The following is a 112,562-nucleotide window of genomic DNA, read 5'->3' on the forward strand; positions in this document are numbered from 1 at the left end:
GGCCAGTGGTCGGCGAACCGCCTCGTCAGAATCGTGCGAGGGATGACGACCGAGGAGCGTCAGCGACGAGCGGAGTTCTCGTGAACGAAGTGAGGAGAGCACGGGAGAGCGAAGCTCTCCCGGAGGAATCGGCTGGGGAGGGTGTGGCTGTCGCGGTGCGGTCGGGGTGGGACTGAAAGGGGCCGCCCGCTCGCGTTTATCGTAGTCGTCTGCACGGGCCAGTATTCGTGCGGGCGGTGCGGAGAGCACGAATATCCCGTGCAGCGACCGTGAGCGGGCGGGGGCTTTCGAGGTCGTGGTCGCAGTAGTTACTGCACTCACACCTCACTCAAACACCTCCGTTCGGACCGAGTGAGAAGTGTCATTGGAGTAGCGACGCTCCTCCTCGCTGTCGGTACCCACACGCCTTTCCCTGCCGCCCCCCAACCGCGAGATATGCGAATCGGCGTGGTCGTCAATCCCATCGCGGGGATGGGTGGACGAGTCGGCCTGAAGGGAACGGATGGCATGGTCGCGGAGGCACGGGAGAGGGGGGCGGAACGGTGCGCACCCGACAGAGCTATCGACGCGCTGTCGGCGCTGTACGAGCGTTCACCGGGGACGCAGCTTCTGACCTACGGCGGGGAGATGGGAGCGAACGAAGCACGGGCGGCGGGGTTCGACCCCGAAGTCGTCGGCGACCCCGAGGGCGAGAACACGAACACGAAGGAGACGAGCGCGTCGGACACCCGCGAGGCGGTTCACCGCTTGATCTCGGAGGGCATCGACTTGCTCCTGTTCGTCGGCGGCGACGGAACCGCGGTGGACGTTGCGGAAACCCTCTCCGCCGAAGGCAGCGAGGTCCCCATGCTCGGCGTCCCGGCGGGCGTGAAGATCTACTCGTCGGTGTTCGCGGTGACGCCGAAGGCGGCGGGACGGGTCGCGGCGGGGTTCGACCGCGTGGAGGAACGAGAGGTGAACGACATCGACGAGGAGGCGTACCGCGACGGCGAGGTCCGGGCGGAACTGAAAGCCATCGCCCGCGTTCCCGTGGCCGAATCGCTCCAGTCGAGCAAACAGTTGGGCGGCGGGACGGTCGAAAGCCTCGCGCAGGGCGTCGCCGACGACGTGCAGGCCTCACCTACGTTCTCGGCCCCGGAAGTACGGTCGGAGCCATCAAAGCCGAGTTGGGATTCGAAGGGTCGCGCTCGGCGTGGACGTGTGGCGCGACGGGGAACTGCTCGCTCGGGACGCGAACGAGGAGGAAATCCTCGCTGTCCTCGGGAACGAAAACGTCATCGTCGTCTCACCGATCGGCGGACAGGGCTTCGTCTTCGGCCGTGGCAATCACCAGCTTTCACCGGCCGTGATTCGCCGTTCGACCGTCGAAATCGTCGCCTCGAAGACGAAACTCGACGGGATCGGCGTTCTCCGGGCGGATACGGGCGACGAGGATGTGGACGAGTCGCTTCGCGGGTGGCACAAAGTGCGCGTGGGGCGCTTCGAGCGACGTATGTTGAAACTATCGTGAGACATTTAGTGGCATACGGTGAAGTTTAAGGCTTCGTACACAAATGAAAGGACATGGAAACACGGAAAGTTCAGCGACTCGGGCCATCGACGTTGGCGATGACCCTTCCTGCGGAGTGGGCACAGCAGCACGGGGTCGAGAAGGGTGACGAGGTTTCGTTGCGAATCAGTGGAAAAGGAACGCTCACCGTCCTTCCCGAATCGGCGCACGACGACGAGTCGGAGGCGACGATCCACACCGAAGAGTTGGATGCGGACGCCGTCGAACGTGCCATCGTCGCCCAGTACGTTCTCGGTCGGCGCGTCATCCACGTCGTGAGCGAGGAGACCCTCGAAAGCAGCCACATCAACGCTGTCTACAACGCGGAGACACAGTTGATGGGACTCGGCGTCATCGAGGAAACGCCCGAGAGCATCGCCATTCGATGCTCGGTCGACCCCGAGGATTTCGATCTGGACAACCTGCTGGAGCGACTGGAGAACACGGGTAGTACCATGCGCGGCGAGGCCGTGAAGGCGCTCGCCCACGGCAACGCCGACCTCGCCCAGCGGGCGTTGAACCGCGAACGACAAGCGAACAAGATCTTCGTTCTTCTCCTCCGTCTCATCTTCACCGCACACGAAAACCCCGCCATCGCGCGTGCTATCGGGTTGGAAAGCGGTTTCCCGCTCATCGGCTACCGCTCGATTGCAAAGAACCTCGAACTCACGGCGGACAACGCGGAGGACATCGCGGATATCGTCCTCGCGGCCAACGGCCATACCCTCGAAGTCGATAGCAGCACCATGCGGCGTATCCGGGAGTTCACCGATCAAGTGGACGAGATGACCGCGTTGGCGGTGCAAGCGAGCGTGGAGCGGGATTACGACAAGACGCTCGAAGTTCGACGCAAGTTCCACGAACTCGGTGACCGCGAGTCGGACATCCTCTCGGACCTCCCCGAGATGTCGAACGACGACCTCCTACAGATTCGGGACGTGCTCGTCAGCCTCCAGCACACCGCCCAGTACGCCATGCGAAACGCCGAAATCGCGGCGAATCTGGCGCTCAACGAGGAAAGTCGACACACGACGATCAACTGATCGATTATCCCGATTATTTCTCGGGTTTTTCGTCCCGTAGTCGGAAGAATCAATACCCGAGGCAGACACGATGAGAACACGATAGAGCGTAGTCGACACCAATGATAGAGCGAACGTATTCTGACGACATCACGACGGAACAGGACGGCGAAACGGTATCGATAGCAGGAAACGTCCACGACATTCGAGACCTCGGTGGACTCTCCTTCGTCATCGTACGCGACCGGGAAGGGCAGATTCAGGTCGTGTTCAAGGAGCAAAACGACGAGGAACTGTTCGAGGCGTCGAACGACCTCGGCAAGGAAGACGTCGTTCGAATCACCGGGACGGTGAAAGCGAGCGACCAAGCGCCGGGCGGCGTCGAACTCATGCCCTCCGAACTGGAGGTCATCAGCGTGGCCGACTCCCCGCTTCCGATGGAAGTGGCGAAGGACATCGAGTCGGACCTTTCGACCAGGCTCGACAACCGGAGCATCGACCTCCGAAAGCCGGAGACCTATGCGGTCTTCTCGCTCCGCTCGAAGCTCGTCAACGCGATGGAAGAATGGTTCGACGGTGAAGGATTCCGTAACGTCGATACGCCCCTCCTCTCGCAGGAAGGTGCGGAAGGTGGCGCGGAACTGTTCCCCGTCGTCTACTACGGCGACGAGGTGTTCCTCTCCCAGAGCCCGCAACTGTACAAGCAGATGCTCATGGCGGCCGGGTTCGACAAGATTTACGAGACCGGGACTGCGTTCCGCGCCGAAGCGTTCGCCACCTCCCGCCACGTTTCGGAAATTTCGATGTTCGACGTCGAGTTGGCGTACATCGAGGACCACCACGACGTGATGGACGTCCAGGAGGAGTCGCTTCGCTACACGCTCGAACAGGTCAGCGAGAACGCGGCGGACGAACTGGAGACGCTCGGCGTCGAACTCGACGTTCCGACCGACCCGTTCCCACGCGTTACGTTCGAGGAAGCACGCGACATCCTCGCGACGGAGTTCGACCACGTTCCGGACGACGAAACCGACCTCGACACGAAAGGAGAGAAATTGCTCGGCGAGTACTTCGCGGAGCAGGGTCACCCCGCCTTCTTCGTCGTCGGCTACCCGGACGAGAAGTTCTACTACAAACAGGACGTGCCGGAGGACGACATCGCGTCCCGAAAGTTCGACCTGATCTATCTGGGTCAGGAACTCTCCTCGGGCGGCCAGCGTGAGCACGACATCGAGACGATGAGCCAGTACATGGAGGACCAGGGTGCCGACCCCGAGAACTTCCACTTCTATCTCGAATCGTTCCGCTTCGGTATCCCGCCACACGGCGGCTACGGGCTCGGTATCGACCGACTCGTCCAGAAGGTGGCTGGTCTCGAAAACATCAAAGAGGGAATCCTCTTCCCGCGCGACCCCGACCGCGTCACGCCATAACGCCGTCGAAGTCGCGATTCGAAACCCTAATTTTTCGACCGTTCGACCGGGACTATCCACCGAAACGTGTTAGTCCGAGCCGACCTCCATGCTTCCCTCGGCGAACCGTTCGCCTTCCTTCTTCGCCATCAACGGGTTCCGGGAGGAAATCCGACATGGGAACTCCGGGTGCTCCCCGAAGTGACGAATCAACAGGTGTCGCCGCGACCCCGTGATTCCGGTTCGTCCCACGTCCTCTGCTGTGAACTCGTCGGGGAGTCGGTCGAACAGGCGAGCCATGGCGTCGAACGTCCGGAACACTTTGGCGTTCCCTGCGGAGTCTGCACTCCGTCGGGAGACCTCGTAACTGCCGTCCTCGCGGAACGTTCCCGCGGTACGGAAGAACTCTCGGCGTTCGGTCAAGGCATCGCCGACGGCGTCCTGCAAGTCCGTCGCGGACTCGCGTGACAACTCGAAGGTTTTGCCGTCGATGTCCAACAGAATCGATTCACCGTCGCGCGTTGCGGTTACGGAACTCTCATTACGGGAGAAGAACTCGACCAGGAGACTGTGTACTCCGTGCCATACATCTCTCTGTACTCGCCGGAATAAAAACTCTATCGGTGGGGGAGAATACTACACCGTCCGGCGCATCTCGGCCAGCAGGTCGCCGAGAAGCCCGCCACCGTCGGTGGTCGTTGTGGTCGTCGCCGTAGTCGCCGTAGTCGTCGTTCCGGTGGCTCCGGTCGTTGTGGCGGTCGTCGTCCGCGTCGTCGCACTCGTCGACGAGTCCGTGGCAGGTGTCGCGGATTGCGTGCTCGTCCCCGTTTCGTCGTCCGTCACCGTGCTGTGGGTCGTCGTCTCCCCGTTTCCAGCCGTCACGTTCGTGCTGGCGAGCGTCCCTTCGGCGGAATCGTTCTCGAAGATGTGGGTTTGGATCTGTTTTTCGTAGGTGAGTTGCCGGAGCGGCACACGAACGGTCTTGCCGCTCGGCAGTTCGATTTTCGCGTAAAACCTGATCTTCAGGTCCGTCCGTTGGTCGTTACGGAGGTGACTGACCCACCAATCGTCCAACCGGTCGTTCTGGATGAAGGTTCGCATGCGGAGCGTCTTCTCCGACTTTCCGGGAATCGCATACGGTTGCTCGGTCGTTCCGTTTCCGACGGCGATTCCGTTCATCGTCATCTCGTACCCGATTTCGCTTACCGTGTACGTCACGGATTTCGGATTGTACACCCGCATTCGCATCCGAATCGGCGTCTTCGAACGCGTCACTTCTCCCCAGTTCGCGCTCGTCTCGTTCACGTAGAGGACGGGGTCAGAGACGAGCGGCATGCTGGCGTTTATCGGACGCGTCTTCGTGGAGTTGAACCCACTGATGATGTCCGTGTCGATATCGTTGCTGTACGGGACGTCCACCGACTTCTTTACGAGCGAGGAGTGAACCTTCGAGTGGATCCGAAGCGTCGTGTGTTCTCCGTTTCGGATGTGAGTCACCCACCACTCGGGGATTTTGTCGTTTCTCATCTTCGTCGAGAATCGTAACGTCGTGTTCCCCTTTTCGAGATGGAGATTCGACTGACTCCCGTTCGCCATCGTCACACCGTTCATTTCGACGGTGTAGTTAACCGACGTGTTACCGGCCTTGAGATCGATGGGATTGGGATTTGCCACGACGAGCGCGGTTTGTATCCCAGTCGTTTGATTTGTCACTTCTCCGAACTCGTTGTCCACGCCGACGACGTGTGGGACGCCGAGAACGCCGTACAGTACGCCTGCACCGAGGAGTACGACGACGAGGAGGATTCCGAGAAATCCTCGCTTTCCGAGAGGTAAGATTCGCTTGAGCGTTTTACCAACCATATGAGGGTTCCTACGGAGCGACGGGAAAAAACTCCCGAATCGAAGTTGTTGGCCTCCCGTCGTTGTTCCGAGTAGAATGAACTAAGTCCGCACCGCAAAGAGACCAACGTATGGCAGGATCACAGTCGGGTACGACGGATATGGGAATCGGCCTCTCTCTCGTGTTCATTTTCCTTGCGGTTGCTAGTGCAGCGCTAAGCTTCCTTACCCCTGGGACCGTCACTGCTGCGTGGGGCTTTGCGGCAGCAGTGACCGCGGGTGTGCTCGCGATCGCCGCCAGCCACCTCTACTGACAGTGGCAGGAAATCGACACTTGTTTCGTGGAGGATAATGGTTAAGGCTGTCAGGCGCGTAGTGGGTTCCGAGGATGACTGAGTTCAGCAACGAGGAACAGCGAATCCTCGAATTCCTGCGCGAAAGCGTGGCTGGTGGTGAACGCTACTTCCGCGCAAAGAACATCGCCAAGCATCTCGGACTTTCGTCCAAGCAAGTCGGCTCCCGACTTCCACGCCTCGCAGAGAAATCCGAGGACGTGGACATCGAGAAGTGGGGGCGTGCACGTTCCACGACGTGGAAAGTAAGTCCGAGTTAAGTGGCTGGCTTTTTACCGCTACAGCCTAATCTAGTCGTATGACTGTCCGGGTAGAGCGGACCTTCGACCTGCCGGTTCCGCCCGAGGATGTGTGGGGGTTCATCGCCGAGCCGGAGTACCGAGCGAAGGCCATCAGTGTGGTTTCGGACTACGACCTGAAAGGCGACGGCAAGCGAGCGACGTGGCACATCGAACTCCCGATCCCGTTCGTGAACCGAACGGTCCCCGTCGAGACCGAGGACGTGAAGCGTGAGAAACCACGGTACGTAAAGTTCGTCGGCAAGTCGTCGGCGATGCGCGTGACGGGTGAACACGAAATCGAGGAAACGGAGGACGGTAGTCAACTCCACAATCGGTTCGTCGTCGATGGCAGGGTTCCCGGCATCGAACGCTATTTCAAGAAACACCTCGACGACGAGTTGACGAACTTGGAACGCGCACTTCGGAACGAAGTCGGTGTCGTCTCGTGAAACTCGCACTCGCACAGATCGCCGTCGAAGGGGGTGACGTGGCGGCGAACGTCGACCGAGCGACGGACGCCATCGAATCAGCGGCCGCGCGCGGTGCCGACCTCGTCGCGCTTCCAGAGATTTTCAACGTCGGCTATTTCGCCTTCGAGACGTACCAGCGAAACGCCGAATCGCTCACCGGACCGACGCTCACACGCATCAGCGACCTCGCCGACGAGCACGACATCGCGGTGCTCGCGGGAAGCATCGTGGAGGACCTTTCGCTGACGGACGGCGAGACTCCCGCCGAGGAAGGGCTTTCGAACACGTCCGTCTTCTTCGACCGCGACGGCCGTCGGCAAGCGGTGTATCGAAAACACCACCTGTTCGGCTACGAATCGGCGGAAGCCGAACTGCTCGTCCCGGGTGAGTCGCTCGGCATCGCCGAGTTCGAGGGTGTGACCGTCGGGATGACCACCTGTTACGACCTCCGATTTCCGGAACTGTATCGTGATCTCGCGGAGGAGGGCGCGACGCTGCTGCTCGTGCCCAGCGCGTGGCCGTACCCCAGAGTCGAACACTGGAACGTGTTAGCACAGGCGCGCGCCATCGAAAACCAGTGCTTTCTCGCGGCGATCAACGGATCCGGTTCGTACGAGGATGCGACGCTCATCGGCCGCTCGACGGTGTACGACCCGTGGGGAACACTGCTGGCCAGCACGGGTGACGACCCGGAGTTAGTCGTTCGGGATATCGACCCGACACGCGTCGAGCAAGTGCGCGAGGAATTCCCCGCGTGGCACGATAGACGCCGCTAGCCGACTGTAAAAAAACCGATAGAAAGGGGAGATTATAGTGCGATTGCGTGATTATCCGAGAGCGTTTCCGGCATGCTCTTGTGGTAGGTCACAGCACCCGACCTCGTGACGATTTTGGCCGTAAACGACTGACGTTCCTTGAGACCGCCGGTGAGTTCCTTCGTGTTGAGGACGATGCGGAAACGGTCCTGCTTGTCCACGAGGACTGGGAGCGTGTCGTGCGTGTCACGAATCGATTGAACGGCGAATCGGCTCTTGTTCGCCTTGTTTCCTTCCACCAAAATAGTAGCACCGTCGGGACCGAGCCATTCGATAGTCGCCTTCGAGAGGTTGATGTCGCCCGCACCAGAGCCTTTCATCACCGTGAGGTTGACGTAATCGACTTCGTGGACACCGCTCGTCGAGTTGGTAGTGACGTTTCCGTACCCGCTGACGATGTGTACACGGTCCGTTACCTGTGCTGTACTCTGTGTACCAGTTCGCTCGGATTTCGACTGGAGGAAGCCCGCCGTGTTGATGAGTACGCCCGCCGCAATCGCGGCGACCAGTACCATCGCGATGAACACGATGAGCGTCCCGATGCCGACCTGACCCCTGTCCGAGATCGAACCGTCGTTATTGTTCTCTTTCATGTTTGTTTATCTTCTTTTATATGATTTTTGTCAGTCCAGTATTGCATGCATACGATAAGGAATGTATTATAACCACCAGCTCATTATCATGTATGAGAACCCGATAAACAGGAATTTTTGACAGATGGGTGTCGGGGATTCAGTAGTGAAACGCGTCGCTACTGGGGAAGATACTATTGGAGAGAATCGTCGCGCTGCGTCTTAGTCTGCTTGTGGTGCGACCGCTTTGGGTTCGGTCTCACCCATACCCGACGTTATCGCCTCGGACAGTGCGAACACTGCCGCTTTGTGATCGGTTTTCGATTTGTGAATAGATGTCGGTCGTACGCCAAGGGCGTCGTACTCGTCCAGCGTAATCTGTTCTCCGTCCCGGTTCTCAAAGTGAGTGCCAACTTCCGCAAGCAGGCCGTGAAGGTGGATGAGCTCCTGCTTCTTCATAAGCACACGAAGATAACGGTTGCAGGGTTATATTACTATCTTGAGTCCCGTTAGCACGCCGTATAGTCAGTTTCCCGGGGGTTTCAGAGGAGTTTCGAAAATAGATACAGTAGCACGGCGATGCCCTCGTCCGGACATGTCCGATTACGGGTGGTAGTAGAGTCACCCATCCGGTGAAACGACTCGTGGTCGGGAGCGCGTTAGGCGGTCATACCGTGAGTACCGGAACCGTATCAGCGAAAAGGGGTCGCCGCGAAAAGTGGGTTCGTTCGTCGATTACAACGTCGGCTTACTGCAGTTGTTTGAGCGTTTCGAGGTCACGCTCGGTTCGCGTGAACTCCGATGTCGCTCGGGTCGCGTGACAGTTAGGGCAGTTGAACTGTCGTTTCGGTTCCGGCAGCTCGTCCGGTCCCGATTCCCAGTGTTTTCCGCATTCTGGACAAAGTAATCGAACGTAGGTCTCCACCATACTGCCTATATCGGTCGGAAAGGAGAAAAATCTTTTTGGCACTCCCCCGAAAGAGAGCAGTCGCTACGCGTCTCTCCCGTGACGAAATTCGATTACAACCGTTCGAGATTCGTCGCTCGTGGGCCTTTGTCTGCCTGTTCGATGTCGAATTCGACTTCCTGTCCCTCCTCTAAGTCCGGGCCGCCGACATCCTCCATGTGGAAGAACACGTCGTCGTCCGCGTCGTCCGTCTCTATGAACCCGTAACCGCCGGTATCGTTAAAGAAGGTGACCGTACCTTTCGCCATTGCACGTAGACAAACCGCCGTGACGGGCATAAAAATTGCGGTTATTGATATCGTGTCACACGATACTGTGAGGCTTCCGCTCCACCGATGACCCAACATAGAACTAAAGTCACTTCTCGCTTCGATATTGCCTTGTCAACCCGTGCTATGACCGATGGAATATAGTGATAAACCTGTCGTAATCGGATTACTTGACGATGAACTGTCCGGCGATTTTCTTCACTTCCTCCATCGATTTCGCCTCGTCGAAGGCGTCCGGGTACGGCGAAACGCTGTTGAGCGCGTTGAACGACGCCGCGTGTCGCGCTTCGACGCTGTGAATCGACAGGGCCGCAGAGAGGAGTTTGTCGTCTTTGATCGACGGGGCCGCACCTGCGTACGCCGACACACCGGTGTTTTCGAGGGCTTTCGCGACACCGAGGAACTCGGCTGGCGTCTCGTAGCCGAAGTCGTACTCGGCCGCCTCGACCGGTTCGCCACCGAGTTGCTTTATCACCTTCGTGAGTTGGTCCACGTGGGCCGCTTCGTGTTCGCCGACGACTTTCACTTGGTCCGGTATTTTCATGCGCATCTCGTCGCCGATATCACAGCCGAGGTCCGCGTTCATGAACTCGTCGTCCGAGAAGTCTTCCAACCCCTTCGCGTAGAACGTCGCTTCGAGGTGTTCGAGCGTCAACGCGTAGTTCAGGATGTCGACGTCGGTCATTTCGTCGTCGTTCTTGCTGTCTCCACCGTTCATGGAATCATCTCCTTTGTCGCTGTCTCCGCCGTCCGCACCGACGACGTTGATACCCGCTCCGGTCAACCCCACTGCCCCAACGGCCGCAGATCCTGCGAGGAATCCACGCCGTGACGTCAGTTGTTCCCGCGCCGTTTCACCGATGTTTCCGACTGCATCTTGATTATCGTCAGGCATGGTTGGAACCGTGCGCTTCGGCGCACACCATCCAAGTGGACGAATCTATTAAAGAAAATTTTCCGGAGTCTCACCCAAATTCATCTCATATTGGCTCTCGTGCCCGTCTCCAGGTGCTAAAGAATTTGACAGCACGTGTATTAATCATAGATTTTATATTTTTGCCCGGCACTTCGAACGGTCACGAAACCGCTTGGATTATCTTTTCGACCTCCGACCAGTTCCGTTCGGTTTCCGTCGATAGAACATACGTTGCTCCGTACTCCTCCGTTCGGATCTCGGCGAGTTCGTGTTTGACGAGGATATCGAGGTGGTGACGAACGGTGCTATAGTCGATATCGAGGTCGGTTGCCAACTGATTCGCGTTCCGTGGCTCCTCCGCGAGTTGTTCCAGCATGGCCGCCCGACGAGCACCGCCGCGACTTCCGGAGAGGACGTACCACAGTTTGCCGCTCCGGGTCATCGCCCCTGCCTCCACGTATCCCCGACGCTGCGCGTTCGATGTGTCACGGACGTTCCCTACGAACGCCATGCCCCTTGCTATGGAGTGGCTAAACCGGGGTAAATTGTCATCTATTCCGACAAGGAAGGGTCAAAACATCAGTCCCACGTGACCCACGTGAGAAACACGAGTGCGACGAATTCGAGGAGATGGAGCGCGAGCATTGCTTGCCACGCAATGTCGGGCACCGCCGTTGCGAACCAATGGGACAGCGTCTCGTCCCACGAGTAGATGTACACCGCCAGCGCGTTCTGACAGAGGAGGAGGATAGCGAACACGGACAAGCCGAGCGTGTGTTTCGAATGGAACTGTCGGTAGTTGTCCAACCAGACGTAGCTCAAGCCGAGGAGCAACACCACGTTGAGGGCCGTAGAAACCCGTGCGACGTCTATCCAGATGCCCATCCGTCGTACCTCCCTTGTGATCGCTCTCGCATATATGCTTTCCCAGATTCGGCCATACTCAGTCCATCTTCTCCATGATGTCCTCGATCGTCTCCCAGTGCTGTCGGGCTTGGTCGGTCAACAAATACACGGCACCGTAGTCGTCGCCGCTGTTCTCGACGATGCTATTGTCCATCAACACGTCGAGGTGATGACGAACGGTTTTGTAATCGAGGTCCAAGTCCTCCGCCAGTCGGTTGGCGTTCCGTGGTCGCTCGTCTAGCGCCCGAACCAATCGTACACGATTGGCTCCGCCGCGAGTTCCGGTGAGCACGTACCAGAGAACGCCCTCCATTACACCGGACCGAAACACCCCTCCCACCTAAGCGCATCGCCCTACTAATCGGAGATTGTCACATCGTGAACAGGTGCCCCTCGCGGGGAACGTCGAAGATTCCGATCCGTGCGCCTGCATCCAACCACGCGTGGCCGTAGGAAAACGACGCCAACGCGTTGACGAAATCGTCGTCCTCCTTGAAGTGTTTCCCGTCGTCCAGATACGACTGCGCCATCTCCCGACAGTCGAGCGCCGCCTCACCCATCGGCGTGTCAGTCGGTGCCGAAACCTCGGCGGCGTCGAGCGCTTCCGACAACAGGCGTTCGTACCGGTTCGTCTTTTCGACCAGATCTGCAGCCATGACCGAACCGTGGTGGGGTGCGAAGGTAAGGCCTGCGACACCGTCCGTGAAACCGGAAAGCAGGGGAGACAGCGCAAGGTAAATACACTACGAAGAGTGATATTGCACCATGACCGAAGAGCCTCGGGTGGAGATGTACACCAAGGAAAACTGTTCGTATTGCGAGAAGGCCAAGGACCTCCTCGACGAGAAGGGAGTCGAGTACGAGACGTACAACGTCACTGGCGACGATGAACTGTTCGAGGAGATGGTCGAGCGCGCGGACGGGCGCAAGACTGCGCCGGAAGTGTTCGTCGACGACGAACTCATCGGAGGGTGGGACGAGACCTGCGCGCTCGAACAGGAGGGGAAACTGGACGAGAAACTCGGACTCGCCATCGCTGACGGGGGAGAAGAGGACGTCGAACACCGCAAACTCATCGTCTCCGGAAGCGGAATCGCGGGACTGACCGCGGCCATCTACTCCGCACGGTCGAACAACGACCCCCTCGTCTTGCAGGGTGACGAACCCGGCGGACAATTGACGCTCACGACGGACGTGGAGAACTACCCCGGATTCCCCGACGGGATCAGCGGGCCGGAACTGATCAACAACATGCAACAGCAGGCCGAGCGGTTCGGTGCCGAGGTGAAAACCGGCATCATCGCGGACGTCGACGAGTCCTCGCGCCCGTTCCGCGTCGAGTTGACGAACGGCGACGTGTACACGACCGACGCGCTCATCGCGGCCAGCGGCGCGAGCGCCCGAACGCTGTCGATTCCGGGCGAGGACGAACTGATGGGGTACGGCGTCTCGACCTGTGCGACCTGCGACGGCGCGTTCTTCCGCGACGAGGAGATGGTGGTCATCGGCGGCGGCGACGCCGCCTTCGAGGAAGCGACGTTCCTGACCAAGTTCGCGAAGAAGGTGTACCTCGTCCACCGCCGCGAGGAGTTCCGCGCGGAGAACTACTGGCAGGACCGCCTGCAGGAGAAGGTCGATGCTGGCGAAATCGAAGTCATGAAGAACACCGAAGTCACCGAGATTCACGGCTCACCCGAGGAGGGCGTGGACCACGTCACTTTGGTGTCGAACCCCGAAGGGAAACCATCGCAAAAGCTCCACGACCCCGAGACCGAGGAGTTCGACTTCGACGTGGGCGCGGTGTTCCTCGCCATCGGCCACACGCCGAACACGGGATACCTCGAAGACACGGGCGTCGAACTGGACGAGGAGGGCTACATCCGAACGGAAGGCGGAGATGGCGGCAACCAGACGAAGACGGCCGTCCCCGGAATCTTCGGTGCGGGCGACGTTGTGGACTTCCACTACCAGCAGGCCGTGACTGCGGCGGGGATGGGATGCAAAGCCGCCCTTGACGCGGACGACTACCTGGAGACGGCCGAACTCGGCGGAGCGAGTGCCACCCAAGAGAGCGCGGCGGCCTCCGACGACTGATCCGAAGACCGAGAACCGTATTTTCGGGCCGAAGTTGCAGCCACAGGGTTTAGTTTCTTCACTCCGGTAGTGGACCGCATGGACTTCGACCTCCGCGTCTCCGAACTCGAACCGCTTCACGGTCGACTCGAAGAGGCGCTCGAACGGGTTTTCGAGTTACAGGCGGGAACGCGTGTGAACTCGGACGAGTTCTTCTCGGAGGAGTTCATGCAAAGATACACCCAGTTCGACTCGTTTCACGCCTTCTACCGCGAGAGCGCGTGGAACCTCGAAGGGCCGGGTCGGATGGACGAACTCCCGGACGAACGTCTCGATAGCTACGTCGTGGAGACGACGGAGTTTGCGACGTGGGAGGAGATGAAGACCGCCGCCGCGGAGGAAGCCATCGTCGACCAGTTGCTCTCCTGATCACGTGAATCCCGGCACCATCGTCAGCAGTCGATACAACCCGAAGCTGATGAGTCCGGCACCGACCATCGACACGACCCACGCGCCGATGGTGTACCCGGCTTTCGACGCGGAAACGCCGCCTCCCGAATTCGAGGAACGAACGGCCAAGCCAGCGCCGACGATGCTCGATATCATCACCTTGTTGAACGAGATCGGAATGCCGAGGACGATAGCGAGTTGAGCGATGAGGAATGCCGGAATGAGCGCGGCGATCGACCGCCGCGGGCCGAGCGAGGCGTACTCCTGTGCGACCGCCTGAATGAGTCGCGGTGCCCGCGTCCACGCGCCGACGAGGATGCCGAGACCGCCGAGCGCGAGCAGGTACACCGTGGAGATATGCAGGTCGGTTTCGAAGATGGCTTCCAGCGGACCGGTCGCGAGGCCGACCTGTGTCCCGCCGCTCGTGAACACGACCATGAGACCGAGGACGACGAGAAACCGATTGATTCCCTTCTGTTCGTCGTTCACGAGCGCCAACCGAGTGACGAGGACGGCGAGGATGCCGAAGACGACGCTGACGACGACCATCCCGAGGGTGTAGTTTCCGACGAGGTGGCCCGGAAGCAGGTTCCAATCCGTGGAGAGGGTCCGAGCGACCGAACCGGGTGCTCCGTTCGATTTCGGAGTGACCGTGAGTTGGATGTTGGCTACTGCGTAGCCGACGAGTCCGGCCAGCGCGGGAACGCCGATCGATTCCGGTACCGATTCGCTTCGCAGCGCTCGGGCGACGCCGTAGGCGATGATGGCGTTCGTGACCGGAATCGAGAACCAGAACGCGAGGATTTTGACGTACTCGTGCGTCGCAAAGCCGCCGCCGAGCGAGATACCGGCACCGACCATCGCTCCCGTGACGGCGAAGGCCGACGGGATCGGGTATCCGCGCGTGTTGCCGATGGTGATGAGCGTCGCGGCCGTCAGGAGGGCCGCCGCGGCCGCGACCGGCGTTATCGTCACGCCGGTGACGAGGTCCTTTCCGATGGTCTCGGAGATGCTTCCACCTTGGACGATCGCTCCGAGTCCGGCGACGAGTCCCACCAACAGCGCGGCCCGCAGGACCGACAGCGCGTTCGCGCCGACGGCAGGTGCGACGGGTGCGGAGTTGCTGTTCGCGCCGACCGTCCACGACATGAACAGCGATGCGATCAACGCGACGACCACGACGAGAAGTACTGTAGCCATTACGAACGAGATGACCGCACGGCACACGTTCCTGTCACTATCGATTCATAGGGATGCGTCTCGGTCTGAAACATCGACCTACTCTACAAAATCCACCGTTAAGTGCCCTTTGGTACCGTTTTCGGGGAATAGGATGAAGGAAGTTACGAATAACCAGTTCCTATCTACTCAGATGATTGAAACCGTCGTCGCCGTGCAGTCGCCATCCACAGACCCTTAACGCTTCACGTCAAAACGGGTGGTATGGTAGAAACAGATTCCGTCGAGACGGAAACGTACACCATCGAAGGACCGGACGGAAACACCGACGAGGTCGAGCTCCCGCCGGGACTCATCGACCTGCTCCGCGAGGAGGACGAATCGCGGGAGACCGTCATCGGCGACATGGCCGTCGTCTCCTTCGTCCAGCAGGCCCACGCGGCGGTTCACCACACGCAGGGCCAACCCGACGAGGAAGTCGTCGCCATCGAGGAGAAAGCACGAGAGCTGTTCGAGGAGCGGATCGGCATCACGTTCGAGCAGGCGACCGGCCACTCGCACTGAACGCCCGAAAATCGTCGTTCGCCGTTTTTTAGCTCAGTTCGACGCGGTCACCGATCTCGATGATCTTCAGTGCGTTCGGATAGTCGTAGCTCCGCGTGTGGTCGTACAGCGCCGTCGGGTCGGCCGTCAGCCCTTTCCACATGTCCCAGTGGGTCGGGAGGAGCGTATCGAGTTGGAGGGCGTTCGCCGCGTCGGCGATCTCGTTTTCGTCGCTGTACCACTTCGTGTACTTCGGTTCGCGGGTTTCCTTGTCGGGAATCCACCCGTCGGAACCGAAGGCGAGCACGCCGAGGTCGATGTCGTAGGATTCGCCGACGGTTTCGAGTTTCTCCCCGGGTTTGGTGTCGCCGCCGTGGAAGAAGGTGACGTCACCGTGTTCGATGACGTAGGAGACGGGATGTGTCGCGTCGGCGTCGTGGCTCGGTTCGACGTGAATCGTGAACTCGCCGACTTCGAACGTCTCTCCCTCCGCTACTTCCTCGAACTGGTCGTCCGAGACGTCCCAGTTGTCCGTCCACTGCTCGTCCTGACGTGCGACGGCGAGGCTGTCGTCGGGTGCGTAGAACGTCGCGCCGGTCGAGGCGAGGATGGGCGCTTGGCTTGGCCCGTGAACGTGGTCGGTGTGTTCGTGGGTCGCCAGCACCGCATCGGCTTCCGTCACGTCTTCCGGGTCGAACGGGACGGGAATCATCCGGACGGTTCGCGGCGGATCACCCGTGCCGACGTACGGGTCGATGAACAGCGTCGTTTCGTCGCTCCCCTTCAGGATGAACCCGTTGCAACCGAGATACCAGAGCGCGATTCCATCCGGTGTCGTTTCCTCGACTTCTCGCGGGAGCCAATCCCCCCAGTCGCTACTTGCCATGTGAATACTGCCCGGCAAACGCGCCTAAATCTTGTGTTCGACTCGGGGTAATCTCGAATATATGTGCAGATACGTACAGAATGAATCGACGACATGAACTCACTAACCAAAGACATATGCCCACTCAGTCACACTAACTTAACGCCTGCGGATAGTGTCTTCACTGTCGCGGCAGGCAGTCGGTACTGCAATGTGTCTCTGACGGGTGCGGCCTCTACCGCCGTACCTCACATTCTGATGGACGACCCGGAGATGCGGTCGAGAGACGTTTCTATCTCGGGGTCGTCGAAGGCGCATTCGACCGTGTTCGTCTCAATGTTGTAACTGATAAGTCCGCAGTCCGAGAGTCGCGGGAGATGATTGTGGTGTAGTTCGATGGTAAGTTGTCGACGGTCCGCCGTGGGGACCGACTCGTCCTCGGCGAGGACAGTGACGAGTTCTGCCAGCGAGACAGGTGGTTCGTGCACCGAGAGATATCCGAGAACGATGCGACGGAGGCGGTGTTCGAGGACGGTGAGCAGTTCGGATGGTGATGGGGTGGTAGTTTCGTTTCTACGTCCGAGTGAATGCTGACTTGTGACCATACGTATCTCCTTGTGAGTGGGTTCGTGGTGGTATCGGGCCGTCGCGTAGCGGGAACCGACGCCCGAACCGAACGCCCGGGCGGAAAAACCATCGAAACGAGGGCTTATCACTTTAATTCACCAAATGGAATTCGAAATCGAAAAATCGTATCTTCTCCTAAAACGGGTCTCGAATCCCGAACGAGGTTTATAACTGTTTCTGTGTTTTAAGCCAGATTTATAACAATCGGGTGGGAAACCGTCGGTAACTCATGTCCGACGAGAGTGGACCGGAAGCGCTGATTTCGACAGTCGTCAAGCGTGCCGGATTTCTCGCCGCACTCTCGTCGGGACCGATCCCGAAACACCATCTCGGGGACGAACTGGGCGTCTCCCGTTCGACGGTGTACAAAGCGGTGCGGGAACTCCACGAGTACGACCTCGTCGAGCGAACCGACGACGGACTCGCCTTGACGCTCGTCGGACGGATACTCGCAAGCGAGTACGATTCCTTTCGAGCCACCGCCGAAGACGTCCGTCGAACCCGCCAACTGCTCTCCACCCTTCCATCGGAGGCAGAGCTATCCACCGCTCTCCTCGACGACGCCCGGACGGTTCTCGCCGAGCGACACGCCCCCAACTATCCGATACGGTCGTTCAGGGAGATGGTCGACAGCGCGGACGCCGTGCGCGGTATCTCGCCGGTGGCACTTCCCCAGTACGTCGAACTGTTTCACGACCGTGTCATCGACGGGGACATGACCGCAGAGTTGGTACTCGAACGCCCCGTGGTCGAGTTCCTCGTCACGGATTACGGTCCGCAGTTGAACGAAGCGCTGGACTCGGACCAGCTATCTATCTGGGAGATGGACGCGACGTTCCCGTACGGACTCATCGTCGTTGAAGGCGCACACGACGGCGTCAGTGTCGTCGTCTACGACGAGCGGGGCGAACTCCGTGGTATCATCGCGAACGACACTCCCGCTTCGGTAGAGTGGGGAAAAGACGTGTTCGAATCCTACCGCGAGCGGGCGACCCTCGTCGGCGGGAGGTAACTACCGGTCTTCCCATTCCGGGTCGCGGTCTTCGAGGAACGCGTCGATTCCCTCGTTTTTGTCCCCCGACGCGAACAGCAGGGCGAACAGTTCCGCTTCGTACTCGATTCCTGATTCGAGGTCCATCCGACTGCTCGCTTTCACCGCCTTCTTCGCCAGTTCGAGTGCCGTCGGGCTCTTATCGGCCATCCGACCCGCGAGTTCGTACACGCGGTCCTCGAACTCCCCGTCTTCACGGACTTCGTCCACGAGGCCGATTTCCCGGGCTTCCTCGGCGTCGATGATCTCCCCGGAGAGGACGAGTCGCATGGCTTGTCCCTCGCCGACCAGTCGCGCCAGTCGCTGGGTGCCACCGCCGCCGGGCATGATGCCGAGGTTGATCTCGGGTTGGCCGAGTTTTGCCCGCTCGTGTGCGATACGCACGTCGCAGGCCTGCGCGAGTTCACAACCCCCGCCGAGTGCGTGGCCGTTGATGGCCGCGATGACCGGCTTTTCCAGGTCGTCCACGTACTCGTACACGCGCGGCCGCTTGCTCGCTTCGCGCTGGGAGAGCGCGTCCCGTTCCCGCAGCTCCTTCACGTCGGCCCCCGCGACGAACGCCTTCGCCTCCGACGCGCCCGTGAGCACGACGACGCGCACGTCCGGCGACGCCTCCACGGCGTCGAGGACGTCCTTCAGTTCGGCGCGCACCTGCGCGTTCAGCGCGTTGCGCGCATCGGGCCGGTTCAGGGTGACCGTGCCGACGTACCTCTCGACGTCGAAATCAACCGTTTCACACTCGCTTGCGACCTGTTCGGGACTGCCGGGGCTGTCGTCCGATCCGGTGTCGTCGTCAGTCATTCGTCGTCACCGCCATTCATTTGTCCCGACACTCCCACGATTTCGCCGTCCTCCCAGACGTAGAACCCCTCGCCGGTCTTCTTGCCGAGTTTTCCGGCGCGAACCTTCTGGCGCAGAATCTGCGGCGGGCGGAACCGCTCGCCGAGTTCCTCGCGGAGGTGTTCGAGGATACCGAGTCTGACGTCCAACCCGACCACGTCGCCGAGTTCGATCGGTCCCATCGGGTGGTTGTAACCGAGTTCCATCGCCGTGTCGATGCCTCGGGACTCGCCACGCCCTCCTGTAACATGCGAATCGCTTCGACGCCGAGAGCGACGCCGAGGCGCGAGGACGCGAATCCCGGCGAGTCGTTGACCTCGACGCCCACCTTGTCGATGCCGTCCACGAACTCGGACGCGAATTCGACCGTCGTCAAACTACTCTGTTCGGGAATCACGATTTCGACCAGTTTCATGATGTGCACCGGATTGAAAAAGTGTAGACCGATGGCCCGACTCGGATCGTTCAGTGCGCTGGCGATTTCGGTCAGCGAGAGCGACGAGGTGTTCGACGCGATGATCGCGTCGTCGGACGCGAACTCCTCCACATCCGCGAACGTCTCGCGCTTTATATCCATCTTCTCCGGCACCGCCTCGACCACCATGTCCGCGTCGGTGACGGCCGCTTCGAGGTCCGTCGTCCCGGAAATTCGGCCGAGTGCGGCTTCCTTCTCGGCTTCCGAGACCTTGTCGCGCTCGACACCTCCTTGGAGGTTCGCCTCGATGCTCTCGATGCCGTTCTCCACGAACTCCTCCTCGATGTCGCGGAGCGTCACGTCGTGACCCGCCATCGCCGTCACCTGTGCGATTCCGTGACCCATCGTCCCCGCTCCGAGTACGCCTACCTTCATCGTGCAAAAACGCGTTCGGACGCACGAAAAACGTTTATCTCCGGGTCCGATACGGCGGCAGGTCTCTGATATCGTTTATCCATCGTCCCTGTCTGTATGATTTCCGAGAATTACGTCGAACGTATTGCCACCGTAACCGTTTACAGAAAGCTTTTATCCTCGCCGGGAAATCGACTAATTGTCTCGGGTAGGGGTACACGAGACAAGATTTCTTTCGAAGCAATCAGTTCGAGACGGGAGTTCGTCACGTCTGCCCGAAATCGACTGACGAGTATCTAGTATCTTCGGCCCGTGATGGGGGAACTGTCGAGGGTCGGTTATTCGTTCGCTCCCCGTTTTCCTGCCCTCGCGCCGGAGTTCGACCTCCGATCGGTACGGAACCCCGACCCGATCTCGAGATTCAGTCAGTCGGCTGAACCTCGAACTACGACCAGAGCGGAGCTCTGGTCTAATTTAAAGTTCGTCTGTCGGACGAACTTTAAACCACTACTGGAGCATAGCGCCAGTATACTTTAAAATCTAGCCGGTGGCTGGATTTTAAACCCGTACCTCGTGACGCCTTCCTGCGTATAGATACGACGCATCGTCGTCTCCACCGAATCGCCGATTTCGAGGGTTCCGGGTTCGGCCCCTGCCACCTGCGCGGGAACGCTCGCCTCCCCGCCATTCGGTCCGGAGAGGGCGACGACCGCCACGTCGAAGTCGCCCGATTTTGCCTGCTGTTCGGCGAACTCGGGAGGAGCGCCGCCCTGCGAGATGGTCGTCACGGCTTCGACGGTTCCCTCGCCGGTCAGTCGCACGTCGTCGTACTCGCCCAGCGAGTTACAACCGTTACACGCGCCTTCCGGCGGGAAGTTCAGCGCGCCGCAGTCCGGACACTTCCCGGCGAGCAATCGGTGTCGCTGGTCGAGCGTGCGTCGCCACGACGGCACGCTGACGTACGCTCCGCCACCGCTCGGCGGGCCGGAGGTCAGGTCGCCGCGCAGTCGGAGATATTCGGCGTAGGAAACGGGGTCGTCGCCGTCGAGCGCCAGCGAGACGGGAACGTCGCCATCCGTCTCGATCACGAACGCGTCCGCCCCCGCGCCGCTGCCGAACGAGGCGGCGAGGATTCGTTCGTGACCGTCGGCGAGGGATTTGGCCAGGCTCAGCGGGACGCTCGCCGCGCCCGTGTCGCCGAGTTCGTGGTCGAGCGCGCCCGCCCGAATTTCGTCGATGCCGACGCCGAGCGCGCCCGCGGCGCGGTACGGGAGTTTCCCGTCGGGTGCCTGCACCGCCGCAGCGTCCACTTCGTCGGCGTCCAACTGCCCGACTGCGCCCGCGAGCGTTTCCGAGAACGCTCGTCGGTCGTAGCTGGTGACGCCCAATCCCTCGACGCTCGACGCGCCGTCTCGCGGAAGCGCGTGCCGGGGAATTCCGTCGTGTATTCGGCCAGTTCGACCACGCTAGCGGGGCCGTCGTCCGCGAGGAGACGGCCGCCGCACCCGCGCCCGCCGCGTGGTCTTCTCCCGAATCCGGTTCGCCGCGGGGAGCGTCCGCGGCGACGACCAAGCCGACGCCGTCGTCCCACGGGCCTGCGGCGAGTCCGGCCACGAGCGCCCGCGTCCCGGCGCGGGTGCTTCCGGTGACGACGGTGCGCGTCGCGTCGTCGGGTACGCCGAGCATGCCGCCGAGCTCGGGCGGTCACGTCCTCCTCGGCCATCGGCGGCGTGGTGGAGGCGAAGGCGAGGAACGAAATTTCCGGAGTTCCGGCGGCGTCGAGCGCCCGCCGTGCGGCCTCGTAGGCCATCGTCAGGGCGTCCTCGTCGGCGTTCGGCACCGATTTCTCGTTCACTCCGGCGGCGTGGAACTGCCCCCACGCCTCGCGGAACTCGTCGGCGGAAATCCGGAACCGCGGCGCGTAGGCACCGACCGCGGCGATTTTCATGCTTCCACCTCCGATTCCTTTTCGAGCACGTGGACGACGGCCGCCCCGCCGCTCCCGCCGACGTTGTGCGTCAGGCCGCGTTTCGCGCCTTCTACTTGTCGTTCGCCTGCACTTCCCGAGAGCTGTTTGTACGCTTCGACCATCTGTCCGGCCCCGGTCGCGCCGATGGGGTGTCCCTTCGATTTCAGGCCACCGGAGGTGTTGACGGGGCGTTCGCCGCCGAGTTCCGTGGCGCCCGAGGCGACGAGTTCACCGGCCTCGCCCGGTTCGCAGAAGCCGAGGTCCTCGTAGGCCAGCAGTTCCGCGATGGCGAAACAGTCGTGGACCTCCGCGAAGTCGATGTCCTCGGGCGTGACATCTGCCATCTCGTAGGCCGATTGGGCGGCCTCGCGGGAGGCCGGAACCGAGGTGTAGGTGTCGCGCTGGAACAATCCGACGCGGTCGCTGGCCGCGCCGACGCCCGCGATTCGGATGGGGTCGTCGGTGTACTCGTCCACCACGTCCTCGCTCACGACGACGGCGCAGGCCGCCCCGTCGCTCGTCGGACAGCAGTGATACAGCGTGAGGGGGTCGGCGACGACTTGCGCGTTCATCGCGTCCTCCAGGGAACACTCGAAGCCGAGTTGAGCGTGCGGGTTCTTCGCGCCGTTGGCGTGGTTCTTCACCGCGACGCGGGAGAGATGCTCGGCGGTCGTGCCGTATTTCTCCATGTGTGCGTCGGCCATCTGCGCGTAGACGCCCGCGAACGTGGTTCCCGAGAGGCGCTCCCACTCGGTTTCGCCGGAGACGCCGAGCCAGTACTTCGTCGCGTCGCTCGACGTGTCGGTCATGACTTCGACGCCGCCCGCGAGGACGATGTCCGCCATGCCGCTCTTGACGGCCTGCACGGCCTGCCGGACCGCGTAGCCGCTCGCCGCACAGGCGTTCTCGACGCGGGTGCACGGGATTCCGTCGAGGCCGACGTGTTCGGTCACCGCCGGGCCGGAGAGACCCAGTTGACGGCCGCCGACGCCGAGCGTGCCGACGACTGCCTCGTCCACGTCGTTCGGGTCGATACCCGCCGGGACGCTGTCGCAGGCCGCTTCGAAGGCGGTGCGGAACAGCGACCGGTAGCTTTCGTCGGGGAACGACCCGAAATCCGTCTGGGCCGCGCCGACCAAGTACGCATCTCGCATGTCTCGAACTGGCAGTCGTGGGGGGAAATAACTGCCGTCACCGCCACGCTTTCGCCGGGATGGGTTCCCATCGCTTCCACGATACCGGCGGGAGATTCAAGAACCTCGGCGGCCTACTGGCGACCGTGTACGGACACGCGGCAATCAAGGTGAAGGACCGGCACGGCTGACGTGGTCGGCATCGACATCAGCGGTCGCCACGAGGAGGAAGGCGAGTACCTGATGGTCGCCGCCGCCGTCCACGCGACGGTCGGAACGACACGACTTCACAGCGTACGGGGGATGGGCTTTGCGGTCAGTCACGCGGAACCGACGCTTTCGGAAACGACGAGAGTCGTCGCCGACGCCGTTTTCGACCTCCCGGACCCGACGGCGGAGCCCATCGTCGCCGAACGAGGAGAATTCTACGAGGAGCCGATTTGGATGGTCGAACAGTATCTCGAACCTGATTTTAAGTACGTCGAGAGCATAGCTGAACGTGAAACAGTGCAGGCCGCACACCACGCCGCGTACGCCGCCCGCAAACTACTCCTATGAAAGCGATACTTGCAAAACGGGTAGATGACGGAACCGCTTCCATCGACGAACTGTCGGAGTTGGCCCGCGCCGCGGGCTACGACGTCGCCGCGGAAGTCACCCAATCGAGAGAAGAGGACGCCGCATACCAGTTCGGCGAGGGGAAGGTCGCGGAACTCTCCGCGGCCGTCACCGAACGGGATGCCGGAATCGTCATCTTCGACAATCAACTCGGGCCGTATCAGACGTACAACCTGGGCCAGCGACTGCCCGACGGAACCGAGGTCATCGACCGCTTCCGATTGATCCTCGAAATCTTCGGCCAGCGCGCCCAGACGCGGAAAGCGCAGTTGCAGGTCGAGTTGGCGGAACTGCGCTTCGAACTGCCGCGCGTCGAGGCGAAGACGAGCCTCGCGAAACGTGACGAGCGGCCGGGATTCATGGGGCTCGGTGAGTACGACGAGAGCCACGAACAGGCCATCAAGGATCAGATAAGCCGCATCAAGGACGAACTGGACGCCATCGCGGACAAGGAGGCGGACCGCAGACAGAAGCGCCGCGAATCGGGATTCGACCTCGTGGCGCTCGCGGGATACACGAACGCGGGCAAATCCACGCTCCTCCAGCGCCTCGCCGAGGACCTCGAAATCGGTGAGAACGACGATTTGCATCCGGACTTGGACCCGACCGCGGAAGCCGAGGACCGCCTGTTTACGACGCTCGGAACCACGACCAGAAAGGCGGACATCGACCGGCGGGACGTGTTGTTGACGGACACGGTCGGGTTCATCAGCGACCTTCCACACTGGTTGGTGGAATCGTTCAAATCGACGTTGGATGCGGTGTACTACGCCGACCTCGTGTTGCTCGTGGTGGACGTGAGCGAACCCGTAGACGACATCCGGGAGAAACTCGTCACCTGTCACGACACGCTGTACGAGCGCAATCAAGCGCCCATCGTGACGGTGTTGAACAAGATCGATGCCGTGAGCGACGAGGAACTCGATGAAAAGCGGAAGGCGCTATCGGCACTCGCGCCGAATCCGGTCGCTATCAGCGGTAAGGATGATCTGAACGTGGCGGAACTCAAACGGCGTATCGATATCGAATTACCCGATTGGGAGTTCGAACGCCTCGTCATGCCGATGACGGATGAAACGATGAGCGTCGTATCGTGGGTTCACGATCACGGACGCGTGGAGGACGTGACCTACACCGACGACGAAGTCGTGGTCGAGTTCGAGGCACGGCCCTCTATCGTTCAACAATCCCGGTCGAAAGCGAGTGATCTGACGGCGGTGCCGTCGGCTTAAAGCATCGAATATAACGATACGGCCCCGTTCGAGCGAATCCACGCGCAGTGGTTCTTTTGATCGTAAATGAGGACTGCGTCGTCCTGCACTTCGAGTTCGGCGTATCGGTCTTTGTCCCGGTTCGGTTGGGAGTCGTCTGCTTCGTGCGTGCTCGTGGTCATGCGATTCGGTAGTTTGTTTGTCTCCATTGTTCGGTAGCAACCCCTCAGTGATAAGTGTTACCTACTACCATGGTTTCTCAGTATTCGATAGGCGACGAAGCATCATAACTGTTCGCTATCGGAGACATTCTATCTGAAGTACCGTTACGTGGCAAAATCTAGTCGGGATGCTTACCTAACGGTATTTAACCCGGTAAAAAGCCGAAAAACGGTTACTATCGGTAAGTCGATTTCGTGACGTAACTTTTTATCAGCTGACGACCTATTCCGCGTATGAGCGACGAATCGGAACGGCTGACCATGTGGTGTGCGGGCGAGGATTGGTGTCCGATCACCGCGACGGCGACGCTCGTCGGCAAGAAGTGGCATCCCGTCATCGTCCATCGACTGCTCGTGAGCGGCCCGCTCGGGTTCAATGCCCTCAAGGAGGAAGTCGATGGCATTTCGAGCAAAGTGCTTTCGGATAGTTTGGAGGATTTGGGCGAAAAACGCCTCGTCAACCGCGAAATCGTGAGCGACAAACCGGTGCGGGTGGAGTACTCGCTGACGTCCATCGGTGAATCGCTCGAACCCGTCATTCTCTCCATGCGCGACTGGGGGTCGGAGTATCTCGCCCCCGCCGACGACCCGGACTCGGCGATGGTGTGAATCCGGGCCCGCTACCGTTCCAGTTCCCGTTTTTCCTTCTCGACCACGCGAACGTTCCGGATGGCGGTGTCCGGATACCCTCCGTCAGCGTCCTTCTCGACGGCCTTCACCATGTCCCAGACGACGTTCAACCCCGTCGTGACCCCCTCCAGTGCTTCCATCTCACACCCCGTCTTCCCGGTCGTCTCGACGGCGACCGAGAGGACGACTCGGTCGTCCCGCACGTCGAACTCGGTGTCCACGTTCGTGATCGGAATCTGGTGACACATCGGAATCGTCTCCCACGTGTGTTTGACGGCCTGTACCGCGCCGATTCGAGCGGTCGCCAACACGTCGCCCTTCTTCAGGTCGTTCTCCCGAATCGCGTCGACCGTCGAGGGTTTGAGGTGGATCTCGCCCTCGGCGGTCGCCCGACGAGCGGTGTCGGGTTTGTCGCCGACGTTCACCATCTGCACCTCGCCCGATTCGTCCGTGTGGGTCAGTTCACCGTCGTCGGTTCCGTTTTCAGACATCGTCCGCACCCCACATCGCCGCCGGAATCGTTTCGAGCATGTCGGAGGCGAACAGTCCCTCGTAGCGGCCGTCGTCGTAGCACAGGTCGCCCGCGCGTCCGTTGACGAACGATCCGACGCAGGCGGCGTCGAACGCTTCCGTCGTCCCGAACAGTCCGGCGACGATTCCGGCGAGCAGGTCGCCCGTGCCGCCGACCGTCATGCCCGTGTTGCCCGTCCGGACGACTCGCGTTCGCTCGCCGTCCGAGATCACGTCGGTCTTCCCCTTCGCCAGCACGACGTGGCCGATGTCGGCCGCGAGGTGCTCGATTTCGTTGGTGACTTCGGTCAGGTCGTCCGTGTCCGGCCCGCCCATCTCGGCCAGTTCCTTGCGATTCGGCGTGCAGACGAGGGTGGCGTCCGTTTCGAGGTCCGGAATCGCCGGGAGCGCGTCGGCGTCAACGACCGCTCGTCCGGTGTAGGATTCGAGGAAGTCCGTCGCCGCGTCGAGGGTTTCGTCGGCGTTCCCGAGTCCCGGCCCGATGACCACGGTGTCGTCGTACGATTCGGCGGTGTCGACCAAGTCGTCCACCTGCTCGGGCGTGAGAATGTCGCCGTCGTAGGGTTGGACGATGAGGTCCTCGGCGTAGCCCTGAATCACGCTCGCCACGGAATCCGGCGCGGCGACGAACGAGAGGTCCGCTCCCGCCCGTAGCGCGGATTGGCCGGCCAACGCGGGCGCACCCGTGAACGGCCCGCCACCGATGACGAACACGCGTCCGCCGACGTTCCCCTGCACGCTCCGGAGGTCGCCCGGTCCGACGATTCGTTCGGCGGCGGCGGGGATGCCGATGTCCGAGACGGTCACGTCGGATGCGACGTCCGCGAGTCCGGGTTTCATGTCGTGGAACGTGACGACCGCGTCGGCTTCGACCGCAGTACCTTCGGATTCGCCCGAATCGGCGTCCACACCCGAGGGGACGTCCACCGCGAGAACGGACGCGTCGGCGTCGTTGATGGCCCGCGCCGCCGTCGCGGCGGGTTCGCGGAGCGCCCCGGTCACGCCGGTTCCGAGCATTGCATCGATCACGAGGTCGCAGTCGGGGAGTTCGAACGCCCGGGAATCCGTCACCTCGGTCGTGTCGTAGTCGGCCTGCTGAAGGGCGTTCCAGTTCTCACGCGCGATGTCGGTACCGAGGGTTTCGGCGCGGCCAAGTAGCAGGACGGACACCTCGTACTCGTCGAGAAACCGCGCGGCGACGAAGGCGTCCCCGCCGTTGTTCCCCCGCCCTGCCACGATGGCGACGTTCGCTCCCGGCGAAGCCATCTCCCTGACGCGGCGGGCGATGGCGTTTCCACTCGATTCCATCAACTGTTTGCGGGGCACGCCGAGGTACTCCGCGTTCTCGTCCACGGCGGCCATCCGCGCTGCGGTTATCATACCCGGCCGTTCGGTCGGATTCCGGGTTAACGTTATGGGCTAGGGCGGTTCGAGCCGTGCGATTCGGTAGCGGCTTCAAGAGGGAGGAATAGCGGTTCGCTCTGTTGGGGTGAGAGCGCTTTCAGGATACGCCTCTCGTTACCCCCGACTCATTCACGTTATCGTCGCTATCGCGGGCGTTTTCGGACGGACTCGTGGGCCGCCGTCTCGTCGCCTTCCTCGACGGAGTACAGCCGTTTCACCGGTACCACGGTGTGCATCTTGGCCACGCCGCCGTCGTGTCGTCGCCACTTGATCGAATCGTGAAGGATGTAGCGCCGGGGCGCGCGCGCCTTCAGTTCGGCGACCAACTCGTCGAAGCGCTCGGCGTCGAAACGCTCCTCGGGGACGAAGTCGGTATCGACGACCAACGAATCCCGGCGCGGGACGCGGTCGAGTCGGCCTTCGCAGACGCGTTCGAACTCGACCGCCAACGACGGTAACTCGGTGTCGAGCGGGAGCTTGACGTACGCCTGCCTGTAATCCGGCCGGTTCGTTTTGCGCTTCCAGTATCGCGAGAACCAATTCGTTATCCGCGTACCCATTCGCGTGCCACCTTGAACCAATTCACTCAAACCGGGATAGTAGGTGTTTCGCTGTCCGTATCTCGCGGATTCGTGACGCATCAAGCGACGACAATTCTCAAATACGAAGCAGCGCAGTTCCTCTCCACGAGAAATCACAAATGCTTGACTTTCATCTCGATTACGACGCCCGCCGCCAGCACGAGCGCGCTCGCGTAGGCGACGTAGCCGTACGGTTGACTCGACACGAGGAAGTAGTGGCCCAGAACGGCGGCGGCGGCGAGGTAGAACCCCGCCGACAACAACAGCAGTCGACGGCCGTCGGTGACCGGGACTGACCCCGGAGCGTCCGTCGTGGAAGCGGATTCGCGTTGCGGCCAGTCGTCATCGTCGTCCCAATCCTCCGAGTCGAGGGACGGCGGGTCGGCGAGCATCGAGCCCTCGTTCGATTTACCTCGGGACGAACCGTGTCTGTAGAGTAACGTGCGTATCCACGACGTGCCGGGATTCAGGCTGTCGCGGAACAACAGCAATCCGATGAGGAGCGCGAAATACGCTGGGAAGAACGTGTAGCGCGAGGAGAGAAACGACTTCGACGGGTCGTTCTCCGAATAGTGGATGACGACGCGTTTTCCTTTCGGATACTTGCTCAGAAATCTCGCGGCTTTCGATTGTCCCCCACTCCCGCCGGGCCGCTTGGCCGACGAGTAGATATTGTCGTTCGAATACGACGTCCCTCCGACTGAGTAGCTGTATTTGACGGTCGGGTAGTACGACTTCGAATCGCCGAACAACGACGGTTTCGTATCCTGTTCCGAATGAATGGACGTGGCGACGACCGTGCCGTTCGTCGTCTCGTACGTATCGACCATGTGATGTTGGCGATAGACGGACATCCCGCCGTAACCGATCAACGCGATTGCGAGCACGAAGGCAACGACTCTGAGACTACGATTCTGCATCATGCGACACTGATACTTCTATCGTCCGGTATAAATTACCTATCGGCCAACACGAACGCGACGGGTGGGAGAAAACGCACTACCCGCCACTCGTACCGAGGATTTCGGCCGTCTCCGAGTCTCTATCGCGCTCGGTACATTTCGTTCGTCACGCGTTCGTCCGCGAACACGCAGATATCACGCATCGCAGATATCACGCGTGTCTGTTAGCGCGTGACGGCGGCGGAATCTGCGCCTCGCTCGACCCCGGCGCGTTCGGGAGCAGGCACCGCTCGGGTTCGCGGTTGACGTGGGCGTACTGGTCCGGTGCGTTCGCCAGCGGATGAGCCGGATTCTGCTCGCTTCGAATCCGTGCGGCCCGGAGTTCGCCGAACCCGGCGATTCTGGCGCGGATGCCCCGCCAATGGTACTTACCCGCATGCGGGACGGAGAACGGTTTCGGCGGTCGCCAGTCCGTCCGGTTGTGAGCGAGAACGGCGTTGTTGACGTTGGCGGCCAGTTGGTCGTGGTCTACCAACACGCCGACTCGTGCGTGCTTCGGTGCGCGGACGGCCAACACGTCGAGTCCGAGGTGAAGCGCGCGATATTCGGCGACGTTGTTGTCGGGGACGCCGTCGTCGGGGACCGAGAGTCGGGCGACCCGCCTGCCGTCGCGTGTCTCGATGATGACCCCGAGACCACCGTCGCCCGTCTCCTGGTCGAACGACCCATCGCTCGTGATGTAGAAGTCACGATGGTGCGTGTGAGGCGGGTGGGCGATGTGTGGGGTGGGCGACTCATCGAACAGGTCACGTAATGAGGGATGACGGCCGTGAACGGCCATATCTGTCGTATCGGTGTAGTATTACATAAATGTGCGGTTGGGTTCAGTAGGAAATGTCATGAGACAATAAAACGCGGGCGATGTTGTCCCATACCACAGATATATATGTAGTTACCCGCCATGTCAGGGTATGCCCGACGAGAGACTCAATCGGCGGACGTATTTGAAATTTGCAGGCGGTGCGGCAGCGTCGGCGGCCCTGGCTGGCTGTCTCGGTGGCGGAGACGGCAACGACCAGAACGACGGTGGTGGCGATGGTACCGACAGTACCACATCGAGCACCGACAGCGGTGGAAACGGGAACTCGTCATCGGGCGACCTCCCCGCGACCATCACGCAGGGACAGATGCCGTCCACGCTCGACCCGCACAACCACCGGGAGACGACGACGGACAACGTCGTTCTTCAAGCCTACGAAGGTATCCTCTCGCGCGATAAGAAGGGGAAGATCACGAAGCAGTTGGCGACGAAGTACGAGCGAACCGGCGACAAGACGGTGGCGTTCACCATCCGCGACGACGTGAAATTCCACAGCGGCGAAAAGCTCACGCCGGAGGACGTCGCGTTCAGCGTCAACCGCATCGTGAAATCGGACGTCGGGAACCTCGAAAGCCCACAGAGCGACCAGCTTTCGGGCGTGACCGGTGCGGAGGTCAAAGACGGCAAAGTCGAGGTCACGTCGGACGGCGTGAATCCCATCGTATTCGGCCTCTTTGCGACCTACTGCGACGTCATGCAGAAGAAGTGGGTGCAGAGTCACGAGAAGAACTACATCGCGAAGCACATGAACGGAACCGGCCCGTTCAAACTCAAGAAATACACCGAAGACGTGAAAGTCGTCTTCGAGCGCAACGAGGACTACTGGCGCGACCCGGCGGCGGTGTCGGAACTCACGTTCAACGCGGCGAAGGAGTCGAGCACACGGGTGAACCAACTGCTCAACGGCGAGACGGACATCATCGTCAACGTCCCGCCGCAGGATGCGGGGAACGTGAAAAATTCGAAGAAAACCACCCTCTCGGCCGTTCCGAGCACGCGCATCATCTACAACGCGATGCGCTACGACGCGAAACCGTTCGACAGCCCGAAGTTCCGACAGGCGATGAACTACGCCATCGACCTCGACAGCATCATCGAGAACATCCTCTCCAGTTTCGCCGGTCCGACCGGCCAGCCAACGCTGGAAGGGTTCACCGGCTACAATTCGAACGTCAAACCGTACCCGGCGAAGAAGAAGAAGGCCGAACAACTCGTCGAGGAGAGCGGCAACGCCGGGGCGAAGATTACACTTCACACGCCAGTCGGACGGTACCTGAAGGATGTGGAAATCGCACAGGCGGTGGCCAAACAGATCGACCAGCTCAAGAACGTCAACTGTTCGGTGAAACAGCGCGACTTCAATTCGCTCGCCGGGGAGCTGACCGACGGCAAGATCGACACCGGTCCGAAGTTCTACCTCATCGGTTGGGGGAACGCGACGTTCGACGCGAGCCAAACCATCATCCCGCTCCTCACGACGAACGGGGCGCTCACGTCCTACAGCAACAAGGACGTGGACAAGATGATGAAGGAAGCACAGAACATGCCGGGCGGGGACAAGCGGAACCAGAAACTGTACAAGATCAACAAAACGCTCCACGACCAAGCGCCGTGGATTTTCCTCAACCGGCAGTACAGTGTGTACGGCGTCAGCCAACGCATCAACTGGGAGGCACGCCGTGACGAACGTATCGACGCCTACGCCATCTCTTCAAAGTAGATGAATCAGTTATCGATGGGGTGTTCATAGATGTCGATGGGACGGTTCCTGTTCCGACGGGGCTTACAGGGAATCTTCGTCATCTGGGGGGTCGTTACCGTAGTGTTTCTCCTCAGGTTCGTCACACCTGGAAGTCCGATTACGGTCATCGCTCCGCTGAACGCCTCGCCACAGTTGAAACACAGAATCGCAATGGAACTCGGCCTGAACAAACCGTTGTACGTCCAGTACGGCGAGTACATCTGGAACCTCCTACACGGGGATATGGGGTACTCGTACGTCTCCGGGACGCAAGCCAGTTCGCGCATCTTCGCGCGGCTTCCGGCGACCATCGAACTCGCCGTCGCGTCCAGCATCGTCGCCATCGTGCTCTCGATCCCGTTGGGCGTCATCAGCGCGACGCGACGCCACGACCCGGTCGACTATCTGGCGACGACGTTCTCGTTGACGGGCATCAGCACGCCGAACTTCTGGCTCGGAATCATGCTGGTGTTGCTGCTGGCGGTCGGCGGGTCGTTCCCGACCGGCCATCGCGGCATGGGGTTCTTCCCGGCGGTTGAGATGCTTCTCACGCAGGGGAGCATTAGCGGACTCGTCACGTGGGGGAAACACATCTTCCTCCCGGCGATCACGCTGGGAACGTACTTCACCGCGCTCATCACCCGGTTGACCCGGAGCGGCATGCTCGACGAACTCGGGAAGACCTACATCCGGGCGTCGCGGGCGAAGGGACTTCCGGAGACGCTCGTGCGATACAAACACGCGCTTCGGAACACGCTCATTCCCGTCATCACCGTTCTCGGTCTGCAACTGGGGACGCTCATCGGCGGCGCGGTCATCACCGAACAGGTGTTCGCGTGGCCCGGCCTCGGGACGCTGATCATCCACTCGATCAACACCCGTGACTGGCCGCTCATTCAGGGGACGCTCATCATCATCGGGACGGGCTTCGTCCTCGTGAACATCGCCGTGGACTTCCTGTACGCGTACATCAACCCGCAGGTGGTCTACGAATGATCTCTCCCCGGACGCTCCGGAACCTCAAACGCGAGTTCCGCAGCAGCCTGTTGGCGAAAATCGGCCTCGTGCTCGTCATCGCGGTCATCCTCGTCGCGGTGTTCGCGCCGTTCATCGCCCCGCACAACCCGTACAACCAGAATTTGGACGACTCGAAACTGCCGCCGCTCGGCTTCAGCAAGCAGACAACGCAGACGAGTTCGAAGATGGTCGATGGACAGGTGAAGATCGTCAACAACACGACCTACGTGAAAGCACAACCCTCCCATCCGCTCGGGACCGACCAACTCGGGAGGGACATCCTCTCACGAGTTATCTACGGGGCGAGAACGTCGCTCCTCGTCGGTATCTTCGGGACCTTGTTGGCGATGCTCATCGGCGTCACCGTCGGACTGGTCGCGGGATACTACGGTGAACTCGTGGACGACGCGCTGATGCGAAGCGCGGACATCATGCTGGCGTTCCCGTCGCTCGTGTTGGCGATTGCGCTCGTCGGCATGTTCGACCAGCAGGTCATCAGGGTCCCCGACCCCTTCGTGGCCAGCGGCCTCGTTTCCGGGATGCCCGCCAAAATCGGGGTCTCGGCGACGGTCGTCGTCGTCGTCGCGCTCGTCAACTGGGTGTGGTTCGCCCGCGTCTCACGCGGCGAGGCGCTGACGGTCGTCGGCGAGGAGTACGTCAAGGCGGCCCGCTCGGTGGGGGCGCGCCACTCGTTCGTCCTTCGTAAGCACATCCTGCCGAACAGCGTGACGCCCATCATCGTCCTGGCGACCATCCAGATTGCGGCCATCATCCTGCTCGAAAGCTCGCTGTCCTACCTCGGCTTCTCCGGGGTGAACCTCTCGTGGGGCTTCGACATCTCGCAGGGGAAGGACTACCTCGCCACGTCGTGGTGGATTTCGACGGTGCCGGGATTGGCCATCGTCATCACCGTCATCGGCATCAACCTCGTCGGTGACTGGTTGCGCGACGCGCTCGACCCCGGCATCGACGGCGAAGGGGGTGGCGTATGAGCGACCTGCTTCGCGTGCGTGACCTCTCGACCCGTTTCTTCACGGAGAACGGGCAAGTCAACGCCTGTGAGTCAATCAGCTTCGACGTGCGGGAGGAGGAAGTGTTCGGAGTCGTCGGCGAATCGGGGTCCGGAAAGAGCGTCGCCGCGCTCTCCATCATCGACCTCGTGGAGTCGCCCGGCAGGATCACGTCGGGCGAGGTGTGGTATCGGAACCCCACGCTCGCCGAGGAAGTCGGAGGCAATCGTCCCGAGGCGGTCGACGGCGAGTTCGTGGACATCCGGCAGTTGACGACGCGGGAACGCCGCGCCCTGCGCGGCCCGTCGTTCAGCATGATCTTCCAGGACCCGATGAGCAGCCTCAACCCGTCGATCACGGTCGGCGAACAAATCGCCGAGGCGGTCGAAGTCCAGCGACGGGCGAAGGCAAACCCGCGTTCGACGCGCTCGCGGACGCAGGGCTACGGCCTCGGAAGCCTCATCGCGGGAACCATCTTCCCGTCCCGGGACTACGTCAGCGAACCGAGCCGGGCGAAGGCCATCGAACTGCTCGAACAGGTCGGGATTCCCGACCCGGCGGACCGCGCCGACGAGTACCCCCACCAGTTCTCGGGCGGGATGCTTCAGCGGGCGATGATCGCCCAAGCGCTCGCCGGTGAACCCGACCTGCTCATCGCGGACGAACCGACGACGGCGCTGGACGTGACGATTCAGGCCCAGATCCTCGACCTGCTTCGGGAGTTGCAGGCCGACACGGGCATGAGCATCATGCTCATCACGCACAACCTCGGCGTCGTCGCCCGGATGTGCGACCGCGTCGGCGTGATGTACGCCGGGGAACTGGTCGAACACGGGACGCTCGAAGACGTGTTCGACGACTCGGTCCACCCGTACACGCAGGGGCTGCTCGGGTCGCTTCCCGACTTGGAGGACCCCGCACCGCGGCTGCAACCCATCGAGGGGAACGTCCCCGACCTGATCGATTCGGAGATGGACGACCGCTGTTACTTCGCCGACCGCTGTCCGAAGGCGATGGAGGAGTGTCTGTCACATCCGTCGATGCACGACGCGGGCGGCAGCCCCGAACACGAAGCGCGCTGTGTGCTCACCGAGATGGAGTACGACGAAGCGAGGGCGCTTCCGTCGAACCACTTCGAGGACGACGAACGAACCGAACCCATGGAGGCAAACGATGACTGACCACCTCGTCCGCGTCGAGGAACTGCAGAAGTACTACTTCGAACAGGACACGCTGACCGACCGCCTGCTCGGCCGCGAGCCGAAGAGCGTGAAAGCCGTCGATGGCATCTCCTTCGCCATCGAGGAGGGCGAGACGCTCGGACTGGTCGGCGAATCCGGCTGTGGGAAATCCACGACCGGTGAGACCCTGTTGGGTCTCCGCGACGCGACCGACGGTCGCGTCGTCTTCGACGGGCAGAACGTCTACCAGATGGACGACCTGACCGAATTCAGAAAGCGGGCACAGGTCGTCTTTCAGGACCCGTTTTCCAGCCTCGACCCGCGGATGACGGCGGGCGAAATCATCCGCGAACCGCTGGACGTTCACGGCGTCGATTCGCGGGCGGAACGGCGCGAGCGCGCCCAGGAACTGATGGAGCGCGTCGGCCTGTCTGCGGGACAGATCGACCGCTACCCGCACGAGTTCTCGGGCGGCCAGCGCCAACGTATCGGCATCGCTCGGTCGCTCGCGCTGGAACCCGAGTTCATCGTGTTGGACGAACCCGTCTCGGCGCTGGACGTCTCCGTGCAGGCGCAGGTGCTCAACCTCCTGCAGGACCTGCAGAACGAACTCGGGTTGACGTACCTGTTCATCGCCCACGACCTCTCCGTGGTTCGGCACATCTCCGACCGCGTGGCGGTGATGTACCTCGGCGAAATCGTGGAACTCGGACCGGTGGACGAGATATTCAACGACCCACAGCACCCCTACACGAAGGCCCTGCTGGAGAGCGTGCCGCGTGCGGACACCAGCGAACAGGAGCGCGACATCCACACGCTGTCTGGCGACGTGCCGTCGCCGCGAAACCCGCCGTCGGGGTGTCACTTCCGGACGCGGTGTCCGAACGTCATTCCGCCCGAGGACGTCCGAATCTCCCAGTCGGCGTATCGCGAGGTGATGGACTACCGCGAACGCCTCGAATCGGGCGACCTGACGCGCCACGGGGTTCGGGAGTTGGTCGCCGGGGCGAACGAGAACCCCGAGGAAATCGGGGACGAGGCGCTTATCGCCGAGTTGTGGGACGAACTGTTCGACCACGAACTCGACGGCGACAACCGCGAAACGGTCGCCGAATCGTTCGAGCGGTTCGTCTCCGGCGACCGCGAGGGTGCCGTTGCCGTCATGCGTGACCGCTTTGCGAGCGTCTGCGAGCGTCAGAATCCGGTGCTCCAGAACCGCGAACACCCGGCGGCCTGCCACCTCTACGATCAACCGGAACCGCCGAAGACGGAGTCGGAATCCGAACCGGGAATCGAATCGTCGGCCGATTAACCTCCCCCGATTATTTTCACGCTTCGAACCCGTGTCCACGGACGAAGAGTTATACGCGAAGAAGCAGTACTAGATGAACCCCAATGGTCGCCCGTGAGTACGATTTTTGGCTGCTCGATCTGGACGGGACGCTCATCGACATCGACCCGGCGTACGTTCGCTCGGTGTTCGACCGCGTGAGCGACCGTCTCGGACGCGAATTTACCGACTACGAATCCGAAATCATCTGGCACGGTCTCGGCGGGTCACGCGACGCACAACTCAGCGCGTGGGGTATCGACCCCGTCGAGTTCTGGGAGGTGTTCCACTCCATCGAGGACCCGCAGGTCCGCGCGGAGAACACTTTCCTTTACGACGACGCCGAATTCGTCGCCGACCTCGACTGCCCGGTCGGATTGGTAACCCACTGTCAGCGCTTTTTGACCGACCCGGTGCTCGACGGACTCGACATCCGCGACTGGTTCGACACCGTCGTCTGCTGTGACGAACAGTTGGGCTGGAAACCGAATCCCGAACCGGTCGAACACGCCATGACACAACTCGGCGTCGGCACGAACGAGCGTGGCGTCCTCGCCGGCGACGGGTCGAGCGACATCGGTGCGGCGTGGAACGCGGGATTGGACGCCGTCCACGTCGAACGCCACGACCCGTCCCGGAGAAAACAGTGTGTCCTCGGCGATTATCGGATCAACAGCTTCGACGAGCTATGGATGAACTCCCGGCAGACGTTCGAGAACACCGACTAACGTCGAATCGACCGCCGCGGCCAGTTCCGCTACGCCCTCCTTCTCCTCGCGGTTTGGATTGACGAGGATTCGAACTCGTTCCTCGCCGAGGGACACGAATCCCAATCCGAGTTTTTCCGCCGTCGAACGCAGGCCGAGGCCCGCATCCGCCGCGCCCGCCGAAACTTTTCTCGCCGGGCTTTCGTGGGCCTTCACGGTGAGTTCGAACCCGTCGACGGATTCGACCAGTTCGCGACGGGTCGTATCGCGCTCGTCGGCGAGGTCGGCGACTGCGTTGCCGAGCGTCGTCCGGAGGCCGGAGTCGGTCCCACGGTTGATGAACCGCAGGTCTCGGTCCACGAGGTCGGCCAACCCGTCGATGTCCTCGGGATTTCCGGACGGGACGACCAGTCCCCACTCGCGGTGATAAGACGCCAGTTCGGTGCCGCCGCTCGCGTCCGAGGCGGAGTCGTTCGCCGTCCCAGTCGAACCACGCTCGGCGTCTCCTGAAACCACCGCGAAATCCGGCACGCCGTTCCGGAGGCGGCGCAGGCCTTCCCGGCTACCGAACGGGAGATAGCGCGGCGAGTCGAGAGAGTCGAGCAGTCGGGAGAGCGCGGGGTCGTCCTCGCCGACGCCGAGGACCGAGGGGGTCCGAACGTCGGGCGAGAACAGTCGCACGGAGACTTCCTCGCCTTCCCCGAGATACGCCGTATCCGGTGGGACCGTCACGACGCCGTCGGCTTCCACGAGGCTGGTCGTCGCTCCGCTTCCCTTGTCCACCGGATAGGCGAGCGTGCGGCCGTGTTCGTCCTCGACCAAGCCGGTCGGCATGAGTCGCATCCGGCCCTCGTCGTAGCGTTCCTCGGCGGCCATCCGGGCTTCGACGGTCGCCGTGGCCGGTTCCGGGAGTCCAGCGGCGTCGCGGATGGCGGGCGCGACGAAGGTCTGGAAGATGGTCAGCGCGGAGACGGGATACCCCGGCAGGCCGACGTACGCCGAATCGGGGAACCGCCCGACGAGCATCGGTTTGCCGGGTTTGACGGCGACGCCGTGGAGCAGGAGTTCGCCGCGCGATTCGATGACGCGGTAGATCACGTCCACCGCGCTCGCGCTGGTCGATCCGGACGACAGGACCAGGTCGCACTCCTCGGATGCCTCCAACAGCAGGCGCTCCATCTCCTCGTAGTCGTCGCCAGCGTGCGGATAGAGGACAGGGTCTCCGCCCGCCTCCGCCACGGCGGCCGCGTCGTGTAACTGTTTACGTCGTAGATCTGTCCCGACTCGTCCGAAAGCGGGTTGCCGGGACGGACGAGTTCGTCGCCGGTGGAGATGATGCCGACGGTCGGCGTTCCGCGGACGGGCACTTCGTCCGCGCCGAGCGCCGACAGCAGCCCGATTTCGCGGGCGGTGAGTCGCGTTCCGGGTCCGAGCGCTCGTTGGCCCGCCGCGATGTCCGCACCGGCGAGCATGGTGTGTTCTCCGGGCGTGAGAGCGGTACGGACTTCCACGCCGTCCGCGCCGTCGCGCTCGACGTAGTCGGTTCGTTCGACCATCACCACGGCGTCCGCGCCGGGCGGCATCACCGCCCCGGTGGAAATCTCGACGGCTTCGCCCTCGCCGACCTCCACGTCGGGTTCCGTCCCCGCGTGCACCTCCCCCACGAGGTCGAGGACGGCGGGGTCGGCCTCGTTCGCGCCGAAGGTATCCCTCGCCTGGACCGCGAAGCCGTCCATGCTCGCCCGGTCGAACCCCGGCACGTCGCGGTCGGCGTCGAGTCGCTCGGCCAGTACTCTACCGCGCGCTTCGGTGAGCGGGACGTGCTCGCGGTCGCCGAGAGGTCCAACGAGGCGATCGCTTCGTGTGCCTCCTCGGGTTCCGCGAGGTCGCGGAACTCCTTTCGATCGGTCATGCCGACCACTCCCAGTTTCCGACCGCGACGGTCTCTCCCGCTGGAATCCCCTCGCGCTCCTCGGGTACTTCGACCCATCCATCCGCCAGCGCGACGCTGGAGAGGATGCCCGAACCGCTCGCTCGCGTGGGGGTGGCTGACCGCTCTTCCCCGTCCTCGTTCACCGTCACCCGAACGAACGACCTGATACCGGGTTCGCTTCGAATCTTGCGTTCGAGCCGTGCATCCGTCGTCGGGAAGTCATCGAGCGGCAGGTTGCCCGTCCACTTCAGCGCGGGCCGGACGAACTGGATGGCGTTGATGATGCAGGCGACCGGATAACCCGGCAACATCACGATCGGGGTTTCCTCGCCATCCGGGTCGGAATCCTCCGAATTCTCAGAATTTTCACTGGCCATCGTGTCGTGTTCGACGATATTGCCAGAACTCTTCGAGTTCTGGCTGCCAATCGGGCTATGCCCGATGATGCCGAGGGCGACCGGGTGGCCCGGTTTCAGCGCGACGCCGTGGACGATCACGTCGCCGATGGAGTCGACGACTTCCGGAAGCAGGTCCCGTTCCCCCACGGACGAGCCACCCGTCGTGACGACGATGTCGTGGTCGAGGTTCGACTCGATCGCCTCGCGGAGCGCCGTCTCGTCGTCGGTCACCACGTCGTGATACGTCGCGTCGCCACCCCACCGTTCCACGAACCGGGAAACCGTGAGCCCGTTGGTTTCGACCACTTCACCCGGCTCGGGATCGGTTTGCACGAGTTCCTCGCCGGTCGGAATCACGGCGACGCGCGGCGGTTCGTAGACGGTCACCTCGCGCACGCCGACGGATTTCAGCATGCCGAGGTCGGACGGCCGCAGACGATGTCCCTGCTCGTAGAGTGACTGTCCTTTCTCGACGTCCTCGCCGACGGACGCGACGTTTTCGCCCTCCGCGACGGCGTCGAACACTTCGATCTCGTCTCCGAATCGATCCGTTTGCTCTATCATCACTATCGCGTCCGCCCCCGCCGGTACTTCGCTCCCGGTGTGGACCCGAACTGCCGCGCCGGGGCCCATTTCCTCCGCTCTTCGGAGGGCTTCGGGCGACCGGCCGCCCGCTCCGAAGGTGTCCTCTGCCCTGACGGCGTAGCCGTCCATCGCGGCCTGCGAGTAGTGGGGGACGTTTCGCGGGGCGACGACTTCCTCGGCGAGCACCCGATCATCCGCGTCGAGCAGCGGGACGGATTCGGTGCGGTCGTGTCCGGCGACGACCTCTTGTAGTTGCTCACGCGCCGCCGCCACGCGTGTCGTTTCCTTGAACCCGGACTGCTTTCTGTCCGGTTGGTGGTCGCTCATATGAACCCGTTCGGGACGGCGGGCAAAAAGGAAGCGGGGAACACTTATCGTCTCGTAGACAACACGGTTCGGCATGGCCCTCCCTGATCAACCGCTCGCCCTGCTGATCGCCGCCGTTGCCGCGGTTCTCGGCTGTGCCCTGTTGTGGTACGGCGGGCGCGAACTCCTCCTCTCGTATCGAATCCTGACCAACGACCCGAGCGACGTGATGTCGCTCGGTGACGGCGGGCCTGTCGAGGTGGAAGGTACCGCGCAAGCCCAGGGCGGAACCCTCACGTCACCGTTTACCGGGAACGAATGTCTGGCATACGAGTACGAAGTAAAGGAGGAACGAAACTCCAAGAACGGTCGTAGTTGGACGACCATCGACAGCGGCTACAACTTCACGGCGTTTCGCATCGAGGACGGGACGGCCAGCGCGCTCGTCGACCCCCGCTCGGCTGACTTTCGGTTGAGTGCCGAGCGTTCCATCGACGTTCGCGGCGGGAAACGGCCGCCCGAATCGATACGGGAGTTTATTCGGCGAAACAAGGACGTCGGGTCGGAGGAGAAGAGCCTCGACCTGAAACTGTTCGAGTTGAACACCGGAAAGGACCGAAAATACGTCGAGAGACGCCTCGATGTCGGCGAATCGGTTCACATCCTCGGCGAAGCGCGGTACGACGCCAGTGCGGGGAGCGAAGCCGGGGAGGTAAACACCATCATCGGGTCCGGCGACGACACCAAGTTCGTCATCTCGGATACGGACGAACGCGGTGCAGCGCGACGTGCGGCGTGGAAGGGACTCCCGTACGTGTTCGCCGGAGTCCTGTTTTTCGCCATCGGCGCGTTCGTCCTCGGCCTGTAATTCGACCGCCAAGACCGCACCCTTTTTCGGCCCTGCGTCCTAAGACGGAACTATGTCAGCGCTGCGCGATGCGTTGCGAGAACTCCCGGATGCCGTGTTCGCAGACCTACTGGAGAGCGACGGGGAGTACCTCCTCGTCCTCGACATGCCCGGCGTCACCGAGGAAACTATCGACATCGACGTGACGAATGGCCGCCTCCAGATCGAAGCGCGGCGCGAGAAGGACGTTCCCATCGAGTTCGACTACCTGAGCGAAGAACGTCCGCTCTTCCTCGATGCCGAACTTCCGCTTCCGCCGGATGCGACCGGTTCGGGTGCGGAAGCGACGGTTTCCCGCGGTGTACTCGAAATCACGCTCCCGAAACGGACGTCGGCTCCGGAGGAGTCGGTGCCGGTTACGAGCCGCTAAGCGCGGGTGGTCACACTGGTATTTCTCCGCGCATATCGTCGGTTCGTTATCGTCGCATGGCAGTTCCTGCCGCTGTTGGTGAGCTATGCCCGCGACCGGAATCGCTTCCTGTTCTTCGGGTCGTCGCGGCAGGTGACGAGCGAGATGCGACGGGAGCGGGCGGATACGCTCCTCAGTTCGCTTTTGACCCTCGGTCCGACGTTCATCAAACTCGGGCAACTACTGTCGAGCCGTCCCGACGTTCTCCCGCCGGAGTACGTGGACGAGCTTTCGAAACTGCAAGACGAAGTCCCGCCCGCCCCGTGGGAGGACGCTCGAAACGGCCTCGAAGCGGAACTCGGTCCCGTCGAGGCCAACTTCGCGGAGTTCGACACGGACGCGATAAGCGGCGCGAGTCTCGGGCAGGTGTACGACGCGCGGGTCGACGGCGAGCGCGTCGCGGTGAAGGTCAGACGCCCCGGCATCGAGGACCTGGTCGAGGCCGACCTGCGAGTCATCCGCTGGTCGCTCCCCATCCTCATGCGATTTCTGGGGCAGGGACGGGCTTTCTCGCTCGAAAACCTCGCCGACGAGTTCGGCCGGACGATTCGGGAGGAGATGGATTACGGCCGCGAGGCGTCGATGCTGAACGAGATTCGGACGAACTTCGAGGACGACCCCGATATCGTCATCCCGCGCGTCATCGATAGCCACTCCGGTTCCCGCGTCCTCACGATGGAGTTCCTCGGCGGCACGAAGATCAACCGGATAGACGAACTTGACGAGGAGGGACTCGACCGCCACGAACTCGCCGTAAACCTCCAGCGGGCCTACCTCCAGATGATAATTCAGGACGGCGTGTTCCACGCGGACCCGCATCCCGGTAACCTCGCCGTCACGGACGATGGCAGCATCATCTTCTACGACTTCGGCATGAGCGGGCACGTGGACGACTTCATCCAGCGCAAGATCGTCGAGTTCTACATCGCGGTGGCGAATCAGGACATCGAAGGCATCCTCGACGCGCTCATCGAGATGGGAACCCTCAGCCCCGAAGCCGACCGCAGGACGATGGGACAGGTGATGGAACTCGCCATCGAGGACGCCCGCGGCGAGGACATCGAGACCTATCGCGTCCAGCAGATCGTCTCGCAGGTCGAGGACACTATCTACGAGTTCCCGCTCCGCCTGCCGTCGAACCTCGCGCTCGTGCTTCGGGTGGCGACGGTCGTGGAGGGCGTCTGTGTCACCCTCGATCCCGGTTTCGACTTCATCGCGGTGGCGACGGAGTACCTCACCGAGGAGGGGTACCGCGAGGAATCCATCAAACAGTACGTCTCGGAGACGGGCGATCAGCTACAGGCGTCGGCCCAGTCGCTCGTCCGGACGCCGCCCAAACTGGAGCGCGCGTTGGACAGAATCGACCGCGACGACCTGTACGCCCGCGTCAGCATCGAGGACGACAACGACGTGTTCGACCTGCTGGCCAAACGGCTCATCTACGGCATCCTGCTCGCGTTCGGCGGGTTGACGACGGCGGTGTTGTACGTCGCAGAGGCGTTCCCCGCCGCCGCCGTCGCCGGACTGATTTCGCTGTTCGTCACGTTCCTGCTCTATCGTTCGTTCCGCAAACGGCGCGGGATTCGAACGACCCCACAGTTCACCCGACAGAACTTGCGGGAACGGGACGGGGAGTAGGGAAACCGATTCGTGTTCGATTCGTTCCACAATCCTTTTCCAAACTCTGGTCATTGAATTGAACAATGACGACCACCGTCACTCCCTCCAGCACCAGCGACCACGAGAGCCACTGGTGGATACTCCTGTTGCCGGGTTTGATTTCTGCTTTCATCGCCACCGTCGCACTCGGGGTCGCCGGATTCGTGCTCCACAGCGAACCGCCGCTCTCGGTTTCGACGCTCCCCGCTCCGATAACGTTCGTTCTCGGGCTTGCGTTACTCACTGCGCCCGCCGCCGTCGCCATCGGTATCCACTTCGACCGAAAGTACGTCGCGTCGGTGTCCGAGTGGAAACCCCGTTCCGAATACGTCCTCCTCGGCGTCGCCATGTGGTTCGGCATCGGCATCCCGTTCGCCCTGTTGTACCTCTATCGCCGCCATCAGTACCTCGGCATCCCCTGAGTCGAATTCACGATACCCTCGAACGGACGACCGGGGTCGATGTGATCTCTATCTCTGCGATTTCCGATTCTTCATCTATGGGTTCCAAGAGCACGTCGGTAACTCGGTACGACCCATCGCGGAGGACGACCGTATCCCCCACATACGGGAGATTCTCGTACTGAAGTCGTGTCGTGCCTGTGCATTTTCCCGAACCGCGGAAGTAGAACATCGCCCTCATCTTCAATTTCAATACGATATCCATGTAAAAAAGAAGTGGACACTCTCTCCATCGATAGTCTATCGGTCTATCGACTCTCCCACCTCCCACGTCAGAACTTCTGGGAACGGGACGGGGAGTAGACGGAGGGTTCCTCTACCGACACACGATTTTTACAGAGAGAGCCACGGGAGGACGGCGTACACGAGACCAAGAATTACGAAGAGGCCACCGACCGCGAACGGGAGCACCGCACCGTCCTTCCCCTCCTTGACCAAATCGTTCTCGGACTTATCCGAGAGGATGAAATCGCCGCCCTCCGTTGGCGCGTCGATGACGAACTCCGGGCCTTCCCAGTTTCCCCGCCACCTTCGAGCATTGCCGAGCACGTAGACGTCTTCTCCCGGTTCGATCACCCCCTCCGAGTACCGTCGGCTGTCACCGGCCTTCACCGGGCCGTAGCTCTTCCGGGTGGCTTCCTCGACTGCGGGTTCGTTCGCCACGTAGCGTCGGATTTTCTCGGGGGGTTCGTCACCACGACCGACCTTCGTTTCGATCCCCTGTAGATTCAACCCCTCTCCCAAGGGCAGTTCGACTCGTATCGTTCCGGTACCGTCATCGATGGTTATCGGTCCGCCGAGCACCGCCTCGTGAATGGTCTCCCAACTGGAACCGCCGTCAACGCCTTGCTCCTCCTCGACCGTGACGTGAGCGACTATCGCATCCGTTGTTTCGATCGGGGATTCGAACAGGTTCCCGTTCTCGGGGGGTTGGACAGTTCCCTTGATCTCGACCCCTCCGGGCCGGAGGTCCCGGATTCGCGTGGTTTCGACATCGGCGATTCGTTCGGCTTGCGCCCACCGATTGCGACCTTTGTTCATCTGGTAGAGACCGACGACGAGCAGCGTCACGCCGATTCCCGCCCGCCAGAGAAGGGAGACGTGAACCATCAGTTGTCAGCGATTGCTACTGGTCCGACATAAGCTTGCGTATCGAAGTGCGCAAGCGGGCGGGGAGTAGGAGATCGATAGTGTGTCAAAAAAGACCCCAGAATGTCTTTGTGAGTCGCTCGAACCGACTGCTTCACCGAACGGCCGCTGGACTGGTGAAATTGCGAGGCCGGAACTCAGCGGTTTCCGGTCAGTACGAGGAAGAGACCGAACAGAACACCCACCACGACGAGGACGATACCGCCGATTCCGTATAGTTTCGGTGTGCTGTACTGGAGTTGGTCACCGTATTTCAGGATGGCCGCGGACAGGAGGAGCGTAAGCCCCGATCCGGTGAGAACGGTCGCGAGGTCGAAGCCGATTGGATTACCGATGTCTGGCACGAACTTAATTGCCAGCGACGGTGGATACAGCTATTGCTTGCAGATACAAGCAATCGACGGCGATCGGCGTTCGATTGAATCGACGAGTCGTCCACGACCAAGGCGAGTCACCCACTCCCACCGCGACTCCGTTCCGACCGTCCCCGAAAACACCCGCTCCCCGACTGCCACATTCCGTAGCTTTTCCCCTCCTCCTCGCCAAGACTCGGTATGCAGATCGAACCCTTCGGCTTGGAGCGCTGGTTCGCCGAATACGAACACGAAGCCGACATCATGCTGGCCGAGAGCGGCATCCGGAGCCTCGACGCCAACCGCTTCGACCTGAACCCCGGCGAGTTGGGCTACGTCATCCCGACGAACGGCGACCCCGAGTTCCGCGCCGAGGTGGGCGAGCGCTACGGCCGGAGCGCCGACGAGGTGCTGTTCACCTGCGGAACGCAGGAGGCGAACTTTCTGGCCTTCCTGAGCCTACTAGACGAGGATAGCCACGCCGTAGTGGTCACCCCGACCTATCAGGCCCTCCACGCGGTGCCCGATTCGATGGGCGAGGTGACGAGGGTGTCGCTCGAACCGCCCGAGTGGGAACTCGACGTGGACGCCGTCGCCGACGCGATTCGAGAGGAGATGAACGTCATCGTCCTGAACAACCCGAACAACCCGACCGGGCGGTATCACCCGCAAGAGACGGTCGAAGCGCTCTACGACCTCGCGGAGGACGCTGGGGCGTACCTGCTCTGCGACGAAGTGTACCGACTGCTGTCCGACGATCCGGTTGACCCCGTGGCGAGCATGGGCGAGTTCGGCATCAGCACGACGAGTTTGACGAAGGCGTACGGACTCGCCGGACTTCGGTTCGGGTGGCTCGTCGGGGCGGAGGAAGTCGTGGACGGCGCGTGGGAGTGGAAGGATTACACGACAATCTCGCCGGGTATCATCGACCAGCACGTCGCCCGGCAGGCGCTCGGCGAGCACGAGGAGGACATTCTGGCCGAGAACCGCGAACTCGCGGCGAGCAACCGCGGCCGCGTGCGGGAGTTCGTGAACGACCACGGCCTGGAGTGGTACGACCCGGTGGGTGTGAACGGTTTCGTCCGGATTCCGGACGGCTTCGAGGACGGCGAGGCGTTCTGTCGCGGCGTGGTCGAGGAGGAGAGCGTCGTCCTCGCGCCGGGGAACCTGTTCGGATTCGACCGCTACTTCCGCATCGGGTTCGGCCTGCCCGCCGACGAGTTGGAGGATGGACTGGCGCGCGTCGAGTCGTTCCTCGACCGACACGCGTAACCGCCGCTGTCATCCCGAACCTTCGAATTTCAGGGTTTCGACTGTCGGAAAAGCGAATTCGAGCAGTAAAAACGACAGCGGAGAACGGAGAAGTCAGTAACTGCGAACTTTCGGCTCGTACTTCTTGTTCTCGCCTTCGAGGATGGTCGGCCTGTACCAGAGTTCCGGTGTGCCGTCGTTCCACGAGAGCATCGTGTGCTTCAGCCACACGTCGTCGCGGCGGTTCTGGTTCTCCTCGCGCCAGTGAGCGCCACGGAACTCGTCGCGGGCGAGCGCGCCGAGCGTGATGGCCTCTCCCAAATCGAGGAGGTTGCGCATCTCGATGGTGTGGATGAGGTCGGTGTTGAACGTGCGCGACGGGTCGTTGACGTACACGTCGCCGTAGGACTTCCGAATCTCGTGGATGTCTTCGAGCGCCTGCTTGAGACCTTCCTCGTTCCGGAACACGTTGACGTTGTCAGTCATCGTCTTCTGGAGTTTGGCGCGCAGTTCGGCCTGCTGGACGCCGTCGTCCTTTTCCAGAAGCGTCTCGATACGGGCGCGTTCGACTTCCAACGTGGCTTCGACGGTCTGGGACGGGTCGGCGAGCGAGGTCCCGCCGTCGGCCACGGCGCTGTCGTCGTCCGAATCGACCGCGCCGGGTTCGACGGGCGTATCGACGTCGCCCATCTCGATGTCGCCGCTCTGTCCGGTCTGAATCTCCGGTTCGCCGAGGTCCTCGCCCGCGGCGTGGCGTCCGGCGCGGGCGCCGAAGACGATGAGTTCCGGCAGGGCGTTGCCGCCGAGGCGGTTCGACCCGTGGACGGACACGCAGGCACACTCGCCCGCGGCGTACAGTCCGGAGATACAGGTCTCGCCGTTCTCGTCGGTTTCGATGCCGCCCATCGCGTAGTGCTGGCCGGGTTTGACCGGCATCGGTTCTTCGAGCGCGTCGACGCCCTCGAAGTCCCGCGCGAGGTGGAGGATGTTTTCGAGTCGGTCCGTGATGCGCTCCTCGCCGAGGTGGCGCATGTCGAGGTGGACGTACTCGTCGTCGATTCCGCGTCCGTTGTTCACTTCGGTCAGTTCGGCACGGGCGACCACGTCACGCGAGGCGAGTTCGCCGTCGTTGTTTGCGTAGCCGTGCTCGAACATGAACCGTTCTCCCTCGCTGTTGTAGAGGATGCCACCTTCGCCACGCACACCTTCGGAGATGAGAACACCGGTCGAAGGGAGCGTCGTCGGGTGGAACTGGATGAACTCCATGTCCTCCAGCGGGACACCCGCACGGTATGCCATCGCGGCACCGTCGCCGGTGTTGGCAACCGCGTTGGTCGTGTGGTCGAAGACCTGGCCGAGACCGCCGGTCGTCAGGATGACGCCGTTTTTGGCGGTGAAACCTTCGATCTTGCCCGTCTGGATGTCGTAGCCGACGACGCCGTGACAGCTACGTTCCGAGGGGTCGTCCTCGTCCGTGACGGCGAGTTGGGTGACGTACCACTCGTCGTACACCTGAATGCCGCGTTTGACGACCTGCTCGTACATCGTGTGGAGCAGGTGGTGACCCGTCTCCGCCCCCGCGTAGGTCGTTCGAGCGAACGACAGTCCACCGAACGGGCGCTGGGAGACGCGTCCGTCGTCCTCGCGGGAGAACGCCATTCCCCAGTGTTCGAGCTGGATGGTCTCTTTCGGGCTGTCCTGACAGAGGGTTTCGATCGCTGGGGCGTCGCCGAGATAGTCCGACCCCTTCATGGTGTCGTAGGCGTGGAGTTCCCAATCGTCGCCCTCTCTGAGTGCCGCGTTGATACCGCCTTCCGCTGCGCCGGTGTGGCTTCGAACGGGGTGAAGCTTCGTGACGAGGGCGACATCTGCGCCCTGCTCGTGGGCCGCGATGGCCGCACGAAGCCCCGAACCGCCAGCACCGACGACGATTACGTCGTGTTCGTACATTGTGTCTAAATTTGGCTTACCAGAACTTGAGGTTGTTCTTCACTGCCGAGCGCTTGAGTTCCTGGATGTGCTCGGTCAGCGGGATGTCTTTCGGGCAGACGTTCGTACAGGAGAACTGGGTCTGACAGCGCCAGACGCCGTGTTCCTGGTCGAGGATGTCGTACCGGTGTTGGTGCATCTCCTCGCCCTCGCGGTCGTCCATGGCGAACCGGAATGCCTTGTTCAGCGCCGCCGGGCCGAGGTACTGGTTGTCGCCCGCCGCGATGTTACACGAGGACATGCATGCCCCACACCAGATACAGCGCGTGGACATCTTGATCTTCTCGCGGTTCTCGCGGGATTGTCGCTGTTCTTCGAGTTCGTCACTCGGCTTCTCGCTCGTCTGGAAGTACGGTTCGACCGAGTGCATCTGGTCGTAGAAGTGCTCCATGTCCACGACGAGGTCCTTGACGACTTCCGCGTGTGGAAGCGGTTCGACGCGAACCGTTCCCTTCAGATCGGAAATCTGGGTCTGACAGCCCAGTCGCTGCGTGCCGTTGATAAACAGCGCGTCGCTGCCGCAGATGGCCTGTCGGCAGGAGTGACGGAAGGTAAGCGTCGTGTCGAAGTGGTCACGCGCGTAGATGAGCGCGTCGAGGACGGTCATCCCCTTCTCGTACGGAACGTGGAACTCGTCGAACCGCGGTTCCATCTTCCCCTCGACTTCGGGGTCGTAGCGGAACACCTTGAGGCGAACCGTCTCCCCGTCAGTCTCGGTCGATTCCTGCACTTTCGATGGTTCGTTCCCCCCCTTCTCGGCCCGTCGGCGGTCGCCGGGGGTTTCGGTGCGTTCGGTCTCGCTTTCCTGGTCCGCGTCTTCGGATAGTTGCGTGCTCATTTACATCAACCCGTTCATGGTGAGTGCGACGTAGATACCCTGAATGGCCAGCAGGAGGCCAGCCACGACGAGTACCCATTTCACCGCCGTCTTTCGGCTTCCCGTGAGACCCTGGTTCAGCAGGGCCGCGTACACGCCGTTCACGCCGTGGAACGTCGCCGTGAGGAGGAACAACGTCATCGTGGCGAAGTACCCCCACTGGGACATCCGCGCTTGCGTTCCGAGGAAGGTCACGTCCTCGGCGTGGTGGACGAAGTGGAGCATGAAGAGGTGGAACGCCAGCACGACGATGAGGAACGCCGCCGTAACGCGCTGGAGGAACCACGACATGCTGCCGCTTCGGAACGAGGAGTAGCGCTCCGCCATTTCAGAACGCCCCCGTGAGTAGCGTCGGAATGCTCGCCAATACGATGATGGCGGTCACGATAAGCGACGCGTAGAAGCTCTTGTCCTGCGATTCCAGTCCGAGTCCGAGGTCGATAAAGAGGAGTCTGACGCCGTTGAGAATGTGGAAGACAGCCACGGCGATCAGTCCGACTTCGGCGATTCGGATGACGGTTAGCCCTTCGAGACCCTGGATCGTTTGGGTGTAGTATTTCCCGCTAACGGTCGAGGTACTCAGCACGGCGATATGTGTGAACAGATAGCCGATGAGTACCCACCCAGTAAATTTGTGGAAGATCCAGGCCCACATGCCGGCCGAAAACTCACGCCATCGGCCGAAGTCCTCAATGAGGCCTCGATCATACGATTGACTCATGCCACTCGAATGGTCGGTACCGGGGGCAAATAGAAGTTACTACCTGTCCGCGTATGCGCCCCGAAAATACACCTCGGTTGACCACTCGGCCCCTCAGTACCGAATCCGAAACGGACGCGCATCTCCGGGTCTCTATCGGCTTATCTCTACAACAAATACGGCGAACGTTTGAGTGCTTACAGGAACTAACTATCAGTAATATTCAAACCCACGGATTGCCGCTTTCGGGATGAAGCGGCAACCGTCGCGGATATCTGGGTTACTGGTCGCCGAGTTCGGGTGCCCCGACGTAGCCCGGCGGTTGCACGTCGCCCTCGGTTTCCGCGTGTGCCCGGTCGCGTTTCAGCGCGCGGCGGGTGTCCGCGTTCAGTTCCACGATGTGACAGAGCGGGTTTCCGGGGTAGACCACCGGATTCTCCAGCACACCGACGAGCAGGCCGGTGAACGGTGCCTTGACGGACTCGCTTTCGGTCTTGAACGGGTTCGTGATGGAACAGATTGGCGTCCCCTCGTACACCAGCGAGCCACGGTCGTAATGCATCTCGACGAGGCCCCCGACGTCCGCGCGGAGCCACGTCTTTTCCTTCTCATCGTCGATGACGGTTCTCCATCCCGGCCATTTCACCGGGTCGTCGGGGTGGAGATTGTACTCCGCGAAGGCGCTCATCACGCCTTCGAGCGCTCGGTCGATGAAGTGTCGTTGGAAGCGGTGTGCTTCGCCCATCTCGATGGTGATGGTCGGAATTCCCGAATCGGAGGCCTCGCGACGGAGCGTTCCGGACGAACCGTGCGAGGAGATGATGACGTTCGAACCGAACGCGCGGGCGAGTCGGACGACTTCGGGATTCTCCATATCAGCACGAACGTGGAGCATGTTCGTCCGGCCGCGTGTGGACGTGTGGAAGTCGATACCGAAATCGCACGGTTCGAGGAAATTGCGATAGATCTGATCGGCCATCCGCTTCGCGCTCGTGGACCCCTGACGACCCGGGAACGAGCGGTTCAGGTCGCGGTCGTAGATGGGGAGGTATCGCTGCTGGGCGAGAAACCCGGGGACGTTCATCACGGGGAGACAGACGATGGTCCCGTGCAACTCCTCGTGATTCCAGTCGTAGGCGACTTCACGGACGACTTCGATGCCGTTGAGTTCGTCACCGTGGGCCGCCGCAGAGAGAAAGACGGTCGGGCCGGGATACTCTCCGTTGACGATGGTAACGGGAATCCGAACCGGATCACCGAGATACGTCTCGCTGATTCCGTACCGGATGTTTTGGATTTCGCCCGGTTCCACGATACCGCCATTATACGTGAACGGCTCCGCCTCGTCCCCGGTCATGTACACCACTCAGGGAGCACCGTATAAAAATATACTACTACACATGTCCCGTTCCGGAACTTTTCTGTGGGAGACGTTGACGCTTCAAATCAACTGGGAACGATTTAAGACCGAACGGACGAAATGTACGTTAATGGATTCTAACGGCTCACCTGTACGGGTTGGGGTACTCAGTCTACACAACAGCAAGGAAACGAAAGCGATCTGCAACGCTATCGAAGATCTCGGTCACGAACCGGAGTGGCTTCGCCACGAGAACACGGCGGTCGAAATCGAGAATGGGGAAGTCACGCTCGAACCGGATATCGACGTCGTCGCCAACCGCCTTCTGCTCTCCAATACCGAACAACCGTCCGAAGCGCTCGGACTCGCGAACATCTACGACTCTCTCGTTCCGATTCTCAACCGACCGCACGCGGTGATGACGGCCATTCACAAGTTCTCGACCGCGGCGAGTCTCACGAACGCCGGAGTCCAAGTCCCGGATGCGCTTCTCGCGCTCGACACCGACCGCCTCAACGACGGTCGGGCGAACTACGGCGAAGAGGCCGTCTACAAAACCGCCATCGGAACCCACGGCGGCGGGACGTGGAAGGTCGGTCCGGACGAACTCGTCAATCCGCGCGTCGGGGATCGCCAGGCGTTCTTACAGGACCTCATCGAGCGCGACGAGGGGCGACACCGCGACCTTCGCGTCTACGTCATCGGCGATCAGATCGTCGGCGCGATGAACCGCTACGCGCCGGAAAACGACTGGCGGACGAACGTCGCGCTCGGCGGCGACGTCGAGGACATGACCGACGAACTGCCGGACGAAGTCGTCGATATCGCCCGGCGGGCGCGACCGACGTCGTCGGACTCGACTACGCCGGTGTGGACCTCATCGAGGGGAACGACGGCTGGTACGTCCTGGAAGTCAACCCGACGGCCGGATTCAAGGGCCTGTACAAGGCGACCGGTCGAAGCGCGGCCCCGTACATCGCGAAGGCGGCGATCGAGGCGGGTGGCGGGGACGTCGACCACCAGCGCGTGGATGAGTTGTCCGCGACGTTGGACGACTCCGTCCCGTCGTGCAAGCCCGTCAGCAGTAGTCCGGAACCGACCGAACCCGTCGTCATCGGCTACACCGAGGAAGTGCTGGTGAGCGGAACCAGCGGGTCGGAAACCGTCGTCGCGAAATCCGACACGGGTGCGACCCGGTCGAGCATCGACACGAAACTCGCCGCCCAGATCGGTGCGGGTCCCATCAAGAGCATGACCCGCGTCAAGTCGGGCAGCAGCAAGTCGAGCAAATCGCGCCCCGTCGTCGACGTCGTCATCGGCGTCGGCGGCAACCGCCACACCGTCACCGCTAGCATCGAGGACCGAAGTCACATGGACTATCCGGTCCTCCTCGGTCGGGACATCCTCGAACATTACCAGGTGGACGTGCGTCGCCGCGTCGATTCCGATGACGAAGCCGAGATGGAAGAGGAAGAGGAGCACGCCGAAGAATAAGCAGGGTAAGGCGGACAGCTTTTTTGCCGTGGCTTCCTACCGACGAGCAACCGCTACGAGTGAGACGATGAACGACGACGCACTATCTACACTTCGGGAGGACCCCGTGATGGCCGAGTTGCTCGACAGACACGACCCGTACTCGGAAGCGAACTGGTCGGAGTACGAACGGCTCTGTATCTCGATAATCAACCAACAGCTCTCGACGGCGAGCGCGGCGGCGGTCAAAGAGCGCGTCTTCTCCCTGCTCGGGGACGTGACGCCACAAACCGTGCTGGCCGCGGACGACGACGACCTCCGGGACGCGGGTCTCTCGCGCACGAAAGTCGAATACCTGAAGAACGCGGCCCGCGCGTTCCAGCGGAACGATCTCACCAAGGAGGGACTCTCCGAGCATTCGAACGAGGAAGTCGTGGACGCGCTGACCGAGATAAAGGGTGTCGGCGAGTGGACCGCCAGAATGTATCTGCTGTTCGTGCTGGAACGGGAGGACATCCTCCCGCTCGGTGACCTGGCGGTACGCCGCGGCATCCAGCAGTTGTACGGAAACGGGACGGAGTTGACGCGCGAGGAGATGCGTGAAATCGGCGAGCAGTGGCGACCCTACCGTTCGGTCGCGACGCGATACATCTGGGCCGAGTACGAATCGGAGTGAGAAAACCGTTCGAAAACGACGCCGGAGGGTGTCTACGGTCGTCCTTCCACGGATACCGTAGTTGGGGGACGGACGATGGATTCAGTCGTCGTGTCCGTGGCCGTGGTCGTCATCGTGGCCATGGTCGTGGTCGTCATCGTGGCCGTGTCCGTGATGGTGACTCCGGATCGGTCGCCAGACGGCACGTCGGGTATCGAGATGTCCTTCGCCGTGATAGGTCGGGTCGTCGAGGTCGCGCGCGGTGTTTTCGAGGTGCTGGCGAACCTCGCCCGGCGTCGCGTCCGGGTTGACGCTTTTGATCAGTGCGGCAGCACCGACGACCTGCGGCGTCGCCATGCTCGTGCCCGCTTTCCAACCGTACGCGGGAACCATGTCCGCGTCGTCGTCCTCGTCGCCCCAGTCGAACACCGTGCTCAGCACCATGTCGTACTGTGCGTTCGCGTCCTCCGGGGCGTCTTGATCGAGGTTTCCGCCGGGTGCGCTGATGTCGATGGCTTCCGCGCCGTAGTTGGTGTAGTACGCCGGTTCCCACGTCGGCTTTCGGAGGTGGTGGAGCGCCCGCTTGTAGTGGTGATGGTCGTGGTGCCAGTGGTGACCGTGGTGGTCTTCGTCTTCGTCCTCGTCCTTCTTCTCGTCGTCCCAGAGAAAGCCGATGGGACCGGTGGCGCTGATGCTCATGACGTTGTCGGCCTCGTTCGGGAGGCTGATGACGTCGCCGTCGGTATCGAGGTTCACGCTGTCGTTGCCCGCGGCCGCGACGAGGAGCGTGCCCTTCTCGTTCGCGTGCGAGGACGCCCGCTCGATGGACTCCTCCAACAGTTCCGTATCCGAATCGTCCGGCAGCGGATACGCGCCGAGACTCATGTTCGCCACGTCGGATTCGATGTCCGCGCTGTACACCATCGCCGCGACGATGTCCCCGAACGTCGCGAACGGTCCGGTAAAGACTCGAAGCGCGACGAGGTCCGTGTCGGGTGCGGTTCCGATGACGCCGTCTTCGTTCGATCCGTCGGCGGCGATGATGCCCGAGACGTGGGTCCCGTGATCGCTGATGAGGGGGTTGAAGTCCCCGCCGTCCCCGGTGAAGTTCTTCGAGAGGTCGGTGTTGAGCGCGTGTTTCAAATCCGGATGGGTTTCGAGCGCCCCGGAATCGATGACGGACACGCGGGTCCCTTCGCCGCGCGTCCTTCGGTGGACTTGGAGCACGTTCTGTGCCTGTTTGTCCCACTGCAGGTCGTAACGCGTGTCGTGTGGGTGATGGTTCGAACGTTCGTGGTGTTCGGCCTCGACTCGGTTGAACTCCATCTTCACGTCCTTGGAGTACCGCGTTCCCGCGACCTCGCTCTCGTCACCTTTGACCACGGCGATGCCGATTTGGCTGAGATCGTGGACGACTTCGAGGCCGTCGAGGACGTCGGCCGAGCCATTACGCAGATCGACGATGTATCGGTCCGAAGTCGATTCCGCGGAAACGGTCGGGACGGTCAGTGTCAATCCACCCAGCGCAACCCCTGCGCCCTTCAAAAACGAACGGCGCGTCGGTTTTCGTGGCATTCGTTCTCAATTCCTATCGGACATATATTAATGTTAATACTCACTTATCGATTAAAAATATGAAAGTACAGAATACGTTCATCTTTTTCTGAACGAGGATGAACTCAGTCGTCGTGACCGTATCCGTGGTCGTGTCCGTGGCCGTAGTCGTGATCGTGGTCATGTCCGTGATCGTGATCGTGATCGTCGTGATCGTGGCCGTGATGACCCCAACGGTCGTCCCCGATTTCCTTCCAGACGGCCCGCGCGGTGTCGAGGTGACCCTCCCCGTGATAGGTCGGGTTGTCGAGATCACGTGCCGTGTCTTCGAGGTGCTGGCGAACCTCGCCCGGCGTCGCGTCCGGGTTGACGCTCTTGACCAGTGCGGCGACGGCCGTCACTTGCGGTGACGCCATGCTCGTTCCCGCCATCCACCCGTAGTCCGGTACTCGCTCGCCGTCCTCCTCGGTGAAAATTGTGCTCAGAACGAGGTCGTAGTACCACTTCGAGTCGGTACCGATCTGGCTCTGGTCGGCGTTTCCACCGGGTGCGCTGATGTCGACCGCATCCGCGCCGTAGTTCGTGTAAAACGCCGGTTCGTACGTCGGCTTTCGGAGGTGACGAAGCGCCGCGTGGTAGTTTTCGTCCTCCGGATTCTCGTCGTCCCAACGGTAGCCGATGGGGCCGGTGGCGCTGATGCTCATGACGTTGTCGGCCTCGTTCGGGAGGCTGATGACCTCGCCGTCGGCGTCGAGGTTGGACGAATCGTTGCCCGCCGCCGCGACCATGAGCGTACCCTTCTCGTTCGCGTACGAGGACGCGCGTTCGACGGAGTCCTTGAGAACGGCGGTGTCCGAATCGTCCGGCAGCGGGTACGCACCGAGACTCATGTTCGCCACGTCCGATCCGATGTCCGCGCTGTACACCATCGCCGCGACGACGTCACCGAACGTCGCTTCCGGTCCGGAGAACACGCGAAGCGCGACGAGGTCCGTTTCGGGCGCGGTGCCGGTCACGCCTTTCCCGTTCCTGTCGTCTGCGGCGATGATACCGGAACAGTGCGTTCCGTGGTCGCTCTCGACTGGGTTGAAGTCCCCGCCGTCGTCGGTGAAGTTCTTCGAGAGGTCAGTGTTGAGCGCGTGTTTCAAATCCGGATGGTCCTCGTACGCTCCCGAATCGATGACGGACACGCGGGTCCCTTCGCCGCGCGTCTTCCGGTGAACTTGCGGGATGCGTTGTGCCTGCTTGTCCCACTGGTACTTGTAGAGCGGGTCCTGCATCCAATGGTGCCGGTCGTGGTGGTGCCCGTGATGTTCCATCTCCGGGAACGTCACCGCCATGTCGACGTCCTTCGAGTACCGCGTTCCACTCACCTTTTCGTCAGTCCCCTTGACGACCGCGATGTCGATTTGATCGAGACGGTGGACGATGTCGAGCCCTGCCAGGTCGCTGTCCGATGTGGACCGAAGATCGACGATATAGCGGTCCTCCGACGGACTCGCGGAGACCGTCGGCATCGTCATCGTCAGTCCAGCAAGTGCCACCCCTGCACCTTTCAAAAATGAACGTCTCGTTGGTTTTTGTGACATTCCAGTAGATATCAATACTTCCTCTGTTTAATGTTATCGGTTTCGGCAACTGTTAACGAGACACTCGAAGATAGATAATATCTTGAAAAACTTAAATTCTAATATAATTGGGGAGGACTCAACTGTTGGGGATGGGACTAACTTTCCACGTTACTGGCGACTACGTATCCGTTATGGAGATTGAGGGAGAATAATGAGGGAGAAAAGAACGGTCGTCGATTATCGAAAACTCACGTCGGGTTCCAATTCGGCAGCAAGATCGAGATACGATTCGATAAGCGTCTCCGACCCGTCGAATCGGATTCCGTCGTCTTCCCATTCGATGATCCCGGCCGCTTCCATCTTCGGGATATGGTTGTGTCGTAGTTCGATGTGGATATTCCGTTTCTCCCCTTCCGTCGTATGATCGTCCTGATCCACGATTCGCTCGGCGAGGGTTTCCGAGTCGAGGGCGGAGTCGCTACTCCGAAGACAGTAAAGGACGTGCCGACGACGGTGGTCCGCCAGTAGTTCCATCACTACGTCGAGGTCGTTCGCTCCGGTGTGTTGTTCCGTCGAGCCCGTTCCCGAAGCACCAGCTGAATTGGAACTCATGGTCGTCCGAACTATCGAAAGAGAAACCGAAAAGACCGATGCCTACACACTTAGGTATTCCAAATCGAACTCGGAACCCTTTAAACCGCGCTCAGAATCCTTTCCCGAGCAGTTCCCGGGCGATGATGTTCTTCTGTATCTCCGTCGTTCCCTCGTAGATCTGGGTGATCTTCGCATCACGGTACAGTCGTTCCACGTCGAAATCGTTGACGTATCCGGACCCGCCGTGAATCTGGACCGCTTCGTCGGCGCACTCGACGGCGGTACGCGAGGAGAACTCCTTCGCCATCGACGCCAACTGGGTCAGTTGCCCGTCGCCCTCGGAGACGCTCCACGCGGATTTGTAGGTGAGGTTGCGTGCGGCCTCCGTCTTCGTGTGCATCTCGGCGAGTTTGTGCTGGATTGCTTGGAAGTCGCTGATGGAACGCCCGAACTGTTCACGCTCTTGGGCGTATTCGAGGGCGCGTTCGCACGCACCCTTGGCGATACCGACACCCTGTGCGGCGACGGCCGTACGGGTTTCGTCGAAGAACTGCATGAGTTGCAGGAAGCCCATACCGCGCGTGCCGACGAGGTTCTCCTCGGGGACGCGCACGTCGTCGAAGATGAGTTCGGCGGTGTCGGAGGCACGGATACCGAGTTTACCCGTGATCTTGTCGCTTCGAAGCCGTCACGGTCGGACTCGACGATGATCTGGGAGAATCCGGCGTAGCGGTCCTCTGCTTCGGGGTCGGTCTTCGTCATGACGACGAAGAAGTCGCCGATGGACCCGTTGGTGATCCACATCTTGTTGCCGTTGATGACCCACTCGTCGCCGTCCTTTTCGGCGGTCGTGGAGACCGAGGACACGTCCGAACCCGTGTCCGGCTCGCTGATGGCGGTACCCATGACCGCGTCGCCCGCCGCGACGGGAGCGAGGTACTCCTCCTTCTGTTCTTCCGTCCCGAATTCGCGGATGGCGTCCCCGCCGAACGCGGTGCTCGTGATACAGAGGCCGATACCCGGATCGACGGCGAACAGTTCCTCGACGATGATGGCAACTTCGAGTGGCGAGTAGCCCGCTCCACCGTACTCGATGGGGATGTTCGCGCCGGTTAGCCCCATCTCGGCCGCTTTGTCGATGATCTCCCACGGGTACTCCTCCTTCTGGTCGTACTCCTTCGCGATCGGTGCGACCTCGTTCTCCGCGAATCGCCGCACTTCGTCACGAATTGCTTGCTGCTCTTCTGACAGTTCGAAGTCCATGTGAATGGATTACGGGGCCACGGATAAATCGTTTTGTAACCGGATATAAACTGGAAGAGAGTTTATTAGTTCACATAGAGAAACGTTGAAACACCCCCGTAACGAGGGTTCTTGCATGGAGCTCGAAGATATCAACACCATAGCGGTTCTCGGCGCAGGCAACATGGGCCACGGAATCGCTGAAGTCGCGGCGCTCGCGGGATTCGACGTGAACCTGCGGGATATCAAAGAGGAGTTCGTCCAGAACGGCTACGAGGGAATCGAGTGGAGCCTCGGAAAACTGGCCGAAAACGACCAGATCAGCGAGGCTGACGCCGACGCCGCGCTGGACCGCGTAACGCCGCTCGTGGACTTCGAGGAGGCCGTCTCGGACGCCGACTTCGTCATCGAAGCCGTCCCCGAGAAGATGGAGATCAAAAAGGACGTGTACGGGGAACTGGAGGAGTACGCCCCCGACCACACGATTTTCGCCACCAACACGTCCAGTCTCTCGATCACCGAACTCTCCGAGGTGACCGAGCGCCCCGAACAGTTCTGCGGGATGCACTTTTTCAACCCGCCGGTTCGGATGCAACTCGTCGAAGTCATCACGGGTGCCCACACGAACGAGGACGTTCTCGACGTCACCGAGGAGTTGGCCGAGGAGATGGGCAAATCCCCCGTCCGCGTGCGCAAGGACAGCCCCGGGTTCATCGTCAACCGCGTGCTCGTCCCCCTGATGAACGAGGCCGCGTGGATCGTCGAATCCGGCGACGCCACCATCGAGGAAGTGGACAGCGCGACGAAGTTCGACATGGGCCTGCCGATGGGCAGTTTCGAACTCGCGGACCAGGTCGGCATCGACGTCGGCTATCACGTCCTCGAATATATGCACGAGGTGCTCGGTGACGCCTACGAACCGTGCCCGCTGCTCGCCGAAAAGGTCGAGGAGGGGAACCTCGGCAAGAAAACCGGAACGGGATTCTACGACTACGAGGACGGCGGTGTCGATATCCCGACCGACGCCGGAAACGAGGATGTCATCCTCCGCCTGCAAGCCGTGATGGCGAACGAGGTCGGCAAACTCGTCGGCAACGACGTCGCGCCCGCCGGAGAAATCGATGAGGCGGTCATGCTCGGCGCTGGCTTCCCCGAAGGACCGGCCCGGATGGCGGACGACGCCGGACTGTCGACGTTGCTGGAAACGCTCGAATCCCTCCACGAGGAGACGGGTTCGGAACGCTACGAACCCGCGGACTATCTCGAAGACGCGCCGAGGTCGGCGGCTTCGCCGACCCGGAAGATGACGAAGGCATCGAGTTCGAGGCCATCCGCATCGAGAAGCCCGGTGAGATGGTCGGACAAATCGTCCTCGACCGCCCACACCGCATGAACACCATCAGCGGGGAACTGCTGGACGAACTCTCGGTCGCAATCGACCAACTGGAGGAGGACGACGAGGTCCGTGCCGTCCTCATCACGGGCGAGGGCGACAAGGCGTTCTCCGCCGGAGCGGACGTCCAGAGCATGGCCGCGGGCGGTGCCGACCCCATCGGAGCCATCGAACTCTCGCACAAAGGTCAGGAGACGTTCGGTAAACTCGAATCCTGCTCGATGCCGGTCGTCGCCGGAATCGACGGCTACTGTCTCGGCGGCGGGATGGAACTGTCAATGTGCGCCGACCTCCGAATCGCCAGCGAGCGCTCGGAACTCGGTCAGCCAGAACACGACCTCGGCCTCCTGCCGGGGTGGGGCGGAACCCAACGCCTCCAGCACATCGTCGGCGAGGGGCGCGCGAAGGAGATAATCTTCACCGCGGACCGCTTCGAACCCGAGACGATGGCCGACTACGGCTTCCTGAACGAAGTCGTCCCGACCGAGGAGTTCGAGGAGAGCGCTTCGAACTGGCCACGAAACTCGCTGGCGGCCCGCCAATCGCACAGAAGTTCACGAAGCGTGCGATGCTCAAGGGATGGGAGAGCACGGAGGCCGGACTCGAAATCGAAGCCCAAGCGTTCGGCCACCTGATGGCGACGGACGACCTGATGGAAGGCATCACCGCGTTCATGGGCAAACGCGACGCCGAGTTCGAAGGCAAGTAAACTGCCACCCCTTCCCAAAAGGGGTGACACCAATTGACGCGGAATCGGCCCGCTGTCGGTCGATAACGGAAGGTTTAAACTAGTCCAACAGAAAGCAATGAGTGCGCAGAAGCGCAGGACGCTCGGTTGGTGTAGTCCGGCCAATCATCTTGGCCTTTCGAGCCGAGGACCAGGGTTCAAATCCCTGACCGAGCATTTTCCGAGGAACAAAGTTCTCGTGAGCGTAGCGAACGAGAGCATGGAAGACGCTGTTTGTCTTCCCGTGTGACGAGTACTTTTCGAAGAACAACGTAACAAAAAGCGATGCGTTGGTGTGTTTTCGATTGAATCGAGATTCGAGCGGACAGTATCTACCACGAGAATGAAATTCGATGGATCGAACCATATTCCCGATAGCCAACACTATCCGGGTTATTTCGAAGCATGCCGTCGTTCCGACCGTTCCATTCGAACAGACATTTCACGGATATGTATCACATAGTTTTCAATAGTGCACAACCGTTCAAACGAGTGAAAATAGCGCAGAGACGAGTGGAAACGAGATGGCAACTCTCGATAGTTCAAAAGAACTAGCGGATATCTTTATTATCGTGGAATGCCTCTAGTTGACACAGTCAGACGATGCGTTCTCTGCACGGGGGACTGAAATAAGCGGCATATATGAAACGACATGACTACAGCAGGTGATTCATCATTCGACGCGGGAAGCACGCTTCTCTCGACAGCAGCGATGGGGAGGGAGGGCGATTTCGACTGTGTGCATCGATTGTCTGGCGATGGGGCGAGCGACCGAAACGTCCTCATCGTAACCTACAATCGATCACCGGAAGTCGTGTTACAGCAGTGGCGATCGCGAATCGGCGACGAACCGACGGAACTCGGAATCATCGCCATCGGTGCTGGCAACGCACGAACCGGGACACACCGACTCGAACCACACGGCGATCAGAACTCCGTCTCGTTGTCGAACCCCGCGAGCCTCGGCCGACTCGAAACCACGATTCGACTGTATCTCGACGAATGGTCGGCGAACGACCATCCGACGGTGCTCTGTTTCGACTCCGTCTCGACGCTCCTCCGCCACGTCGACCGAACGACCGCGTTTCGATTTCTCGCTACCCTCACCGACCACCTCCGGCAGCTCGACGTCGTGGCACATTTCCATATCGTCCCGGACGCGCACGACGGTTCGACCGTCGCCATGCTCCGTTCGCTGTTCGATGTCGTGCACGGCTACGAAGGGACCGAACCGGCGGTCTCGGCCGACGTTCTCCTCGCGCTGCTCGGTTCCCCTCGCCGACGACGCGTTTGTCGATACCTCTGTGAGGTCAGCGACTCGGCGACCGTCTCCGGAATCGCACGACAGATAGCGATGTGGGAGGGGTCGGGAGTACCGAGCGAGAACGAACGCGAACGCGTCCACGTCACGTTGTGGCACGTCCATCTACCGGAGTTAGCCGAGGTCGGCGTTCTCGAACTCGACGGGAACGTCGTCTCCTCGCTCATCGATCGGGATGTGCTCGAACGATACGTGCAACTGACGGCGGACGACTCGCCCACTGAACTGTTCCCGAGCCTCTCCGACAGCGAGCGAATTCGAACGAACGATCCACCCGAAGACGAGTCCGACGAAGCGTACTGGACGGTGTACGGCACCGCACACGATTCGATCGTCGTGACGTTGGCACGGGCGTTGGCGAACGTGCGAGACGTCCCGCCGACGGAATTACAACCGGTCCTCTCGGACGTCATCGACATCGACGCGCTCCAACGGCTCGCCGAGCACGAGGATATCTCCGTCTACGCGACGTTTCAGTACGAAGGATACGAGGTGGTGGTCGATAGCGGTGAGATCAAACTGTACGACTCACGCTAGCCACTCGTCCGGTTTCGTGTTGTAATCGACCTCAGTCGCCGCGATGTCCTCGACCGCGCTCCACGGCAGGTCGCGCATCTCGAACTCGTCTCCGTCGTAGCGGATGAGTTTTCCCTGCTCTTCGGGTTCCGGCTCGCGGTCCCGCCGTCGTGCGATTTCGGCGTCGCGTTCGTCGATTTCCTTCACGATAGTCTTGAGGTTCACCGGATGGCCCCAGAGTTCGTAGATCCGTTCGAGCGTCCGCGTGGCCTGTTCGAGGTCGAGCATGACGCCGTTGTAGTGGTGACCGAGCAGGAGTTCGCTCTTGTTGTCGAAGTTACCGTCGTAGACGGCCATCGTCGGCTTGCCGAAGTTCGTGAACTGAAGCATTAGCTTCTTCTTCACGTCCTCGTACTCCGTGCTCGTCACCCGGTAATCGCCGGTCGTTCGGCTGAACTCGTAGGTGAAGTACTCGTTGTCGGTGACGAACTCCTTCGTCAGGAAGCCGTCCAGGAACGTCACGTCGTTGTGACTCGATCGCACCTCGTACATCCGGTCCCAACCGACGGTGTACTCCACGTCGGCGAGCGCTTCCTCGATGCTCCCGTACCGCTCGTCGTCCATCATGTATCGGGCGTACTGTTCCAAGTCCGCCTGCGGGATTGCTTCGAGGAATCCCCTATTCTGGAGCTTACAGAGCGAGAAGTGGCGTTCCGCCAACCCCTCGTACGAGAGCACCTTCCACGGATGGGCATCGACATCGATATCGCCAGCCTTCGCCTGCTCCAGCGCTTCGGTGTCGATCTTTTCCGCCGGGAGCGATTCGACCTCCGACAGCGTCTCGGACGTCACCGTTTCCAGTGCTGGATCGGGTTCGAGCAGTTCGTTGACCTGCTCGAAATCGACCACGTCGTGGAAGTTCCGCCACGTGATGCCCTTCACGCGAAGGATTTCACGCACGACTTCGCGACGGTTTTCGGTGTTCTCGATGTACTCCCACAGTTGCTTGCCGAGTTTGTACGGGTTCAGTCCCGGCGACCCGAGAACGCGCGCTTGATGGTCCGCGTATTCGATGAACTCGTCGGACCCCGCGAAGCCCTCCTCGCCCATCATCATCGACTCCCAGTACGCGGCCCACCCTTCGTTCATCACCTTCGTCGTCTTCTGGGCGGCGAAGTAGTACGATTCCGTGCGGAGCATCTCCAGCACTTCCCGTTGCCACTCCTCCATCTCGGCGGCTTTGCCCTCCTCGGGGTCGTAGGCACTCCCGTGGTCACGGAGATACGCGAGGAGGTCCTTTTCGGGTTCTTCGAGCGCTCCCGATTGTTTTTCCTGCTGGGCTTCGAGCCATTCGTCGTCGAACACCTCCTGACGAACCTCGTCGCTGAGGTTCATCTCGGCGAGTTGGTCCGAGATTTCGTCGGGTTCGTGGCCCTCGTCCTCCTGAACCCGATGCTGGTGCTTGAACGCCTGATGCTGATCGATGTTGTCCTGCAGACAGAGCACGTTGTCGATCCACTTTTCGACCTCTTCGCGGTCGATTTCCGGGTCGGCCATGATGCGCCGGACCCTGTCGGCGTGGCGCGAGAGGAGCGCCGCCGCGTCGAGTTCGTCCGCGAACATCCGGTACCAGCGGTTGTTGGCGAAGAAGTCCGAGTGGGCCTCGACGTGCGTGATGACCGCCTTCTGGTCGGACAGGCTGTTTGACTGTTGGAGGAAGGCGTGGGCCGGATCGTCGTTGATGACGATCTCGAACGCCTTGCCGCCGCCGTACTGGCCCTGTTTCTGCTGGCGGTCGTACTTCATCCCCCAGCGCCAGTGCGGGTACCGCTCCTGAAACCCGTCGTAGGCGATGAGTTCGTTCATCTCGTCGTAGTCGACGATCCAGTACTTGACCGGATACGGGTCGAGACCGAGTTTCCGCGCGAGGTTTCGGGCCTCCACGACTGGCTCCTGCAACTCTTCGGCCTTCCGTTGGGTTTCGATTCGCTCGTTCATGATGCCTCCGTGCTCAGGATTTCGTAAATCGCGGTCGTCACGTCCTCCGGACCGTTGACGTAGCTGACGGCGACGTTTTCCGAGTCACCGAAGTGGCGCTCGACCTCCTCGGCGTGGGTCGCGTTGATGGCTTTGCCTTCTGGCTGCGTTTCGACGTAGGCGTGCAAGTTCGCCGGAATCTCCTCCATCCGGGGGATGACGTTCTCCTCGGTGTCGTTCCGGCTGTTCTCGCTGTCGCCCGCCGCGAACACGTAGCGGTTCCAGTCGGCCCACGGGTACTCCTCTTCGAGGATGCGACCCGCGAGTTCGTAGGCTGACGAAATCTTCGTCCCGCCGCCCGACCGGATGCCGAAGAACTCGTCGCGTTCGACCCGCCACGCCTCCGCGTCGTGGGCGATGTAAACGAACTCGGCGGTATCGTACTTCCCGGTGAGATACCAGTCGAGCGGCGTGAACGTCCGCTCCACGAGTTCGCGTTTCTTCTCGCGCATCGACCCGGACACGTCGCGGATGTTGACGACGACGACGTTCTTCTCGCGCTCCTCGATGATCTCCGGGTAGCGGTAGCGCTCGTCCTCCCGACGGAACGGGATGTTCTTGACGCCGTGGTCGCGGATTTTCTGGGCCGTGCTGGTCGGTTCGACCTTCGACTCCATCTCCTCGATGCTCGACCACTTCGTGCGCTCGTCGGCGGACAGGGCCTCGTAGTTCTCCTCGACCCAGCGTTTGGAGACGGTGAGGTTGTTTCCGCGTGCCCACCGGAACACCTCGTCCGGACCCCAGCCCTCGACGCCCATCGCTTCGCGGATGTAGTCGGGGTCGAAGTCCATCGCCAGCTTGCGCTTCAGACCTTCCTTGAACATGCGCTCGAAGTCGAGCGTGCTGTCGGGGCCGGTCTTCGTCACGTCGGTGAAATCCCCCTCTATTTCCTCGATGACCTCCTTGCCCTTCGGTTCGAGTTCGAGGCCGAGTTCGTCGTCCAACTCCTCGGCGAACTCCTCCGGATCCATCTCGTAGTAGCCGTGTTCGTCCGACTCGTCGCCGGGGTCTCCGTCCTCCTCGCCGTCGTCGCCGGGTTGTGGCTGTGGCTGACCGACGGGGTCGCCCACGTCGGGTTGCCCTTGGCCGACACCGCCCCGGTCGCGTTGGTCGTAGCGGAACTCCGGGAGGTCCACGATCTTGATGGGGATGTGAATCTCGTCGGGGAGACTCTGGCCGAGGTCACCGTACTGGATGAACTCGGCGAGGTCCTCACGGCGGTCCTCGCCGACTTCACGGTATCGTTCGAGGTCGTCTCTCAATCCCATTTGTAGCTCACCTGATTCATGACGTGTTGGCTCGTCAGTTCGGCCGAGGCGGAGGAGTAGCCGAACAGTTCCTGTAGGTTCTGTATCGTCTTCTCCTTTACCTCGGCCGTCTCGGTGTTCCTCGGTGGGTTCTCCCACTGGCTCGGGTTGAAGTCCTCGTAGACACGGTGCACGTCGTCCCAGTCGTTGTTTGCGAGTACTGTTTTGATGATCGGGACCTCCTTCGGGTCGATATCGCCGACTTCGAACTCCTCGTTTCGGCTCTCCCACGCGTGGCGATTCAGCGCGGTGATGACCTTGTTCCGGCGGAACTCGGCCACGGCCGGACTCGGTTCGTGGTTCACCTCGTAGGCGTCCGGACTGAACCGACCGAGGTGCTCGGTTTCGAACACCTTCATCTTCAGCGCGTCCGGTTCGATCTCCTCGCCGCGGTCGTTTTCGACGATCTCGCCGGTCGCCCACGCGTAGACGTGTTCGATGTATTCGGCGACGGTCTCCTCGTCCACCCGGCGGTCGCGCATGATGGCGTCGAGCACGTCGCTCTCCTGCTGTTGGAAGATGTAGTTCTTCACGGGCACGAGGCGGTTCTCGTACTCGGTGCGTTCGGCCGTCGAGAAGACGGGGGCATCCCCGATTCCCTCGGCCATCGCGTTGAGCACGTCACGCGGCATGATGACCTGTTCGACGGCGTAGTCGGGGTGGTGTCGGTCACGGATATCGTTGAGCAGTCCGGCGATGGTATCGCGGGTGTACGTGACCGGAATGCCGCCCGCCCCGTCCGACGCGTCGTCGTCGAAGTCGAAATCGTCCTTCTCGATGCGCTCGTCGCCGTCCAACAGGTAGCCGCGGTCGAAGAGGATGGCTTTGTCCACGAGGTCGAGTCCGGCGGGCACGTCGCTCCCGTCGAGTCGGGAGACGACGCTGTACAGCGCCGCCGATTCGATGGCGTGGGGAGCGATTTCGCGCTCGTTGATGTCGTCGGCGTCCCGGATTCGAACGCCGATGGGTTCCCGAATTCGGGCTTCGAGTTCGTCGTACACGTCGGCCCGCCACACCGACGTTTCGTTCGTGAGTTCGCGCCTGATGAGTTCGGCTTCCAGACTGAGGTTCGTCAGGTAGCGGAACTCGCGGCGGTCGAGCCGCCGTTTCAGCGCACGAAGGGGGTCCGCCCCTCCGGCATCGGCGTGCTGGTTCAACTGGGCTTCGAGGTCCGGATTCGAGATGATGACGAGTTGGGTGTCGATGTCCATCTGGATGCCCTTATCCAGCTTGACCGCCTTCTCGTCGGGAACGTTGAGCAGCTTTTGCAGGAGGTCCGCGTGTTGGGCCGCATCCTCCACGATGGTCAGCAGGCCGTTGCCCTGCGAGAGGACGCCGTCGTAGCTGAACGCCTGCGGATTCTTCCGCCCGCGCGAGTCGAGTTCCTGCAACATCCCCTGCATCCAACTGCCGACGAGGCGCTGTTTCGGGCGGCCGCTGTCCTCCGAGTGGAGGACACCGATGCCGTCGCCGATGTCCACGACGTAGTTTTTCACGCGGAGATGTGCCGGGTCGGTGATGGCGGAGAAAAGCTCCTCCTCGCCCTCCCTGCGGTACTGCTCTTCCAGATAGTCGTACGCCTCACGGCTGAACGGGTCGAGTTTGCCGTCGACCAGCACGTCGAGGTTGTCGTCGAGTTCGGCGTTCAGGGTGTCGAGCAACCCTTCACGGACCTTCGGCGGGAAGACGAGCAGCGGGTGTGACTGGACGGGACTGGCGTACCAGTTCTCCTCGCTCGTCGCGACGGCGTCGTCGCCGTAGGTCAGTCCCGGCGCTTCCGTCGCGGTGGCGATGTTCCACTCGACGGTGTAACGCCGTCCCTCGGGCGTTTTCGAATATTCGCGTAGCCCGTTGACGAGACAGCGTTTGAGTTCGGACTTTCCGGTCGCCGTCGGTCCGGCGAACCAGATTATCTTCTCCTCCTTGCCGCGACGCGCCGCGATGGAACGCAGGTCGTCCACGAACGCGTTCAGCACCTCGGTGTTGCCGAGGATGGCGTGCTCGCCGTCGTTGTGTGGGTCGTCGAAGAAACTGTAGCGCTCCTTCTCCTCGCCCTCCTCGACCACCGTTCGCCGCCCCATCGATTCGATGGCTTCGAGGAGGTACTTGCTCGCGTGTGAGGCGATGGTCGGGTTTTCGAACGCCGCGTCTACGTACTCCGCGAGGCTCATCGGCTCCTCGTAGGTCTCCCGGAGTTCACGGTTCGCGTCGTCGATGTAGTCGCTGCCTTCGGTCACTGGTTACTCCTCCATTTCGGCGCGGGCGACTTCCGCCCCGGCGAATTCGAGCACCTCCTTGGCACCCTCGCGTGAGTAGCCCTGTTCGATCAGCGCGTCCACCCACGCGTTCTGTTCGTCGTTGTCCATTTCGTTCGCCGACACCAACGCCGAGAAGTTGATGTTGTGTTTCTTGTCCTCCCAGAGTTTCCGCTCCAGGGCGCGGCGCAGGCGGTCGTTGTCCTGCGGGTCGAACGCTTGTCCCTCGCGGGCACGTCGCGACACCCAGTTCGAGGTCTCCTGTCGGAAGTCGTCCTTGCGGTCACGGGGGACTTCGAGTTTCTCCTCGACGGCGCGCAGGAAGCTCTCGTCTGGCTCCTGTTCCCGCCCCGTCAGTTCGTCCTCGACGGTCGAGTTGTCGATGTAGGCCATCACGTGGTCCATGTACTTCTCGCCCTGCCGTTGGATCTCGTCGAGGTCGTAGGCGAGCGCGTGACGCACGTCTTCGATCGCGCGTTCGCGGTACTCACCGCGGACCGTTTCGAGGTAGCGGTAGTAGGTCTCGAAGTTCTCCTCGGGGATGGAGCCGTGATTTTCGAGGTTCTCCTCGAAGTGGTTGAACACCGAGAGCGGACTCAGGAAGCCGCGGCTCCGGTGCGTGGAGTTCATGATGGCTTCCGCGATTTCGTCGCCGATGAACCGCGCCGAGACGCCTTCCATTCCTTCGCCGATGTCGGCCTTCTCCTCGGCCTCCTCGCGGAGCTTCTTCACGTCCACGTCGTCGGTGTCCTCGATCTCACCGTTGTAGGATTTGGCCTTCTGGAGGAGGTCCACCATCTCGGTGTCCGGTTCTTCGATCCGGGTCAGGACGCCGAATAGCCCCGCCATCTCCAGGGTGTGCGGTTCGATGTGCACGTCCGGAACGTCGGCGTTCCGGAGCATCTTTCGGTAGATGTCGGCCTCCGACTCGTACTCGAGGACGTACGGGAAGTCGATGCGCTTCGTCCGGTCGTTGAACGCCTCCATCTTCTCGTCGCCCTTCTTGTCTCGGTACTCGGGCATGTTCGTCCGGCCGACGATGACCTGGTCGATGTCGATCCGCGGGTTGTTCTTCGGCTTGATGGTCTGTTCCTGGGTGGCGTGCAGGAAGTCGTAGAGGAACTCCCGCTGGAGTTTGAGCAGTTCCTCACCGCTGAAGATACCCCGGTTCGCGTTACAGAACGCGCCGGAGTAGTCGAACGCCCGGGGGTCGGATTCGCCGTAGATGGCGATCTTCGAGTAGTTGACGTCGCCCGTGAGTTCGGTCTCGTCCTGGTTCTTCTTGTCCTTCGGTTCGAACGTCTCGACGGACTGGCGCTTGTTCTCGTCGGCGACGAGGCGGAAGATCTCGATGTGGTTTTCGAGCACCTGCTTGATGTCGTCGTCGTAGTAGGCCAGCAGCGAGTCCATGTAGAACTCGCTGGCGGGGTCGAGCGCCTGTTCGTTCTTGATGGTGTACGGCGCGTCCAACGCTTCGTTGATGTCGTCGATGACGCGCTGGCGCTGTTCGAGCGGCAACAGGACGAGCGGATCCTGGTTCATTGGGGACCGAATCACGTCGTCGGACGGGTCCTGGTCGGGAATCACGTCACAGAGGTTCGTCCACCGGAACGTGTACAGGCGGCCGTCGTCTTGGAGGGTGTAGTCCTCGAAATACTTGCGGACCTGTCGGTCGAAGTCGGACTTCCCCGACCCGACCGGGCCGAGTAGTAGCTTGATGCGTTTTTCGGGACCGAGCCCACGCGCACCGCTTTTTACCTTGTTCACGAACTCGTGAATCGCGCGGTGTATCTCGCGTCCGTAGAACGTGTTTTCCCCGTCGAACAGGGGGTCTTCGGATGCTAATCGGTACTCGACGACGCCGGAGTCCTCGTCGTACTCCGTGCCGTAGTAGTCGAACATGTCCGCGACTCGCTGGTGGGCGTTTCGGGCTACCTTCGGGTCTTCGTATACCTCCCGAAGATACCAGTCGAAGGACTTCGTTTCACGGAGGTCTTCCGGCATCGATTCCTGGTAACTGCGGCTGAGGTCGTCCAGCGTTTCGATGTCACCTTTCATTGTATCACGCATTGTTTGGAGCTTCGTTTGGACCAAGGGAGAGAGAGACCGACCGGGCGGCCCGATACCGGCGGGAAGTACGTAGTCGGCATGCATTCACAAAGTTGTGTCGGTCGAACCACCGCGATCGCTCTCCGGCGGGGCTTGTCGGGCGACGGCGTGCGCGCCCGCAGTAACTCCTGCGTCAATCGCGGGATCATATGCTATGCGTGCCATCCATCGCTTCGGAAACCAGTCAACTCGTTTCGACATCCGTTCGTCACGGAAGCGTATGGTTCGAGACCGTGTACCGTGCGGACTGCTACCACCCGATACTGTTTAATAGATAGGACGAGGACATATATAACTGTTGTCCATACACAAGGCTCTTATGATATAGATTAATGATTGTAATCGGCCAAAGTTAGGGAGTAGTGGGCTTGTAGCGGTGAAATTCTATAGCGTGAAAAACTACGGTATAAACTCCATTTATATACTGGGCGATATCCGCGGACTGGCAAGCCTTACCCACGTCCGTCACCAACCGCCGCTGTGTCCATCGAAAACCTTCCCGAGTCGTGGGTCGTCTGGAACGAGGAACCGAACGGACGGTGTATCCTCGCCTATCGTCCGGACGTTTTCGACACCCAACAGTTTCCCTCCGCGTGTATGCCGACGCTGTACGTCACGCAGGGGACGCCGAACCGACCACCGCAGGAACGGCGGGCGACCGATTCGTGGTATTTCGAGTTCTTCCTCGAACCCGAGGTCACGCTTCCGGGGACACCGCAGTTTCCCGCGCGTGAAGAAGCAATCACGGCCGCCGTCTCGCTCGCCGCGGAGTTCGACCGCGGCGAGGTCGACTACCGTTCGTGTTATCAGGTCCCCCGCGAGAGATACCTCGACAAGTTGGACGAATTGACGGGGCGAGAGGCTTAACCGAGGGCCACACATACGCTCGCGTATGTCCACTATCACCCTCGTCGGTACTCGTCTCGCGGATGCCGGTCAGGAATTCGTCTACCGGGGCGAAGCCAGCGCCTGTGAAGGCTGTCCCTACAGAAATCAGTGTCTCAATCTCTCCGAAGGGATCAAATATCGAATCACCGACGTTCGGGAAGGCGCACAGACGCTCCCCTGTGGCGTCCACGACGACGGCGTGACCGCCGTCGAAGTCGAACCGACGACCGTCCGCGCCAACGTCTCCGCGCGAAACGCCTACGCCGGGAGCAAGGCGAGCCTCGAAGGACCGTGCCCACACGTCGGCTGTCCGAGTCACGAGTTCTGTGAACCCGCCGGTGCCGAGTTCGACGAGGAGTACCGCATCTCGAAAATCGTCGGCGACCCGCCGCACGACTACTGCATGTTGGACCGTGATCTGACGCTGGTCGAGTTCGACTCGAAGGAGAAATAGTCCGTTCTTCGGCGGTAATCAGTTTCCGAGCGCGCCGACGTATTCGGCCGTGTAGCCGAAGATGTCCTCGTAGCCGTACGCCGACATCAACACGGGAACGAACGGTTCGTCCGCGACCAGTTCCGCCCCGTCCGAAGTCGCGAACGCCTCCCCTTCTCCGACTCGTTGGAAGTTGTCCACCAACACTTCGAACTCCGATCCGCCGTTTTTCAGCACCGGCTGATCCATGCGGAAGACCTCGACTTCGTCGCGGGTACCCGCGTTCACCGGATTCTCCCCCTCGGGTAACGGAAGAGCGCCCGTTCCCGCGAGGAATCCCCGCACGAGGTCGTAGGCGTGCCGGGCCGCTTCGTCCGACCCTTGGAGGCCGCACTCGACTTCCAGCGTGTGCGGGTGCGAGATGAGTTTCCCCTTGGTGAACACGTCCGTCTCGACCAGTTCGGAAACCGGTAGGTACGGACAGATCGACCGTGCGACGGCGTTCACACGGTCCACGAGCGCGAACGGTTGGGCGTACGACTGCGTCGAGTGCAACGAGAGAACGGTACAGTCCCGCAACTCCGTGACCAGTTCGTGGGCCAACCGCTGTTCGTACGTCTCCGCTTCGGGGTCTCCCGGGAAGACCCGATTCAAATCCTCGTTGACGTATCGGACGCCCCGTTCGAGCGCGCGCTCGTTCGCCACGACGACTTTCACCGCTCGCTCCACGTCCGGGTTCTCAGTCAACAACCGCTCTACCGCCCTCGGACCGCACGGCTCGTCGCCGTGAATCCCGGCGACGATTGCGACTTCCGGTGTCCCTTCACCTAACTGCTCGATTCGCATTTACCGGAGTCAGGTGTCGAAGCTTGAAAGCGCTTTACACTCGGATTTTTGCGGCAAAAGAAGGATGTCAGCGGGGACGCTGAAGCATCCGTTGTCATCCTCCCTTTCGATCAAATAATTTGACGATGAATCCCGCGATTTAGTCACAAATCCGTTGCAAGACAGACACGAACAATAATAACCTTGGATACACAACCTCCCGGTTATGGACGATGATCATCCATCCGACGTCGAAACACGCTCGGGTGTCCCTTCAGAGCGTGTGCGACGGAGGACTTCTCGGAAGACGTTCTGGAGTTGGATCACGTGTTCCAAGCGCTCGCGGAATCACGACGACGATATCTCGTCTACACGCTGAAATCCCAAACCGAATGGGAGTTGGCCGAAATCGCGGTCAAAGTGACGTCGTGGGAGACCGATATTCCGGAAGTGGACCTGCCGGAGGAGGAAATCGAACGAACGTACGCCTCGCTCTATCACGCACACGTTCCGAAACTGGTGGAGGAAGGCGTGCTCGCGTTCGATAAACCGAACGAAGTCATTCGACCTGGACCCAATGCCGAACAGGTGATAGCCGCGCTATCAGGCGCAGGTGCAAGCCTCGACGCTGGACAGGAGGCCCACGCTCGGAGGGATATGGATGACACGGACGAGTGAGGGCGACGACCGTGTCGACGTCGATGGTGGCGACGACGACGGACACTGGACGCTCGTTCAGCAGGCACGATACGAACAGGGAGGTAGTTACGACCTCACGGCGACCATCGTCGGTGCCATCGCGGAAGCCAAGGGAGTGTCGCCGATGGAGTTGAACGATCCTGTCCTGTACGACTGCGTCGATGTGGCCGCCTTGGAGGACGCCTTCTTCGGACCCGACGTCTCGGGGCGGAGTCGCGCCGGTCTCGGCACCGTCGAGTTCACGTTTGGGAACTACCGCGTCACGGTCAAAAGCGACGGCTGGATTTCCGTGTACGAGTAGGTTTCTCGCGGAAAAACTCGTTCTTCCTCGCGGAAAGAGTTCATTCGAAACGGTCCGTCTCGCCGTGATCATCCTCGTCCGCTGTCGGTCGTTCGTCGTCCAACCTGATTCTCCACCCGTGAAGAACGCTCGGGTCCGAGAGCGCCTCTTTCATCGTCGCGCGCACGTCGGCCACGTCCACGCCGTAGAAGTCGTCCGGCACGCCGTGGAGGTACTGTAACGCCGTCTCGAAGAGCGAACGCATCCCGTCGCTATTCTCGAAGTCGAAGTGTTTGTACGCGCCCGCCGCGACCTGCACCATTCCGTGGAGGAACGCGCTCTCGACCGACCCGTTGCCGTAGTTGTACCACTCGTCCTCGAAACTGTCGTGGCTTGCGTGGAACTCCCCGGCGTTGAACAGTCGAACACCGTGAATCACCGCCGTTCGGAGGGTACCGTGCTCCCACCGGTTCCGCTCGGCGAGCCATCCGGTCGGTGACTCGCCTGGCAACGGCGGTGCCGCGGTCGGGTCACGTGTGTGTTCGTCCATTCGTGATCCGTCGTTGGGGTTCCATCGTGTTTACTGTGGCTACTGAGCCACGAAAAAGACAAAATCGTGCCCGCGACGGGCCGTTTCAATCCGATACCCCTACTGAGCCACCACCGCTTTGCTCGGCGGTGCCCGGGCGACTTCGTAGTCCCCGCTCTCGTCTACCGCGATGACTGCCCACTCGTAATCGGGATTCGAATCCCGAATCCGTTTGCGCAGTTGCGTCGCGTTCTCTGCCCACGTCACGAAACATCGAAGCGTCCCATATGTCGGCATCTCCCCGGAATCTGCGAGGGCGGAAACGCGTACTTCGCGCCACTTTCGTCTGGCGCGAAATTCGTCTCCGTCGTCCAGAACCTCGTATCCGAGGCGGTTGAAAATCGACCTGGCCTCCTTGGTCGGTGGTGTGCTAACAGGGGCCATCCGTATAGACCTACCGCAGGGACCGTAATAAATGTTCTTGCGGATTCGAACAACTGTAAGGATTCGTTCAAAATATCGAAACGAATGGCCACTAGATTCGTTGAACCCACGGGTTTGCGTGTTGTTCGGGATAGACACGTACCTCTCCGTCGGTTTTGAGGGTCTCGATTTGGCTGCGTGCGTCCTCCCGGTCCATACCCCCGATGGCGACCGCCGCGTCCAACAGCATGTCCATCAGCACGCCGTCGTCCGTGACGGCTTCGCGGTCGCCTCCTTCGGTCTCCATCGCGTCCGTTTCCATCACTCGGAGGTACTCGCGCAGGTCGGACGTGTCACGGAGTTCGTCGTGCCATCGCGGCGGATAGTAGCTGATTCGATTCCCCGGGAGTTCGTAAATGTGGCCGCCCCCGTGCCAGGAATCCTCGCTGACCAGCGCCTCGTCCACCGAGGAGGAAAAGCCCTCGTATCGAAACGTCATCGTGTCCAGATACTCCTCGAACAGTTCGCGCTCGACGCCCGCACCGGTGTCTCGGTGATGTTCCTCGACCAACCGCAACGCACCGTCCAGCATGATGGTTTGGCGCTGGCTTTCCAACTCCTCGACCAGTTCCTCGTCAGTCGAAGCCATACTAACGCTCACGCCGCATGGCCCCTAAAGAATCCGGCCGATCTATTCGTGCGCCGCGTCCCACTCGGTCGCTTTTCGGAGGTTGCCACACCGATTGCACTCGATTCGACCCATCGAATCCATCGCGTTGTCGAGCGTCTCACAGTGACCACAGAAGTAGCCGTATCGGCGGTCGAAATCGGGCGAGCGATAGACGACGAAGAAGGGTCCCTTCGATCCGCGAGTCCCCTCCGACTCGTCGATGTAGACGGTTTCGTCGTCCCTGGTCGTCGCTGTATTCATCATTCTCCCGTTGAGGGTCCAGCGATTTAGGAGTGTTGAACATATCGAAGGAATCTTGTCTTCCCCCTGAAACACCTCGCCAATGGCTCTCCGTATCCTCCACTACTCGGACATCGAGAACGTCTACGATGACCCGGACCGGGTTGGCCGACTCGCGGGGTGTATCAACGCGAATCGGGACCAACGGACGCTCGTCGTCGGGACCGGGGACAACACCGCACCCGGCGTTCTCTCCCTCGTCACCGAGGGGAAACAGGCACTCTCGTTCTTCGACGCTATCTCCCCCGATTTCGAGACGTTCGGAAACCACGACTTCGATTACGGGATCGACCGAACGCGTGAACTCGTTTGGCGATCCCCCCAGACGTGGCTCACCGCCAACATACGCGACGGCGACAACCGATTCGCCGCCGGTGCTGGAACCGCGCAGTACGCCGTTCGGGAAATCGACGGGACGCGGGTCGGATTCTTCGGCGTGACGACGCCCGAGACGACCTCGATCAATCCGAATACGGAGGGACTGGAGTTCACCGACCCGATCGAGGCCGCGGAAGCGACCGTCTCCCATCTCCGTGACGAAGGCGTCGATTACGTCGTCGCACTCTCCCACCTCGGGCGGTATGACGAGGAACTCGCCGCCGCCGTCGACGTGGACGTGATTCTCGGGGGGCACGTTCACTCCGAACGAATCGAACAGGTGAACGGAACGCTCGTCACCCGTCCCGGCGTCAACGGCCACGTCCTCTTCTCCATCGAACTGGACGACGAACCGTCCGTCAACCGCCACCGCGTTGCGGACGCCCCCCGAGACGAGGACGTGGCCACGATGATGGCAGAACAGAAGGGGGGTTCCGGACTCGATTCCGTCGTCGCCACCGTCTCCACCCCCATCGAGCGAACCGAAACCACGACGTTCCGGGGCGAGAGCAGGATCGGAAACTTCGTCGCCGACGCGTACCGCTGGGCGACCGATGCGGCGGTCGGCCTGCAAAACAGCGGCGGCATCCGCGAAGGCGAACCCCTTTCGGGTGAGGTAACGGTCGGCGACCTCGTGAGCGTGCTCCCGTTTCAGGAACGGGTGGCCGTCGCGGAACTCACGGGAGCGGAGCTTCTCGACGTGCTTCGACAGGCCTACGACCCGACCATCGGTTTCGCCGAACACGACTGGTGGCACGGCCATCTCAGCGGCGTCGAACTCGTCTGGAACCAGGCCGAACGGGCGGTCGAATCGGCGACCATCGGCGGGGAAGCCCTGTTGGAGGATGTCACCTACACCCTCGCAACGACCGAGTACCTCCTCCAGAGCGACCGGGAATTTCCGGCGCTCCGGGAGGAACACCGCATCGAAACCGGAAAGCTCCAGTACGAAGTGTTGGCCGACTACGCCCGCCGGTTCGGCATCGAACCGGAGATAGAGGGTCGTATCGCGCGTCGATAGACCCCGGCCGAGGACCGTCACGAACGGATAGTAAACTTCTCCCCGGTGGGTCGCTTTCGACACCACATGACCCGCGTCCTCGTTCCAGTCCGATACCCGCTGACGGAACACTCGCGTCGAACGCTCTCGGAGGCGCTTCGTGTGGCCGAGGAATACGGTGCGGACCTCACCGTCTTACACGTCAACCTCTATCACCGCGGAAGCGACGTGACGCGAACCGATTTGAAACGAACCGTCGAAAAGGCGTTCGGTCGCGTCACCAACGCGAGATACGTCGTTCGGGACGGGTTTCTGGTGGAGGAGACGATTCTCGACGAAATCGCCGCGACGCGTGCCGACATCGTCGTCATCGGCCGCAAACAGGTCGGACGCTGGCGGCGGGCGATTCGCCGACTGGTGGACGATCCGAACATCGAGACCTTCCTCCGCGAAAAGGTGGACTGCGAACTGATTACGGTCGGTTAAGTCAGCGTTCGTCGAATTCGACGGCTGACGGCGTTTCGGTTCGTTCCCGGTCGGATTCCATCGAGACGCGGGCGACGCCGCTCGTGTCGTCGAAGACGAGGTGCGAGTGGGGGTAGGCGATTTCCACGTCGGCGTCCTTGAGTTCCTCCCAGATTCGTTCCATGATGTGTGACCGAACCCGGAGCATGTTGTACGGGTCTTTCACCCAGTAGCGGAGTTCGAGCAGGACGCCGTGATTCGCAAAGTCCCGTACCTGTGCGACGGGGTCGCTCGGATAGCGCGCGCTTCCGATGCGGATGTCGGGTCCAGACGCCACCACCTCCGGCGTGTCGCGGGCCGCCCGCTCCATGATGGCTCGCGCCTCGTCGAGGTCCCCCTCGTAGGTGACTTGGAGTTGGAGCGATAGCCGGGAGCGGGTGTCCTCGGCGGAGTAGTTCACCACGTCGCGCTCGCGCATCGTCGCGTTCGGGATGACGAGGAACGTATTTTCGAGCGTGAATATCTTCGTGTATCGGAGCGTGATGTCCTCGACGTAGCCCCGAGTTCCCCCTTCCGGCGTGTTGGTATCGACCAGTTCGATGAGGTCGCCGATTTCGTACGGCTGGTCGGCCAGCAGGAACAACCCGTTGATGACGCTCCCGATGATCGGCGCGAGGACGAGACCCACCGTGGCGGAGAACACCGTCACCGAGAGCAGGATGTTCGACGCACCCAACCCGACCTGCGCCGCGGCGGTGCCGACCGCGAGAAACAGGATGACGCCCCGGATTCCGCGGAGGACCGTCTTCGTGATACTCGGCCTGCGGAAGCGGCGGGCAACCTGCCGCCCGACGAGGCTGACGACCAACTGCGAGACGTACCAACCGAGCAGGAGGAACAGGATGGCGAGAACGACGTCGTTGACGGAGACGTTCGTTGCAACTTCGTGCGCACCGACCTTTCCGAACAAGTCGGAGATATCGTTCACCACCTTTCCGAACGTCGGCATGATGCTCCCGTCTCACCCGACCAAGTAAAACCCCCTCATTTCCCCGGCACACGTGTCGAGAACGGGAGCGATAGCGACGGAAACTAAGTCATGGCACGCCGATTCGAAGGTATGGCTTCAGAAACACCTCGGCCGCGCGCCTCGTTCGAAATAAGCCACAACGAAGAGCCGAGCGGCACGCTCCTCGCCGGATTTTCCGAGTTCGGCCTCGCCGGACTGACCGCCGCAAACTATCTCGTCGAGCAACTCGGCCTCGAAGAGACGGGCCACGTCACCGCCGAACAGTTGCCCGCGATCACGCCGTTCGAGAACGGCGTCCCCGACACCACACGCGCCTGTTCTCCCGTCCCGACCTCGACGTGACCATCCTCGTCGGCGAACTGTTCGTCCCGGTCTGGGCTGCCGATCCGTTCGCCAGCGCGATCCTCGACTGGACCGCGGAACACGACGTCGAGGAGATAGGCATCCTCTCCGGCATCCCGGTCCCTCACGGTCCCGACGAGCACCGCGTCTTCTACATCGCCACCCCGGATTACCACGCCGAACACCTCGAAGGCACGGGACTCCCCGGCATGGGCCGTGGCTTCCTCGACGGCGTCAAGGCCACGCTCGTCGCCCGCGGCCTCGATTCGACGCTCGCGACCGGCGTGTTCGTGACCCCCGTCCACGCCCAAACCCCGGACGTGGAGGCCGCCCTTCGCCTCATCGACGCCGTCAGCGACGTGTACGACCTCTCGATCGATACCGAACCGCTCGAATCCTTCGCGGACGAAGTCGGCGAGTACTACGCCGAACTCGCCGAACGCGTCGAGTCGGCGGGCGAGGCCGAACGCCCGGACGACCGGATGTATATGTAAGGACCCACCTTTTGCTGCGGGAGCGCGGCACCGCCGCGCTCCCTGGCAAAATCTGGACCAAAAACCTGCGTCACCCCGCTTCCGTCGCAGGAAGACTCGCTGACGCTCGTCTTCCTACGCCGTCGGGGGTTCCTTGGCCCGCTCGCTTCGCTCCCGGGAGATGTTGCTTGGGCGCTGAACGGACGAGCCAGCCTATCGCTTCGCTGGTCATGAAAGCTGGACAAGCGCCACCGGGAGCGATAGGCAGATGACACAAACACCAAAGTCAGCAATCGACACAACCGCCAGAAGCCCGCAGTCGAAACGACCACTCAAATCAACTGGTGACACAACTGCGGAGACCAGCATCACTTCCGAAAATCGGAGATTTTCCGGGCCGACGACTGAATGGAGATGGCCGACGCACACCGCGCGTCGGCCATCGAAATGAAGGAGGAGTGCTTTTGGTCCAGGTTTTGCTAGGGAGCGCGGCTCTGCCGCGCTCCCGCAGCAAAAGCTGGGGTTCTATAATCCTCCGTAGTTTTTCGTTTCATAATGAGCTCCGACGACCTCTATCTGACCCTCGAACGAGTCGGAGAACGGTTCAGCTTGGGGGAGTACGAAATCGATGCGTACCTCACGGTACTCGAACACGGACGACTGACCGCGAGCGAAATCGCGGAACACACCGACATCCCGCAACCGCGGGTGTACGACACCGTCCGAAGTTTGAGCGACCGGGGACTGGTCGAACTTCGTGAATCCCGGCCGATGAAGGTCATCGCCATCGACCCCGAGGAAGCCTTCTCCGACGTCCAATCGTCGCTCAGCGACATGATAACCGAACTCGAAGACCGCTACACGGCACCGGCGCGGGACACCGAAGCCGTCTCGCTGGTCAAATCGCGTTCGACCATCCTGCGCTACCTCGAAGACGTCATCGAATCCGCGGAGTACGAACTCGCGCTGTCGCTGACGCCCGACCTCCTCGACCGGTTCGAGGACGACCTGAAAGCCGAAATCGACGACGGGGTGAGCATCGAGTTGCTCATCACGCCCGCGTCCGAAGCGCGCGACCCGGAGGAGTACGACTACAGTGCCGTGGCGACGACCGTTCGTGCCCGCCGTGGTATCACGACGCCCGTCATCGCGGTCGCCGACGGGGAGTACTCGATGTACGCCACGCAGGACGCCCTGCGCGACGACCGCGACCGCTACGGCGTCATCTTCAACCGCTCGGCGCTGGGATTCCTCGTGTCCGGGTTCTTCGGGACGGTCCTCTGGACGACGGCCGAACGAACCCTCTCGGAGGACGCCGAGAGCCGAACGTTCCCGCGACGCTACGCGTCCATCCGTCGGTGTGTCAAGGAAATTCAGGGATTGGAAGGCGACTTTTACGCGACCATCAAGGGGCGGGACATCGAATCCGGTCACGACCGTGTCGTCCGCGGAAAAGTCGTCGGCCTCTCCTTCGAAGGCGGCGAACGCGTCGCCGGGATGTCCGTCGAGACGGAGAGCGGCGTCGTCACCGTGGGTGGGCAGGTCGCCGCGCTTGAGGACATCGAGGCGCACGAAATCCGGATCGGGACGGACGAACCGCCGGAGTACGAACGTTAGAACGTAAACACGCGCTGGTCGCAGTCCGGACAGGCCAACACCTCGTCCGGCGGGGCGAGGGGACTCGAAGTTCCGCTGCCACAGCAGTTGTCTGCGCTCGTCACTTCGAGCGGTGCGTCACACACCGGGCAGTCGTTCAGGAACGCGCGGAGCGCCGAGGCTGATTGCACCCGAACGTCCGAGTCGATGTCGTACTCGTCGAGCGCCCGCGTCGCCGCGACTTCCGCTATCGCGACCGGACGGGAGAGCCACCGTTCGTTCTCTATCTCGTCCCCTTCGGTCGTGACGACGATGTATTCGTCGTCGTTGACGCTTTCGGTCGTGACGAGCGACGGCGATGCGTTTCGGACGGCCGCCCCGAGGTTACCTGACCGGAGGGCCGTCATCTCGTCGCGCCAGTCGGTGCGGAACCCTTCGCCCAGATGGAGACTCTCGCCGACGGCGTGAACGATGTCCGCATCGAGGAGCGCGGAGAGCGCGCGCTCGCCGACGTCCTCGTCGGGTTCACCGGCCAGCGACCCCGTCTCGGCCGGTGGCTGTGGCTTCGGCGAGAGTCGGGCGGCGAGCTTCGGCGCGATTTGGGGCGTTCCGGGGACCAGATAGCCTCGGAGGGCGATTGCCGCTCCGCCGACGATGCCGACGGCCGAGGCGACACCGAGGCGGCGTGTTCGCGTTCCGGGATACAACTTGGTCACGCCCGCGCACGCGGAAAGAAGAATGATAGCATTGAGCACGGTGCACGGCCAACACCGATTCTCACCCGTGTACTCCGGATTTCGAAGTTCGTCCAACATTGACGAGGGGTTCGAACGCGGGGCGTTTGAAGGTTCGGGAGGTGAGTCGAGAGGATGGACGGAGAACACAACTGATATCTCTGACGATTGACTGTTTCCGAGCGAATGAGCGAGCGTGCCCAGAGCGCAGTTCGGCGGTTACTCTCGTTGTTGCCCGTCCTCGTGGTGAATTTGTTTCCGCTCGTCGGCGTGTTCTCCTTCGGATGGACGGCGACCACCGTCGTCGCACTGTACTGGGTCGAGATGGGTATCGTCGCCTGTTGGTCGATACCGAAGTCGCTGTTCGCTCGGAGGGTCGATGTGGTGTCCAGCTTGCGATTTCCCCTGTTGGAGTTGCTGGAAAAGCGCGGCGGCAAGTCCCTTTGGCGGGGCGGACCGCCCGCGTACGTTCGAAATGTCCCCTTCGCGGTCATGCAGGTCGGTATCCTGCTGTTCGTTTGGCTCGCATGGGGACTGTTCCTGCTGGCGCAACTCGACGTCGGGAGCGCGCTGTCGCCAATGGTCCTGTGGACGGTGGTCATTGCCGGATTCGGAATGGCGGTCGGACGCGGTATCGAGTTTCGGCGAGAGTATCTCGGCGAGAAACGATACGCCGAGATTTCGCCACGAATCGCACAGCAAGCGACTGCCAGACACATGGTGGTGTTCATGATGTTGCTGTTCGTCGCCAACACCGCCGGAACGCGAACGGCGAGTCGTTTCGCCGTCGTCGTCATCGTCACGATAAAGCTCCTGACCGAACTGTACCGGTTCCGGTCGGAGTACGTGAGACCGGACAGCGGCGGACTGCTCGGTCGATTTTTCTCCCTCGATACGGGCGACCTGCCGTCGAGTGTCTCGGCACCGTCCGGGAACCCGGACGAGCGATTCCGTCCCGACTCCCGTGCCGTCTTCACCAGTTGTCTCGTTCCGGGGCTGTCGGGACTGGTGAGCCGCGCGGGCTACCTCGCTATCCTCGTCACCCTACTCGGGATGCTGGTTTTCGGATGGGTTGGCGTCGCGGTCGGACTCGTCTCGATTGTCCCCATCGTGCTCGGCAAAACCCTCAGTTACTACGCGCTTCGTGGGACGGTCGAATATCGTCGGTACGACGACGAACTCGTGGCGTACGACTACTGGCTGGACGAACCACAGTGGCGGATCGGTCTCGACGAACTCGATGGGTCCTCGATACCGCGACAGGTGACGAGTCGGCTCCTCGGGACGGGAGTAATCAGGCTCGATTGGCACGACGGGAACGAACGACACCGGGAGCGACTCGGACCGTTCGGGAGCGTCAACGACGTCGCGGACGGATTGGGGCTTTCCGCCACCGACGCCGACCAGAAAGACCCCGACCGCGCGGTGTTCGTGGCCGCGATTGGACTCACCCTGATGTTCCTCGCGGTTCCCGTCGCCGCAATCGCGTCCGGAAGCCTTCCGCTCGGGAGCGTCGTCATCCTTTCGCTCCTCCTCGGTGCACCCTGCTTCGTCGTTATCGGCGCGCTTCTCTGGGTCGCCGTGATGAACTGCTGACGCCCGACGTACTTCGCCCACAGTTCTTTACCCGAAGTCGGAGTAGAAAGCTAGCGATGACCGAGATGCAGTACACGAAACTGGGGAGCACGGGTCTCGAAGTGTCGCGGCTCTGTCTGGGCTGTATGAACTTCGGGAGCGAACACGAGTGGATGATGAACGACGAGGAGGCCAGCCTCGATCTCATCGACCGGGCGCTGGAACTGGGCATCAACTTCCTCGACACTGCGAACGTCTACTCCCACGGCGAAAGCGAGGAGATCGTCGGCAAGGCCATCGAGGGGCGCAACCGCGACGAACTCGTGATCGCCACGAAGGTGTTCGGCGGGATGGGGGAGTACCCGAACGGGCAGGGACTCTCCCGGAAGCACATCCTCGATCAAGCGGAGGCCAGCCTCGACCGACTCGGAACGGACTACATCGACCTGTATCAGATCCACCGCTGGGACGAGACCACGCCGATCGATGAGACGCTCTCGGCGCTCGACCACCTCGTCGAGACGGGGAAGGTCCGCTACATCGGTGCGAGCACGATGGCGGGGTGGCAGTTCACGAAGGCGCTGTACCGAAGCGACATCGAGGACTACGAGCGCTTTACCTGCATGCAACCGGAGTACAACCTCGTGGACCGCCACGAGGAGGAGAACCTCCTGCCCGTGTGTGACGCGGAAGGCGTCGGCGTCATCCCGTGGTCGCCGCTTGGTGGCGGGTTCCTGACCGGGAAGTACCACCGTGACGAGGACGTTACCGAAGGGCGAGCGACGAGCGACGAGTACACCGAGGAGCGGTTCACCGACGAGAACTGGGCCGTGTTGGACGAGGTTCGTGCCATCGCCGAGGAAAAAGGCGTCTCGGCCGCGCAGGTCAGTCTCGCGTGGCTGCTCCACAAGCCCGTCGTGGATTCGCCCATCATCGGCCCACGAACGGAAGACCATTTGGTCGAGAACGTCGCGTCGCTCGACGTTTCGCTCTCGGACGAGGAACTGGAGCGACTCGAATCGCCGAAATCGCCGGTGTGGTCCCGCGAGATAGCCAATATCTGATATTTCTCCCGTCGAAATCCGATGGGATTCCGTTTTACCGGTCGAACGTCGGTCGTGCCCGTCACGAAATGGCCAATGACCGTCACGAAATGGCCAATGACCGTTACGGAATGGCCAAAGAACACCACGATAGGAATATAAAGGCGGGGGAGTGCCACTCCTCGTGTTACGTTTCGAAGGCGTTCGAACCCCCCACCGTCCCCCTTTTTCACGTAATTTCGACGATATATGATGATTATCGGCCATAAATAGTTTTAGTCATTCGAGATACAAGCAACACGAACGTGATACATCGTGTATAAAAAATCTAACAACGGCTGTAGTCAATCGCACCAAAGTTATAAATGGGGCAGTTCCGTCTTACAAAAGTATGGTGGGTGTTAACGACCATGATAGAGATCGCCGGCGGGACGGCGTCTCCCGGCGGACTTTCGTAAAGGCCGCCGGAGTCTCCGGAACCGCCGTCGGTCTCGCTGGCTGTATCGGCCAAGGGAAATCGGCCAACTCCAACGTCGTCAAATTTGCCGCCGATTCGGACGCGGCCGACCAGCAAAAGCCGATAAACGATGCGCTTCACGAAGCTGGTCTGTCGAAGGATATCCACGTCGAAATCCTTCCCGGTTCGAGCAACACCGACGTCCGTCAGGCCCAGTATCAACGGTGGCTCTCGGCGGATCTGGCCGAACCGGACATGTTGATGATGGACAGCGGTTGGGCGCTGACGTTCATCGCTCGGAGGCAGGTGATGAACCTCAGCGAAAACCTTCCGGAGGACCTGACGAAGAAAGTTAACAAGGACTACTTCCAGGCCAGCGTCCAAACGGCGAAATCCAACGACGACGACCTGTACGCGATACCGATCTTCCCGGATTTCCCGACGATGCTGTATCGAAAGGACCTCGTGAAGAAGGCAGGGTTCAGCCCCGACGAGGAGGACTGGGCGACGAACTCGATTTCGTGGAAGAAGTTTTCCAAGGTCGTCAAGAAGGTCAAAGACCAGAACGACCTCAAATACGGATACACGTTCCAAGCCAACATCTACGAAGGGCTCTCGTGCTGTGACTTCAACGAGTTCATGACTTCCTGGGGCGGGTCGTTTTTCGGCTCGCACGACAACCTGTTCGGTCCCATCGGCAAGCGACCGGTGACCGTCGACGAAAAACCGGTCCTCGATTCCATCAAGATGATTCGGACCTTCATCCACGGGTCGGGCGGTTCGGGGACGTTACAGGGCTACGAAGGAGGTATCGCCCCGACGGCCGTTCTCTCGTGGACCGAGGACACGTCGATGGCTCCGTTCACCAACGAGCAAGCGGTCGCACACCGCAACTGGCCGTACGCTATCGTCACCAACGGGGCGGACGACGTGTTCGGCAAGGACCTCGGCGTCATGCCGATTCCGTACGGCGTCAAGCCGGACGAGGCGAAGTACAAGGGAACCGGCGGCCCCGCTGCCGCCCTCGGTGGCTGGCATATGGTCGTCAACCCGAACACCCCGAAACAAAAGCAGACTTTCGAGGTCATTCGGGCGATGATGCAACCGTCGGTCAAGTTGAAGATGTTCCAAATCCTCGGGTGGATTCCGCCGGAGCCACAACTGCTCAAATCGAAGCAGGCGAAGCAGGTTCCCGTCATCGGAAGATACGTGAATCAGCTCCGCATCGCCGGACAGAATGCGGTTCCACGACCGGTCACGGCGGTCTGGCCACAGGAATCGGGAAAGATCGCTCAACAGGTGCACGCGGCGTACGCCAACGAGGCCTCGCCGGAATCCGCGATGTCCACCCTGAAAAGCCAGTTGAGTCAAATTGAAAACTACAACAAGTAATCATGGCAGCTGAAGAACCAACGGAACACGGATTGCGGGAGCAGCCACGATCCGGTGCCTATGCGGGCGCAGTTCGCTGGATAGAGAGCTTGAGCGAGACGCAGTTCGCCTACCTCCTCTTGATTCCCGCGTTGCTGTTGCTCGCCGTCATCGCGTTCTGGCCGCTCCTGCGTACGTTCGAGATGTCATTGCACGCAGACAGCATTCGCGGCGCGGCTCAACTCGGCGAGTTCGTCGGGTTCGAGAACTACGCGAACCTGCTGACGGGGAAACTCGATACGGTTGCCCTACCGCAACCGTTCATCGATCTCAGTTCACCGTTCAAAAGCGCCCTCATCGTCACGTTCATCTTCACCATCGTGAGCGTCATCTTCGAGACCATCGTCGGTTTCGGACAAGCGCTCGTGCTGGACCAGGATTTCCGTGGACGGCGCTGGGTTCGGGTGGCGATTATCCTCCCGTGGGCCGTTCCCATCGTCATCCAAGGGATGATCTTCTACCTGCTCTTCCAACCGGGAATCGGGTTCGGGGCGGATATCCTCCACAACTTGTTGGGCTACTCGACGACGCCGCTGGTCAACAGTCCCGAGGCGTTGTCGATCATCATCGTGGCCGACGTGTGGAAGACGACGGCGTTCATGGCCCTGCTCATCCTCGCCGGACTCCAGAGTATCGACCGGAGCCTCTACGACGTGGCGAAGGTCGCTGGCGCGTCGAGGTGGCAGCAGTTCAGGATGATCACCCTGCCGCTCGTCTTCCCGACCGTGATGGTCGCGATGTTGTTCCGCACCATCGCGGCGATGCGGATTTACGGGCTCATCCAGACCATGTCCGGGTGTACGACCGTTCCCTCGCTGTCCTGTCTCGTCGTCACGACGTTCAGCGTTCGGCGGTACGGGACGGCGTCCGCGATCGCGTTCGTCACGGCGGCCATCATCGGCATCGTCGTGACCGTGTACATCGTGAAATTCCGCGAGAGCGCAGGAGGGATCTAAATGGCGCAAGCCGATGAAACGACGGCCGATGGGGACCAGCCATCGGGGCTGATCAACCGGTGGGCGAAAGGGTCCATGCAGAATCCGGACAAGACCTACCGCGGGTTGTTCTACCTCGTCATGGTGTTCTTCCTGTTCACCACGCTGTTCCCGCTCTACTGGTTGCTCGTCATCGCGCTGACGCCGAGCAATCAAATCTCCGACATGGGGTTGACTCCGAAGGGATTCAATCCGCACGTGTTCGTGGAGATATTCCAGCGCTTACCGTTCCACGTCTTCATGTTCAACAGCTTCGTGCTCGCGCTGGTGACGACGATCATCGTGTTGGTGCTCGCGAGCCTCGCGGGCTACGTGTTCGGGAGACTCGACTTCCCCGGCCGTGGGCCGCTGATGTTGCTCATCCTCGCGATCTCGTACTTCCCACCGGCGGCGTTCCTCATCCCGCTGTTCCAACTGTTCACGGGGAACGTGAGCATTCTCGGGCTGAGTCCGCCGATGCTCTACAACACGCCGGGAGCGCTGTTGCTCCCGTTCAGCGCCCTGTTCATGCCGCTCTCGATATTCATCCTGACGACGTTCTACGCCCAAATCCCGGACGGGTTGGAGGACGCCGCACGGATCGAGGGTACCACGCGACTGGGCGCGCTGTTCCGCGTCATCATCCCGCTGTCGGCACCCGGCGTCGCCACGGCGGGCGTGCTAACGTTTATCAACGTGTACAACGAGTTCTTCTTCTCGTACCTGATGACGGACGGACAGGCGAAACACTGGGCACCACTTCTGTGGGGCATTCTGGGCTACCAGGGCCAGTACGCATCGTTCTACAACCTCATGGCGGCGGCGAGCATCGTGGGCATCCTGCCCATCGCAATCCTCGTCGTCATCGCGCAGGAGAAAATCGTCAGTGGACTCACCTCTGGCGCACTGAAGGAGTGATACACAATGGGTGAAGTTAACTTAGAACACGTTTCGAAACAGTACGATGATGTAACGGCAGTCGACGACATGAATCTGGAGATCAAGGACGGCGAGTTCATCACGCTCGTCGGCCCGTCCGGATGTGGGAAATCCACGACCCTAGAGACCATCGCCGGTCTCACGATTCCGACGGATGGGACGATTTCCATCGCCGGACGGGAGGTAACGACCCTCCCGCCGAAGGACCGTGGTATCGCCATGGTGTTCCAGAACATCGCGTTGTTCCCGCACATGGACGTGTACGACAACATCAGCTTCGGGCTTCGGCTCCGGAAGTACGATACGGACGAGGTGGACCGCCGGGTCGACCGGGCGGCCGAAATCGTCCAACTCGAAGGCATGCTCGACCGGATGCCGGACGAGATGTCCGGCGGCCAACGCCAGCGTGTCGCCATCGCGCGCGCCATCGTCCGTGATCCGGAAGTGTTCCTGATGGACGAGCCGCTGGCGAACCTCGACGCCAAACTGCGCGTTCACATGCGGACCGAACTCCAGCGGCTTCAGAAGGAACTCGACGCGACCATCATCTACGTCACGCACGACCAGGCGGAGGCGATGACGATGTCCGACCGCGTCGCGGTCATCAATCAGGGGGAACTCCAGCAGTTCGATCCCCCGCTCGTCTGTTACAACGAACCGAAGAACCTGTTCGTCGCTGGGTTCATCGGCTCGCCGAGCATGAACTTCGTCGAGGGAACGATAGACGCGAACGGGTTGGCGACGGAGGATTACCACGTCCAGTTCGACCCCGGCCAACTCAGCGGTGTCGCGCCGGACGACGAGGTGACGATGGGGGTCCGTCCCGAAGACGTGTACCTCCTCGACGATGCGGACGACGTGGCGAACCCCACGGATACCATCTCGGCCCGAACGGACGTGCTCGAACCGATGGGCGACGAGATATTCGTCTACTTGCTGACGGGCGGCGCGAGTTCGGAGGGGATGGACGCCGAAGCGGACGATTCCCACCAGCTCCTGATGAGCGTGGACCCCGACAAGGACATCGAGACCGACCAGGAAGTGGAGGTCATCCTCGACCGGGAACGCATCCATCTGTTCGATACGGAGACCGGCGACGCCATCGCGCACGGACTGGAGTTCGCCTCGGTCGGAACGGGGGCTACCGGTACGGAAGCGGAGGGGGACGACTGAGATGGTGACGGAACTCGGTTGGTTCTATCTGGGCGCGGGTACGTTCCTGTTCTTCTTCTGGGCGTACGGCATCGCGTCGTTCGTCTTCGACGTGAAGAACAAGATCATCCCCGGTATTCGAGGACTGCTCGCGGACCGGAAAGACAGAAAAGCGGAGGAAGAACGTGAGCGCGAACGCGAAGAAAAGAAACAGCAGTTGTATTGACGTGCGCCCGTTTACCCACCCGAGTTCGTCTCGACCACGGCAAAAACTGCCGAAGAATCCTTCCGTCACGGCGGAGTGGCACGACGAAAGGAAAAGAATAACACCGTCTCACCGGTGAGCGGTAACTATGAGTGCCAGTGAGCCGGTTCGAGTTGGGTTCGTCGGTCTCGGAAATATTGGACATTATCACGCCGACCGCGTCACTGACTTACGCCACGAAATCGTCGGTGGTGTCGATATCAACCCCGACGCGCGCGCCCGATTCGCCGAGAAATACGACACCCGCTCGTTCGAGAGCTACGAGGAACTGTACGAGTCGGACATCGACGCCGTCGTCGTCACGACGCCGAACAAATTCCACGAGGAGTACGCCATCTCCGCGCTCGATGCGGGGCTCGACGTTCTTTTGGAAAAGCCGCTCGCCCACACGCTGGAGAGCGCGGAGCGCATCGCGGAGGCGGCCCGCAACGCCGAGGGATTCTGTATGGTCGGCTTCCACAACCGCTTCCGGACCCCCGTCGAGGTCATCAAGGGCTATCAGGACGAGGGTCGTTTCGGGAAGACGCGCCACGTCGAAGCCAATTACATCCGACGCCGTGGCATCCCCGGCCGTGGCTCCTGGTTCACGAACCGCGACGTCGCCGGCGGCGGTGCCCTCATCGACATCGGCGTTCACGCCATCGACCTCGCGCTTCACCTCCACGACTTCCCGAACGTGAAGGAAGTCAGCGGCGAGGTTCGATCGCAGTTCGGTGACCGAGACGACTACACGTACCTCGAAATGTGGGGCGACGACACGGACTCGGGCGCGTTCACCGTCGATGACTCCGTGACCGCGTTCATCCGTTGTGAGGGCGGCAAGACCATCTCGCTCGAAGTCGCGTGGGCCGCGAACCGCTCGTCGAGCGAGGAGTACTTCGTCCGCGGCACCGACGCGGGCGCGAGCTTCGACAAGCACGACGACTCGCTCACCATCTACGAGACGAGCATGGTCGGGTCCGACCACTTCTCGGACACCAACGTCAAGACTCGTCAGGAGGACGCCCACAAAGCCGAACAGCGCGTCTTCTTCGAAGCGGTTCGGGACAACGTCGCACCGAAGATGAACACCATCGAACAGGCTCTCACGGTCCAGCGCGTCATCGACGCCGTCTACCGCTCGTCACAGGACGAGAAAGCAGTCCAGTTGGACTGAGTTATCGAACCCACCGAAGCCATTTTCCGTGTTGTTCGTAGGCGAGTAACCGTCGGTACTCCTCGCCGTCGAACCAATCGAGCGCGAAAGCTCCTTCCCACTCTTCCGCCGACGCGTGACCGGACAACCAGTGGAGCGGTCGTTCCTCCGCGGCAGTTTCGATCCGCGTCCGGAGTCGGTCCTGTGCCGTTTCCGGGAGTTGATATCGCATCTGCGTGTCGAACACGCAGACCGGAACGTCCGACGGAATCCCCGCGAGAACGTCGGGGAGTTCCTCGACCGCGTCCCCCTGTCGAAGTTCGAGCGGTTCCGACGCGCGACGTTCGTGGCCCCCCGGAGGAGTCGATGACGGTCCTCGTGTTCCGGCCAGACGAGCGCTCGAAGCCAACGAGCGTCCGTTTCGTCCCGCACGTCGAGCGGGTTCAGGTCGATGCCGATGCGGGAGGCGACTCGTGGAAACTCGTCCGGAAGCGGTGGGGACCGTTCGCTCCTGATTTCCGAATCGAGGATGCACTCGCCGGTGCCGTAGCGCCCCTCGTCGCCGTAATCGTAGACGTATCGGTCCCAACAGAGGTTGAGGCCGCCGCTGGGCCCGAGTTCGACTAGCGCGAGCGGTTCGCCGCCGACTTCGTTCGAAATGTGAGAAAACGCCGGAAAGAGCGCGGTACAGCGCCGAACCGCGTTCGTCTGCGTTCTACGATTTCGCAAGAGTGGTAGCAGTTCGTCCTCGTGTTCGGCGCAAAACTCTCGGAACGGGGGGAACGGGTCGGCAGTTTTGGGGTCGTCCGTGACGCTCGGATAGAAATCGGTCAGGGGGTGCGAGACGCCGCTGAGCAGGTGCCAGTGAACCGCGGCGAACAGAATGTTCGGCGTGCCGCGCTTCGGCGGGATTTCCTCGGCGAGCGAGAGCAGATACGGGTCGTCGGCGACGCCACGCGCCAGTTTCTCGTACAGGGGCGACGTTCCGACACACCAGTCTGCGAACCACTCGAACTCCTCGGCGAGACTCATATGGGAAACGATTGGAGACTCGGAGTGTAAGCGTTGCCACCAAAATTTTATTCTCGAACGGGGTAATCGTTCATAACATGGACATCGGCGTTCACACACCACCACTGTACGGCGAATCGCTCGAAGACGCGCTCGAATATCTGAACGACATCGGCGTGGACGCCATCGAACCCGGCGTCGGCGGCTTCCCCGGCGACACGCACCTTCCGCGCGACGAGTACCTGGGCGACGAGGACGCACAGGCGGAACTCCACGACCTGCTCGCCGAGCACGACATGCGCATCAGCGCGCTGGCGACGCACAACAACCCGATCCATCCGGACGACGAGACGGCCGAGGAGGCGGACACGGAACTCCGCGAGGCCATCGAACTCGCCGACCAGTTGGACGTCGGCACCGTCACCTGCTTCTCCGGCCTTCCTGCGGGGGGCCCGAACGACGAGTACCCGAACTGGATCACCGCGCCGTGGCCCACCGAGCACGCCGAGGCGCTCGAATACCAGTGGGAAGACGTGGCGATTCCGTACTGGCAGGAACTGGAGGCGTTCGCCGACGACCACGACGTCGACCTCGCCATCGAGATGCACCCGAACATGCTCGTCCACGAACCCGCCGGGATGCTCGAACTTCGCCAGGCGACGGGCGAGCGCGTCGGCGCGAACTTCGACCCCAGCCACCTCTACTGGCAGGGCATCGACGTTCCCGAGGCTATCCGCCTGCTCGGCGAACACGACGCCATCCACCACTTCCACGCCAAGGACACGAAGGTGTACGAGTCCCAGGCCCGCTACAAGGGCGTCCTCGACACCACGCCGTACACCGACGAAGCGGACCGCTCGTGGCTGTTCCGCTCGGTCGGCTACGGCCACGGTGAAGAACACTGGAAGGACATCGTGAGCGCCCTCCGCCTCGTGGAGTACGACGGCGCGCTCTCCATCGAACACGAGGACTCGCTCACCAGTTCCCGCGAAGGGTTGGAGAAGGCCGTCGAGTTGCTCCAGCGCGCCGTCTTCCGGACCACGCCCGGCGACGCCTACTGGGCGGAATAAGTCACGAAATCACAAATCCGCGACGAGCGGTTCGGGGTAGAGCGTCTCCTCTCCCTCGGAAAACACGGTCGGGGACAGCCAGACGCACTCGATTTCTTCGTCCAATTCTGCTTCGTAGCCCGAGAACTCGTCCTCCTCGTACGGCCACGACTCCGCGATGTTCGCTTGGTAGACGCGCCACACTTCGTGCTGTTTCTGTCCGTCGGTCGTGAACACCTCTTCGTACGTTCCGACCTCCCGAACGTTCGAGAGCGAGACGCCCAACTCCTCGTCGAACTCGCGGTGAAGGGCGTCCTCGCTGTGTTCGCCGAATTCGACGCCGCCGCCGAGCGGGTAGTAAAACGACTCGCCGTTCGGGTGGTAGTCGCGGGCGACGAGGAGTTCTTCGAGGTGAGAGTTTTCGTCGTGGTGATTTTTACGGCGAACCAGACCGCGCGCCGAGACGCGGATGTGTCGTTCGGGCATGGGATTCGGTACGAGTGTTGGCTACGTGATGGGACTATCGGAAATCGGTTCTGATAGAATTCGTCTCGACGAGAGATGTCTGGTGGCCTTGTGAATGCAGTTACCGAGAACACTACCTCGAAAGCCCCCATCCGTTCGCGGTCCTCCGGAAGACGTTCCGGCTCACATTCGTTCGCGGGCTGCGACTTCCGTGGCCACACTCACGTTCGTTCGTGTGACGCTCGGCCAACATCTCTCATCCGCTCGCTCCTTCGTCGCTCACTACTTCGAGAGGGGTCGGCGAGATGACCACGGTAAACGCGAGTTCAGTCGGAACGAGTTCCGACAACGTCCCTCTCACTGCGTTCGCGGGACCAGGCGGCCCCTTTCATCCCACCCGACCGTAACGCCCCGCACCACACGCCTCCCCAACCGATTCGCTCCGGGAGAGCGTTGCCCTCCCGTGCTCCCGTTCGCACGCTCACGGGAACTCCACTCCTTCCAGTCGTTCCGCTCATCCACCGTCAGAGCTTCGCTCTGACGAGCCATTCGTTCGCTACCGCTCACGAAGACCTCGCACGATAGCCAGTCAGGTCCTCAGCCGACCGTTGGCTTCGGACCTGCTGGCCTGCGCGCCACCCGGCTGGACGGGCTACACGATACGAACCAACCGCACGGCGCGCGCGAAAAACGCGCGCGAGCGAATCGGTTGGGGAGGATGTGGCCCGGTGTGGGGCGGTTGCGGTGCTGTGTTTGGGTGTCCTCGTGAATGGAGTGAACGAGGGCTCGTCAGAGCTTTGCTCTGACGGTGGATTGAAAGGGGCCGTCCGCTCGCGCACCGTTTAGTCGCTGTGTAGGCTCTATCCACGCGAGCGGTGCTGAGAGCGTGGATATCCTGCACAGCGACCGCGAACGGACGGGGGCTTTCGAGGTCGTCTTCTCGGTAACTGCAATCACAAAACCATCAAAAACTCGTCGTAGCGAGCGTGGCGGGGGCTTTCGAGGCGGTCTGCTTCGCAGCAACTGTAATCACACACCCATCAAACACCGCTTTTCGTAGCGGACGGGATTTTCGAGGCCCCTCTCAGCAACTGCAATCGCAACGGAAGCAAAACCACGACTCTGAAATCGCTCTTCACTCAGTAGTGTCTTTCAGTACTATTCAGTAGAAAATAGTATTTTTCAGTATCTCGTTGATTTCACGATTTCACTCCTCCTCATTCCATCGTCCATCCTTGCCCTAGCCATCAAACACTAAGCCCCTTCCCGGACAATTGAAACCCGATCATGACACTGAAAATCGGTGTGTTGGGGTATCGATTCATGGGGAAGGCTCACGCCAACGCCATGGCCCGACTGCCAATGTTTTTCCCGGACGCGCCGGACATCGAACGCCACACGCTCATCGGCCGGAACGAGGAGGCGCTCGCGGAGGCCGCCGAGCGACTGGGATTCGAACACACGAGTACGGATTGGGAGGAAGTGATCGACGAGGTGGACGTTTTCTACAACCTCGGGCCGAACTTCGTCCACGCCGAACCGTCCATCGCGGCGCTGGAGGCGGGTGTACCCGTCCTCTGTGAGAAGCCGCTCGCGGCGAACCTGGCGAACGCGGAGCGGATGGCCGACGCCGCGGAAGCGGCAGGCGTGCCGACCGCGACGGCGTTCAACTACCGGTACATCCCGGCGATTCAGTACGCAAAGAATCTCATCGAGGACGGCGAACTCGGCGAGATTCACCAGTTCCGAGGGCGCTACCTACAGGATTGGCTGGTGGACCCCGACGCGCCGTGGTCGTGGCGCAACGACGAGGAACTGGCTGGTAGCGGCGCGCTCGGCGACCTCGGCGCGCACACCATCGACCTCGCGCGCTTCCTCGTCGGCGACGTGGAGCGCGTGTCGGGGCACCTCCGAACGTTCGTCGACGAGCGCCCGGTAGATAACGGAAGCGAGACCAAACCCGTCACGGTGGACGACGCCTACTCCGCGCAGGCCGAACTGGAAGGAAACGTCATGGCGACGTTCGAAGCCTCGCGGTTCGCCGACGGGCACAAGAACGACCACTCCATCGAGATTCACGGCTCGGAGGGCAGCCTGAAGTTCTCGCTCGAACGGCTCAACGAACTGGAGGTCCTGCGCGGCGACGACCGCGGCTACGAGACGATTCTCGTGACCGACGAGTCCGACCCGTACATCGACCACTGGTGGCCGCCGGGCCACGTCATCGGGTGGGAACACACGTTCGTCCACGAGAACTACGAGTTCCTCACAGCAGTGGAATCAGGAGAGGAGTACCGTCCGAACTTCGACGATGGGCTGGAGATTCAGAAGGTGCTGGACGCTATCGAGCGAAGCGACGAGAGCAGCGAGTGGGTCACCGTCGAATAGGATTCGTTTTCCAGTTCAGTACTCCCACGTTCCCTCGTCGGTGACGACGGAGCTAAGGAGGTTGGTCGGGGTCGCGTCGTAGGCCGGGTTGGCGACCGCGAAGCCCTCGGCCGGTTCCCGGATGACCTCGCTGCCGGAGCGGAAGTCGTTCTCGAAGCGGAACGCCTCGCCGACGATTTTCGCGCTGGACCCGACGGAAGTGACCGGGACTCCGACTTCGTTCGCGGTGGCGACGAGCGGGAAGGTCCCGACGCGGTTGTAGAGGGTTTCGTCCACGATGCAGTCCATGCCGGTGAACACGCGGTCACATTCGGGCAGGTAGTGACCGGCGGCGCTGTCGATGATGAGCGTCACGTCCACTTGGTCGATTTCGCCGAGTACGCGGGCGGTCTTCCGTCCGAGATAGCGCGGACGGGCTTCCATGACGTACACGTCGAGGTACGCGCCGTTCGCCACGGCCGTTTCGACGGCTTCCAGCACGGTGGAGGAGTAATCGTGGGTCAGCAGCGTCATGCCGTCCTTGAACAGCGGTGCGGCGTTCTCGGCGGCGCGGCGCTTGGCGGTCATGACCTGTTCGACGACGCTGTCGATGGCCGCTTGCATGTTCTCCTTTGCCTGTTCGACCGACTCGTTGTCCGACTCCGTGACCATCGTCACGATCGCACGCTGGGTCGTGACGAGCGACGCGTGGGAGGGATTCGCCCGACGGAGCACGCTGCTGTTGTGGTCGAGCGCACGCTCGAACTCCTCGACCGTCTCGAAATCGCGGTCGTTGAGGTCCGAGAGCGCCCTCGCTGCCTTGACCGCGACGGTCGAGGAGCTGTGTGTTTGCATCTCCTGTATCTCCTCGACTGTCTCGTCTATCATGACCTAACGAAGTTCGCCGGGCTACAAGATTGTTCTGGGTCTGCGGTTGGCGGTCGTTCCGGGTCTGCGACCGATGGTCGTTCCCGGCCTCGGTTTGACGACCGTCCCGAGTCGGGAGTGATCCCGTTCGGAGGGGGTTCGGACCGTCCCAGAACTGCGTTCGATTTCACCGCGCCCAAAGCTGACAACTGAATTGGGCGAACGGTTTACATTCGCCGGACGCTAACCGATTCCCATGACCGTTCCCGTTCGATACTACTGCCCTCACTGCGGTGCGATTGCGACGCTCGACCGGCGAGCCAATCTGGCCGACAAATCGGTGACTGCCGACCCGCTGGATGGATGGACGTACGCCAACGCCTACGACGACTTCGAGGACACGGACGGCGTCGAAATCGTCTGTGGTGCGAGCGAAACCGACGGCGATGGCTGCGGCGAACTGTACTACCTCAACTTCATCCGATACGAAAACGGGGAGGAACTCGACCCAGAGGTGCCGCTCCGTCCCGAAGACGCCCCGAACTTCGACTTTCGGACGTAGTGGATATTCGGACGTAGTGGATATTCGGACGTAGTGGATATTCGGACGTAGTGGATATTCGGACGTAGTGGATACGGGTCCCGCTCTCACTCGTGCACGTTGAGGTGAAACCCCCACTCGTACGTCCTCCCCACGACGGTGTACTCGTCCTCGAACCGATAGCTTCCCGACGGATAACAGGACTCCATCGCTTCGTGGGTCAGCACCGACCACTCGACGTGTGCCCCCTCGCCGGGGTCGAACCGCCGATTCTCGGTTGCAGTCCCACCGTAGGACAGCTTCGACCACCAACACCCGTCGTGGTGGTCCCCCGGATCGGCCTCGTACTTGAGAACGAGTTTCGAGCCATCGGCCGCGATGCCGAGGACGTCCGCGAACGGCGCGGGATAGCTGAATCGAAACGAACGGGGCTCGTCGCCCGTGTATTCGAACCGGACGCGGATTCGTGCCGGATGTTCCGCCGTGGGTTCGGAAAGTAGCTCCGCTGAGAGCGCGGCAGGGAACTTCTCGGGAACGGAGTCATTGTCGATCGTAAATCGGGATACCCCCCGTGTATCGTGAAGGATATTCCCCAAACAGCCCGCAGTCACACTCGTTCCCAACGTTCCCAGCAACGCTCGTCGTCGCATATGTCAACACTATTGTCATCCAGAGTATCAATATCTTTTGATTGGTGAAAGAAGTATTGAACCTATCACTCGACGACCGGCACTATACTGCTCGAATCAGCCTTTGATGTTGCAGACCGGAACGGTCCGTGCGACTTTGTCGCCGATTCCGAGCGCATCGGACACCCGAACGACTTCGTTCACGTCCTTGTAGACGCCCGGCGCTTCCTCGGCGACCGTCGCACCGCTCTGGGCTTTGACGAAGATTTGCTCTCCCGCCAACTCCTCCCGAACGTCTTCGCCCCAGTACTCCCGCTTGGCCTGCGTGCGACTCATCACCCGGCCCGCACCGTGTGCGGTCGAGCCGAAACTACGCTCCATCGACGCCTCGCCGCCTCGGAGAACGTAGCTTCCCGTCCCCATACTGCCGGGGATGATGACGGGTTGGCCGACGTCGAGATACGCGCCCGGTACCTCGGGATGTCCCGCCGGAAACGCCCGCGTCGCGCCCTTCCGGTGGACGAACAGTTCTCGCTTCTCGCGGTCGACGGCTTCATCGTCTCCCACTGGTTCCCCCTCCGACCCAACCCCCACGACGTGCGTTTCCTTCTTGGCGATGTTGTGGGCCACGTCGTACAGCAACTCCATGTCCATCGCTCGCCACGGCCGGTCGAACACGTCCTCGAACACCTCCCGCGTCCGGTGCATGACCAGCTGGCGGTTCACCCACGCGAAGTTGATGGCCGCACCCATCGCCGCGTAGTACTCCTCGGCGAGTCGGCTTCCGGCCGGTGCCGCGGCGAGTTCCTTGTCCGGAAGCCGCGACAACAGGTCGGAGTGCGTCCGCTCGATCTTTCGCAGGTAATCCGTACAGACCTGGTGACCCAACCCCCGACTGCCGCAGTGGATGAGAACGACGATTTGCCCCTCGGACAGTCCGTACGCCTCCGCAACGTCGTCACGGAACACGTCCGCCACGCGCTGGACTTCGAGGAAGTGGTTGCCGCTGCCCAGACTGCCCAACTGGTTTTTCCCGCGATTTTTCGCTTTTTCAGAGACCGCCGTCGGGTCGCTCTCCTCTCGAACACCCTCGTCCTCGCAGTGTGCGAGGTCGGCGTCCGTCGCGTAGCCCTCCTCCAGCGCCCATGCCAGGCCGCGGTCCAGCACCTCGTTTACCGTGTCGATTCCCGCCTCCACGACACCACCGCCGCCCAATCCGGACGGAATCGCGTCGAACAGTTCCTCCACGAGTTCCTCCTCGTGGCCGCGCACGTCCTCGGCCGTCAGGTTCGTCCGCATCATCCTGACGCCGCAGTTGATGTCGTAGCCGACCGCCCCCGGCGAGATACAGCCGTTTTCCGCGTCGATCCCGGCGACGCCGCCGACCGGAAAGCCGTACCCTTGGTGTCCGTCCGGCATGCAGACCGCGTACTTCACCACTCCCGGTAGACTGGTCGCGTTCTGCAACTGCTGGAGCGTCTTGTCCTCCGCTATTTCGGCGAGCAGTTCCTCGCTGGCGAGGACGCGCGCGGGCGTCCCCATCCCTTCTCCCTGTGGAATCTCCCAAACGTACTCCTCCACCTGTTCGAGCGTGATGTCCCCCGCGGTGTACGTTTTCATACGTAGGATGTTCGGGAGCGACCGCCGAAGCTATTTCGGGGACCGTGATGGAGGGTCGGTCGTGAGTTGCCACTCCGGTTCGTCTCGGTGGGTGTGAGAGTTCCGGAACGAGTTTGGAAGAATCTCGTCCGCTCGTTACGAAGGGAGACATCTGGTTTTTCCGGGAGAGAAATTACCGACCCCCGCTTTCTACACGTCGAAGACGACGTGGGTGCGCCATCCGTCGTCGGTCTCCTCTATCGCCATCTCGGAGTAGGTGACGGCCTTTATCTCCCGCGCGCCGAGTCCGGCGAGCGGGACGCCGCGTGCGCTGCCGGTGAGTTCCCATTCCCCGTTTTCGTCGCCGTGGATGGTGACTTCGTTTTCGACCGGGAGAACCGCCCGAACGTCGCGCTGGTAGATGAGTTCGTCCAAGTAATCGAAGAGGAGCGCTTCCCGGTTTTCGGCGCGTACCTCGATGTCGAACCGCTCTCCCGTCGCTGGAATTTCGTCCTCGTCCAGCATGGCGGCCGCCATGCCGTCCGCTGTGGCCGCGAAGGCGGCCGAAAGCGTGGCACCGGTCGCTCCGACGCCGACATCTGCGGTGTGATCGCGGAGTTCGTAGCCCATCGTGTTCCCTTCGATCGCTGTCATTTTGAGCGTTGTCACTCCGTACGCCCGCTGGATTTGTATGCCGGTGGAATTATATTTGTTTGCCTATTACTGCCACAGAGTGAGTGTGAATATCGACACGCGCGTCGTCGGGCCGGGCGACAATCGCTACGTCGGGGAGGCGTGGCAATTGAAGGAACGAATCCGGCAGGAGGAGGGCGTGCTGAAGCAACGACGTGGGTTTTTCACGGACGCGTATCGACGCTCGACCGTTTACTGTTACGTCACCGAGGACGACGAGGGCGACCAGTTGGTCGGGTTTGCGGCGGCGCGACGCGACGGCTACATACTCTTTCTCGCGGTCGAACCCGAATTCCGGGGCGAGGGATTCGGCCAGCGACTCGTCGCCAAAGTCGCGGACAACCACGCGTCCGTCACCTGCCACGCACGAACGACGAACGAGAACGCGCTCGACTTCTACCGCCACCTCGGGTTCGCCGTCGAGCGTCGTATCGACAACTACTACGAGGACGGCGGCGACGCCTACTACCTCCGGTTGGGAGAGGAGGAGAGCATCGCCAAGCGCCTCTCGGATTTCATGCGTAACTAGCGCTCACGCGTTGTAACGAATACGGATCGTCGAACAGCATCCAAAAGCAACTGCTCCATCCAAAGAAACAACGCTTTAATCGGGTGGGTGTTTCATGAACGTACGATGGAAGAGCGGACGCGAGCGTATCTTCGAGGCCGGTTCCGTGACCACTACCGAGCGGTAGCGCCGGAACTCCCGCCGGATGCCGACGAACGCGAGTGGGGCTACATCCCGTGGACTGCCGGGTCCGGAACGACCATGGTTCGGCACAACTCCCTGCTCGATTTGGGCACCCTCGGCGGCTTTCTCGAACGCGAACGTCCGCGCCACGTTTACTTCTCCGCCGGGCGCTATCACGACCCCGGCGCGGGGACGATGGAGGCAAAGCGCTGGCGGAGTGCCGACCTCGTCTTCGACTTGGACGCCGACCACCTGCCGGGCGTCACCGAGGAAACGTCCTACGCCGAGATGCTCGCGCGGTGTAAGGACGAACTGCTCGACCTGCTCGACATCCTCGAAGGGGACTTCGGCTTCGAGGACCTGACGGTCGTCTTCTCCGGTGGTCGGGGATATCACGTTCACGTCCGGGACGAGCACGTCAAAGGATTGGACCGCGAGGGACGGCGCGAGGTCGTCGATTACGTGATGGCGAACGAGATAGAGTTCGAATCGTTGGTGCAGACCGAAACGGTCGCCGGACTCGGCCTGAAAAACCCGACCCAAAAGCGAACCCTCCCGACCGAGGGCGGATGGGGTGGCCGGGTTCACGAACACGTCTGTACGTTCGTTGACGAACTCCTCTCGATGGACGAAGCCGATGCGCTCGACCGATTGCAGGAGTACGACGGCATCGGCACCGGAAAGGCACGGGGAGCGTACAACGCCGCGAAGAACAACCGCCGTGAGATCGAGCGCGGCAATGTGGACGTTCACCCCGCTTTCTACCAGTTGGCGAGAATCCTCGCTGACGACGTGTTCGCGGCCGAAAGCGCGGCGGTGGACGAACCAGTCACGACCGACACCCACCGACTCATTCGCCTGCCGGGAAGCCTCCACGGCGGCAGCGGCTTGGCGGTCAAACGGATTCCTCGCGACGAACTGGCGGATTTCGATCCGCTCCGGGACGCGATTCCGGAGACGTTCACGGCCGACGAGGTGATGGTCGAACTGCCGTCGGAGACACAACTTTCGCTCCGGGGCGAAAGCTTTAGGCTTCCCGCGGGCAATATATCGATTCCCGAATACGTCGCCATCTTTCTTATGGTGCGTGACCGGGCAGAAAAGGGGAAAGAATGAATCTCGACGAACTCCGCAGTGTGCAAAGTAAGGAGCGTTCGAAGGATAGCTTACAGCATCTGCGCGAGTCGTTTTACGGCGATGTCGGCGAATACATCCGCGGCCTTCGCGAGGAGCGCGAGCGGGCCGCCGAACGGGCGAGCGACCCGTTCGATTCCGACGAAGTCCATCGGTTGACCGACGAAATACAGACCGCCGAGGAGGTCGTCGAGGCGGTGTACGAGCGCCGCGTCGGCAAGGTCGTCAAACGTGCGAGCCTCGCCGCGGCCGGGATTCCGGCCGACGAGGAAGGACTGACCAGCGAGGAGCAGGTGCTGTTTTCGGATCTCGTGGAACGGATCGAGTCGAACAAGACGACCGTCCTCGACGTGCTGTCGGGCGATGAATCCGCGTCTACCGAATCGTCGACGGCCGAATCCGGGACCCAGACCCAAAATCAACGTGCGTCCCGAACGGACCCCGAACCGACGTCGAAATCGGACCCAGAATCTGCTTCCGACGACCGTCCGAGCGCCGAAGCGGCAGCGATCACGGGCGACGACGAGTCGGCTGAGTCCGAACCGTCGTCGCCAGCGGCGAACGCGCGGGAACCCGAACCGACGGCGACGGAAGCCGACGGCAGCGCGACGGTCGCGCCGGATAGCGCGGAGACACGGTCCGAGACCCCTCAGAATGCACCGGAAACGAGCGCATCCGAACCGAAATCGAAATCCGAACCGGAATCGGCGGAGGAACCCGACCTCTCGGACGACCGGACCATGGTCCGCATCACGCAGGATGTCGGTTCGATTCTCGGGGTCGACGAGCGCGAGTACGACCTTTCGAGCGAGGACGTGGTCGCGCTCCCGACCCAGAACGCCGGGCCGCTCATCGAGCGCGACGCGGCCGAAAAACTCGATTGAGTTCGGTCTCGCGTTCGACTGTTCGATTTTAAGGTGTCGCACTCGAAACGGAGCGTATGGTCTCCGGACTCGGGTGGTTCGTCTTTCTCGCGCTGGTCGGGACGGCAATCGTCTGGAAGGCGAGCGACATGCTGGAGCGGTCGAGCAAGCGGCTTTCCGCGTACTACGGCCTCCCGCCGGTCGTCAAAGGGGCCATCGTCGTCGCCGTCGGGTCGAGTTTTCCGGAGCTTTCGAGTACGGTCGTCTCGACGTACGTCCACGGCGCGTTCGATCTGGGCGTGAGCGCCATCGTCGGATCGGCGATTTTCAATCTGCTCGTCATCCCGGCGTTGGCTGGCATCTTCGCGGACGGCGTCGAGGCCGACCGCTCGGTCGTCTACAAGGAAGCACAGTTCTACATGATCGCCGTCTCGGTGGTGATGATCACGTTCTCGCTGGCGGTCATCTATCACCCCGTCGCCGACATGCGCCTCGGCGGGACGGTCACGCGACCGCTCGCGCTCCTCCCCGTCGGGCTATATGCGGTCTACATCTTCACGCAGTGGCAGGACACACAGGATTACGACGCGGAGGCATCGACCGACGGCATTTCGCCGCTTCGGGAGTGGGCGTCGCTCCTCGCCAGCCTCGTCCTCATCGCCGTCGCGGTCGAGTGGTTGGTTCAATCCGCCCTCGGGTTCGGTGGGTTGTTCGACACGCCGGATTTCATCTGGGGACTAACCGTGGTCGCCGCCGGGACGAGCCTCCCCGATACGCTCGTGAGCGTCCGCGCCGCGAAGGAGAACGACGGGGTGACCAGCCTCGCCAACGTCCTCGGGAGCAACGTTTTCGACCTGCTCATCGCGGTTCCGGCGGGCGTGCTCGTGGCCGGGTCGGCGGATATCGATTTCTCCGTCGCCGTCCCGCTGATGGGATTTCTCACGTTCGCCACCGTCGTCGTCTTCGGCTTCCTTCGCACCGAGCTAACGCTCTCGAAAACGGAATCGTGGGGACTGCTCGCGTTCTACTGTCTGTTTCTCGTCTGGATGGTGTTGGAGACAGTCGGCGTGACGCACGTCGTTCCGGGCGCGTGATTCGGGGCGTTACAGCGACGTTTCGTTCACGAACGCCTTGAGTATCCGCTCCTCCGCGCGGTGTGCCATGCCGCTGGCTGCGCCGGTCGTGATATCGAGTTCCGCCGCCAACTCGGTCAGCGTACATCGACGCGGCGTATCGTAGTACCCCCGCTCGACGGCTTCGGCCACGAACTCGCGCTGGGCGTCGGTGAGAAGGTTCCCGCGTCCGTCGGCGGCTTGGGAGAGCGAAAGCACCTCGAAGGTCGCACCAATTTCCCGGAGTCGGTCCCCGAGGCGGGAGAGACGTTCGTGCGAGACGGTCGCCTCGGCGACCATCTCCCCGTCCGTGACGGTAACGGGGCAGACGGGGACGATACCCGCATCGACGGTGGCGGCGTGCACGATGGAATCGGTGGCGGTGTACTGGATCACGACGGTTCGATCCTCGGCGTGTGAGAGGTCGTAGGACCGAATTTCGTCGATGCCGTCGAGCGTCGCGGTGACGGCCTCGACGTCGTCGGTTTCGGCTTCGAACACGCCGAACAGGCCGTCGCGCGCGTTCGTCACCGTCAGGAGCGTGAACTCGTCGTCGGGGCGTTCCGTGGAGAGCTTGACGAACCACTCCTCCGGAGGTGGAACTATCTTCAGACGAACGGTAGCCATGACTATCGTTCGGTCACCGACGCTAATCAACCGATTCATACCTGTGTTAACATGTTGAGACGCGAGTTGAATCGCGTCGGGGCGGTAGTGAGTACCGTATGACGACGGAAACGCGGAAGAAAACGAAAACCGGAACGACCGCCGAGCGAACTGGCGAAGGAGATATGGCCGTCACCGAAATCGTGATGTCGCGGATGGGTACTCCCGACGTACTCACCCCGCGACGGCGACCCCTCTCGTCGCCGAGCGACGACGAAGCAGTCGTCCGCGTCGAAGCCGCCGGGGTTTCGTTCGCCGAGGTGCAGATGCTCCGCGGACGGTACTTCAACCAGCCGAAATTCCCGTTCGTCCCCGGCTACGACCTCGTCGGCAGGGTGACCGAAGTCGGCGCGGACGTCACCGCAATCGAACCCGGACAACGGGTCGCGGCGCTCACCGAAACCGGCGCGTGGTCCGATCACGTCGTGCTCCCGGCCGGGAAACTGGCTCCGGTCCCCGACGAACTGGACCCAACTGCGGCCGTCGCGGTCGTAACCAACGGCGTGACGGCGTGGCAGATGTTGCACCGGGTCGCCGAGGTGAAAGCGGGGGAGACCGTGCTCGTTCACGGCGCGTCCGGCGGCGTCGGGACGCTACTCACCCGACTCGCTCGACTCGCGGACGTTCACGTCATCGGCACCGCCTCGGCGGAAAAGCAGGATGCGGTGCGGGAGTTGGGTGCGACTCCGCTGGATTATCGAAACGACGACGTTCCCGCTCGCGTCCGGGAACTCGCGCCGGACGGGGTGGACGCCGTCTTCGACCACGTCGGTGGCCCGGGCTTGACGAACTCGTGGCGGATGCTCGGGTCGGGCGGAACGCTGGTTTCCTACGGCGTTGCCGGAACGCTCGACGCGAAGGGACATCGGCTTCGTCCGTTCGTCCCGACCGTGGCCCGATTGCTGTTCTGGAAGTTCCTCCCGAACGGCCGCGACGCGACGTTCTACTACGTCGACCGCTGGCCGAAGTACTTCCGGGAGGACGTGACGAAACTGTTCGACCTTCTCGCTCGGGGTGAACTAGACGCCACCATCGACGAGCGGTTTCCGCTCTCTCGGGCGGATGAGGCGCTGGAAAAACTGGATTCCGGCGAGGTCGTCGGGAAAGCCGTACTGGTGTCCGACGAATAGATTTTCTACTGCTGAACCAGCAGTTCCACGATACCGAACCAAGCCGTCTCGCACTCGTCTGGACGAGTGTCTCTCCACCATCACGACGAACGGATTCGATAAAACAGTTCGGCGAACGACAGTTCACGCAAGCTGCTGACAGCATCGCAGGCCATCGACACAACCGACAAAAACTCGCATTTTCACAACTGCCAGAATCCGCACCCGACACAACCGCCAGAGCGAAAAACGACACGATCCACCGAAAATCGCTCGGCGACACAACCGTCGGTCACTAGTACACCTACCGGAAAATCGGAGATTTTCCGGGCCGACGACTGAATGGAGACGAACGACTCGCTAGCGAGTCGTTCGTCAAAATGAAAGAGGAGCGCTTTTGGTGCAGATTTTTATCGAGGGTCGCGGAGCGACCCTCGCAATAAAAAGGTGCTATTGGAACGTCCGACCCAACTGCTCTTCCGTTTCGGGTTCCGCGGTGTCGAAGCGCTCTTCGATCTCTTCGTAGCGTTCGCGGGTCTCCTCGGTGACGCTCGGGGTCACTTCGCCCAGCGCCTCCTCGAAGTGGTCGGCCGTGATGCGGACGTTACCGACGCTCTCGCCGATATCCTCGGGCGAGACGGTCGCGACGAACTCGCGGCTCGCGGCCATCGCGGCCTCGCGGCAGACGGCTTCGATGTCGGCACCGACGTAGCCCTCGGTCTGTGCCGCGAGTTCCTCCAAGTCCACGTCGTCGGCGAGCGGTTTGTGCCGCGTGTGGACCTCGAAAATGGCGTTGCGAGCCTCCTCGTCCGGCACCGGTACGTGGACGTGACGGTCCAAGCGACCCGGGCGCAGGAGCGCCGAGTCGATGAGGTCGGGGCGGTTCGAGGTGGCGATGACGACGACGTCCTCCAACTCTTCGAGGCCGTCGAGTTCGGTCAGCAGTTGCGAGACGACGCGCTCGCTGACCTGCGTGCCACCGCCGCCGTCGCGGCCGCGCTCCGTGGCGATGGAGTCGATTTCGTCGAAGAACACCACGGTCGGGGCGTTCTCGCGGGCCTTGCTGAACACTTCACGCACGCCTTTCTCGGACTCACCGACCCACTTCGACAGCAGTTCGGGACCCTTGATCGAGATGAAGTTGCTGTCGCTCTCGTTGGCGACGGCCTTCGCCATCAGGGTCTTCCCGGTTCCCGGCGGCCCGTACATCAGGACGCCTTTCGCGGCCTGCATGTCGAGCGCCTGGAACACCTCGGGGTAGTCGAGTGGCCACTGGATGGTCTCGCGGAGTCGTTCCTTGGTGTTCTCCAAGCCACCGACGTCCTGCCACGTGACGTCGGGGACTTCGACGAACACCTCGCGGAGCGCCGAGGGTTCGATGCCCTTCAGCGCCTCCTTGAAGTCCGCTTCGGTGACCTTCAGCGTCTCCAGTACGTCCGCCGGAATCTCGTCCGAGTCGAGGTCGAGTTCCGGGCGGACGCGACGGAGCGCGTTCATCGCGGATTCACGGGCCAACGATTCGAGGTCGGCACCGACGAACCCGTGGGTGTTGTCGGCGTACTCCTCCAAGTCCACGCCGTCCGCGAGCGGCATGCCGCGGGTGTGGACCTGCATGATTTCGAGCCGTCCTTCGCGGTCCGGCACGCCGATTTCGATCTCGCGGTCGAAGCGACCACCACGGCGGAGCGCCGGATCGACGGCGTCCACGCGGTTGGTCGCCGCGATGACCGTGACTTCGCCGCGCTCTTCGAGACCGTCCATCAGCGAGAGCAGTTGTGCGACGACGCGGCGCTCCACGTCACCGCCGGCCTCCTCGCGCTTGGGCGCGATGGAGTCGATCTCGTCGATGAAGATGATCGCGGGGGCGTTCTGTTCGGCCTCCTCGAACACCTCGCGCAGTTGCTCTTCGGACTCGCCGTAGTACTTCGACATGATCTCCGGCCCGGAAATCGTGCGGAAGTAGGCGTCGATTTCGTTGGCGACGGCTTTCGCCATCAGCGTCTTCCCGGTTCCCGGTGGCCCGTGGAGCAGGACGCCCTTCGGCGGGTCGATGCCGAGGCGGCTGAACAGCTCCGGGTGGCGCATCGGGAGCTCTATCATCTCGCGAACCTGTTCGAGTTCGCGCTCCAGACCGCCGATGTCCTCGTAGGTCACGTCGGGGCGGGCTTGACCGCCTGCACTGCCGCTCGCCGCGATTTCCTCGGCTGGTCGTTCGCTGATCTGGATGTCCGTCGAGTCGGTGACGACGACCGTTCCGTCGGGGTCGGTCTCGGCGACTTTGAGCGGGATGGATTGGCCGGAACCCATGCCCATCAGGCCGAAGCCGAACGGGATCGCTTGTCCCTGCGTGATCGCTTGGCCGCTCAACTTGTCACGGATGTGCGGCGCGATGTTCCCGCGAATCTGGAGGTTCTGCGGGAGTGCGATCGTCACCCGGTTCGCGGGGCTTACGTCGGCCTTCTCGATGCTGACCTTGTCGTCGATGCCGACGCCGGCCTCCTGCCGGAGTTTCCCGTCGATGCGGATGATTCCGCGACCTTCGTCCTCGGGGTAGCCGGGCCATACACGCGCGACTGCGCGACCTTGCCCACGCCCCTCGATGACAATGTAGTCGCCATTCTCGACGCCCAACTCGTCCATGGAGCGTCGGTCAACCGCCGCGAGTCCACGACCCGCGTCCTTTTGCTTGAGCGGCTTGACTGTCAGTTTCATTGTCCCACCTCGATAGTGAGGACACCGTTGTTGATAAACGCTTGCGCGTCATCGGCCGACAGCTCTATTTCGGTCTGGAAACTGTCGCCATCGCGCTCCACGACGACGATTGCCACGTCGTCCAGCACGTCCACAGAGACGTCGGCCGTGCCGAAATCCGCGACGATGAGCTCTCCGTCGTCGTAGTCGTAGCGACGGGCGATACTATCTTCCTGCTGTGATATGTGTTCGAGAGTCATCTTTAGCTAACCTTTGGTTAGGTACGCAAGTATAAATAACTTTCGACGGTTATGGCCTTGCAGTACTGCGATTCTCGTTTGGTGGTACAATTGTGGTCCACCTATTTTTATCCCCCTTTTGCTCCCGGTCACGGCCTCGTCCCCACTCGGACGCAACTCCGACATCGGACCCGTCTCCGGCGTCGAACACGCGACCTCGACATCGAACTTTATACTTCGTGCGCGAGAACGAATCCGTATGGAGTCAGTCACGCATCAGGGTCGGGAGATTGCATACCGCGTCGTAGACCGCGGTGGCGACGGAAATCCGGTTCTGTTCGTCCACGGCAGTGGGGGAACACACGATATTTGGAAGGCACAACTCGCTCGCCTCGCCTCCGAGTTCCCCGTCGTCGCCCTCGATTTGAGCGGCCACGGCGGCTCCGATGACGTCGATTCCGATCCCGGTTGGGGAACCCTCTCCGCGTACGCTGGCGACGTGCTGGCGGTTGCCGAGGCGACAGACGCCAAGACCCTCGTCGGTAACTCGCTCGGCGGTGCCATCGTGATGCATCTGGTCCTCGAACGTGATTTCGAACCCGAAGCGCTCGTTCTCGCCGGAACCGGCGCACGGCTTTCCGTCCTGGACGATTTGCTCTCGTGGTTGGACGACGATTTCGACCGAGCAGTCGAATTCCTCCACGGCGGCGACCGGTTGTTTCACGACCCGGACGACCGGTACGTCGAACTATCGAAGGAGTCGATGTATGCGGTCGGCCAGCGGGTGACGAGTCGTGATTTCCACTCCTGTCACACGTTCGACGTGTGTGACGAGGTGGACGGAATCGCCGCGCCGACGCTCGCCGTCGTCGGCGAATACGACATGCTCACGCCGCCGTGGTATCACGAATTCCTGGCCGAGAACGTGCAGGACGGCAGCTACGCGGAAATAGAGGGAGCGGCCCACCTCGCCATGCTCGAAACCCCCGACGCGTTCAACGAGACGGTCGTGGAGTTCCTCGACGCCGCGCGGTAGTTGCCCATCCGAGTGGACTACGTACAGCCCAAGTGGATCGTATACAACCCTAACGAACTGCGTTCGTTCTCAAAACAGCTCTCGATTCGAAATCGGCTCAGTACACGCCGTCCAGTTCGTCCTCGACGTGACTGTGTTTCTTGCCGGGGAACTCCTCCGATTCGACCTCGTCCCGATACGCCGTAACCGCACGCTCCATCTCGGTTTTCACGTCGCCGAACTGCTTGGCGAACGGCGGACTCCACTCACCCAGTCCGATGACGTCGTTGATGACGAGGACTTGTCCGTCCGTCTCCGGACCTGCCCCGATTCCGATGGTGGGGATGTCGAGTTCCGCGGTGATGGTCGCCGCGAGGTTCGCCGGGATGTGTTCGAGGACGAGGGAGAACGCTCCCGCATCCTCGTGTCGTTTGGCGAGATCGAGTATCTCGTCCGCCTCGTCCCGTGTCGTTCCCTGTCGAACGTGGCCCAACTGATTGACGCTCTGCGGTGTCAGACCGAGATGGGCCATCACCGGAACTCCGAGGTTCGAAAGCGTCTCGGTCAGTTCGACGGTGTGGGGGCCGCTCTCGATTTTGATGGCGCTCGCGCCCTCCTCTTTCAACATTCGACCCGCGTTCTCGACTGCGGTCTTCTCGTCGTAGCCGAAGCCGAGGAACGGGAGGTCGGCGACGACGAGGGCGTCTTCAGTCGCCCGCACGACCGAACCGGTTCGACTCGCGATCTCGTCCACCGTCACCGGGATCGTCGAGTCGTATCCCAGTACTGCGTTACCCATGCTGTCTCCCACGAGTATCATGTCGATACCGGCCTCGTCGATAACGGCCGCGGTCGGCGCGTCGTAGGCCGTGAGCATCGTAATCGGCTCCTCGCCCGCCTTGGCGCGGATATCCCTCACCGTTGGCATACTTCGAACTCGTCGGTCCGACGGCTTAACCTGCCCGGTCGGAACGTTCCCCGGAATCCGACCTGACAACCCTTAAGGCGGCTCGGTTCCCGCGTTTAGCCGTGCGGAACCAGTCGAAACCTACGAACCTGACGGCATCGACTACGGATGGGTGATGCAAATGACGTTCGTCACCACGATTACCATCGGTGCGCCACTCGTCGCACTTCTCGCGTTCGTCACCGGCGTCTCGCTTCCGACGTGGAGTTCGCGCGCCTCCTTCGCCATCAGGATCGGTGCGATCGTATGGTTCGTCACCGCAATCGCCGTGTTTCTCTACGCTCGCGCCCATCAGACTCCCGAAACGTAATTTTAACCAAAGATATACAGTGATACGCATTTCCAAACGAAAAGGCGCTATTTTTGGGAAATTTAGGATGTGTATGGGAGCTGAGTGTTCCTTCGGTTCACTGCTTCCCCTCCGGCTTTTTCTCCCACCTCATTTTGGATATCTATAGTTTAGCGGCCAATAACGGTATTAACCAGAACTCCTGAGAAAGGTCCATGACGGGAACGATAGCCGAGGTGGCGTTTCCCGCCGATGAGTTCGCCCTGGGAAAAACACTCGATGCACTCGATACGGTTCGATTCGACATCGAGCAGGTAGTCGCCTACAATCGGAACCAGTTCATGCCCTTCGTCTGGGCCGGAACCGACGACCGTCTGGGAGTCGAAACCGCGTTCGAAGCGGACGAGAGCGTCCGCGATTTCCAGTTGATAGGGGGATTCGAGACCGAATCCCTCTACCGACTCGAATGGATCAAGGACATCGAATTGTTGACCCAAATCCTCGTCGAGGAGAACGGGACGGTGTTGACAGCCAGCGGAAAGGACGATACGTGGTACCTCCAGTTGCTGTTCAGCGAGCACGATGCCGTCACCCGAACCCACGAGTACTGCCGCTGTCGAGGGATCGACCTCGACTTACAGAACATCCACGAGTTCTCGAAGGGTCGGACGGAACGATACGGCCTCACCGAGAGCCAACGGCGGACGCTCCAACTCGCGTACAACACGGGCTACTACTCGGTGCCGCGAAACGCGTCGGCGACGGACCTCGCCGATTCACTCGGCGTGACTCACCAATCCATTTCCGAAAAACTCCGCCGAGGGCACTCGAACCTCGTCAGAAACACGCTCGCGCTCAACGAGTAACCGCCGCGTAGTCGAAGAGACTCTGTCCTGAAGAATCTACACGTACTCGAAGGCCACATCCGCCCGCTCCGCCGTCAGTTCGTCGCGGGGGGAGTCGCCGATGAAGAGAGCGGGACCGTCGACATCCAACGCGTGAAGGGTCGCCAAAAGTGGCTCGGGGTCCGGTTTCCGTGTCGGGACCGAATCACGGCCGATCACGGCATCGACCGCGTCGGCGAGTTCGTGCGTTTCGAGGCTCACGTGGCAGGATGCCTCACAGTTCAGCGAGCAGACGCCGACGGGCACCTCGCGTCGAAGCAGTTCGTCGGCGTGGGGAAGTCGCGTCGACCGCCGAGCACCGGTACACTCGTGGTCGCCGATGACCGTCTCGACCACATCGCGGACGTTCGCCTCGTCGGCCAAATCCAGCATCGCCCAGAGGTCGACGTTACTCGCATCGACACCGTGGTCGTCCAGCACCGCGGCGACGTCCACCGCGACCTGTTTCCAGTTTACGATGAGGTCCACGAGCGTCCCATCCAAGTCGTACACGACCGCCGAAACGTCATCTCTCACGGTCACCGGTATGTGTGGTGGTGGCAAATGGACTTCGGTTGGGGCTAACGCAATGAGAAGTAAGCCGATGTTCGGATATCGACGGGTATGGAAGACGTTCGTCGCTCGATTTGTCCAGTCGTTCTGAGCCGAATTTGTCCAATCGTTCTCAGCCGAGCAAGTTGCGCGCGATGACCTTCTTCTGGATTTCGGACGTTCCCTCGTAGATGGTCGTTATCTTCGAGTCGCGGTAGAATCGTTCCACGTCGAAATCCGTCGTGTAGCCGTAGCCGCCGTGAATCTGGACCGCTTCGTTCGTGATGTCGACGGCGGACTCGCTGGCGAAGAGTTTCGCCATGCTCGCGGCCGTCGCGTGGTCCTCACCGGCGTCCGCGAGGCGGGCCGCATCGCGGGTCAGCAGTCGTCCCGCCTGCAACTTCGTCTGCATGTCCGCCAGTTTGTGACGGATGGTCTGAATGTCCGCTATCGGTCGGTCGAACTGCTCGCGGTCCTGGGAATACTCGACGGCTTGGTCGAGCGCCGCCTGCGACAGGCCGACGGCCTGACTGGCGATGCCGATGCGGCCACCCGTCAGGATGTGGAACGCGGCCGACAGCCCTTTCCCTTCCTCGGTCAGTCGGTTTTCGGCGGGAATCCGGACGTCGTCGAAGATGAGACTCGTCGTGTCGCTCGCTCGCAGACCGAGTTTCTCCTCCTTCTTGCCGACCTCGATACCGGCGTCCTTCGGGACGACGAACTGCGTGACGCTCCGCGGGTCGTCGCGGTCCGTCTTGGCGAACAGGACGACCACGTCGGCGCGCTTGCCGTTCGTGATCCACTGTTTCTTGCCGTTGATGACGTACTCGTCACCTTCACGACGCGCTTCGGTGGACATCTCCGCCGGGTTCGACCCCGCTTCGGGTTCCGACAGCGCGAACGCGCCGACCGGGCGACCCTTCGCCATCTCGGGAAGCCACCGCTCCTTCACTTCCTCGCTGCCGAACTCCGAGAGACAGGACGTCGCCAGACAGTGCACCGACAGCGCGGTTGCGACCGACAGCGCGCCGTAGGCGACTTCCTCGTTGACGACGCTGTACGTCAACTTCCCGACGTCCAACCCGCCGTATTCCTCGGGCACCGT

General features: G+C 61.6%; 108 protein-coding genes, 1 tRNA gene and 9 pseudogenes (1 of these 118 running past the window's edge). 57 read left to right on the forward strand and 61 right to left on the reverse strand.

Annotated features, from left to right (window positions below):
• On the reverse strand, positions 1–321 hold a 321-nt coding region (locus tag A4G99_RS25225; protein WP_150123124.1), incomplete at its 3' end, for a hypothetical protein.
• Between the two features lie 114 nt (positions 322–435).
• Here A4G99_RS25225 and A4G99_RS14980 point away from each other — a divergent pair.
• From A4G99_RS14980 to aspS, 3 genes and pseudogenes are all read left to right on the forward strand, one after another.
• Positions 436–1,510: pseudogene (locus A4G99_RS14980) on the forward strand (ATP-NAD kinase family protein).
• A gap of 53 nt (positions 1,511–1,563) precedes the next feature.
• Entirely contained in the window at positions 1,564–2,592 is a 1,029-nt protein-coding gene (locus A4G99_RS14985) for a phosphate uptake regulator PhoU (RefSeq protein WP_066145314.1), read from the forward strand.
• Between the two features lie 101 nt (positions 2,593–2,693).
• A complete protein-coding gene (gene aspS / locus A4G99_RS14990; protein WP_066145316.1) occupies positions 2,694–4,004 on the forward strand; it encodes an aspartate--tRNA(Asn) ligase in 1,311 nt (436 codons plus the stop codon).
• Between the two features lie 69 nt (positions 4,005–4,073).
• Here aspS and A4G99_RS14995 read toward each other — a convergent pair whose 3' ends face one another.
• The gene (locus A4G99_RS14995) at positions 4,074–4,481 is read right to left on the reverse strand and encodes a hypothetical protein (RefSeq protein ID WP_082837847.1); all 408 of its coding nucleotides are present in this window, start codon (positions 4,479–4,481) and stop codon (positions 4,074–4,076) included.
• Positions 4,482–4,619: 138 nt separating this feature from the next.
• Positions 4,620–5,846: an LEA type 2 family protein gene (locus tag A4G99_RS15000; RefSeq protein ID WP_066145318.1), complete on the reverse strand. Its 1,227-nt coding sequence runs from the start codon at positions 5,844–5,846 to the stop codon at positions 4,620–4,622.
• A gap of 367 nt (positions 5,847–6,213) precedes the next feature.
• Here A4G99_RS15000 and A4G99_RS15010 point away from each other — a divergent pair, with 367 nt between their 5' ends.
• From A4G99_RS15010 to A4G99_RS15020, 3 genes are read left to right on the forward strand one after another with little or no spacing between them, the layout of a single operon-like run.
• Positions 6,214–6,438 carry a hypothetical protein gene (locus A4G99_RS15010; RefSeq protein WP_007977383.1) on the forward strand — a complete coding sequence of 75 codons (225 nt, stop codon included), beginning with the start codon at positions 6,214–6,216 and terminating at the stop codon, positions 6,436–6,438.
• Between the two features lie 38 nt (positions 6,439–6,476).
• Positions 6,477–6,908, forward strand: a complete 432-nt coding sequence (locus A4G99_RS15015) for an SRPBCC family protein (RefSeq protein WP_066145322.1) — start codon at positions 6,477–6,479, stop codon at positions 6,906–6,908.
• The gene (locus tag A4G99_RS15020; protein WP_066145325.1) at positions 6,905–7,705 is read left to right on the forward strand and encodes a carbon-nitrogen family hydrolase; all 801 of its coding nucleotides are present in this window, start codon (positions 6,905–6,907) and stop codon (positions 7,703–7,705) included. Before A4G99_RS15015 ends, A4G99_RS15020 begins: the two co-directional genes overlap by 4 nt.
• A gap of 32 nt (positions 7,706–7,737) precedes the next feature.
• Here A4G99_RS15020 and A4G99_RS15025 read toward each other — a convergent pair whose 3' ends face one another.
• From A4G99_RS15025 to A4G99_RS15065, 9 genes are all read right to left on the reverse strand, one after another.
• Positions 7,738–8,337: an archaellin/type IV pilin N-terminal domain-containing protein gene (locus tag A4G99_RS15025; RefSeq protein ID WP_066145330.1), complete on the reverse strand. Its 600-nt coding sequence runs from the start codon at positions 8,335–8,337 to the stop codon at positions 7,738–7,740.
• Between the two features lie 201 nt (positions 8,338–8,538).
• A complete protein-coding gene (locus A4G99_RS15030) occupies positions 8,539–8,775 on the reverse strand; it encodes a UPF0058 family protein (RefSeq protein ID WP_066145334.1) in 237 nt (78 codons plus the stop codon).
• 289 nt (positions 8,776–9,064) lie between these two features.
• Positions 9,065–9,244 (reverse strand): hypothetical protein, encoded by a 180-nt coding sequence (locus tag A4G99_RS15035; RefSeq protein ID WP_066145336.1) that lies wholly within the window; start codon positions 9,242–9,244, stop codon positions 9,065–9,067.
• A gap of 92 nt (positions 9,245–9,336) precedes the next feature.
• On the reverse strand, positions 9,337–9,531 hold the full coding sequence (locus A4G99_RS15040; RefSeq protein WP_066145339.1) for a cold-shock protein: 195 nt from the start codon (positions 9,529–9,531) through the stop codon (positions 9,337–9,339).
• A 187-nt stretch (positions 9,532–9,718) separates the two neighbouring features.
• Complete coding sequence (locus A4G99_RS15045) at positions 9,719–10,447, reverse strand: ferritin-like domain-containing protein (protein WP_066145342.1); 729 nt, start codon at positions 10,445–10,447, stop codon at positions 9,719–9,721.
• 181 nt (positions 10,448–10,628) lie between these two features.
• Positions 10,629–10,910: a winged helix-turn-helix domain-containing protein gene (locus A4G99_RS15050; RefSeq protein ID WP_066145345.1), complete on the reverse strand. Its 282-nt coding sequence runs from the start codon at positions 10,908–10,910 to the stop codon at positions 10,629–10,631.
• Between the two features lie 137 nt (positions 10,911–11,047).
• Positions 11,048–11,353 carry a hypothetical protein gene (locus A4G99_RS15055; protein WP_066145348.1) on the reverse strand — a complete coding sequence of 102 codons (306 nt, stop codon included), beginning with the start codon at positions 11,351–11,353 and terminating at the stop codon, positions 11,048–11,050.
• Positions 11,354–11,411: 58 nt separating this feature from the next.
• Positions 11,412–11,687, reverse strand: coding sequence for a winged helix-turn-helix domain-containing protein (locus A4G99_RS15060; protein WP_066145352.1), 276 nt, complete (start codon positions 11,685–11,687; stop codon positions 11,412–11,414).
• 58 nt (positions 11,688–11,745) lie between these two features.
• Complete coding sequence (locus A4G99_RS15065) at positions 11,746–12,030, reverse strand: DUF357 domain-containing protein (protein ID WP_066145354.1); 285 nt, start codon at positions 12,028–12,030, stop codon at positions 11,746–11,748.
• Positions 12,031–12,139: 109 nt separating this feature from the next.
• Here A4G99_RS15065 and trxB point away from each other — a divergent pair, with 109 nt between their 5' ends.
• Both trxB and A4G99_RS15075 read left to right on the forward strand, forming a co-directional pair.
• The gene (gene trxB / locus A4G99_RS15070; protein WP_066145357.1) at positions 12,140–13,468 is read left to right on the forward strand and encodes a thioredoxin-disulfide reductase; all 1,329 of its coding nucleotides are present in this window, start codon (positions 12,140–12,142) and stop codon (positions 13,466–13,468) included.
• 78 nt (positions 13,469–13,546) lie between these two features.
• Positions 13,547–13,876: a hypothetical protein gene (locus A4G99_RS15075; RefSeq protein WP_066145359.1), complete on the forward strand. Its 330-nt coding sequence runs from the start codon at positions 13,547–13,549 to the stop codon at positions 13,874–13,876.
• On the opposite strand, the gene A4G99_RS15080 is transcribed toward A4G99_RS15075, so the two are convergent.
• A complete protein-coding gene (locus A4G99_RS15080; protein WP_066146601.1) occupies positions 13,877–15,097 on the reverse strand; it encodes an inorganic phosphate transporter in 1,221 nt (406 codons plus the stop codon).
• Between the two features lie 243 nt (positions 15,098–15,340).
• Here A4G99_RS15080 and A4G99_RS15085 point away from each other — a divergent pair, with 243 nt between their 5' ends.
• On the forward strand, positions 15,341–15,640 hold the full coding sequence (locus A4G99_RS15085) for a hypothetical protein (RefSeq protein ID WP_066145362.1): 300 nt from the start codon (positions 15,341–15,343) through the stop codon (positions 15,638–15,640).
• Positions 15,641–15,668: 28 nt separating this feature from the next.
• Here A4G99_RS15085 and A4G99_RS15090 read toward each other — a convergent pair whose 3' ends face one another.
• The gene (locus A4G99_RS15090; RefSeq protein ID WP_066145365.1) at positions 15,669–16,505 is read right to left on the reverse strand and encodes an MBL fold metallo-hydrolase; all 837 of its coding nucleotides are present in this window, start codon (positions 16,503–16,505) and stop codon (positions 15,669–15,671) included.
• Positions 16,506–16,732: 227 nt separating this feature from the next.
• Positions 16,733–17,089 (reverse strand): hypothetical protein, encoded by a 357-nt coding sequence (locus A4G99_RS15095; RefSeq protein WP_066146604.1) that lies wholly within the window; start codon positions 17,087–17,089, stop codon positions 16,733–16,735.
• 251 nt (positions 17,090–17,340) lie between these two features.
• Between A4G99_RS15095 and A4G99_RS15100 the strand changes: the two genes are divergently transcribed.
• Positions 17,341–18,123, forward strand: a complete 783-nt coding sequence (locus tag A4G99_RS15100) for a winged helix-turn-helix domain-containing protein (protein ID WP_066145368.1) — start codon at positions 17,341–17,343, stop codon at positions 18,121–18,123.
• On the opposite strand, the gene A4G99_RS15105 is transcribed toward A4G99_RS15100, so the two are convergent.
• From A4G99_RS15105 to A4G99_RS15120, 4 genes and pseudogenes are all read right to left on the reverse strand, one after another.
• Positions 18,124–18,963 (reverse strand): enoyl-CoA hydratase/isomerase family protein, encoded by an 840-nt coding sequence (locus A4G99_RS15105; RefSeq protein ID WP_066145371.1) that lies wholly within the window; start codon positions 18,961–18,963, stop codon positions 18,124–18,126.
• A pseudogene (locus tag A4G99_RS15110) lies at positions 18,960–19,852 on the reverse strand (3-hydroxyacyl-CoA dehydrogenase family protein). Before A4G99_RS15110 ends, A4G99_RS15105 begins: the two are co-directional and overlap by 4 nt.
• A gap of 512 nt (positions 19,853–20,364) precedes the next feature.
• Positions 20,365–21,779, reverse strand: a pseudogene (locus A4G99_RS29870) (zinc ribbon domain-containing protein).
• Complete coding sequence (locus tag A4G99_RS15120) at positions 21,776–22,954, reverse strand: thiolase domain-containing protein (RefSeq protein ID WP_066145374.1); 1,179 nt, start codon at positions 22,952–22,954, stop codon at positions 21,776–21,778. The pseudogene A4G99_RS29870 and the gene A4G99_RS15120 overlap by 4 nt, the downstream one beginning before the upstream one ends.
• 180 nt (positions 22,955–23,134) lie before the next feature.
• Here A4G99_RS15120 and A4G99_RS15125 point away from each other — a divergent pair, with 180 nt between their 5' ends.
• Together A4G99_RS15125 and hflX are read left to right on the forward strand one after the other, a co-directional pair.
• Complete coding sequence (locus A4G99_RS15125) at positions 23,135–23,491, forward strand: DUF2209 family protein (protein WP_082837874.1); 357 nt, start codon at positions 23,135–23,137, stop codon at positions 23,489–23,491.
• Positions 23,488–24,783 (forward strand): GTPase HflX, encoded by a 1,296-nt coding sequence (gene hflX / locus A4G99_RS15130; RefSeq protein ID WP_066145377.1) that lies wholly within the window; start codon positions 23,488–23,490, stop codon positions 24,781–24,783. Before A4G99_RS15125 ends, hflX begins: the two co-directional genes overlap by 4 nt.
• Here the strand turns inward: hflX and A4G99_RS15135 are convergent.
• Entirely contained in the window at positions 24,780–24,971 is a 192-nt protein-coding gene (locus A4G99_RS15135; RefSeq protein ID WP_066145379.1) for a hypothetical protein, read from the reverse strand. The genes hflX and A4G99_RS15135 overlap by 4 nt on opposite strands.
• A 246-nt stretch (positions 24,972–25,217) precedes the next feature.
• Here A4G99_RS15135 and A4G99_RS15140 point away from each other — a divergent pair, with 246 nt between their 5' ends.
• A complete protein-coding gene (locus tag A4G99_RS15140) occupies positions 25,218–25,592 on the forward strand; it encodes a helix-turn-helix domain-containing protein (RefSeq protein ID WP_066145382.1) in 375 nt (124 codons plus the stop codon).
• An 11-nt stretch (positions 25,593–25,603) separates the two neighbouring features.
• Here the strand turns inward: A4G99_RS15140 and moaC are convergent, their stop codons facing one another.
• The 5 genes from moaC to A4G99_RS15165 all read right to left on the reverse strand — a co-directional run bounded on the left by moaC (position 25,604) and on the right by A4G99_RS15165 (position 29,872).
• Positions 25,604–26,104 carry a cyclic pyranopterin monophosphate synthase MoaC gene (moaC, locus tag A4G99_RS15145; RefSeq protein WP_066145384.1) on the reverse strand — a complete coding sequence of 167 codons (501 nt, stop codon included), beginning with the start codon at positions 26,102–26,104 and terminating at the stop codon, positions 25,604–25,606.
• A complete protein-coding gene (locus tag A4G99_RS15150; RefSeq protein ID WP_066145386.1) occupies positions 26,097–27,524 on the reverse strand; it encodes a bifunctional ADP-dependent NAD(P)H-hydrate dehydratase/NAD(P)H-hydrate epimerase in 1,428 nt (475 codons plus the stop codon). The genes moaC and A4G99_RS15150 overlap by 8 nt, the downstream gene beginning before the upstream one ends.
• A 167-nt stretch (positions 27,525–27,691) precedes the next feature.
• Positions 27,692–28,108 carry a hypothetical protein gene (locus tag A4G99_RS15155; protein ID WP_066146609.1) on the reverse strand — a complete coding sequence of 139 codons (417 nt, stop codon included), beginning with the start codon at positions 28,106–28,108 and terminating at the stop codon, positions 27,692–27,694.
• 134 nt (positions 28,109–28,242) lie between these two features.
• A complete protein-coding gene (locus A4G99_RS15160) occupies positions 28,243–29,052 on the reverse strand; it encodes a DUF3592 domain-containing protein (RefSeq protein WP_223301911.1) in 810 nt (269 codons plus the stop codon).
• A 190-nt stretch (positions 29,053–29,242) separates the two neighbouring features.
• Entirely contained in the window at positions 29,243–29,872 is a 630-nt protein-coding gene (locus A4G99_RS15165; protein ID WP_066145390.1) for a reverse transcriptase-like protein, read from the reverse strand.
• A gap of 130 nt (positions 29,873–30,002) precedes the next feature.
• Between A4G99_RS15165 and A4G99_RS15170 the strand changes: the two genes are divergently transcribed.
• From A4G99_RS15170 to A4G99_RS15195, 6 genes are all read left to right on the forward strand, one after another.
• Complete coding sequence (locus A4G99_RS15170; RefSeq protein ID WP_190303776.1) at positions 30,003–31,631, forward strand: ABC transporter substrate-binding protein; 1,629 nt, start codon at positions 30,003–30,005, stop codon at positions 31,629–31,631.
• A 30-nt stretch (positions 31,632–31,661) separates the two neighbouring features.
• Positions 31,662–32,648 (forward strand): ABC transporter permease, encoded by a 987-nt coding sequence (locus A4G99_RS15175; RefSeq protein ID WP_066145392.1) that lies wholly within the window; start codon positions 31,662–31,664, stop codon positions 32,646–32,648.
• Entirely contained in the window at positions 32,645–33,661 is a 1,017-nt protein-coding gene (locus A4G99_RS15180; RefSeq protein ID WP_066145395.1) for an ABC transporter permease, read from the forward strand. The genes A4G99_RS15175 and A4G99_RS15180 overlap by 4 nt, the downstream gene beginning before the upstream one ends.
• Positions 33,658–34,860, forward strand: coding sequence for an ABC transporter ATP-binding protein (locus A4G99_RS15185; protein WP_066145398.1), 1,203 nt, complete (start codon positions 33,658–33,660; stop codon positions 34,858–34,860). Before A4G99_RS15180 ends, A4G99_RS15185 begins: the two co-directional genes overlap by 4 nt.
• Complete coding sequence (locus A4G99_RS15190) at positions 34,853–36,172, forward strand: ABC transporter ATP-binding protein (protein WP_066145401.1); 1,320 nt, start codon at positions 34,853–34,855, stop codon at positions 36,170–36,172. The genes A4G99_RS15185 and A4G99_RS15190 overlap by 8 nt, the downstream gene beginning before the upstream one ends.
• Positions 36,173–36,255: 83 nt before the next feature.
• Positions 36,256–36,918, forward strand: coding sequence for an HAD family hydrolase (locus tag A4G99_RS15195; protein WP_066145406.1), 663 nt, complete (start codon positions 36,256–36,258; stop codon positions 36,916–36,918).
• Here the strand turns inward: A4G99_RS15195 and A4G99_RS15200 are convergent.
• Together A4G99_RS15200 and glp are read right to left on the reverse strand one after the other, a co-directional pair.
• A pseudogene (locus A4G99_RS15200) lies at positions 36,877–38,809 on the reverse strand (molybdopterin biosynthesis protein). The gene A4G99_RS15195 and the pseudogene A4G99_RS15200 sit on opposite strands and share 42 nt — an antisense overlap.
• Positions 38,806–40,140: a gephyrin-like molybdotransferase Glp gene (gene glp, locus A4G99_RS15205; protein ID WP_066145408.1), complete on the reverse strand. Its 1,335-nt coding sequence runs from the start codon at positions 40,138–40,140 to the stop codon at positions 38,806–38,808. The pseudogene A4G99_RS15200 and the gene glp overlap by 4 nt, the downstream one beginning before the upstream one ends.
• Before the next feature lie 73 nt (positions 40,141–40,213).
• Between glp and A4G99_RS15210 the strand changes: the two genes are divergently transcribed.
• From A4G99_RS15210 to A4G99_RS15225, 4 genes are all read left to right on the forward strand, one after another.
• Positions 40,214–40,987, forward strand: a complete 774-nt coding sequence (locus A4G99_RS15210; RefSeq protein WP_066145410.1) for a hypothetical protein — start codon at positions 40,214–40,216, stop codon at positions 40,985–40,987.
• Positions 40,988–41,039: 52 nt separating this feature from the next.
• Entirely contained in the window at positions 41,040–41,396 is a 357-nt protein-coding gene (locus tag A4G99_RS15215) for an Hsp20/alpha crystallin family protein (RefSeq protein WP_066145412.1), read from the forward strand.
• Between the two features lie 6 nt (positions 41,397–41,402).
• Positions 41,403–43,073, forward strand: coding sequence for an AarF/ABC1/UbiB kinase family protein (locus A4G99_RS15220; protein WP_066145414.1), 1,671 nt, complete (start codon positions 41,403–41,405; stop codon positions 43,071–43,073).
• 65 nt (positions 43,074–43,138) lie between these two features.
• Positions 43,139–43,516 carry a hypothetical protein gene (locus tag A4G99_RS15225; protein WP_066145416.1) on the forward strand — a complete coding sequence of 126 codons (378 nt, stop codon included), beginning with the start codon at positions 43,139–43,141 and terminating at the stop codon, positions 43,514–43,516.
• A 372-nt stretch (positions 43,517–43,888) separates the two neighbouring features.
• Here the strand turns inward: A4G99_RS15225 and A4G99_RS15235 are convergent, their stop codons facing one another.
• Both A4G99_RS15235 and A4G99_RS15240 read right to left on the reverse strand, forming a co-directional pair.
• Positions 43,889–44,665 (reverse strand): GIDE domain-containing protein, encoded by a 777-nt coding sequence (locus tag A4G99_RS15235; RefSeq protein WP_066145424.1) that lies wholly within the window; start codon positions 44,663–44,665, stop codon positions 43,889–43,891.
• A 176-nt stretch (positions 44,666–44,841) separates the two neighbouring features.
• Positions 44,842–45,048, reverse strand: coding sequence for a hypothetical protein (locus A4G99_RS15240; RefSeq protein WP_066145427.1), 207 nt, complete (start codon positions 45,046–45,048; stop codon positions 44,842–44,844).
• A gap of 210 nt (positions 45,049–45,258) precedes the next feature.
• Here A4G99_RS15240 and A4G99_RS15245 point away from each other — a divergent pair, with 210 nt between their 5' ends.
• The gene (locus tag A4G99_RS15245; protein ID WP_066145429.1) at positions 45,259–46,329 is read left to right on the forward strand and encodes an aminotransferase class I/II-fold pyridoxal phosphate-dependent enzyme; all 1,071 of its coding nucleotides are present in this window, start codon (positions 45,259–45,261) and stop codon (positions 46,327–46,329) included.
• 93 nt (positions 46,330–46,422) lie between these two features.
• Here A4G99_RS15245 and A4G99_RS15250 read toward each other — a convergent pair whose 3' ends face one another.
• From A4G99_RS15250 to A4G99_RS15270, 5 genes are all read right to left on the reverse strand, one after another.
• On the reverse strand, positions 46,423–48,258 hold the full coding sequence (locus A4G99_RS15250; protein ID WP_066145432.1) for an FAD-binding protein: 1,836 nt from the start codon (positions 48,256–48,258) through the stop codon (positions 46,423–46,425).
• A 16-nt stretch (positions 48,259–48,274) separates the two neighbouring features.
• Entirely contained in the window at positions 48,275–49,135 is an 861-nt protein-coding gene (locus tag A4G99_RS15255) for a succinate dehydrogenase/fumarate reductase iron-sulfur subunit (protein WP_066145437.1), read from the reverse strand.
• Positions 49,136–49,501 carry a succinate dehydrogenase hydrophobic membrane anchor subunit gene (locus tag A4G99_RS15260; RefSeq protein ID WP_066145441.1) on the reverse strand — a complete coding sequence of 122 codons (366 nt, stop codon included), beginning with the start codon at positions 49,499–49,501 and terminating at the stop codon, positions 49,136–49,138.
• Between the two features lies 1 nt (position 49,502).
• Positions 49,503–49,895 carry a succinate dehydrogenase, cytochrome b556 subunit gene (gene sdhC, locus A4G99_RS15265; RefSeq protein ID WP_066145444.1) on the reverse strand — a complete coding sequence of 131 codons (393 nt, stop codon included), beginning with the start codon at positions 49,893–49,895 and terminating at the stop codon, positions 49,503–49,505.
• Positions 49,896–50,154: 259 nt separating this feature from the next.
• Positions 50,155–51,231 (reverse strand): succinylglutamate desuccinylase/aspartoacylase family protein, encoded by a 1,077-nt coding sequence (locus A4G99_RS15270; protein WP_066146615.1) that lies wholly within the window; start codon positions 51,229–51,231, stop codon positions 50,155–50,157.
• 133 nt (positions 51,232–51,364) lie between these two features.
• Between A4G99_RS15270 and A4G99_RS15275 the strand changes: the two are divergent.
• Both A4G99_RS15275 and A4G99_RS15280 read left to right on the forward strand, forming a co-directional pair.
• Positions 51,365–52,728, forward strand: a pseudogene (locus A4G99_RS15275) (RimK family alpha-L-glutamate ligase).
• Between the two features lie 67 nt (positions 52,729–52,795).
• On the forward strand, positions 52,796–53,383 hold the full coding sequence (locus A4G99_RS15280) for a DNA-3-methyladenine glycosylase (RefSeq protein ID WP_066145446.1): 588 nt from the start codon (positions 52,796–52,798) through the stop codon (positions 53,381–53,383).
• 81 nt (positions 53,384–53,464) lie between these two features.
• Here A4G99_RS15280 and A4G99_RS15285 read toward each other — a convergent pair whose 3' ends face one another.
• From A4G99_RS15285 to A4G99_RS15300, 4 genes and pseudogenes are all read right to left on the reverse strand, one after another.
• Complete coding sequence (locus tag A4G99_RS15285) at positions 53,465–54,937, reverse strand: S8 family serine peptidase (RefSeq protein ID WP_082837848.1); 1,473 nt, start codon at positions 54,935–54,937, stop codon at positions 53,465–53,467.
• A gap of 104 nt (positions 54,938–55,041) precedes the next feature.
• A complete protein-coding gene (locus A4G99_RS15290) occupies positions 55,042–56,505 on the reverse strand; it encodes a S8 family serine peptidase (RefSeq protein ID WP_150123125.1) in 1,464 nt (487 codons plus the stop codon).
• A gap of 219 nt (positions 56,506–56,724) precedes the next feature.
• A complete protein-coding gene (locus tag A4G99_RS15295) occupies positions 56,725–57,099 on the reverse strand; it encodes a hypothetical protein (protein WP_223301913.1) in 375 nt (124 codons plus the stop codon).
• Between the two features lie 91 nt (positions 57,100–57,190).
• Positions 57,191–58,344, reverse strand: a pseudogene (locus tag A4G99_RS15300) (acyl-CoA dehydrogenase family protein).
• A gap of 115 nt (positions 58,345–58,459) precedes the next feature.
• On the opposite strand from A4G99_RS15300, the gene A4G99_RS28810 reads away from it, so the two are divergent.
• The 4 genes and pseudogenes from A4G99_RS28810 to A4G99_RS15315 all read left to right on the forward strand — a co-directional run bounded on the left by A4G99_RS28810 (position 58,460) and on the right by A4G99_RS15315 (position 62,301).
• Positions 58,460–59,716: a 3-hydroxyacyl-CoA dehydrogenase gene (locus A4G99_RS28810; protein ID WP_255359105.1), complete on the forward strand. Its 1,257-nt coding sequence runs from the start codon at positions 58,460–58,462 to the stop codon at positions 59,714–59,716.
• A pseudogene (locus tag A4G99_RS28815) lies at positions 59,713–60,425 on the forward strand (enoyl-CoA hydratase/isomerase family protein). The gene A4G99_RS28810 and the pseudogene A4G99_RS28815 overlap by 4 nt, the downstream one beginning before the upstream one ends.
• Positions 60,426–60,545: 120 nt before the next feature.
• Positions 60,546–60,620, forward strand: a tRNA-Glu gene (locus A4G99_RS15310).
• 475 nt (positions 60,621–61,095) lie between these two features.
• Positions 61,096–62,301, forward strand: coding sequence for a HalOD1 output domain-containing protein (locus A4G99_RS15315; protein ID WP_066145453.1), 1,206 nt, complete (start codon positions 61,096–61,098; stop codon positions 62,299–62,301).
• On the opposite strand, the gene A4G99_RS15320 is transcribed toward A4G99_RS15315, so the two are convergent.
• Genes A4G99_RS15320 through A4G99_RS15335 form a run of 4 tightly spaced genes read right to left on the reverse strand, consistent with a single transcriptional unit; the run spans position 62,293 to position 69,937 of the window.
• Positions 62,293–64,278 (reverse strand): SpoVR family protein, encoded by a 1,986-nt coding sequence (locus A4G99_RS15320; RefSeq protein WP_066145456.1) that lies wholly within the window; start codon positions 64,276–64,278, stop codon positions 62,293–62,295. The genes A4G99_RS15315 and A4G99_RS15320 overlap by 9 nt on opposite strands.
• A complete protein-coding gene (locus A4G99_RS15325; RefSeq protein WP_066145459.1) occupies positions 64,275–65,585 on the reverse strand; it encodes a YeaH/YhbH family protein in 1,311 nt (436 codons plus the stop codon). The genes A4G99_RS15320 and A4G99_RS15325 overlap by 4 nt, the downstream gene beginning before the upstream one ends.
• The gene (locus A4G99_RS15330) at positions 65,576–67,861 is read right to left on the reverse strand and encodes a PrkA family serine protein kinase (RefSeq protein ID WP_066145462.1); all 2,286 of its coding nucleotides are present in this window, start codon (positions 67,859–67,861) and stop codon (positions 65,576–65,578) included. The genes A4G99_RS15325 and A4G99_RS15330 overlap by 10 nt, the downstream gene beginning before the upstream one ends.
• Positions 67,862–67,864: 3 nt before the next feature.
• On the reverse strand, positions 67,865–69,937 hold the full coding sequence (locus A4G99_RS15335; RefSeq protein ID WP_066145466.1) for a PrkA family serine protein kinase: 2,073 nt from the start codon (positions 69,935–69,937) through the stop codon (positions 67,865–67,867).
• Between the two features lie 531 nt (positions 69,938–70,468).
• Between A4G99_RS15335 and A4G99_RS15340 the strand changes: the two genes are divergently transcribed.
• Together A4G99_RS15340 and A4G99_RS15345 are read left to right on the forward strand one after the other, a co-directional pair.
• Entirely contained in the window at positions 70,469–70,855 is a 387-nt protein-coding gene (locus A4G99_RS15340) for a DUF5820 family protein (protein ID WP_066145469.1), read from the forward strand.
• A gap of 25 nt (positions 70,856–70,880) precedes the next feature.
• Positions 70,881–71,330, forward strand: coding sequence for a UPF0179 family protein (locus A4G99_RS15345; RefSeq protein WP_066145470.1), 450 nt, complete (start codon positions 70,881–70,883; stop codon positions 71,328–71,330).
• A gap of 18 nt (positions 71,331–71,348) precedes the next feature.
• On the opposite strand, the gene A4G99_RS15350 is transcribed toward A4G99_RS15345, so the two are convergent.
• Entirely contained in the window at positions 71,349–72,155 is an 807-nt protein-coding gene (locus A4G99_RS15350; protein ID WP_066145472.1) for a succinylglutamate desuccinylase/aspartoacylase family protein, read from the reverse strand.
• A gap of 297 nt (positions 72,156–72,452) precedes the next feature.
• Between A4G99_RS15350 and A4G99_RS15355 the strand changes: the two genes are divergently transcribed.
• Together A4G99_RS15355 and A4G99_RS27375 are read left to right on the forward strand one after the other, a co-directional pair.
• A complete protein-coding gene (locus A4G99_RS15355; protein WP_066145475.1) occupies positions 72,453–72,812 on the forward strand; it encodes a hypothetical protein in 360 nt (119 codons plus the stop codon).
• Positions 72,796–73,134 (forward strand): HalOD1 output domain-containing protein, encoded by a 339-nt coding sequence (locus A4G99_RS27375; protein ID WP_223301914.1) that lies wholly within the window; start codon positions 72,796–72,798, stop codon positions 73,132–73,134. Before A4G99_RS15355 ends, A4G99_RS27375 begins: the two co-directional genes overlap by 17 nt.
• 40 nt (positions 73,135–73,174) lie before the next feature.
• Here A4G99_RS27375 and A4G99_RS15365 read toward each other — a convergent pair whose 3' ends face one another.
• From A4G99_RS15365 to A4G99_RS15380, 4 genes are all read right to left on the reverse strand, one after another.
• Positions 73,175–73,663 carry a DUF309 domain-containing protein gene (locus tag A4G99_RS15365; protein WP_066145477.1) on the reverse strand — a complete coding sequence of 163 codons (489 nt, stop codon included), beginning with the start codon at positions 73,661–73,663 and terminating at the stop codon, positions 73,175–73,177.
• A gap of 99 nt (positions 73,664–73,762) precedes the next feature.
• A complete protein-coding gene (locus A4G99_RS15370) occupies positions 73,763–74,086 on the reverse strand; it encodes a hypothetical protein (protein WP_223301915.1) in 324 nt (107 codons plus the stop codon).
• 91 nt (positions 74,087–74,177) lie between these two features.
• Positions 74,178–74,714, reverse strand: coding sequence for a hypothetical protein (locus A4G99_RS15375; RefSeq protein WP_066145480.1), 537 nt, complete (start codon positions 74,712–74,714; stop codon positions 74,178–74,180).
• A gap of 42 nt (positions 74,715–74,756) precedes the next feature.
• The gene (locus A4G99_RS15380) at positions 74,757–74,996 is read right to left on the reverse strand and encodes a DUF5816 domain-containing protein (protein WP_066146629.1); all 240 of its coding nucleotides are present in this window, start codon (positions 74,994–74,996) and stop codon (positions 74,757–74,759) included.
• A gap of 82 nt (positions 74,997–75,078) precedes the next feature.
• Between A4G99_RS15380 and A4G99_RS15385 the strand changes: the two genes are divergently transcribed.
• Both A4G99_RS15385 and A4G99_RS15390 read left to right on the forward strand, forming a co-directional pair.
• Entirely contained in the window at positions 75,079–76,434 is a 1,356-nt protein-coding gene (locus A4G99_RS15385; protein ID WP_066145482.1) for a bifunctional UDP-sugar hydrolase/5'-nucleotidase, read from the forward strand.
• Positions 76,435–76,500: 66 nt separating this feature from the next.
• Positions 76,501–76,899 carry a universal stress protein gene (locus A4G99_RS15390; RefSeq protein WP_066145484.1) on the forward strand — a complete coding sequence of 133 codons (399 nt, stop codon included), beginning with the start codon at positions 76,501–76,503 and terminating at the stop codon, positions 76,897–76,899.
• Between the two features lies 1 nt (position 76,900).
• Here A4G99_RS15390 and A4G99_RS15395 read toward each other — a convergent pair whose 3' ends face one another.
• Positions 76,901–77,887, reverse strand: coding sequence for a mechanosensitive ion channel family protein (locus tag A4G99_RS15395; protein WP_066145486.1), 987 nt, complete (start codon positions 77,885–77,887; stop codon positions 76,901–76,903).
• Positions 77,888–77,998: 111 nt separating this feature from the next.
• Here A4G99_RS15395 and A4G99_RS15400 point away from each other — a divergent pair.
• Positions 77,999–78,744, forward strand: a pseudogene (locus tag A4G99_RS15400) (proteasome assembly chaperone family protein).
• Between the two features lie 534 nt (positions 78,745–79,278).
• Positions 79,279–80,340, forward strand: a complete 1,062-nt coding sequence (trmB, locus tag A4G99_RS15405) for an HTH-type sugar sensing transcriptional regulator TrmB (protein ID WP_066145488.1) — start codon at positions 79,279–79,281, stop codon at positions 80,338–80,340.
• On the opposite strand, the gene A4G99_RS15410 is transcribed toward trmB, so the two are convergent.
• Positions 80,337–81,134, reverse strand: coding sequence for a hypothetical protein (locus tag A4G99_RS15410; protein WP_066145491.1), 798 nt, complete (start codon positions 81,132–81,134; stop codon positions 80,337–80,339). The two genes, trmB and A4G99_RS15410, sit on opposite strands and share 4 nt — an antisense overlap.
• Positions 81,135–81,239: 105 nt before the next feature.
• Here A4G99_RS15410 and A4G99_RS15415 point away from each other — a divergent pair, with 105 nt between their 5' ends.
• The 8 genes from A4G99_RS15415 to A4G99_RS15450 all read left to right on the forward strand — a co-directional run bounded on the left by A4G99_RS15415 (position 81,240) and on the right by A4G99_RS15450 (position 90,045).
• Positions 81,240–82,649 (forward strand): DUF6498-containing protein, encoded by a 1,410-nt coding sequence (locus tag A4G99_RS15415; RefSeq protein ID WP_066145494.1) that lies wholly within the window; start codon positions 81,240–81,242, stop codon positions 82,647–82,649.
• A gap of 56 nt (positions 82,650–82,705) precedes the next feature.
• Positions 82,706–83,692: an aldo/keto reductase gene (locus A4G99_RS15420; protein WP_066145496.1), complete on the forward strand. Its 987-nt coding sequence runs from the start codon at positions 82,706–82,708 to the stop codon at positions 83,690–83,692.
• A 370-nt stretch (positions 83,693–84,062) separates the two neighbouring features.
• Positions 84,063–85,520, forward strand: a complete 1,458-nt coding sequence (locus A4G99_RS15425) for an extracellular solute-binding protein (protein ID WP_066145499.1) — start codon at positions 84,063–84,065, stop codon at positions 85,518–85,520.
• 2 nt (positions 85,521–85,522) lie between these two features.
• A complete protein-coding gene (locus A4G99_RS15430; RefSeq protein WP_066145502.1) occupies positions 85,523–86,515 on the forward strand; it encodes a carbohydrate ABC transporter permease in 993 nt (330 codons plus the stop codon).
• The gene (locus A4G99_RS15435; RefSeq protein WP_066145505.1) at positions 86,516–87,451 is read left to right on the forward strand and encodes a carbohydrate ABC transporter permease; all 936 of its coding nucleotides are present in this window, start codon (positions 86,516–86,518) and stop codon (positions 87,449–87,451) included. It begins immediately after the preceding gene.
• A 6-nt stretch (positions 87,452–87,457) separates the two neighbouring features.
• On the forward strand, positions 87,458–88,645 hold the full coding sequence (locus A4G99_RS15440) for an ABC transporter ATP-binding protein (RefSeq protein ID WP_066145507.1): 1,188 nt from the start codon (positions 87,458–87,460) through the stop codon (positions 88,643–88,645).
• Between the two features lies 1 nt (position 88,646).
• A complete protein-coding gene (locus A4G99_RS15445) occupies positions 88,647–88,850 on the forward strand; it encodes a hypothetical protein (protein ID WP_066145511.1) in 204 nt (67 codons plus the stop codon).
• A 127-nt stretch (positions 88,851–88,977) separates the two neighbouring features.
• Positions 88,978–90,045 (forward strand): Gfo/Idh/MocA family protein, encoded by a 1,068-nt coding sequence (locus A4G99_RS15450; protein ID WP_066145514.1) that lies wholly within the window; start codon positions 88,978–88,980, stop codon positions 90,043–90,045.
• Between the two features lies 1 nt (position 90,046).
• On the opposite strand, the pseudogene A4G99_RS27380 reads toward A4G99_RS15450, so the two are convergent.
• Positions 90,047–91,056, reverse strand: a pseudogene (locus A4G99_RS27380) (DUF2332 domain-containing protein).
• Positions 91,057–91,133: 77 nt separating this feature from the next.
• Here A4G99_RS27380 and A4G99_RS15460 point away from each other — a divergent pair.
• Positions 91,134–92,105 (forward strand): sugar phosphate isomerase/epimerase, encoded by a 972-nt coding sequence (locus A4G99_RS15460; RefSeq protein WP_066145516.1) that lies wholly within the window; start codon positions 91,134–91,136, stop codon positions 92,103–92,105.
• Positions 92,106–92,114: 9 nt separating this feature from the next.
• Here the strand turns inward: A4G99_RS15460 and A4G99_RS15465 are convergent, their stop codons facing one another.
• Positions 92,115–92,570: an NUDIX hydrolase gene (locus A4G99_RS15465; RefSeq protein ID WP_066145517.1), complete on the reverse strand. Its 456-nt coding sequence runs from the start codon at positions 92,568–92,570 to the stop codon at positions 92,115–92,117.
• Positions 92,571–93,836: 1,266 nt separating this feature from the next.
• On the opposite strand from A4G99_RS15465, the gene A4G99_RS15470 reads away from it, so the two are divergent.
• Positions 93,837–94,937 (forward strand): Gfo/Idh/MocA family protein, encoded by a 1,101-nt coding sequence (locus A4G99_RS15470; protein ID WP_066145520.1) that lies wholly within the window; start codon positions 93,837–93,839, stop codon positions 94,935–94,937.
• Positions 94,938–94,952: 15 nt separating this feature from the next.
• Here A4G99_RS15470 and A4G99_RS15475 read toward each other — a convergent pair whose 3' ends face one another.
• The gene (locus tag A4G99_RS15475) at positions 94,953–95,804 is read right to left on the reverse strand and encodes a translation initiation factor eIF-2B (protein WP_066145523.1); all 852 of its coding nucleotides are present in this window, start codon (positions 95,802–95,804) and stop codon (positions 94,953–94,955) included.
• 235 nt (positions 95,805–96,039) lie between these two features.
• On the opposite strand from A4G99_RS15475, the gene A4G99_RS15480 reads away from it, so the two are divergent.
• Complete coding sequence (locus A4G99_RS15480) at positions 96,040–96,345, forward strand: hypothetical protein (protein ID WP_066145526.1); 306 nt, start codon at positions 96,040–96,042, stop codon at positions 96,343–96,345.
• Positions 96,346–96,431: 86 nt separating this feature from the next.
• On the opposite strand, the gene A4G99_RS15485 is transcribed toward A4G99_RS15480, so the two are convergent.
• From A4G99_RS15485 to A4G99_RS15495, 3 genes are all read right to left on the reverse strand, one after another.
• A complete protein-coding gene (locus A4G99_RS15485) occupies positions 96,432–96,974 on the reverse strand; it encodes a hypothetical protein (protein WP_066145529.1) in 543 nt (180 codons plus the stop codon).
• Between the two features lie 96 nt (positions 96,975–97,070).
• Positions 97,071–98,573: an RtcB family protein gene (locus A4G99_RS15490; protein WP_066145531.1), complete on the reverse strand. Its 1,503-nt coding sequence runs from the start codon at positions 98,571–98,573 to the stop codon at positions 97,071–97,073.
• Positions 98,574–98,762: 189 nt separating this feature from the next.
• On the reverse strand, positions 98,763–99,182 hold the full coding sequence (locus A4G99_RS15495; protein ID WP_066146633.1) for an archease: 420 nt from the start codon (positions 99,180–99,182) through the stop codon (positions 98,763–98,765).
• Positions 99,183–99,285: 103 nt separating this feature from the next.
• Here A4G99_RS15495 and A4G99_RS15500 point away from each other — a divergent pair, with 103 nt between their 5' ends.
• The 4 genes from A4G99_RS15500 to A4G99_RS15515 all read left to right on the forward strand — a co-directional run bounded on the left by A4G99_RS15500 (position 99,286) and on the right by A4G99_RS15515 (position 103,027).
• On the forward strand, positions 99,286–99,774 hold the full coding sequence (locus tag A4G99_RS15500) for an N-acetyltransferase (RefSeq protein WP_066145533.1): 489 nt from the start codon (positions 99,286–99,288) through the stop codon (positions 99,772–99,774).
• A gap of 105 nt (positions 99,775–99,879) precedes the next feature.
• Positions 99,880–101,052 (forward strand): DNA primase small subunit PriS, encoded by a 1,173-nt coding sequence (gene priS, locus A4G99_RS15505; RefSeq protein WP_066145536.1) that lies wholly within the window; start codon positions 99,880–99,882, stop codon positions 101,050–101,052.
• On the forward strand, positions 101,049–101,954 hold the full coding sequence (locus A4G99_RS15510; protein WP_066145539.1) for a hypothetical protein: 906 nt from the start codon (positions 101,049–101,051) through the stop codon (positions 101,952–101,954). Before priS ends, A4G99_RS15510 begins: the two co-directional genes overlap by 4 nt.
• A gap of 56 nt (positions 101,955–102,010) precedes the next feature.
• A complete protein-coding gene (locus A4G99_RS15515; protein ID WP_066145542.1) occupies positions 102,011–103,027 on the forward strand; it encodes a sodium:calcium antiporter in 1,017 nt (338 codons plus the stop codon).
• A gap of 9 nt (positions 103,028–103,036) precedes the next feature.
• Here the strand turns inward: A4G99_RS15515 and A4G99_RS15520 are convergent, their stop codons facing one another.
• Positions 103,037–103,672: a helix-turn-helix domain-containing protein gene (locus A4G99_RS15520; RefSeq protein WP_066145546.1), complete on the reverse strand. Its 636-nt coding sequence runs from the start codon at positions 103,670–103,672 to the stop codon at positions 103,037–103,039.
• 98 nt (positions 103,673–103,770) lie between these two features.
• Here A4G99_RS15520 and A4G99_RS15525 point away from each other — a divergent pair, with 98 nt between their 5' ends.
• The gene (locus A4G99_RS15525) at positions 103,771–104,841 is read left to right on the forward strand and encodes a medium chain dehydrogenase/reductase family protein (RefSeq protein WP_066145549.1); all 1,071 of its coding nucleotides are present in this window, start codon (positions 103,771–103,773) and stop codon (positions 104,839–104,841) included.
• 429 nt (positions 104,842–105,270) lie between these two features.
• Here A4G99_RS15525 and A4G99_RS15530 read toward each other — a convergent pair whose 3' ends face one another.
• Positions 105,271–107,532, reverse strand: coding sequence for a CDC48 family AAA ATPase (locus tag A4G99_RS15530; protein ID WP_066145551.1), 2,262 nt, complete (start codon positions 107,530–107,532; stop codon positions 105,271–105,273).
• Positions 107,529–107,771: a hypothetical protein gene (locus tag A4G99_RS15535; protein ID WP_066145554.1), complete on the reverse strand. Its 243-nt coding sequence runs from the start codon at positions 107,769–107,771 to the stop codon at positions 107,529–107,531. The genes A4G99_RS15530 and A4G99_RS15535 overlap by 4 nt, the downstream gene beginning before the upstream one ends.
• A gap of 238 nt (positions 107,772–108,009) precedes the next feature.
• Here A4G99_RS15535 and A4G99_RS15540 point away from each other — a divergent pair, with 238 nt between their 5' ends.
• The gene (locus A4G99_RS15540; RefSeq protein WP_066146635.1) at positions 108,010–108,786 is read left to right on the forward strand and encodes an alpha/beta fold hydrolase; all 777 of its coding nucleotides are present in this window, start codon (positions 108,010–108,012) and stop codon (positions 108,784–108,786) included.
• Between the two features lie 97 nt (positions 108,787–108,883).
• Here A4G99_RS15540 and panB read toward each other — a convergent pair whose 3' ends face one another.
• Complete coding sequence (gene panB / locus A4G99_RS15545) at positions 108,884–109,693, reverse strand: 3-methyl-2-oxobutanoate hydroxymethyltransferase (RefSeq protein ID WP_066145558.1); 810 nt, start codon at positions 109,691–109,693, stop codon at positions 108,884–108,886.
• Between the two features lie 160 nt (positions 109,694–109,853).
• On the opposite strand from panB, the gene A4G99_RS15550 reads away from it, so the two are divergent.
• Together A4G99_RS15550 and A4G99_RS15555 are read left to right on the forward strand one after the other, a co-directional pair.
• A complete protein-coding gene (locus A4G99_RS15550; RefSeq protein ID WP_394337461.1) occupies positions 109,854–110,042 on the forward strand; it encodes a DUF5822 domain-containing protein in 189 nt (62 codons plus the stop codon).
• Positions 110,043–110,236: 194 nt separating this feature from the next.
• Positions 110,237–110,887 carry a helix-turn-helix domain-containing protein gene (locus A4G99_RS15555; RefSeq protein WP_066145563.1) on the forward strand — a complete coding sequence of 217 codons (651 nt, stop codon included), beginning with the start codon at positions 110,237–110,239 and terminating at the stop codon, positions 110,885–110,887.
• A 36-nt stretch (positions 110,888–110,923) separates the two neighbouring features.
• Here the strand turns inward: A4G99_RS15555 and A4G99_RS15560 are convergent, their stop codons facing one another.
• Complete coding sequence (locus A4G99_RS15560; protein WP_082837875.1) at positions 110,924–111,442, reverse strand: HAD family hydrolase; 519 nt, start codon at positions 111,440–111,442, stop codon at positions 110,924–110,926.
• Positions 111,443–111,590: 148 nt separating this feature from the next.
• Positions 111,591–112,562, reverse strand: the 3' portion of a protein-coding gene (locus A4G99_RS15565) for an acyl-CoA dehydrogenase family protein (RefSeq protein WP_066145569.1). The gene runs 153 nt beyond the window's last position; only the last 972 of its 1,125 coding nucleotides appear in the window; its start codon lies beyond the right edge, outside the window — the gene reads right to left on this strand; its stop codon occupies positions 111,591–111,593.

Source organism: Haladaptatus sp. R4 (assembly GCF_001625445.1).
Classification (GTDB): Archaea; Halobacteriota; Halobacteria; order Halobacteriales; family Haladaptataceae; genus Haladaptatus.

Bases quoted from the DNA above. Each gene is read 5' to 3' on its own strand.
- A4G99_RS14985 (WP_066145314.1), top strand. From the start codon at position 1,564: ATGGAAACACGGAAAGTTCAGCGACTCGGGCCATCGACGTTGGCGATG.
- aspS (WP_066145316.1), top strand. From the start codon at position 2,694: ATGATAGAGCGAACGTATTCTGACGACATCACGACGGAACAGGACGGC.
- A4G99_RS15000 (WP_066145318.1), bottom strand. From the start codon at position 5,846: ATGGTTGGTAAAACGCTCAAGCGAATCTTACCTCTCGGAAAGCGAGGA.
- A4G99_RS15010 (WP_007977383.1), top strand. From the start codon at position 6,214: ATGACTGAGTTCAGCAACGAGGAACAGCGAATCCTCGAATTCCTGCGC.
- A4G99_RS15015 (WP_066145322.1), top strand. From the start codon at position 6,477: ATGACTGTCCGGGTAGAGCGGACCTTCGACCTGCCGGTTCCGCCCGAG.
- A4G99_RS15025 (WP_066145330.1), bottom strand. From the start codon at position 8,337: ATGAAAGAGAACAATAACGACGGTTCGATCTCGGACAGGGGTCAGGTC.
- A4G99_RS15030 (WP_066145334.1), bottom strand. From the start codon at position 8,775: ATGAAGAAGCAGGAGCTCATCCACCTTCACGGCCTGCTTGCGGAAGTT.
- A4G99_RS15035 (WP_066145336.1), bottom strand. From the start codon at position 9,244: ATGGTGGAGACCTACGTTCGATTACTTTGTCCAGAATGCGGAAAACAC.
- A4G99_RS15040 (WP_066145339.1), bottom strand. From the start codon at position 9,531: ATGGCGAAAGGTACGGTCACCTTCTTTAACGATACCGGCGGTTACGGG.
- A4G99_RS15045 (WP_066145342.1), bottom strand. From the start codon at position 10,447: ATGCCTGACGATAATCAAGATGCAGTCGGAAACATCGGTGAAACGGCG.
- A4G99_RS15050 (WP_066145345.1), bottom strand. From the start codon at position 10,910: ATGACCCGGAGCGGCAAACTGTGGTACGTCCTCTCCGGAAGTCGCGGC.
- A4G99_RS15055 (WP_066145348.1), bottom strand. From the start codon at position 11,353: ATGGGCATCTGGATAGACGTCGCACGGGTTTCTACGGCCCTCAACGTG.
- A4G99_RS15060 (WP_066145352.1), bottom strand. From the start codon at position 11,687: ATGGAGGGCGTTCTCTGGTACGTGCTCACCGGAACTCGCGGCGGAGCC.
- A4G99_RS15065 (WP_066145354.1), bottom strand. From the start codon at position 12,030: ATGGCTGCAGATCTGGTCGAAAAGACGAACCGGTACGAACGCCTGTTG.
- trxB (WP_066145357.1), top strand. From the start codon at position 12,140: ATGACCGAAGAGCCTCGGGTGGAGATGTACACCAAGGAAAACTGTTCG.
- A4G99_RS15075 (WP_066145359.1), top strand. From the start codon at position 13,547: ATGGACTTCGACCTCCGCGTCTCCGAACTCGAACCGCTTCACGGTCGA.
- A4G99_RS15080 (WP_066146601.1), bottom strand. From the start codon at position 15,097: ATGGCTACAGTACTTCTCGTCGTGGTCGTCGCGTTGATCGCATCGCTG.
- A4G99_RS15085 (WP_066145362.1), top strand. From the start codon at position 15,341: ATGGTAGAAACAGATTCCGTCGAGACGGAAACGTACACCATCGAAGGA.
- A4G99_RS15090 (WP_066145365.1), bottom strand. From the start codon at position 16,505: ATGGCAAGTAGCGACTGGGGGGATTGGCTCCCGCGAGAAGTCGAGGAA.
- A4G99_RS15095 (WP_066146604.1), bottom strand. From the start codon at position 17,089: ATGGTCACAAGTCAGCATTCACTCGGACGTAGAAACGAAACTACCACC.
- A4G99_RS15100 (WP_066145368.1), top strand. From the start codon at position 17,341: ATGTCCGACGAGAGTGGACCGGAAGCGCTGATTTCGACAGTCGTCAAG.
- A4G99_RS15105 (WP_066145371.1), bottom strand. From the start codon at position 18,963: ATGACTGACGACGACACCGGATCGGACGACAGCCCCGGCAGTCCCGAA.
- A4G99_RS15120 (WP_066145374.1), bottom strand. From the start codon at position 22,954: ATGCGAGATGCGTACTTGGTCGGCGCGGCCCAGACGGATTTCGGGTCG.
- hflX (WP_066145377.1), top strand. From the start codon at position 23,488: ATGAAAGCGATACTTGCAAAACGGGTAGATGACGGAACCGCTTCCATC.
- A4G99_RS15135 (WP_066145379.1), bottom strand. From the start codon at position 24,971: ATGGAGACAAACAAACTACCGAATCGCATGACCACGAGCACGCACGAA.
- A4G99_RS15140 (WP_066145382.1), top strand. From the start codon at position 25,218: ATGAGCGACGAATCGGAACGGCTGACCATGTGGTGTGCGGGCGAGGAT.
- moaC (WP_066145384.1), bottom strand. From the start codon at position 26,104: ATGTCTGAAAACGGAACCGACGACGGTGAACTGACCCACACGGACGAA.
- A4G99_RS15150 (WP_066145386.1), bottom strand. From the start codon at position 27,524: ATGATAACCGCAGCGCGGATGGCCGCCGTGGACGAGAACGCGGAGTAC.
- A4G99_RS15155 (WP_066146609.1), bottom strand. From the start codon at position 28,108: ATGGGTACGCGGATAACGAATTGGTTCTCGCGATACTGGAAGCGCAAA.
- A4G99_RS15160 (WP_223301911.1), bottom strand. From the start codon at position 29,052: ATGATGCAGAATCGTAGTCTCAGAGTCGTTGCCTTCGTGCTCGCAATC.
- A4G99_RS15165 (WP_066145390.1), bottom strand. From the start codon at position 29,872: ATGGCCGTTCACGGCCGTCATCCCTCATTACGTGACCTGTTCGATGAG.
- A4G99_RS15170 (WP_190303776.1), top strand. From the start codon at position 30,003: ATGCCCGACGAGAGACTCAATCGGCGGACGTATTTGAAATTTGCAGGC.
- A4G99_RS15175 (WP_066145392.1), top strand. From the start codon at position 31,662: ATGTCGATGGGACGGTTCCTGTTCCGACGGGGCTTACAGGGAATCTTC.
- A4G99_RS15180 (WP_066145395.1), top strand. From the start codon at position 32,645: ATGATCTCTCCCCGGACGCTCCGGAACCTCAAACGCGAGTTCCGCAGC.
- A4G99_RS15185 (WP_066145398.1), top strand. From the start codon at position 33,658: ATGAGCGACCTGCTTCGCGTGCGTGACCTCTCGACCCGTTTCTTCACG.
- A4G99_RS15190 (WP_066145401.1), top strand. From the start codon at position 34,853: ATGACTGACCACCTCGTCCGCGTCGAGGAACTGCAGAAGTACTACTTC.
- A4G99_RS15195 (WP_066145406.1), top strand. From the start codon at position 36,256: ATGGTCGCCCGTGAGTACGATTTTTGGCTGCTCGATCTGGACGGGACG.
- glp (WP_066145408.1), bottom strand. From the start codon at position 40,140: ATGAGCGACCACCAACCGGACAGAAAGCAGTCCGGGTTCAAGGAAACG.
- A4G99_RS15210 (WP_066145410.1), top strand. From the start codon at position 40,214: ATGGCCCTCCCTGATCAACCGCTCGCCCTGCTGATCGCCGCCGTTGCC.
- A4G99_RS15215 (WP_066145412.1), top strand. From the start codon at position 41,040: ATGTCAGCGCTGCGCGATGCGTTGCGAGAACTCCCGGATGCCGTGTTC.
- A4G99_RS15225 (WP_066145416.1), top strand. From the start codon at position 43,139: ATGACGACCACCGTCACTCCCTCCAGCACCAGCGACCACGAGAGCCAC.
- A4G99_RS15235 (WP_066145424.1), bottom strand. From the start codon at position 44,665: ATGGTTCACGTCTCCCTTCTCTGGCGGGCGGGAATCGGCGTGACGCTG.
- A4G99_RS15245 (WP_066145429.1), top strand. From the start codon at position 45,259: ATGCAGATCGAACCCTTCGGCTTGGAGCGCTGGTTCGCCGAATACGAA.
- A4G99_RS15250 (WP_066145432.1), bottom strand. From the start codon at position 48,258: ATGTACGAACACGACGTAATCGTCGTCGGTGCTGGCGGTTCGGGGCTT.
- A4G99_RS15255 (WP_066145437.1), bottom strand. From the start codon at position 49,135: ATGAGCACGCAACTATCCGAAGACGCGGACCAGGAAAGCGAGACCGAA.
- A4G99_RS15260 (WP_066145441.1), bottom strand. From the start codon at position 49,501: ATGGCGGAGCGCTACTCCTCGTTCCGAAGCGGCAGCATGTCGTGGTTC.
- sdhC (WP_066145444.1), bottom strand. From the start codon at position 49,895: ATGAGTCAATCGTATGATCGAGGCCTCATTGAGGACTTCGGCCGATGG.
- A4G99_RS15270 (WP_066146615.1), bottom strand. From the start codon at position 51,231: ATGACCGGGGACGAGGCGGAGCCGTTCACGTATAATGGCGGTATCGTG.
- A4G99_RS15280 (WP_066145446.1), top strand. From the start codon at position 52,796: ATGAACGACGACGCACTATCTACACTTCGGGAGGACCCCGTGATGGCC.
- A4G99_RS15285 (WP_082837848.1), bottom strand. From the start codon at position 54,937: ATGCCACGAAAACCGACGCGCCGTTCGTTTTTGAAGGGCGCAGGGGTT.
- A4G99_RS15290 (WP_150123125.1), bottom strand. From the start codon at position 56,505: ATGTCACAAAAACCAACGAGACGTTCATTTTTGAAAGGTGCAGGGGTG.
- A4G99_RS15295 (WP_223301913.1), bottom strand. From the start codon at position 57,099: ATGAGTTCCAATTCAGCTGGTGCTTCGGGAACGGGCTCGACGGAACAA.
- A4G99_RS28810 (WP_255359105.1), top strand. From the start codon at position 58,460: ATGGAGCTCGAAGATATCAACACCATAGCGGTTCTCGGCGCAGGCAAC.
- A4G99_RS15315 (WP_066145453.1), top strand. From the start codon at position 61,096: ATGACTACAGCAGGTGATTCATCATTCGACGCGGGAAGCACGCTTCTC.
- A4G99_RS15320 (WP_066145456.1), bottom strand. From the start codon at position 64,278: ATGAACGAGCGAATCGAAACCCAACGGAAGGCCGAAGAGTTGCAGGAG.
- A4G99_RS15325 (WP_066145459.1), bottom strand. From the start codon at position 65,585: ATGGGATTGAGAGACGACCTCGAACGATACCGTGAAGTCGGCGAGGAC.
- A4G99_RS15335 (WP_066145466.1), bottom strand. From the start codon at position 69,937: ATGAAAGGTGACATCGAAACGCTGGACGACCTCAGCCGCAGTTACCAG.
- A4G99_RS15345 (WP_066145470.1), top strand. From the start codon at position 70,881: ATGTCCACTATCACCCTCGTCGGTACTCGTCTCGCGGATGCCGGTCAG.
- A4G99_RS15350 (WP_066145472.1), bottom strand. From the start codon at position 72,155: ATGCGAATCGAGCAGTTAGGTGAAGGGACACCGGAAGTCGCAATCGTC.
- A4G99_RS27375 (WP_223301914.1), top strand. From the start codon at position 72,796: ATGACACGGACGAGTGAGGGCGACGACCGTGTCGACGTCGATGGTGGC.
- A4G99_RS15365 (WP_066145477.1), bottom strand. From the start codon at position 73,663: ATGGACGAACACACACGTGACCCGACCGCGGCACCGCCGTTGCCAGGC.
- A4G99_RS15370 (WP_223301915.1), bottom strand. From the start codon at position 74,086: ATGGCCCCTGTTAGCACACCACCGACCAAGGAGGCCAGGTCGATTTTC.
- A4G99_RS15375 (WP_066145480.1), bottom strand. From the start codon at position 74,714: ATGGCTTCGACTGACGAGGAACTGGTCGAGGAGTTGGAAAGCCAGCGC.
- A4G99_RS15380 (WP_066146629.1), bottom strand. From the start codon at position 74,996: ATGAATACAGCGACGACCAGGGACGACGAAACCGTCTACATCGACGAG.
- A4G99_RS15385 (WP_066145482.1), top strand. From the start codon at position 75,079: ATGGCTCTCCGTATCCTCCACTACTCGGACATCGAGAACGTCTACGAT.
- A4G99_RS15390 (WP_066145484.1), top strand. From the start codon at position 76,501: ATGACCCGCGTCCTCGTTCCAGTCCGATACCCGCTGACGGAACACTCG.
- A4G99_RS15395 (WP_066145486.1), bottom strand. From the start codon at position 77,887: ATGCCGACGTTCGGAAAGGTGGTGAACGATATCTCCGACTTGTTCGGA.
- trmB (WP_066145488.1), top strand. From the start codon at position 79,279: ATGAGCTCCGACGACCTCTATCTGACCCTCGAACGAGTCGGAGAACGG.
- A4G99_RS15410 (WP_066145491.1), bottom strand. From the start codon at position 81,134: ATGTTGGACGAACTTCGAAATCCGGAGTACACGGGTGAGAATCGGTGT.
- A4G99_RS15415 (WP_066145494.1), top strand. From the start codon at position 81,240: ATGAGCGAGCGTGCCCAGAGCGCAGTTCGGCGGTTACTCTCGTTGTTG.
- A4G99_RS15420 (WP_066145496.1), top strand. From the start codon at position 82,706: ATGACCGAGATGCAGTACACGAAACTGGGGAGCACGGGTCTCGAAGTG.
- A4G99_RS15425 (WP_066145499.1), top strand. From the start codon at position 84,063: ATGGTGGGTGTTAACGACCATGATAGAGATCGCCGGCGGGACGGCGTC.
- A4G99_RS15430 (WP_066145502.1), top strand. From the start codon at position 85,523: ATGGCAGCTGAAGAACCAACGGAACACGGATTGCGGGAGCAGCCACGA.
- A4G99_RS15435 (WP_066145505.1), top strand. From the start codon at position 86,516: ATGGCGCAAGCCGATGAAACGACGGCCGATGGGGACCAGCCATCGGGG.
- A4G99_RS15440 (WP_066145507.1), top strand. From the start codon at position 87,458: ATGGGTGAAGTTAACTTAGAACACGTTTCGAAACAGTACGATGATGTA.
- A4G99_RS15445 (WP_066145511.1), top strand. From the start codon at position 88,647: ATGGTGACGGAACTCGGTTGGTTCTATCTGGGCGCGGGTACGTTCCTG.
- A4G99_RS15450 (WP_066145514.1), top strand. From the start codon at position 88,978: ATGAGTGCCAGTGAGCCGGTTCGAGTTGGGTTCGTCGGTCTCGGAAAT.
- A4G99_RS15460 (WP_066145516.1), top strand. From the start codon at position 91,134: ATGGACATCGGCGTTCACACACCACCACTGTACGGCGAATCGCTCGAA.
- A4G99_RS15465 (WP_066145517.1), bottom strand. From the start codon at position 92,570: ATGCCCGAACGACACATCCGCGTCTCGGCGCGCGGTCTGGTTCGCCGT.
- A4G99_RS15470 (WP_066145520.1), top strand. From the start codon at position 93,837: ATGACACTGAAAATCGGTGTGTTGGGGTATCGATTCATGGGGAAGGCT.
- A4G99_RS15475 (WP_066145523.1), bottom strand. From the start codon at position 95,804: ATGATAGACGAGACAGTCGAGGAGATACAGGAGATGCAAACACACAGC.
- A4G99_RS15480 (WP_066145526.1), top strand. From the start codon at position 96,040: ATGACCGTTCCCGTTCGATACTACTGCCCTCACTGCGGTGCGATTGCG.
- A4G99_RS15485 (WP_066145529.1), bottom strand. From the start codon at position 96,974: ATGCGACGACGAGCGTTGCTGGGAACGTTGGGAACGAGTGTGACTGCG.
- A4G99_RS15490 (WP_066145531.1), bottom strand. From the start codon at position 98,573: ATGAAAACGTACACCGCGGGGGACATCACGCTCGAACAGGTGGAGGAG.
- A4G99_RS15495 (WP_066146633.1), bottom strand. From the start codon at position 99,182: ATGGGCTACGAACTCCGCGATCACACCGCAGATGTCGGCGTCGGAGCG.
- priS (WP_066145536.1), top strand. From the start codon at position 99,880: ATGGAAGAGCGGACGCGAGCGTATCTTCGAGGCCGGTTCCGTGACCAC.
- A4G99_RS15510 (WP_066145539.1), top strand. From the start codon at position 101,049: ATGAATCTCGACGAACTCCGCAGTGTGCAAAGTAAGGAGCGTTCGAAG.
- A4G99_RS15515 (WP_066145542.1), top strand. From the start codon at position 102,011: ATGGTCTCCGGACTCGGGTGGTTCGTCTTTCTCGCGCTGGTCGGGACG.
- A4G99_RS15520 (WP_066145546.1), bottom strand. From the start codon at position 103,672: ATGGCTACCGTTCGTCTGAAGATAGTTCCACCTCCGGAGGAGTGGTTC.
- A4G99_RS15525 (WP_066145549.1), top strand. From the start codon at position 103,771: ATGACGACGGAAACGCGGAAGAAAACGAAAACCGGAACGACCGCCGAG.
- A4G99_RS15530 (WP_066145551.1), bottom strand. From the start codon at position 107,532: ATGAAACTGACAGTCAAGCCGCTCAAGCAAAAGGACGCGGGTCGTGGA.
- A4G99_RS15535 (WP_066145554.1), bottom strand. From the start codon at position 107,771: ATGACTCTCGAACACATATCACAGCAGGAAGATAGTATCGCCCGTCGC.
- A4G99_RS15540 (WP_066146635.1), top strand. From the start codon at position 108,010: ATGGAGTCAGTCACGCATCAGGGTCGGGAGATTGCATACCGCGTCGTA.
- panB (WP_066145558.1), bottom strand. From the start codon at position 109,693: ATGCCAACGGTGAGGGATATCCGCGCCAAGGCGGGCGAGGAGCCGATT.
- A4G99_RS15550 (WP_394337461.1), top strand. From the start codon at position 109,854: ATGACGTTCGTCACCACGATTACCATCGGTGCGCCACTCGTCGCACTT.
- A4G99_RS15555 (WP_066145563.1), top strand. From the start codon at position 110,237: ATGACGGGAACGATAGCCGAGGTGGCGTTTCCCGCCGATGAGTTCGCC.